Origin of the sequence: Streptomyces tatrensis (genome assembly GCF_049310065.1) — a bacterium.
Taxonomy (GTDB): Bacteria; Actinomycetota; Actinomycetes; order Streptomycetales; family Streptomycetaceae; genus Streptomyces.
In genome coordinates this window covers 1-115,343 of record NZ_JBMDLB010000004.1, presented here as the reverse complement: position 1 = coordinate 115,343, position 115,343 = coordinate 1, and the positions used below count along the sequence as shown (strand labels likewise).

At 68.8% G+C, this 115,343-nt stretch carries 103 protein-coding genes (1 of these 103 running past the window's edge); 25 read left to right on the top strand and 78 right to left on the bottom strand.

Annotated elements, in window-relative coordinates; translation table 11 throughout:
- From ACODT5_RS01590 to ACODT5_RS01575, 4 genes are all read right to left on the bottom strand, one after another.
- On the bottom strand, positions 1-283 hold the start of the coding sequence (locus ACODT5_RS01590; RefSeq protein WP_422517341.1) for a hypothetical protein. 1,547 nt of this gene lie to the left of the window's left edge; 283 of the gene's 1,830 nt are visible here — the first part of the coding sequence; it begins with the start codon at positions 281-283; its stop codon lies beyond the left edge, outside the window.
- Between the two features lie 101 nt (positions 284-384).
- The gene (locus ACODT5_RS01585) at positions 385-1,935 is read right to left on the bottom strand and encodes an integrase (protein WP_422517340.1); all 1,551 of its coding nucleotides are present in this window, start codon (positions 1,933-1,935) and stop codon (positions 385-387) included.
- A complete protein-coding gene (locus ACODT5_RS01580) occupies positions 1,929-2,648 on the bottom strand; it encodes an NUDIX hydrolase (RefSeq protein ID WP_422517347.1) in 720 nt (239 codons plus the stop codon). The genes ACODT5_RS01585 and ACODT5_RS01580 overlap by 7 nt, the downstream gene beginning before the upstream one ends.
- A 10-nt stretch (positions 2,649-2,658) precedes the next feature.
- Positions 2,659-4,704: an ABC transporter ATP-binding protein gene (locus ACODT5_RS01575; RefSeq protein ID WP_422517339.1), complete on the bottom strand. Its 2,046-nt coding sequence runs from the start codon at positions 4,702-4,704 to the stop codon at positions 2,659-2,661.
- A gap of 903 nt (positions 4,705-5,607) precedes the next feature.
- On the opposite strand from ACODT5_RS01575, the gene ACODT5_RS01570 reads away from it, so the two are divergent.
- The 3 genes from ACODT5_RS01570 to ACODT5_RS01560 all read left to right on the top strand — a co-directional run bounded on the left by ACODT5_RS01570 (position 5,608) and on the right by ACODT5_RS01560 (position 10,626).
- Entirely contained in the window at positions 5,608-6,042 is a 435-nt protein-coding gene (locus ACODT5_RS01570; protein WP_422517338.1) for a GFA family protein, read from the top strand.
- A 622-nt stretch (positions 6,043-6,664) separates the two neighbouring features.
- Entirely contained in the window at positions 6,665-10,264 is a 3,600-nt protein-coding gene (dnaE, locus tag ACODT5_RS01565; protein ID WP_422517337.1) for a DNA polymerase III subunit alpha, read from the top strand.
- A complete protein-coding gene (locus ACODT5_RS01560) occupies positions 10,264-10,626 on the top strand; it encodes a DUF6300 family protein (protein WP_422517336.1) in 363 nt (120 codons plus the stop codon). The genes dnaE and ACODT5_RS01560 overlap by 1 nt, the downstream gene beginning before the upstream one ends.
- Positions 10,627-10,840: 214 nt before the next feature.
- Here the strand turns inward: ACODT5_RS01560 and ACODT5_RS01555 are convergent, their stop codons facing one another.
- Positions 10,841-12,262: an NsdA family TPR-like regulatory protein gene (locus ACODT5_RS01555; protein WP_422517335.1), complete on the bottom strand. Its 1,422-nt coding sequence runs from the start codon at positions 12,260-12,262 to the stop codon at positions 10,841-10,843.
- A 286-nt stretch (positions 12,263-12,548) separates the two neighbouring features.
- Between ACODT5_RS01555 and ACODT5_RS01550 the strand changes: the two genes are divergently transcribed.
- The 11 genes from ACODT5_RS01550 to ACODT5_RS01500 all read left to right on the top strand — a co-directional run bounded on the left by ACODT5_RS01550 (position 12,549) and on the right by ACODT5_RS01500 (position 33,027).
- A complete protein-coding gene (locus tag ACODT5_RS01550; RefSeq protein ID WP_422517334.1) occupies positions 12,549-14,543 on the top strand; it encodes a carbamoyltransferase C-terminal domain-containing protein in 1,995 nt (664 codons plus the stop codon).
- 1 nt (position 14,544) lies between these two features.
- Complete coding sequence (locus tag ACODT5_RS01545; RefSeq protein ID WP_422517333.1) at positions 14,545-15,732, top strand: cytochrome P450; 1,188 nt, start codon at positions 14,545-14,547, stop codon at positions 15,730-15,732.
- A 32-nt stretch (positions 15,733-15,764) separates the two neighbouring features.
- Entirely contained in the window at positions 15,765-18,854 is a 3,090-nt protein-coding gene (locus ACODT5_RS01540) for an amino acid adenylation domain-containing protein (RefSeq protein ID WP_422517332.1), read from the top strand.
- Positions 18,854-20,098, top strand: coding sequence for a Zn-dependent hydrolase (locus tag ACODT5_RS01535; RefSeq protein ID WP_422517331.1), 1,245 nt, complete (start codon positions 18,854-18,856; stop codon positions 20,096-20,098). Before ACODT5_RS01540 ends, ACODT5_RS01535 begins: the two co-directional genes overlap by 1 nt.
- On the top strand, positions 20,095-21,051 hold the full coding sequence (locus ACODT5_RS01530) for a TauD/TfdA family dioxygenase (RefSeq protein WP_422517330.1): 957 nt from the start codon (positions 20,095-20,097) through the stop codon (positions 21,049-21,051). The genes ACODT5_RS01535 and ACODT5_RS01530 overlap by 4 nt, the downstream gene beginning before the upstream one ends.
- The gene (locus tag ACODT5_RS01525; RefSeq protein ID WP_422517329.1) at positions 21,044-23,623 is read left to right on the top strand and encodes an FkbM family methyltransferase; all 2,580 of its coding nucleotides are present in this window, start codon (positions 21,044-21,046) and stop codon (positions 23,621-23,623) included. Before ACODT5_RS01530 ends, ACODT5_RS01525 begins: the two co-directional genes overlap by 8 nt.
- A complete protein-coding gene (locus ACODT5_RS01520) occupies positions 23,620-25,269 on the top strand; it encodes a condensation domain-containing protein (RefSeq protein ID WP_422517328.1) in 1,650 nt (549 codons plus the stop codon). Before ACODT5_RS01525 ends, ACODT5_RS01520 begins: the two co-directional genes overlap by 4 nt.
- A gap of 14 nt (positions 25,270-25,283) precedes the next feature.
- Complete coding sequence (locus ACODT5_RS01515) at positions 25,284-26,096, top strand: YecA/YgfB family protein (protein ID WP_422517327.1); 813 nt, start codon at positions 25,284-25,286, stop codon at positions 26,094-26,096.
- Between the two features lie 89 nt (positions 26,097-26,185).
- Positions 26,186-27,439 carry a condensation domain-containing protein gene (locus tag ACODT5_RS01510; RefSeq protein ID WP_422517326.1) on the top strand — a complete coding sequence of 418 codons (1,254 nt, stop codon included), beginning with the start codon at positions 26,186-26,188 and terminating at the stop codon, positions 27,437-27,439.
- Between the two features lie 10 nt (positions 27,440-27,449).
- Entirely contained in the window at positions 27,450-27,713 is a 264-nt protein-coding gene (locus tag ACODT5_RS01505; RefSeq protein ID WP_422517325.1) for an acyl carrier protein, read from the top strand.
- Positions 27,706-33,027, top strand: coding sequence for a condensation domain-containing protein (locus tag ACODT5_RS01500; protein ID WP_422517324.1), 5,322 nt, complete (start codon positions 27,706-27,708; stop codon positions 33,025-33,027). The genes ACODT5_RS01505 and ACODT5_RS01500 overlap by 8 nt, the downstream gene beginning before the upstream one ends.
- A gap of 76 nt (positions 33,028-33,103) precedes the next feature.
- Here ACODT5_RS01500 and ACODT5_RS01495 read toward each other — a convergent pair whose 3' ends face one another.
- From ACODT5_RS01495 to ACODT5_RS01430, 14 genes are all read right to left on the bottom strand, one after another.
- Complete coding sequence (locus ACODT5_RS01495; RefSeq protein WP_422517323.1) at positions 33,104-33,931, bottom strand: carbon-nitrogen hydrolase family protein; 828 nt, start codon at positions 33,929-33,931, stop codon at positions 33,104-33,106.
- A 397-nt stretch (positions 33,932-34,328) separates the two neighbouring features.
- Entirely contained in the window at positions 34,329-34,994 is a 666-nt protein-coding gene (locus tag ACODT5_RS01490; protein ID WP_422517322.1) for a M15 family metallopeptidase, read from the bottom strand.
- 528 nt (positions 34,995-35,522) lie between these two features.
- Positions 35,523-36,371 carry a hypothetical protein gene (locus tag ACODT5_RS01485; protein WP_422517321.1) on the bottom strand — a complete coding sequence of 283 codons (849 nt, stop codon included), beginning with the start codon at positions 36,369-36,371 and terminating at the stop codon, positions 35,523-35,525.
- A 171-nt stretch (positions 36,372-36,542) separates the two neighbouring features.
- A complete protein-coding gene (locus tag ACODT5_RS01480; protein WP_422517320.1) occupies positions 36,543-37,787 on the bottom strand; it encodes a hypothetical protein in 1,245 nt (414 codons plus the stop codon).
- Positions 37,788-37,816: 29 nt separating this feature from the next.
- Positions 37,817-38,350, bottom strand: a complete 534-nt coding sequence (locus ACODT5_RS01475; protein WP_422517319.1) for a hypothetical protein — start codon at positions 38,348-38,350, stop codon at positions 37,817-37,819.
- Complete coding sequence (locus tag ACODT5_RS01470; protein WP_422517318.1) at positions 38,347-38,997, bottom strand: hypothetical protein; 651 nt, start codon at positions 38,995-38,997, stop codon at positions 38,347-38,349. The genes ACODT5_RS01475 and ACODT5_RS01470 overlap by 4 nt, the downstream gene beginning before the upstream one ends.
- Positions 38,994-39,521 (bottom strand): LuxR C-terminal-related transcriptional regulator, encoded by a 528-nt coding sequence (locus tag ACODT5_RS01465; RefSeq protein ID WP_422517317.1) that lies wholly within the window; start codon positions 39,519-39,521, stop codon positions 38,994-38,996. The genes ACODT5_RS01470 and ACODT5_RS01465 overlap by 4 nt, the downstream gene beginning before the upstream one ends.
- Complete coding sequence (locus ACODT5_RS01460) at positions 39,518-40,750, bottom strand: cytochrome P450 family protein (RefSeq protein ID WP_422517316.1); 1,233 nt, start codon at positions 40,748-40,750, stop codon at positions 39,518-39,520. The genes ACODT5_RS01465 and ACODT5_RS01460 overlap by 4 nt, the downstream gene beginning before the upstream one ends.
- A gap of 11 nt (positions 40,751-40,761) precedes the next feature.
- Entirely contained in the window at positions 40,762-41,967 is a 1,206-nt protein-coding gene (locus ACODT5_RS01455; RefSeq protein WP_422517315.1) for a cytochrome P450, read from the bottom strand.
- Positions 41,964-42,563 (bottom strand): GTP-binding protein, encoded by a 600-nt coding sequence (locus ACODT5_RS01450; RefSeq protein ID WP_422517314.1) that lies wholly within the window; start codon positions 42,561-42,563, stop codon positions 41,964-41,966. Before ACODT5_RS01450 ends, ACODT5_RS01455 begins: the two co-directional genes overlap by 4 nt.
- A complete protein-coding gene (locus ACODT5_RS01445; RefSeq protein ID WP_422517313.1) occupies positions 42,541-42,897 on the bottom strand; it encodes a DUF742 domain-containing protein in 357 nt (118 codons plus the stop codon). Before ACODT5_RS01445 ends, ACODT5_RS01450 begins: the two co-directional genes overlap by 23 nt.
- Entirely contained in the window at positions 42,894-43,322 is a 429-nt protein-coding gene (locus ACODT5_RS01440) for a roadblock/LC7 domain-containing protein (RefSeq protein ID WP_422517312.1), read from the bottom strand. Before ACODT5_RS01440 ends, ACODT5_RS01445 begins: the two co-directional genes overlap by 4 nt.
- A 2-nt stretch (positions 43,323-43,324) precedes the next feature.
- Positions 43,325-44,647: an ATP-binding protein gene (locus tag ACODT5_RS01435; RefSeq protein ID WP_422517311.1), complete on the bottom strand. Its 1,323-nt coding sequence runs from the start codon at positions 44,645-44,647 to the stop codon at positions 43,325-43,327.
- 366 nt (positions 44,648-45,013) lie between these two features.
- Complete coding sequence (locus ACODT5_RS01430) at positions 45,014-45,433, bottom strand: DUF6415 family natural product biosynthesis protein (RefSeq protein WP_422517310.1); 420 nt, start codon at positions 45,431-45,433, stop codon at positions 45,014-45,016.
- Positions 45,434-46,215: 782 nt separating this feature from the next.
- On the opposite strand from ACODT5_RS01430, the gene ACODT5_RS01425 reads away from it, so the two are divergent.
- Both ACODT5_RS01425 and ACODT5_RS01420 read left to right on the top strand, forming a co-directional pair.
- Complete coding sequence (locus ACODT5_RS01425; protein ID WP_422517309.1) at positions 46,216-46,701, top strand: ATP-binding protein; 486 nt, start codon at positions 46,216-46,218, stop codon at positions 46,699-46,701.
- A gap of 71 nt (positions 46,702-46,772) precedes the next feature.
- Positions 46,773-47,771, top strand: coding sequence for an aldo/keto reductase (locus ACODT5_RS01420; protein ID WP_422517308.1), 999 nt, complete (start codon positions 46,773-46,775; stop codon positions 47,769-47,771).
- Between the two features lie 11 nt (positions 47,772-47,782).
- On the opposite strand, the gene ACODT5_RS01415 is transcribed toward ACODT5_RS01420, so the two are convergent.
- Positions 47,783-48,538, bottom strand: coding sequence for a 2'-5' RNA ligase family protein (locus ACODT5_RS01415; RefSeq protein ID WP_422517307.1), 756 nt, complete (start codon positions 48,536-48,538; stop codon positions 47,783-47,785).
- Between the two features lie 20 nt (positions 48,539-48,558).
- Positions 48,559-49,920, bottom strand: coding sequence for an NsdA family TPR-like regulatory protein (locus ACODT5_RS01410; RefSeq protein WP_422517306.1), 1,362 nt, complete (start codon positions 49,918-49,920; stop codon positions 48,559-48,561).
- A 654-nt stretch (positions 49,921-50,574) separates the two neighbouring features.
- Here ACODT5_RS01410 and ACODT5_RS01405 point away from each other — a divergent pair.
- On the top strand, positions 50,575-51,417 hold the full coding sequence (locus tag ACODT5_RS01405; RefSeq protein WP_422517305.1) for a helix-turn-helix domain-containing protein: 843 nt from the start codon (positions 50,575-50,577) through the stop codon (positions 51,415-51,417).
- Complete coding sequence (locus tag ACODT5_RS01400; protein WP_422517304.1) at positions 51,414-51,644, top strand: DUF397 domain-containing protein; 231 nt, start codon at positions 51,414-51,416, stop codon at positions 51,642-51,644. The genes ACODT5_RS01405 and ACODT5_RS01400 overlap by 4 nt, the downstream gene beginning before the upstream one ends.
- Positions 51,645-52,013: 369 nt before the next feature.
- Here ACODT5_RS01400 and ACODT5_RS01395 read toward each other — a convergent pair whose 3' ends face one another.
- Together ACODT5_RS01395 and ACODT5_RS01390 are read right to left on the bottom strand one after the other, a co-directional pair.
- Positions 52,014-53,135 carry a methyltransferase domain-containing protein gene (locus ACODT5_RS01395; RefSeq protein WP_422517303.1) on the bottom strand — a complete coding sequence of 374 codons (1,122 nt, stop codon included), beginning with the start codon at positions 53,133-53,135 and terminating at the stop codon, positions 52,014-52,016.
- Between the two features lie 4 nt (positions 53,136-53,139).
- Positions 53,140-53,301 carry a hypothetical protein gene (locus ACODT5_RS01390; protein ID WP_422517302.1) on the bottom strand — a complete coding sequence of 54 codons (162 nt, stop codon included), beginning with the start codon at positions 53,299-53,301 and terminating at the stop codon, positions 53,140-53,142.
- Positions 53,302-53,526: 225 nt separating this feature from the next.
- Here ACODT5_RS01390 and ACODT5_RS01385 point away from each other — a divergent pair, with 225 nt between their 5' ends.
- Complete coding sequence (locus tag ACODT5_RS01385; RefSeq protein ID WP_422517301.1) at positions 53,527-54,810, top strand: helix-turn-helix domain-containing protein; 1,284 nt, start codon at positions 53,527-53,529, stop codon at positions 54,808-54,810.
- A gap of 78 nt (positions 54,811-54,888) precedes the next feature.
- Here ACODT5_RS01385 and ACODT5_RS01380 read toward each other — a convergent pair whose 3' ends face one another.
- Positions 54,889-55,365 (bottom strand): prepilin peptidase, encoded by a 477-nt coding sequence (locus ACODT5_RS01380; protein WP_422517300.1) that lies wholly within the window; start codon positions 55,363-55,365, stop codon positions 54,889-54,891.
- A 527-nt stretch (positions 55,366-55,892) separates the two neighbouring features.
- Here ACODT5_RS01380 and ACODT5_RS01375 point away from each other — a divergent pair.
- Positions 55,893-57,254 (top strand): DUF2637 domain-containing protein, encoded by a 1,362-nt coding sequence (locus ACODT5_RS01375; RefSeq protein ID WP_422517299.1) that lies wholly within the window; start codon positions 55,893-55,895, stop codon positions 57,252-57,254.
- 956 nt (positions 57,255-58,210) lie between these two features.
- On the opposite strand, the gene ACODT5_RS01370 is transcribed toward ACODT5_RS01375, so the two are convergent.
- Positions 58,211-58,777 carry a hypothetical protein gene (locus tag ACODT5_RS01370; protein WP_422517298.1) on the bottom strand — a complete coding sequence of 189 codons (567 nt, stop codon included), beginning with the start codon at positions 58,775-58,777 and terminating at the stop codon, positions 58,211-58,213.
- A 55-nt stretch (positions 58,778-58,832) separates the two neighbouring features.
- On the bottom strand, positions 58,833-60,467 hold the full coding sequence (locus ACODT5_RS01365; protein ID WP_422517297.1) for a hypothetical protein: 1,635 nt from the start codon (positions 60,465-60,467) through the stop codon (positions 58,833-58,835).
- 513 nt (positions 60,468-60,980) lie between these two features.
- On the opposite strand from ACODT5_RS01365, the gene ACODT5_RS01360 reads away from it, so the two are divergent.
- Entirely contained in the window at positions 60,981-61,658 is a 678-nt protein-coding gene (locus ACODT5_RS01360) for a hypothetical protein (protein WP_422517296.1), read from the top strand.
- A gap of 56 nt (positions 61,659-61,714) precedes the next feature.
- Positions 61,715-62,068, top strand: a complete 354-nt coding sequence (locus ACODT5_RS01355; protein ID WP_422517295.1) for a hypothetical protein — start codon at positions 61,715-61,717, stop codon at positions 62,066-62,068.
- A 542-nt stretch (positions 62,069-62,610) separates the two neighbouring features.
- Here the strand turns inward: ACODT5_RS01355 and ACODT5_RS01350 are convergent.
- The 14 genes from ACODT5_RS01350 to ACODT5_RS01285 all read right to left on the bottom strand — a co-directional run bounded on the left by ACODT5_RS01350 (position 62,611) and on the right by ACODT5_RS01285 (position 75,593).
- Positions 62,611-66,297: a LysM peptidoglycan-binding domain-containing protein gene (locus tag ACODT5_RS01350; protein WP_422517294.1), complete on the bottom strand. Its 3,687-nt coding sequence runs from the start codon at positions 66,295-66,297 to the stop codon at positions 62,611-62,613.
- An 8-nt stretch (positions 66,298-66,305) separates the two neighbouring features.
- Positions 66,306-66,758, bottom strand: coding sequence for a pilus assembly protein TadG-related protein (locus ACODT5_RS01345; RefSeq protein WP_422517293.1), 453 nt, complete (start codon positions 66,756-66,758; stop codon positions 66,306-66,308).
- Positions 66,755-67,186, bottom strand: a complete 432-nt coding sequence (locus ACODT5_RS01340) for a TadE/TadG family type IV pilus assembly protein (RefSeq protein ID WP_422517346.1) — start codon at positions 67,184-67,186, stop codon at positions 66,755-66,757. Before ACODT5_RS01340 ends, ACODT5_RS01345 begins: the two co-directional genes overlap by 4 nt.
- Entirely contained in the window at positions 67,186-67,551 is a 366-nt protein-coding gene (locus tag ACODT5_RS01335; protein ID WP_422517292.1) for a TadE/TadG family type IV pilus assembly protein, read from the bottom strand. The genes ACODT5_RS01340 and ACODT5_RS01335 overlap by 1 nt, the downstream gene beginning before the upstream one ends.
- Before the next feature lie 38 nt (positions 67,552-67,589).
- Positions 67,590-67,817 carry a hypothetical protein gene (locus ACODT5_RS01330; RefSeq protein ID WP_422517291.1) on the bottom strand — a complete coding sequence of 76 codons (228 nt, stop codon included), beginning with the start codon at positions 67,815-67,817 and terminating at the stop codon, positions 67,590-67,592.
- Between the two features lie 23 nt (positions 67,818-67,840).
- Complete coding sequence (locus ACODT5_RS01325) at positions 67,841-68,740, bottom strand: type II secretion system F family protein (RefSeq protein WP_422517290.1); 900 nt, start codon at positions 68,738-68,740, stop codon at positions 67,841-67,843.
- On the bottom strand, positions 68,737-69,636 hold the full coding sequence (locus ACODT5_RS01320) for a type II secretion system F family protein (RefSeq protein WP_422517289.1): 900 nt from the start codon (positions 69,634-69,636) through the stop codon (positions 68,737-68,739). Before ACODT5_RS01320 ends, ACODT5_RS01325 begins: the two co-directional genes overlap by 4 nt.
- A 2-nt stretch (positions 69,637-69,638) precedes the next feature.
- Positions 69,639-71,066, bottom strand: coding sequence for a TadA family conjugal transfer-associated ATPase (locus ACODT5_RS01315; RefSeq protein ID WP_422517288.1), 1,428 nt, complete (start codon positions 71,064-71,066; stop codon positions 69,639-69,641).
- Positions 71,067-71,163: 97 nt separating this feature from the next.
- Positions 71,164-72,024: a hypothetical protein gene (locus ACODT5_RS01310; protein WP_422517287.1), complete on the bottom strand. Its 861-nt coding sequence runs from the start codon at positions 72,022-72,024 to the stop codon at positions 71,164-71,166.
- A 1-nt stretch (position 72,025) separates the two neighbouring features.
- The gene (locus ACODT5_RS01305) at positions 72,026-72,706 is read right to left on the bottom strand and encodes an SAF domain-containing protein (RefSeq protein WP_422517286.1); all 681 of its coding nucleotides are present in this window, start codon (positions 72,704-72,706) and stop codon (positions 72,026-72,028) included.
- Between the two features lie 28 nt (positions 72,707-72,734).
- Complete coding sequence (locus tag ACODT5_RS01300; protein WP_422517285.1) at positions 72,735-73,733, bottom strand: hypothetical protein; 999 nt, start codon at positions 73,731-73,733, stop codon at positions 72,735-72,737.
- The gene (locus ACODT5_RS01295) at positions 73,727-74,323 is read right to left on the bottom strand and encodes a hypothetical protein (protein ID WP_422517284.1); all 597 of its coding nucleotides are present in this window, start codon (positions 74,321-74,323) and stop codon (positions 73,727-73,729) included. The genes ACODT5_RS01300 and ACODT5_RS01295 overlap by 7 nt, the downstream gene beginning before the upstream one ends.
- 146 nt (positions 74,324-74,469) lie before the next feature.
- Positions 74,470-74,703 carry a helix-turn-helix domain-containing protein gene (locus ACODT5_RS01290; protein WP_422517345.1) on the bottom strand — a complete coding sequence of 78 codons (234 nt, stop codon included), beginning with the start codon at positions 74,701-74,703 and terminating at the stop codon, positions 74,470-74,472.
- Between the two features lie 491 nt (positions 74,704-75,194).
- On the bottom strand, positions 75,195-75,593 hold the full coding sequence (locus ACODT5_RS01285) for a hypothetical protein (protein ID WP_422517283.1): 399 nt from the start codon (positions 75,591-75,593) through the stop codon (positions 75,195-75,197).
- Between the two features lie 343 nt (positions 75,594-75,936).
- On the opposite strand from ACODT5_RS01285, the gene ACODT5_RS01280 reads away from it, so the two are divergent.
- The gene (locus tag ACODT5_RS01280) at positions 75,937-76,566 is read left to right on the top strand and encodes a 2'-5' RNA ligase family protein (protein WP_422517282.1); all 630 of its coding nucleotides are present in this window, start codon (positions 75,937-75,939) and stop codon (positions 76,564-76,566) included.
- Positions 76,563-77,303, top strand: a complete 741-nt coding sequence (locus ACODT5_RS01275) for a hypothetical protein (RefSeq protein ID WP_422517281.1) — start codon at positions 76,563-76,565, stop codon at positions 77,301-77,303. Before ACODT5_RS01280 ends, ACODT5_RS01275 begins: the two co-directional genes overlap by 4 nt.
- A gap of 350 nt (positions 77,304-77,653) precedes the next feature.
- Here the strand turns inward: ACODT5_RS01275 and ACODT5_RS01270 are convergent, their stop codons facing one another.
- The 7 genes from ACODT5_RS01270 to ACODT5_RS01240 all read right to left on the bottom strand — a co-directional run bounded on the left by ACODT5_RS01270 (position 77,654) and on the right by ACODT5_RS01240 (position 83,104).
- On the bottom strand, positions 77,654-78,259 hold the full coding sequence (locus ACODT5_RS01270; RefSeq protein ID WP_422517280.1) for a hypothetical protein: 606 nt from the start codon (positions 78,257-78,259) through the stop codon (positions 77,654-77,656).
- A gap of 106 nt (positions 78,260-78,365) precedes the next feature.
- The gene (locus tag ACODT5_RS01265; protein ID WP_422517279.1) at positions 78,366-79,334 is read right to left on the bottom strand and encodes a hypothetical protein; all 969 of its coding nucleotides are present in this window, start codon (positions 79,332-79,334) and stop codon (positions 78,366-78,368) included.
- Positions 79,335-79,548: 214 nt separating this feature from the next.
- Positions 79,549-79,926, bottom strand: coding sequence for a hypothetical protein (locus tag ACODT5_RS01260; RefSeq protein ID WP_422517278.1), 378 nt, complete (start codon positions 79,924-79,926; stop codon positions 79,549-79,551).
- A 271-nt stretch (positions 79,927-80,197) separates the two neighbouring features.
- On the bottom strand, positions 80,198-80,818 hold the full coding sequence (locus ACODT5_RS01255; protein ID WP_422517277.1) for a TetR/AcrR family transcriptional regulator: 621 nt from the start codon (positions 80,816-80,818) through the stop codon (positions 80,198-80,200).
- 118 nt (positions 80,819-80,936) lie between these two features.
- Complete coding sequence (locus ACODT5_RS01250) at positions 80,937-81,140, bottom strand: hypothetical protein (RefSeq protein ID WP_422517276.1); 204 nt, start codon at positions 81,138-81,140, stop codon at positions 80,937-80,939.
- Between the two features lie 250 nt (positions 81,141-81,390).
- Positions 81,391-82,554, bottom strand: coding sequence for an IS630 family transposase (locus ACODT5_RS01245; protein WP_422517275.1), 1,164 nt, complete (start codon positions 82,552-82,554; stop codon positions 81,391-81,393).
- Positions 82,555-82,687: 133 nt separating this feature from the next.
- On the bottom strand, positions 82,688-83,104 hold the full coding sequence (locus ACODT5_RS01240; RefSeq protein WP_422517274.1) for a VOC family protein: 417 nt from the start codon (positions 83,102-83,104) through the stop codon (positions 82,688-82,690).
- 77 nt (positions 83,105-83,181) lie between these two features.
- Here ACODT5_RS01240 and ACODT5_RS01235 point away from each other — a divergent pair, with 77 nt between their 5' ends.
- The gene (locus ACODT5_RS01235; RefSeq protein WP_422517273.1) at positions 83,182-83,766 is read left to right on the top strand and encodes a TetR/AcrR family transcriptional regulator; all 585 of its coding nucleotides are present in this window, start codon (positions 83,182-83,184) and stop codon (positions 83,764-83,766) included.
- A gap of 716 nt (positions 83,767-84,482) precedes the next feature.
- Here the strand turns inward: ACODT5_RS01235 and ACODT5_RS01230 are convergent.
- The 31 genes from ACODT5_RS01230 to ACODT5_RS01080 form a co-directional block, all read right to left on the bottom strand.
- Positions 84,483-86,153, bottom strand: a complete 1,671-nt coding sequence (locus ACODT5_RS01230) for a hypothetical protein (protein WP_422517272.1) — start codon at positions 86,151-86,153, stop codon at positions 84,483-84,485.
- A gap of 277 nt (positions 86,154-86,430) precedes the next feature.
- Positions 86,431-88,494 (bottom strand): NAD-dependent DNA ligase LigA, encoded by a 2,064-nt coding sequence (gene ligA, locus ACODT5_RS01225; RefSeq protein ID WP_422517271.1) that lies wholly within the window; start codon positions 88,492-88,494, stop codon positions 86,431-86,433.
- Positions 88,495-88,736: 242 nt separating this feature from the next.
- A complete protein-coding gene (locus tag ACODT5_RS01220; RefSeq protein ID WP_422517270.1) occupies positions 88,737-89,318 on the bottom strand; it encodes a hypothetical protein in 582 nt (193 codons plus the stop codon).
- A 213-nt stretch (positions 89,319-89,531) separates the two neighbouring features.
- Positions 89,532-90,437 (bottom strand): hypothetical protein, encoded by a 906-nt coding sequence (locus ACODT5_RS01215; RefSeq protein ID WP_422517269.1) that lies wholly within the window; start codon positions 90,435-90,437, stop codon positions 89,532-89,534.
- Positions 90,434-90,991, bottom strand: coding sequence for a 3-hydroxyacyl-CoA dehydrogenase family protein (locus tag ACODT5_RS01210; RefSeq protein WP_422517268.1), 558 nt, complete (start codon positions 90,989-90,991; stop codon positions 90,434-90,436). Before ACODT5_RS01210 ends, ACODT5_RS01215 begins: the two co-directional genes overlap by 4 nt.
- A gap of 121 nt (positions 90,992-91,112) precedes the next feature.
- Entirely contained in the window at positions 91,113-91,679 is a 567-nt protein-coding gene (locus ACODT5_RS01205) for a hypothetical protein (protein WP_422517267.1), read from the bottom strand.
- Between the two features lie 102 nt (positions 91,680-91,781).
- Positions 91,782-92,714 (bottom strand): Mom family adenine methylcarbamoylation protein, encoded by a 933-nt coding sequence (locus tag ACODT5_RS01200; protein ID WP_422517266.1) that lies wholly within the window; start codon positions 92,712-92,714, stop codon positions 91,782-91,784.
- Between the two features lie 115 nt (positions 92,715-92,829).
- Positions 92,830-93,243 (bottom strand): hypothetical protein, encoded by a 414-nt coding sequence (locus ACODT5_RS01195; RefSeq protein ID WP_422517265.1) that lies wholly within the window; start codon positions 93,241-93,243, stop codon positions 92,830-92,832.
- A gap of 22 nt (positions 93,244-93,265) precedes the next feature.
- Positions 93,266-93,460 carry a hypothetical protein gene (locus ACODT5_RS01190; RefSeq protein WP_422517264.1) on the bottom strand — a complete coding sequence of 65 codons (195 nt, stop codon included), beginning with the start codon at positions 93,458-93,460 and terminating at the stop codon, positions 93,266-93,268.
- A gap of 548 nt (positions 93,461-94,008) precedes the next feature.
- Complete coding sequence (locus ACODT5_RS01185; RefSeq protein WP_422517263.1) at positions 94,009-94,230, bottom strand: hypothetical protein; 222 nt, start codon at positions 94,228-94,230, stop codon at positions 94,009-94,011.
- A 617-nt stretch (positions 94,231-94,847) separates the two neighbouring features.
- The gene (locus tag ACODT5_RS01180) at positions 94,848-95,519 is read right to left on the bottom strand and encodes a hypothetical protein (protein WP_422517262.1); all 672 of its coding nucleotides are present in this window, start codon (positions 95,517-95,519) and stop codon (positions 94,848-94,850) included.
- Between the two features lie 126 nt (positions 95,520-95,645).
- Complete coding sequence (locus tag ACODT5_RS01175; RefSeq protein WP_422517261.1) at positions 95,646-96,254, bottom strand: hypothetical protein; 609 nt, start codon at positions 96,252-96,254, stop codon at positions 95,646-95,648.
- Between the two features lie 177 nt (positions 96,255-96,431).
- Positions 96,432-97,409: a DUF4007 family protein gene (locus tag ACODT5_RS01170; RefSeq protein ID WP_422517260.1), complete on the bottom strand. Its 978-nt coding sequence runs from the start codon at positions 97,407-97,409 to the stop codon at positions 96,432-96,434.
- Between the two features lie 23 nt (positions 97,410-97,432).
- Entirely contained in the window at positions 97,433-97,690 is a 258-nt protein-coding gene (locus tag ACODT5_RS01165; protein ID WP_422517259.1) for a hypothetical protein, read from the bottom strand.
- 41 nt (positions 97,691-97,731) lie between these two features.
- Entirely contained in the window at positions 97,732-98,256 is a 525-nt protein-coding gene (locus tag ACODT5_RS01160) for a hypothetical protein (protein WP_422517258.1), read from the bottom strand.
- A 132-nt stretch (positions 98,257-98,388) separates the two neighbouring features.
- A complete protein-coding gene (locus tag ACODT5_RS01155; RefSeq protein ID WP_422517257.1) occupies positions 98,389-99,405 on the bottom strand; it encodes an N-6 DNA methylase in 1,017 nt (338 codons plus the stop codon).
- 201 nt (positions 99,406-99,606) lie between these two features.
- Complete coding sequence (locus tag ACODT5_RS01150) at positions 99,607-100,074, bottom strand: hypothetical protein (protein WP_422517256.1); 468 nt, start codon at positions 100,072-100,074, stop codon at positions 99,607-99,609.
- A 591-nt stretch (positions 100,075-100,665) separates the two neighbouring features.
- Positions 100,666-101,334, bottom strand: a complete 669-nt coding sequence (locus ACODT5_RS01145) for a hypothetical protein (RefSeq protein WP_422517255.1) — start codon at positions 101,332-101,334, stop codon at positions 100,666-100,668.
- Positions 101,335-101,510: 176 nt separating this feature from the next.
- Positions 101,511-102,068 (bottom strand): hypothetical protein, encoded by a 558-nt coding sequence (locus tag ACODT5_RS01140; RefSeq protein ID WP_422517348.1) that lies wholly within the window; start codon positions 102,066-102,068, stop codon positions 101,511-101,513.
- 867 nt (positions 102,069-102,935) lie between these two features.
- Positions 102,936-103,541: a hypothetical protein gene (locus tag ACODT5_RS01135; protein WP_422517254.1), complete on the bottom strand. Its 606-nt coding sequence runs from the start codon at positions 103,539-103,541 to the stop codon at positions 102,936-102,938.
- Complete coding sequence (locus tag ACODT5_RS01130; protein ID WP_422517253.1) at positions 103,538-103,888, bottom strand: hypothetical protein; 351 nt, start codon at positions 103,886-103,888, stop codon at positions 103,538-103,540. Before ACODT5_RS01130 ends, ACODT5_RS01135 begins: the two co-directional genes overlap by 4 nt.
- 328 nt (positions 103,889-104,216) lie before the next feature.
- Entirely contained in the window at positions 104,217-105,581 is a 1,365-nt protein-coding gene (locus tag ACODT5_RS01125; protein WP_422517252.1) for a hypothetical protein, read from the bottom strand.
- Positions 105,582-106,422: 841 nt separating this feature from the next.
- Positions 106,423-107,229 (bottom strand): YgjP-like metallopeptidase domain-containing protein, encoded by an 807-nt coding sequence (locus tag ACODT5_RS01120; RefSeq protein ID WP_422517251.1) that lies wholly within the window; start codon positions 107,227-107,229, stop codon positions 106,423-106,425.
- 111 nt (positions 107,230-107,340) lie between these two features.
- Complete coding sequence (locus ACODT5_RS01115; protein WP_422517250.1) at positions 107,341-108,531, bottom strand: hypothetical protein; 1,191 nt, start codon at positions 108,529-108,531, stop codon at positions 107,341-107,343.
- A gap of 87 nt (positions 108,532-108,618) precedes the next feature.
- The gene (locus ACODT5_RS01110; RefSeq protein ID WP_422517249.1) at positions 108,619-108,975 is read right to left on the bottom strand and encodes a hypothetical protein; all 357 of its coding nucleotides are present in this window, start codon (positions 108,973-108,975) and stop codon (positions 108,619-108,621) included.
- A 473-nt stretch (positions 108,976-109,448) separates the two neighbouring features.
- Complete coding sequence (locus ACODT5_RS01105) at positions 109,449-110,018, bottom strand: hypothetical protein (protein ID WP_422517248.1); 570 nt, start codon at positions 110,016-110,018, stop codon at positions 109,449-109,451.
- Between the two features lie 222 nt (positions 110,019-110,240).
- Positions 110,241-111,527 carry an Eco57I restriction-modification methylase domain-containing protein gene (locus ACODT5_RS01100; RefSeq protein ID WP_422517247.1) on the bottom strand — a complete coding sequence of 429 codons (1,287 nt, stop codon included), beginning with the start codon at positions 111,525-111,527 and terminating at the stop codon, positions 110,241-110,243.
- A gap of 66 nt (positions 111,528-111,593) precedes the next feature.
- Positions 111,594-112,352: a hypothetical protein gene (locus ACODT5_RS01095; protein ID WP_422517246.1), complete on the bottom strand. Its 759-nt coding sequence runs from the start codon at positions 112,350-112,352 to the stop codon at positions 111,594-111,596.
- A 243-nt stretch (positions 112,353-112,595) separates the two neighbouring features.
- Complete coding sequence (locus ACODT5_RS01090; RefSeq protein ID WP_422517245.1) at positions 112,596-113,339, bottom strand: hypothetical protein; 744 nt, start codon at positions 113,337-113,339, stop codon at positions 112,596-112,598.
- A gap of 32 nt (positions 113,340-113,371) precedes the next feature.
- The gene (locus tag ACODT5_RS01085; RefSeq protein ID WP_422517244.1) at positions 113,372-114,781 is read right to left on the bottom strand and encodes a hypothetical protein; all 1,410 of its coding nucleotides are present in this window, start codon (positions 114,779-114,781) and stop codon (positions 113,372-113,374) included.
- Positions 114,782-115,072: 291 nt separating this feature from the next.
- On the bottom strand, positions 115,073-115,343 hold a 271-nt coding region (locus tag ACODT5_RS01080), incomplete at its 5' end, for a GP88 family protein (RefSeq protein ID WP_422517243.1).

The window sequence follows — 115,343 nt, the reverse complement described above, 5'->3', positions numbered from 1 at the left end:
TCGTGTGCGGTGACGCATCGGTGCGGTCGTGGAAAGCATCGACGTGAGCTCGGGTGAGTTCCTCAGGAGCGGATGGAATCGGATCCGTTTTGGAGAGGAACTGGGCCCAGTTGGCGCAAGCCCGCCAGCTCGTCTTGCTGCCCGAAAGGGTGCGGACGTCACCGCTGGGGCCAATTCGCAGAGCCAGAGCTTCGGCCAGCAACGGATGCCATCCCGGCGACGGCAATTTCCCGAGGTCATAGCTGGCGCGACGTTTGTCATCGCCATGGAAGTCGACCACCAACCTGCCCGACGTCTCTTCGCGGACCGGTGGGGGCGCTTCGTAGCCGTCTGGCGGAAGGGCGGACGGACGGCCTGGTCCGGTGCTGCCGCGGCCTCGGCGGGTCATACCTTCTCCCCGAGCTCGGCGGGCAGGCCCGCGGGCGGGGTCTCGTCCCCGAGGACGTCGACCGTCGTGTCGCGTGGGTCCTCCCAGGTATCGGGGACCAGAGCCATACGGGTCTCCATCTCCAGTTCCTGCAAGGCGTGCAGATAGATCAAGGTCGACAGAATCGAGGCGTGCCCGAGCCGGCGCCGGACCCAGTCCAACGGGTCGCCGAAGATCCGCTGGTAGTGCAGCCGCTGTGCCGGGTTCATGTCGCCGAGGGCAGCAATGTGCCCGCGCTGGAGTTGCTCAAGGGTGATGACGGCGAACGTGTGCCGCAGAAGATGGGCGTGAGCCCGGAGGTCGAGACCTTGTTCCTCGCACCTCCGGTTGGCGTCGGTGAACATGTCCTTCCAAGTCGATAAGGACAACGGCATGCCGCTCTCGCCGAGCCAGAACATCGCGGGCTCCAAGCCGTGCTCAGCGTCGATCAGCAGCCGCTGACGCTCGCGCGGGTCGAGCAGCCGGACGTCGACTTTCTCGCCGCGGTTGATCCCGCTCGAGTACTGGGCCAGGTGTGGCCGCTCCGGATCGAAGATCACGATCGGCCGGCGGATCCTGTCGTAGCGGCCCGCGTCCCGGGCCTCCTCGATAACCCATCGACGGTCCTCGGTCGCGTAGGCCGTCAGGTCCCGGCGGACCGAGGCCGGCTCATAGACCCAGCGTGCCGAGTTTCGCTTCGCGATCGCCTTGGGCAGCCAGGACTTGCTGTAGCCGGCCGGGCCGGGACCGGTGGGGACTTCGAGAGTGAGGCGGCTGGCCTGTTCCTCCAGCCGTAGGCCGGTGCGGACCGTCGAGTCGGTGAAGGTCCCGTTGCGTGGAGCCCACCGACCACGGAAATTGTCCCGGGGCAGGCCCTCACGGTCGTAGCCGAGGATGCCGACGTCCCGCCAGCGTCGGTAGGACGGCGCGGGCAGCCACTCAAGGACTTCGCCGCCCACGTCGTGGGCGTAGCTCGCCGGCACCGTGTCCTGCGTGGGATCCGGCTTGGAACGGCGCCTGCGACCCCTTGCCGCCTCGTGCTGGCCATCACGTCGGGGCCGCTGCGGGATCGGCACCTCCGGCACCCACAGCTTCTTCTTCGCGTAGAGGTAGAAGTGCTGCAAGTGCGTGACCTCCTGGCTCCACGTATCGCCGTCGATGCGTGGCCCGCCTGGATCACGTCGCCGCCAGTAGTGGTAGGCCGTGTGGTCGGCCTCTGTCGCATCCCGCCAACCCTTGCCACCACGGCTCCAGTGCAGGAAGTTCAGGCTCCTGCAGAGGGCCGACGCCCGGTTGAGCTGGCTGTTCAGCGGGCCTTCCATGAGGTTCACCTGATGGAAGTACGAGTTCAGGTCCGTGTCGTAGACGAAGCAAGGCGACAACAGGTACGGCGTCCCGTCAGGAATGCCCAGGTCATCAAGCCACAGCTCCCACTCATCCGGTGAAAAGCGCAGGTGCCAGGGCTGTGGCTCCGGCTGCGGCAGGTCCCGAGAGCTGTAGTGGACCGACCAGGCATCTTGTCTCAGCACCCGCGGACCGTACAGCTACCTGGACACTGACCAAGCGTGCACAATCCCTGCGCGTTGTGAATGAGAGCGGAGGCGTTCACCGGCTCCTGTCGGCCGTCGAGGCCCGCGTCCATGAGCTTGGCGCGCAGCGTCGGCGAGGTCATGCTGGCGATCGGCAGCCATTGGGCGCCAGCTACTTCCTCGTCCTGCAGGACGAGCTGCGGCGGCAGCTCGTCGGCGAGGTAGAAGGCGTATCGGAGGTCGTAGTGCCTATGCGGCGGCTCGCTGCGCTCGGGGTTGGCGTCGATCTCGTGGACATCGACGTCGATCGGCGAACCCAGGCATTGGGGAGTCAGGGTGAGCGCGCCGGCCGGGATGCCAGCTTCCTCCTCGAGCTCGCGCAGCGCGGCGGCGAGCAGGGAACGGTCCGTGTGCTCGAGATGGCCTCCCGGCACAAGGAGCAGCCCCGTCAGCCGGTGGCGAATGTGCAGCACGTTGCAGTTGCGGTCGATGACGACCGCACTGCACGTGACGTGGCCGGGCAAGGTGGTCCGGCTGGTCGCGTCGTCGGGCTGGTCGAGAGCGGCCAGGAGGTCGGCCAGGGCGTCCCGCTCGGCTGGGTGGTGGGCGAGGTAGGCCTCGACGGTCTTGCGGATGTGGGTGTGGCTGGGGGGCACGGAGGACTTCTCGCCTTCGGTGGGGGTGCGGTGTCCGGATCGGGGGTTTGGCGTCATGGTCACGGGTTCAACGCGCCTTCTCCTCGTGGTCGGCCGGCGGTGTGCTTCGCGGGCCGGGCACCGTGTCGGAGACCGCTGCGATTCCGTACTGAGCGGCCTGCGCGGTGAACATGCCCTGGTAGGGGCCTTCGTGGGCCATCAGCTCCGCGTGAGTGCCCTCCTCGACGACTTGCCCGTCGGCGAGGACGTAGATGTGGTCGGCGTTCATCGTGGCGGCGAGCCGGTGGGTGACGAGGACGACCGCGTGCCCCTGCTCCGCCAGCGACCACAGACCCTTGAACGCGGCGATTTCAGCGAGTGGATCGAGGGCCGAGGTGGGCTCGTCGACCAGGAAGAACCGGGCCATCCGGTACAGCGCTCGAGCGGTAACCAACTTCTGCCATTCCCCGCCCGACAACTGGACCCCGCGCTCGTAGCCCTTGATGACGATCGAGTTCCAGCCGTACGGCAGCTTCTCGATCAGGTCGAGTACGCCCGCGGCACGGGCTGCCTCGCGGATGGCGCCCATGTCACGGGGGCGGTCACCGGCGCCGATGGCCACATTCGCGGCGGCGGTCATCTCCCAGCGCGGGAAGTCCTGCGCCAGCACGCCGACCGACTCGAACACCTGCCCACGGTCCGCGTCGCGCAGCTCGACCCGCTCGCCCGACTCACCCTCCCACCACACGCTTCCCTCGCTGGGGAGGAGGATCCCCGCGATGATCTTGGTCAGGGTGGTCTTGCCGGATCCGTTCGCTCCGACGAGGGCCGTCACGGTGCCCGGTCGGATCTCCACGTTGACGCCCTTCAGGGCGGGTGTGTCGGCTCCCGGGTAGGTGAAGGTCACGCTCTCCGTGCGCACCGACTGGACGGGGGAGGGGAGGGCGGTGCCGGTCAGGGGGATCGCGTGCTTGCCCGCGATCTCGATGGCGTCCTCGGTGTCGGTGAGGAACAGCAGCTCCTCGTAGAGCCGGTTGACCTGCTGCACCAGGGAGGACAGGCGCGCGGTCGAGGTCCGGATGGCGACCACCGCGGTCCCCCCGACCGCCAGCGGCAGACCCCCGGCGGCCAGCAGCCACCACAGCATGCCGTAACAGCCCAGCGACGCCAGACCCGCGAAACCGCCCGCGACCAGGTCAGTGCCGGCCTGCGCCCGGGCCAGGCGCCGCTGCTCGGCCTCGGTCTGCCGGGACATCTCCTCGTAGCTGGCCAGCAGCTTCGTGCCAGCCGCGTGCACACGGATCTCCGCGGCGGCGTGGGGGCGGGTCAGGTAGGCCAGGAGCGAGGAGATCGCCCGGCGGTGATCGACCCAGTGCAGGCGGGAGAGGTAGTCACGGCGAGCGGAGCGCACCGCCCCCCAGCCCTTGGGCAGCGCGATGACCAGGAGCATGGGCAGCAAGGTCCAGTGCAGCGAGACCAGGACCACGGCGGCGGCCACCATGCCGATGACCACGTTGCCCACGCCGACCGACAGCCGGAGCATGTTGCGGGCGGAGTCGGTGCCGAACCGTCCCGCCTCCAGCACCCGCTGCACTTCCGGCCGCTCGGTGGCCTCGACTTCGACATTGGTGACGGCCGTGTAGTACCGGGCGGACACCGCCCGCTCCACCTGAGGCTCCAGCCGGCCCGACATGGCCGTCGACCACGCCGCCAGCACCGCCGTCATTACCGCGGTGACCCCGAGCACCACCAGCGACGGCAGTGCCTCACGGAGCTTTTCGGCGGTCGGCCCGGCGGCGAACAGCTCGGTGAGCACGCTGTTGACGGCCACCAGCCCCCACCCGGCCGCCACACCCTGCCCGAGCTGCGCCGCCACGACCCCGGCCAGGGCTCGCGGGTCGGTCTGCCAGCCGGTGCGCAGGACCATCACCACCATGCGCGGCATGGCGGCAGCCATGTGCCCGAACCCGAGCCGGGTCAGGGGGCCTTCGTGCCGGACGAAGGACTGGTCGTACCGCAGCCGCCCCCCGTACAACTCGCGTTCCGCATCCGAGATCGGGTCCTTGGTCTTGCTCTTGGGCCGCGCCTGCGCGGTCGTATCCGTGGGATCCGTTGCCTTGGCGGTCTCGCTCATGCTGTCCACCTCGTCGCTGCTAGCGCCGAGCGGCGGGCGCGGACGTTGGTCTGCCGAAGCCTCCAGGGCTGGAAGGCGAACCCGGGCGAGGACGCCTGGTGTTCGAAGTCGAGATGGCGATGGGTGCGGGCGGGGCCGGCGTTCATGATGTCCTCCAAATGGACGGCAGGTTGGCACTGGTGCTCTAAGAACGCCCCGCTTCCGTGGCCGTAACGGCCCCGGAAGGGCGAATGACTCGAACGTGAATGCGGATATCGCGCCTCGGTCGGAAATGGCTTGCCGGATGGCTTTTGAACTCACGCGTTCGAGTGGTTGCCGATCCGCGGCACCCGATCGGGGGCTTGCGCTGCCAGCGAAACTCGATCAGGTAGGCGATTTGACGGGGACGGCCTGCCGATGGTCCGGCCCGACTTCAAGGAGTGGACGGGGCAGGCGATGGAACCAGGCCTTGCCGCCAGGGCTACTCCTCGGCATCGTCTGGCCCCCTCAGGTCGATTTGATGGACAGCGGGTTCAACCACTCTCCGGCGCATGCCGAGGAAGCCCGTCTACATGGCGAGCTGAGGCGAGTCGGGAGGTGCTCGAACTGAAGTAGCGAGTAGAGCGCAGGCTCAGAGTCGGAGCAGCAGGATCTGGCCGACCTCCTGGAGCCCGCCTACCAGGCGCCGCCCGTGATCGTTTCCGGCGGCCGCGGGGCTTGCCAGACCGACGGCCGCACGAGGTTGGCCGGAAGTGACCGGTGTAGGGATGGGTCATCAAAAATCGCTTGCGGCCCTCAATCCGGTGTCGAGTGTCGGATGTATGTTCGCCTTCGATGGGAGGGGGGCGCGGCCCACTTCCGACGGCAGCCGAATGGCAAGATCTCGGGGTGAACTTGACTGTCACACAGGGGAGATGAACGGATTTGAACGCCACTTCCGAGACCGCTGCCGCGCCCCGTTCCGGTGGGTGTCACCCGGACTGCGGGCGGATCCGGTTCCTGGCGAAGGGCGATCCGGATTACCCCCATACCTGTTCCTGTCGGGACTGCCAGAAGCGCGGCGGGGCGCCGATGATGTCGTGGGTGGCGTTCCCTCTCGACGGGTTCGAGTGGACCGGGGAGGGGGGCGAGCCGACCTGGTTCGACACGTACCCGGGCAAAACCCGGCGTGGATTCTGTGGGAGCTGCGGCTCGCACATCGCGGCGTACGACTACGGCGACACCTGGATGGGCATCAACCTTCCCGCGCTCGACGAGCCTGATGGCGAGGGCCTCACCCCCGTCAACCAGTCCTGCCGCAGCGAGGCTGTGCCCTGGCTGGGCCAGGTCGAGGACACGCAGCACAGTGCCGCCGGCTAACCACAGGTCCCCGGGGCTTGCTGCAGGTGGGCAGCCTGCTGTGGCGGTCCCCGTCGGCTCCGAGGGGAGGTGCCTTCGGGGTGTCGATCATCTGGTGGAAGTCGTCCGAGAGCTCGCCGGTGGTGCTGGCGAGCTCTCCGGACCGGATGGTGGCGTAGGCGTAGCCCGACGGCCTTCCGCAGAGAGAGCGATCATCGTGGCCGCCAGGGCGAGCCACGACCCGTCGACCAGCCCTCTTGTGAGGCGGCCGTGCACTGGCTGCTCAGCTCGGAGGAGAGGCAGAGAGACATGCACTGGATCGTCATGTGGCCCTGGCATATGCCTGACCGTCTTCTGTTGTGATTCTGGCTGAGACGGATACTTCTAGCCGTAGAGATGGCCGATATCGACCGCATCGACGGGTTCGTCTTCGGCGAGTTGCCCACGCTGTAGTGCCGAGGGAGCTCCTCCAAGGCCTCAAAGTCATCCCGTGGCGTAATCTATTTGTTGCGACGAGTAATCGCTGCTGCTCCTGGCTGCGCTTGGAAGCTTGCGCGATACGCGCCGAGCGGCTGCGCATGATCGCTATCCGCGCAGCAGATAGGCTGTCTGTTTCGTAGGATCCCAGGGAGGCGACGGCCCGGTGACCAGCAGTTTCGTTCATTTGCACAACCACACCGAGTACTCAATGCTCGATGGCGCACAGAAGCTCAAACCGATGTTCGCTGAGGTGGAGCGGCAGCAGATGCCAGCGGTCGCCATGAGTGACCACGGCAACATGTTCGGAGCCTACGAGTTTCACCAGGTCTCCAAGGGATTCTCTGGAGTCAAGCCGATTATCGGCATTGAGGCCTACGTGGCCCCTTCCTCTCGGTTTGCTCGCCGGCAGGAGTTCTGGGGACCCGGGGGCCAGCGGGCGATGTCGGATGACGGCGAGGGGTCCAAGGACGTCTCCGGTGGCGGCAGGTTCACCCACATGACGATGTGGGCCCGCAACGTCGTAGGTCTCAAGAACCTCTTCTACCTGTCCACCGAGGCTAGCTACACCGGTCAGTTCCCCGCGGGCAAGCCCCGGATGGACATGGAACTGATCAGCGAGCACGCTGACGGGATCATCGCGACCACCGGATGTCCTTCTGGTGCCATCCAGACCCGATTGCGGCTGAACCAATACGACGAAGCGCGCACGGTGGCCGCCTCGTACCAGGATATTTTCGGCAAGGAAAACTACTTCCTAGAACTGATGGACCACGGCCTGTCCATCGAACGCGACGTTCGCGATGGTCTGCTGCGCCTGGCGAAAGATCTCCAAATCCCCCTGCTTGCCACGAACGACGCACACTACGTATTCGAAGACCAAGCAGACGCGCACGATAACCTGCTGTGCATCGGAGTGGGAAAGAATAAGGATGACGTTAAACGTTTCCGGTTTCAGGGGAGCGGGTATTACCTGAAGACTGCGCAGGAAATGCGTAGCCTCTTCAGTGAGATTCCTGAATCGTGCGACAATACTCTGCTCATTGCTGAGCGTATCGAATCCTACGATTCGGTTTTCGAAAACGTCGACGAGATGCCCCAATATCCTGACGTCCCCGAGGGTGAGACTCAGGAATCGTGGCTTCGCAAGGACGTTCTCAGGGGACTGGCCATGCGCTACGGAGATCCCATTCCCGATAACGTGCTCGAACGGTTCGAAACCGAGATGAGCGTCATCGGACCCATGGGTTTCTCTTCTTACTTCCTCGTGGTCGCCGATATCTGCAAGTATGCCCGCGACAACGGTGTACCGGTGGGCCCTGGACGAGGCTCGGCTACCGGGTCGATCGTCGCCTACGCGACCCGCATCACTGAGCTGTGTCCCCTCGAGCACGGCCTGCTCTTCGAGCGGTTCCTCAACCCCGAGCGCATCAACCCGCCGGATGTCGACCTCGACTTCGACGACCGCCAGCGGGAACGCATGGTGCGCTACGTCACAGAGAAGTACGGTGACGAGTACACCGCGATGGTGAACACCTTCGGCAAGATCAAGGCGAAGAACGCCATCAAGGACTCTTCGCGGATCCTGGGATACCCGTTCTCCCACGGCGAGCGCATCACGAAGGCGCTGCCGCCGGACATCATGGGCAAGTCGATTCCTCTCGACGGAATCTTCGACCCGAACCACCCGCGGTACGGGGAAGCCGGCGACATCCGGCAGATGTACGAGAACGAGCCCGACGTCAAGAAGGTCATCGACACTGCGAAGGGTGTCGAGGGACTGACGCGAGGCACGGGCGTCCACGCGGCTGCGGTCATCCTCTCCAAGACCAAGCTCACCGATCGCATTCCCTTGCACATGCGCGCCAAGGACGGCGTGAAGATCACCGGGTTCGACTACCCCAGTTGCGAGGACATGGGGTTGGTCAAGATGGACTTCCTTGGCCTACGCAACCTCGGTGTTATCGATCAGGCGATTGAGAACATCCGGGAGAACCGCGGCGTCGACCTCGCCACAGTCGATCCCATGGACAGCAGCAGCAACAAGCTCGTCATCCCACTCGACGACCGGAAAACCTACGAGCTTCTGGCCAGAGGTGACACCTTCGGTGTCTTCCAGCTCGACGGCGGCGGCATGAGAGCCCTGCTCAAGCTGATGGAGCCGACCCGATTCGAGGACATCGCAGCAGCACTTGCGCTCTACCGGCCGGGCCCGATGGGGGCGAACGCCCACACGAACTACGCCCTGCGCCAGAACGGCAAGCAGCAACCGGACCCGATCCACCCCGAGCTCAAGGAGCCCCTCGAGCCCATCCTCGGATCCACCCACCACCTGCTCGTCTACCAAGAGCAGATCATGGCCATCGCCCGAAGCCTCGCCAACTACACGCTTGGCGGCGCCGACATGATGCGGCGTGCGATGGGCAAGAAGAAGCCCGAGGTCCTCGCCGCAGAGTGGGACAAGTTCAACGGCGGCATGAAGACGAACGGCTACTCAGATCCAGCCATCAAGGCGGTCTGGGACACCATGCTCCCCTTCTCCGGCTATGCCTTCAACAAGTCCCACACGGCCGGGTACGGCCTGGTCTCCTACTGGACCGCCTACCTCAAAGCGAACTACCCGGCCGAGTACATGGCCGCCCTCCTCACCTCTGTTGGCGACGACAAGGACAAGGCCGGCATCTACCTCGCCGATGCCCGCAAGCTCGGCGTGACGATCCTGCAGCCTGACGTCAACGAGTCGGTCATGGACTTCGCAGCCGTTGGCGACGATGTTCGCTTCGGTCTCCTGTCCGTCCGCAACGTCGGTGAGGCGGTCATCGAATCGATCGTCGCCGCACGCAAGGCGGGTGGGAAGTTCACCTCCTTCCAGGACTTCCTCGACAAGGTCGAGTTGCCTGCGCTGAACAAGCGTGCCATCGAGTCCCTGATCAAGGGAGGCGCGTTCGATTCCCTCAACCACACCCGCAAGGCACTGTGCGCGGCGCATGAAACAGCCATCGACGCTGTCGTTCCGCTGAAGAAGGCCGCCGCCTACGGCCAGGACGACCTGTTCGCCGGAATGGGAGGGGGCGATGCGGATGAGAACGCCGGCTTCGGCCTCCAAGTCGAACTTGGCGAGGATGAGTGGCCCCGCAAACAGATGCTGAGCACAGAACGCGAAATGCTCGGTATGTATGTCTCCGCGCACCCTCTGGACGGCACCGAGAGCATCCTTGCCTCCCACCGCGACACCACAGTGGTGGACCTGCATGCCTCCGGTCGTACCGAGGGGATGGTCCGGTTGGCTGGGCTCATCAGCTCGGTGCAGTTGAAGGTCACCAAGCAGGGCAACGCCTGGGCCGTCATCGAGCTTTCCGACCGAGACGGGAGCATCGAGGTCCTCTTCTTCCCCGCCAACTATCAGCTCGTCATGGGAGCCCTGGTCGAGGACAGCGTGGTGTCGGTGAAGGGCCGAATCAACGACCGAGACGGTGCGATCAGCATCTCTGGCCAGGAAATTCAGGTCCTGGACGTCACGTCGGCGGAGCGCACCGGAGCAGCCCCGGTCCAGCTCGCTCTCCCGTACCACCGGATCAACCAGAACTCCCTGGCCGAACTGCGCCGGATCCTGGGTTCCCACCCCGGGCAGAGCCCTGTGCTCCTTTCGGTGCGGGGCCCGCAGAAGACCATCGTGTACCAGCTGCACACCCAGGTGAACGCGCTGACTATCGCTTCTGACGTCAAGGGTGTGTTCGGTATCGACGCTTGGCGAGGCATCGCCTGATGGCTGGGGAGCAGGACGGTGACCTGCCAGGGTTATTAGTCAGCGTCGAGGACATCGCGCCCTGCGCCCGCTGCGGCGGTGCTGCAGTGCTGAGGGTGGCGTTTCCATACTCCTGGCAGAACGAACTTGGCCAGGACGTGCGGGGAGCGAAAGAGGCGAGCCTGTGCTCGGCCTGTGACCACGCCGATCCTGCTGCCGCGGAACTTCTGGCGCTGTTCGCTGTCGACGATCAGGTGACGCTGGAGAACGCGCACACCCTGGCCTCCCTCACTTCCACCTGGGTGGAGCAACTGCAAACCCGAACGGTGGATACCAAGCGGCTCCAGGAGGAATGGGAGCTGTGGAGGCGGGACGAACTGTGATCCCCCAGGTTCCCTGCATGCCGCCCACGGTGCCGCGGGGACAAGAGATGGCCGAAGCTCCGGCACCGGCCCGGCGGGGGTGACCGGCCGCGCGACCGTCCCCGAGAGGCCAGCCCCTCGGGGACGTCGCGCGTATGGCAGGGAAGAGCAGGAGCCTCTACGGCCAGCGGTTGAAGAGCCCCCAGAAGGCTCCTGCATTCGCCTGCGTCGCTGTCTAACGCAGACGAAGGCGCTGGCAATGGCCTCTCACTTCGTCCACGACCGCGCGGGCCCGTGGGTATGCGGCGCGGTGCCGGTCGAGAACGAAGGCGAGATCGCGTAGCAGCATCATGCTTCGAGTGGATGAAACGGTCGGAAGCCGGATGAGGGCGATCTCTGCTGCATCGACAGCGGTGTCGAGGTTGCCGAGCTGGGCCTGAGCCAGGCTGTAGAGCGCTCCGTGACGGAGGGCGGAGCGCTGGTGGTCGCCGCCCAGCGGCGTCTGGGCTCTTGCCTGCAAGAGCTCGGCAGCCCGGGGCAGCACGATCAAGGGATCGGCAGTGCGCTTGGTGGCCAGAAGGACTAGGCCACGTCCGGCGATGGCATCGAGTTCGGTCCGGTCGGCGCAGTCAGCCCAGCAGAGTACTTCGACCTGGGGGGCCGCCAGTTCGAAGAAGCGGTTGCTGTCGTCGATCGATGCCTCGAAGGCACCCAGTTCGCGGGCGCTGGCGTGGGCGATGGCCTTTCGCGCGGCTACGAGAGCTCGCACACTCGGTGCGGCGTGCTCGGCTGCCTCAGTGGCCGTCGCCGCGAGTTGGACAGCATCAGCGGCTTGTCCATGGTCGGCCGCTTGTCCTGACATCTGGGCGAGGATGCTTGCGACGAGGGCATTGTCCCCGCCGGCGTGCGCGGCCCGCAGAGCCATGAGGTAGAGGCGTTGGGAGATGCCGGCAGCGAGTTCCTCGTGGTGCATGGAGGCCAGGGTCTGGCAGATCTGGGCGAGAGATCGAGCCAGGTGGGCCCCGGTTTCGGGGGAGTAGTCACCTTCTCTGAGCAGCTTCACGATGATCGGGATGGACATGCTGATGGTCTGTCTGGCGGAACTGCCCTCCTTGTCGTCGGCGGCCTGCGCGGAGGCGACCAGGCTGTCCACGATCTGCAGCGCAGACAGCGGAACAGCAGTGGTTGGCTTGCGTGGGACGAGCAGGCGAGGTGTCGGGGCGGCGAGGGATTGCCAGGCCAGCGTTGTCAGGACGGTTCCCGTGGCGGCCAGCACCACATGACGCGTAGGGGTGGCGTCCAGTTCCTTGAGTAACTGGTGGAGACCTGCGTTGTCCCAGGGGTGATCGAGTCCTTCGTGCGCGCGAATCACCTCGGTGACGGTGGTCGGCCCCCGGTGGGCCCAGACGCCATCGAAGGTGAGGTCCCTGCCCAGGGCGCTCGATAACGCTCGGACGACAAGAGCCGGGACGGGGCTGCTCGGGACGTGCCCTCGCAGCCACTTGTACGGGGTAGTGCGGTGGATCACGCGGCGGCTGCCGGCCTGGCGAAGCAGCCGGTTCACACGGTCGGCGAGAACTCCAGGGTTTTCCCATTCGGTCTCGGCTATCAGCTGTTCGAGCCGGCGATTGGGAGATAGCTCTTTTGAGCGAGCCATGGGCAGCCCTTCAACACGATGGTGCATCAGAGGGTGGCGGTGAACTTACATCGCGTGGTGCATTATCCCGCGTTGTTTTCGGGAAGTGGCTCGATCGTCCCTGCCGCAAGGGGTCTCCGGGGAGGGGTCTCAGCGGGTTGCACAGGTTGCACAGCATCCGGCTCTAGCGGATAGGCCGCCGCACCTTCCACCCTCGAAGAGCGCCCGCGGCCACACTCCGGGTAGCCACTGGACTGTCGGTGCGTCGGTGGGCTTGCTTGCTCTCCGGCTGCTCAAGAGGAGCCTCATGACCGTCATCGTCGGTTTGAATCTGAGCCATGACAGCGCCGCGGCAATCGTCGTGGACGGCCAGGTACGCGAAGCACTGGCCCTGGAGCGCACCACCGGTGTGAAGCGCGGTGTCGTCGCTCACCACGCCTACGCCGCCGCGATGGCCCGTCTGATCGACACCGTCCTCGCTGACCAGGGTCTCGGCAGGCAGGACGTCGATCACTGGATTGCAACCTCCACCGAGACCCGCAGCCAGGGCGAGGAGGACGGCCTGTTGGCGAGCCTCGGGCTGCTCACGGACCCGGCGTCGGCGCTGGCGCTGCCCCATCCGGGGCACCACCTCGCCCATGCCAGCGCCGCGTTCTACTGCAGTGCCGAAGACCGTCCGGCCGCCGCGCTCGTGATCGATGCCTATGGCTCGCGCATCGGCCCCACGGCCCGAGAGCAGGAGACCGCGTTCCTCTTCCAGCCGGCTGAGGAGCCCCGGCTGCTGTGGCGAACGGTGCGCCCGTCCAGCAGGATCGCCGGACGGCGCCGGGACGGCGACCTGTGGATCCCGTCCGATCTGTCCGGCATCGGAGAGGTGTATCGGGCCGTCACGCTCGCTCTCGGCTTCGCCGAGCGCGGGTCCACCTATGACGACGCCGGTAAGACGATGGGACTGGCCAGCTACGGGAAGCCCCTGTCGAAAGAGTCCCTCTTCATCCAGGTCGATGGGGGCCGGATCCGGTTCGACGGTGCCGCGGACCATCTTGCCGACCTCGGCTTCGCCACCCGCACCACCGACGGCTACCTACTGCGTACCTCTGAGAGCGCGGGAGCATTCGACCAGCAACACTTCGACCTGGCCGCCCAGCTTCAGCACGAGTTCGAGGCCGCCTGCCTGGCGCTGGCCGCCCGAACGATGCGCGAGGCCGGCACCCGGCGCCTTGTGCTGGCCGGTGGCTGTTTTCTCAACAGCGCCCTGAATACGCGCATCGCCGCGGAGCTGCAGCCCGAGGACCTGTTCGTGTTCCCCGCAGCGACTGATGACGGCAACGCCGTCGGCGCGGCTCTGTACGCCGATCGTGTCCTGCTGGGGCGCGCCACCCCCACCTCCGCCTCGCGGATGACCCACGTCTACCTCGGGCCGTCCCAGGTCACTGGCCAGCGGGACACCATTCAGGCTCTCGCGCAGAAGACCGGGCTGGAGCCGGTGACCCACGCGGACGAGCGCAGCTCAGCTGAAGCCGCGGCCGCCGCCGTCGCCCGCGGGGAGATCATCGGCTGGTTCCAGGATCGCGCCGAGCTCGGCCCGCGGGCCCTGGGCGCCCGCTCGATCCTGTGCCATCCAGGGATCACCGGGATGAAGGACCGCCTGAACGCCCGCGTCAAGTTCCGCGAGGGCTTCCGGCCGTTCGCTGCCTCAGTCCTCCAGGAGCAGGCCCTTACGTGGTTCGACCTGCCGTGCCCCGACAGCCCGTTCATGCTTCTGGTCTGCCCGGTCCGGCCCGACCTGGCGCCGCAGGTGCAGGAGATCACGCACGTCGACGGCACCTGCCGCCTGCAGACCGTGGCGACGGATCTTCCCGGCGGGTTCCGGCTGCTCATCGAGGAGTTCGCGCGGCTGACCGGCATCCCGATGGTGCTGAACACCAGCTTCAACGTCCGAGGGAAGCCGATCGTAGAGGACCCCGCAGAGGCGATCGACTGTCTCTTCGGCAGCCAGCTCGACCGACTGTTCATCGGCACGATTGAGATTCCCGCCCCCGACCGCCTCGAGCTGCGACCGGTCCGAATGCCGGCCGCCTGCACTGTCGGTCTCGACCCGGACGAGGCGCTGCTGCTCGACTTGGCCACCGGCGAGTACCGGCTTCGGGAGACCGCCGAGCGTCTCGGCTGGAAGCCGGACCGGGCGGTCACGATGGCGCTCGATCTACGGCGGCGGGGACTGCTGGGCTGGGACGCCATCCCCGTCTACACGGCCCGGGAACTGCCGATGGCGCAGTACGACCCCCACCACGGAGGCTGATGTGGCCGGCATCGACCTCGCCGACCCAGACCTGTTCGCCACCACCGGCGGGCTGGAGGAGCTGCGCGAGCTGCAGCGTAGTCGCCCGGTCTACTGGAACCCTGGGGATGCCAACGGATTCTGGGCGCTGACCCGGTACGCCGACGCCGTCGAGCTGTACCGGAGCCGCCGCCAGGTCTCCAGTCAGTACGGCATCCACGTCGGACAACTGCACGAGGCCGACCAGCCGGCCCGGGGCCGGATGCTGGTCCAGTCCGACCGCCGCGAACACAGCCGGATCAAGGCCGCGCTCAGCCGGGCCATGACGCCCCAGGCGCTCTCCTTCGTCCAGGCCCCGATGGCCGAGGCAGCGCGCACGGTGGTCGACGAGGCACTGCAGTCGGGCGACGTCGATTTCGCCACCACCGTGGCCACGCGGATGACCATGACTCTGACCGGCCTGCTCCTCGGGATCCCCGTCGCCGACCGTGAGCAGGTCGCCGAGTGGACCGCCGCGGCCTTCGGCTCCAGCTCCGGCCCGCTGCCCGCGGCGGAGCCGGCCCCGCAGGACCTGGCCGAAGCCAACACCGAGTTGTTCCTCTACTTCCAGCAGCTCCTGCGCGGTCCCGGCCCGGACGAAGGAGTCCTTGCCCGGCTGCGTGCCGACGATCAGGACGATCTCGGCCTGGAGCAGATCCTCTACAACGCGCACCTCCTGCTCGCCGGCGGACACGAGACGACACGGCAGGCCCTGGTAGGCGCGGCCACCACCTTCATCGCGGCGCCCGGGCAGTGGCAGCGTCTGCGCACCGACCGGCAGCTGCTCCCCGGCGCGGTGGAGGAGGTGCTGCGTGTCAGCGCACCGAGCCTGAACGTGATGCGGACCGCGCTCGAGGACCTCACCTTCGGCGGCACCACGATCCGAGCCGGGGAACGCATCACAGCCTGGCATCCGATCGCCAACCGTGACCCGAGCGTCTTCCCCGACCCCGACCTGATCGACATCGGGCGCCAGCCCAACCAGCACCTCTCCTTCGGGATGGGATCGCACCACTGCCTCGGGGCCTGGCTCGCGCGCCTGACCCTCACCTGCCTGCTCGACGCCATGGCCCAGCGCGTGTCCCAGCTCCACCCGGCAGGCATTTGGCGCCGGTCCCGCTCGCTGCGCACCTGGGGCTACGACCACCTGCCCGTCGCCCTGCTCAGCTGACCCGCCTCCACCCACTGCCGAAAGAGAGCACCATGACCACCTCCACGGTGTCCCCGGCCCCGGCCGAGCTCCTGGACGCGGACGAACTCACGCTGTCGCGCGTGGGCGCACGCGCCGGCGCGGCCGTTGTCCACCTGCAGCTCGACTTCGTCCCCGACGCCGGACAGCTCGAAGCCGCCTACCGTGCCGCTGCCGCGAGCCTGCCCGAGCTGCGCAAGGCCCTGGCTCTACGCGAGACCACCCCAGTGTGGCGAGTACTGGACGAGCCGCCGCCCCTGACTGTCCGCGACCTTGGCGACGTGCCCGCGGACACCCTGACGAAGGCGGTCGGTGCCCTGGCCGCTGCCTGGGGGAGCGCGGTCACCCAGCTGGATCCCGATCCCGAGACGCTGTCGCCGGCCGTGCGCCTGGGGCTGCTCACAGGCCCAGATGCCGCCGCTCTCCTCCTGGTCCACAACCCAGCCGCGCTGACCTTGGAGCAGCAGACACAGGCGTTGACCGCGATCCTGCACCGCTACCACGGGCCGGCCTCCGTCTTACCCGATCTGGATTCAGCCGAGCGGACGCCGTCGACCGCCGTGCCGCCGGCCCCCGCGAGGAAGGTCCAGGACGGGGCGCAGCAGCCCCAGTTCTGGATCACCGAGCCCACCCCGCCCGGCCGCAACACCGCCGCGCTGCCCCCGGGCGAACCGGTCCGGCTCCAGATACCGGTCAGCCCCGACCACTCGCTGGAGTCCCTGATCGGCGCGCACCTCGCGGCGGTGCGTATCGCCGCCGGCCGCCCGGCCCCGAACATCGCAGTCCAGCGGAGCACCAGCCACCGATTGATCGTGGCCAACGTCCCCGTGGCACCGACCGTGCTTCCCGGCCGTCTCGACTGCGAGCCGGCCGCCGCTGTCCGCGCCCTGCTGGGTGCGGCGCCCTCGGACACCCTCTACGAGATCGCCCGGAGACTCGGCGTGGTGGACGTCCTGGACACCCAGATCCTCGTCGACGAGCACGGGCCCGCCGCCGACCTGGCCGACCCCGAAGCCAGCGCGCTCGTGCCGCTGGGAGTCGCGGGGCTCGGACCGGTCACCGCCCACCCGGCCGACGCCACGGTACTGCTGCACCTGATCCGCCGTCCCGGCACCGGCAGCACCGAGCTGCAGCTCGTCTCTACACGCCTGAACCTGGCGCAGCTGCGTGCCCTGAGCGAGGTCCAGGAGGCGGCCCTCGCGCTGCCGCCCAACTCTGCCGAGCCCCAGGTCCTGCCACGACCGCACCAGGATCTGACGATGGGCGCCTGGCAGGGGCCGCAGCGCGCCTGGGACCTGGAGACGCCCCTCCACCAGCTCCTGCTGAACCAGGCACACCGGACCCCTGACCATGTCGCCGTGCAGGACCCTGACCAGCAGCTGACATTCCGCGACCTGGACGAGCAGGCCACCCGCCTCGCGGGCCGACTCGCCCGGCGCGGCATCGGATCCGGGGCCATCGTCGCGGTCCGGGCTCGCCGGAACGCGGACCTGCTCGTGGCCTTCGTCGCGGTCATGAAGACCGGCGCCGCCTACCTCCCGCTGGACCCGCTCGCGCCCGAGACCCGGACCGTGCACATGCTGCATGACGCGGACGTCGCCCTGGTGCTCAGCGACGCCACATACGCCGCCAGCACTCCCGAAGGCCCGTGGACGACTCTGGAGATCCGGCACCTGGCCAGCAGCGGCGCCGAGCCCGACGCGCACACGGAGCTGCCGGAGTGCACCGGCGACGACCTGGCCTACGTCATCTACACCTCCGGATCCACCGGTCTGCCCAAGGGCGTCGAGGTTCCTCACCGCGGCCTGGTGAACTACCTGCACTGGTGCGTCGAGCAGTACATCGGTGAGCGCACTGGCGGCGGCGCGGTGTTCTCGAGCGTCGCCTACGACATGGTCGTACCGAACCTGTATGCGCCGCTGCTCACCGGGCAGAGCGTGCTGATGATCCCGGAGAGCGCCGACCTCTTCCAGATCGCCGATGTACTGGCCGAGCACGCGCCGTTCGCGTTCTTGAAGCTGACGCCCGGCCAGCTCGACACGCTGGCCGAACTCCTCACCGCGGACCAGGCCAAGGCGCTGACCGGCATGCTGGCGGTGGGCGCGGACGCGTTCACTACCCGCACCTTGGCACACTGGCGCGACCGGGAACCGACCGGGCACGCACTGCTCCTGAACGAGTACGGGCCCACTGAAGCGTCCGTCGGCAATAGCGTCCACCCGATCGACGACGTCGCCGATTCCGGCGTGGAGCTCGTCCCCATCGGCCGCCCGATCGCCAACACCACCATGTACGTCCTCGACGAGAACCAGCAGCCGGCGCCCGTCGGAGTCCCCGGCGAGCTGTACATCGGCGGGGTCTGTGTAGTCCGTGGCTACCGCGGCCGGCCCGACCTGACCGCCGAGCGCTTCTTGACCGACCCGTTCGCCACCGCTCCGGCCGCCCGGATGTACCGCACTGGCGACATCGGCCGCTGGCTGCCCGGCGGGAGCATCGAGTTCCTGGGCCGCGTCGACCAGCAGGTGAAGATCCGCGGCTACCGCGTCGAACCCGCCGAGGTCGAGGCCGCCCTGACAAGCCACCCGCAGGTCGTCGAGGCCGTCGTCACCGCGGTCGGCAGCCGCCGCGAACTCCTGGCCCTCGCCGGCTACTACGTCGCGACCGGGCCGGTCGGCACCGGTCAGCTGCGCCAGTACCTGGCCGCGTACCTGCCCGAGCACCTGGTCCCCACCCATCTGATCCCCATACCCGCCGTCCCGCTCAACGCCAATGGCAAGGTCGACCGCCCGGCGCTCCCGGCCCCTGGCAGTTCCGGCAGCCACGCAACGGCACAGGCCGCCGTGGCAAGCGCCATCGGCCGGCAGGTGACCGATGCCCTGGACCCGAAGCAGACCGCCGAGCCTACGAGCGAGCTGCCCAACACGCTGGCCTGGACGACCGGTGCCGCCCTCCTGCTCGCCCGCACCCTCGCGCTCCCGGCCCGCGTCGTCCTCAACGCCGTCGACCGGTCCCTGAGCCTGGGCCAGCTGTGCTCCCGTGCGGCCGACGCCCACCAGGCCCACCACCCGGCAGCCCTGGCTGCGCCGGAAGGAGAGATGAACTGATGCCCATCCAGCCAGTGGACCGGGCCCGGCTCCTGCGCCGTCTCGCGGAGCTCGCCCGGATCGGCCGGTCCGACAGCGGCGGCGTGACCCGCCCCGGATTCAGCCCCGCGGACCTCGAAGCCCGCCACTACGTGATCCGCGAAGCCGAGAAATCCGGCGTGCCCACCGCCGTGGACGCCGCCGGAAACCTGTGGCTCGGACCGCGCCCGCACTCCGGCACGACCACCCTGGTCCTGGGCTCGCACCTGGACACCGTCGTTGACGCCGGTCCGCTCGACGGGGTCTACGGTGTGGTCGCTGCCCTGGAAGCCGTCGAGAACCTCGCGTCCCTCGACCTCGCGCACCCGGTCACCGCGGTCACCTTCGCCAACGAGGAAGGATCCTTGTTCCCACAGCCGTTCTGGGGATCGCTGGCCGCCAGCGGACAACTGCCCACGCCCGCCGCGGTGCCCACCGCCTACGACGGCACCCTGCTGCGCGACGTGCTCGCCCTGGCCGGAGGCAACCTCGACGCCGTCCACCAGGCCCGTCTGGACCCTGACCAGCTCCTGGCTTACCTCGAACTGCACATCGAGCAGGGCCCGGTCCTGGAACGGGAGAACATCACCATCGGCATCGTCGAGGCCATCGTCGGACGCGTCCAGCTGGAGGTCGACCTCCTGGGCGTGGCCGGCCACGCCGGAACCACCCCGATGGCCGGCCGCACCGACGCGCTCGCCGCCGCCGCGGAGGTCGTCCTCGCCGTCGAAAGTCTGCCCGCCACCAGATGGTGCCAGGTCGCCACCGTCGGCCGGCTCGAGGCTGCACCCAACTCACCGAACACAATCGCGGGCCTCGTACGCCTGACCGTCGACGTGCGCGACACCGACGAGGCACAGCTGCACCGCGCGGCCGACGAGGCGGTGCACCGCATCGAGAGCATCGCGCAGCGCCGCACGGTGAAGGCGTCGTGCACCCGCGCCGCCTCCTCCAAGCCGGTACTCACCGACGTGGTCCTGCGCCGGGCGATCGCCGCCGCGGCCGACCAGCGTGCGGTGCCGACCCTGACCCTGACCAGCGGTGCCGGGCACGACGCGCAGATGATGGCGGCCGTCACCCCCACCGCGATGATCTTCGTACCCAGCATTGGTGGCGTCAGCCACGTACCGCACGAGGCCACCACCCCTGAGGACCTGGTCCTGGGCGCGCAACTGCTCCAGGACACCGCTCTCGCGCTCGCCTCACGCCCGGGGAGCCTTCGATGACCCTCCCGCACATCCTCACCGCTCCGGCAGCTGTCCCGCTGGCGACCTGGACCAGCCAGCACGCGGGCCAGGTGGAGGAGGCGCTCGCCGCCGCCGGCGCGGTCCTGCTGCGCGGGTTCACCGTGCATGGTCCGGAGGAGTTCCGGCACTCCGTCCGCGTTTTCCTCGGAGACCTCCTCCCGTACGTGCACGGAGCCTCGCCTCGCACGCTCGTCACTGACGGCGTCTACACCAGCACCGAATGGGACAGCGCCCAGGAGATCCCGCCGCACCACGAGCTCGCCTATAACCCGCTGTGGCCGGCTCGGATCGCCTTCTACTGCGCGCAGCCGCCCGCCCCCGGGCAGGGCGGGCAGACTCCGCTCGTCGATGGCCGCACCGTCTTCGCCCGCGTCACCGCGGAGGCGGGCGAAGTCCCCGACCAGGTCACCTACATCCGGCACCAGACCGGCGCCGACGGGCCGGGCATCAGCTGGCGGCAGTCGTTCGCCACCGACGACAAGGACGAGATCAGCCGCTACTACGCCGAGCACGGCATCGACCACGCCTGGCTGCCCGGCGACACGCTGCGCACCGCCCAGACTCTGCCGACCGCGATTCAGCACCCGGTCACTGGCGAGAAGGTGTGGTTCAACCAGCTGCACCTGTGGCACGCCTCCCACGGCGGGCCCGAACGTGAGGAACTGTGGCGGGACCTGTTCGGCGACCAGCTGCCGATGCACGCGCGCACCGGCACCGGCGCGGAGATCCCCGCCGAGCTGCTCGCCGTGACCCGCACCGTCCTGCGCGAGGAGGCCCGCCAGTTCGACTGGCAACACGGCGATGTCCTGCTGCTGGACAACATGCTGACCGCCCACGGACGCCTCGCATTCCAGGGCGAGCGCACGATCCTGGTCGCGATGGGTGGACCGGTCACCGTCACCGACGTCAAGGCGGTGACCTTCCATGCCTGACCTGGACCATGCCGACCTGATCACCGCCCTTCAGACCGTCGCCCACGCCCATCCCGAGGCTCCCGCGCTGCGGCTGCCCGACGACCAGCTGACCTACCGAGAGCTGACCGACCGCATCCGCGAACACGCCGCCGCGCTTCGCCAGCACGGTCTGGCCCCCGGCGCCCTGGTCGGCGTGGACGTTTCCCGGACCGTGCCCGCGCTCCTGGATCTGCTGGCCGTCATGGCCTGCGGGTGCGCCTACCTCCCGCTCGACCCCGCACAAGACCCGGAGCAGATCACCGACCGGGCCCGGCCGCACTTCGTCCTCCGCAACGGCGCCCTCGCCCCATTCGCGCCCGACGAGGCCTCTGTCATCGACGGCATTGCCTACGTCATGCCGACCTCCGGCACGGCCGCGGCCTCGAAACTGGTGGAAGTCCCGCACCAGGCGGTCCTGCACAATCTCGCAGCCCTCAACCAACTCACCGAGATCACCCCCGAGGACCGGTGCCTGCTCCTGGCCTCCCTCAGCTTCTCCTCCTCGGTCCGGCAGCTGTTCCTGCCCCTGCTCCACGGCGCGAGCGTCGTGGTCGCCGATGAGACACAGCGCCACGACCCCGACGCCCTGCTTGCCCTCATCACAACCGAGCACGTCACCACCCTCGACACCGTCCCCTCCCTACTGGCCCTGCTGGCCGACACCCAGCTGCCGGCCGAGCTCGCCGCCACCGGGCTGAAGCGGATCATGGCCGCCAGCGAACCCATTCCCGCTGCCCTCGCCCGGCGCTGGATGACGCTGCTGCCCGTTGCCCGGTTCTTCGCGATGTACGGGCTGACCGAGACCGCCGGCATCGTCGCCGCCCATGCGGTGGCCTCGTCGGACCTGCCGGACGATGGCTACCTCCCGATTGGCGACCCGCTGCCCGGCACCCACATTGCGCTCTACCCGCAGCAGGAGGAGCCCGGTGCCGGGGGAAGTGGGGTGCTGGCCGTGTCCGGGCCTGGTCTGGCCAGCGGCTACCGCCGCCAACAGGACGAGCTGGAAGGGCGGTTCGTGACCCGCGACGGCCGCCGCTGGCATCTCACCGGCGACCTCGCCCGCGTCGACGAGACGGGCCGCACCGTGTTGACCGGCCGTACAGACCGCCAGGTCAAGGTGGCCGGGCAACTCGTCGACCTGAATGCCGTGGAGACGGCACTACGCACCCACCCGGCCATCCTGGAGGCCGTCGCCGTCCTGCTCACGGCCCCCGACCAGGGCCCACGCATCCACGCCGCCGTCCAGCTTCGAGCCGGACACCTGATCGACGACACCGCCCGGCCGCTGCGCCGACTCACCGCGCAGTTACGCGTCCGCGAGGCCAACTCGGCGGAGACCACGCACATGTTCAACGAGATCTATCAGCACCGCGTGTACGAGCGGCACGCCATCGTGGTACCGAGCGGCGCCACCGTCGTCGATGCCGGAGCGAACATTGGGCTGTTCTCCCTCTTCGTGGCCCAGCGCGCCGCCCAGGTCCTCGCCTTCGAGCCGTGCCCGCCCACCTACCAGCTGTGCGCCGCGAACCTTCAGCTGAACGCGGCCGCCTCCGTGCGCCTCCTCGACGCGGCCCTCGGCAGTCGCACCGGCACCGCTGAGATCACCTGGTACCCGGGGGCGACGGGACTCTCCACTCTCCACCCCGACCTGGCCGCCGAGGCCGCCACCTTGCACGCCATCGCCAGCCGCGAAATCGAGACGGGCGCGCTGGACGACGCCGAGGCATGGCGCGAGCAGGCCGCCGACATCATCGAGGGGAAGCTTCGCGGCCACTTGTTCCCCTGCCGGGTTCTGCGCCTGTCCGACGTGCTCGATACAACCGGGGTACGCGATGTTGACCTGCTCAAGATCGATGTGCAGAAGGCCGAAGCCGACGTCCTCGCCGGTATCGACGAGCGCCACTGGCCGCACATCCACCAGATCGTCGCCGAGGTCCACGACATCAACGGTCGGCTCGCCGAACTCGTCAAACAGCTCCGCACCCGCGGATTCCACACGGTCACCGAAGCCGACCCCATGTCGCAGGGCGCCGGCCTGCACTACCTCTACGCCCGCCGCCCCGGCTACATGGCAAGCCCCACCTCGCCGGCGTCCACCGCCTCGGGCATGGCCCACGAGACCATCCTCCTCGACGAGCACGACCTTGTCGCCTGGGTCGACGGCCGCCTGCCGCAGACCCACCGCCCAGCCGCCATCACCGGCCTGGCCCGGATACCGCGCACCCCCAGCGGAAAACCCGACCGCCGGGCCGTGGCGCGTCTGCTCGCGGCCACTCCCACCGCTGGGCAAGCCGAGGTCGGATCCCACGACACCGAGGATCCGCACTTCCAGGAGATAGCCGGCCTGTGGTCCGAAGTCCTCGGCCGCCCGGTCACCTCGGGGCAGCACTTCTTCCTCAGCGGCGGCACCTCCCTGTCCGCAGCACGCGTAGTCAGCCAGCTGCGCCGCAGCGGGCACCCGCAGCTGAGCGTGGGAGCCCTGTTCGATCACCCCGTCCTCGACGCGTTCTGTGCCGCGCTCGCCGGCCCCCAGGAGGACACCGCCCCATGACGGCCCACACCACCAACCCGCCGAGCGCCAGGAGCCGTCAGCTCAGCGCCGGCCAGCAGGGCATGCTCCTGCAGGCAGCCGCGACCGGCCCGGTCGCCCTCAATGTACCGACCGCCGTTCGCCTGACCGGCGCCCTCAACGTCCGCGCGCTCAAGTCGGCCCTGGCCTGCATTGTCCAACGGCATGACGTGCTGCGAACCACCTTCCCCGCCTTCGAGCCGTCATCGCTCACACCGGACCAGCTGCCCGCTCAACTGGTCCACCCTGCGGGCACGGTGCCGCTGCCCGTCGTCGACCTGGAGCCTGTCCCTGCCGCCGAGAGGCAGGCCGCGGCCCGCAGCATCATCGAGACCGAGGCCGCGCGCCCCTTCGACGTCGCCAGCGAGCACGGTTTCAAGGTCATGCTGCTGCGCCTGGGATCCGACGAACACGTGCTGTTCTGGCTGATGAGCCACCTGGTGTGCGACGGCTGGTCAAAGTCCGTCTTCGCCCGGGAACTGTCCGCCTTCTACACCGCACACACCACCAATGCCACCGCGGATGTCCCCAAGCTGGCCGTTGACTTCGGCGACTACGTCACCGAGACCCGGGGCCGGCCGCGCATCGCCACAGATCTGGCGTACTGGCGCGAGCAGCTGCGCGGCGTCGCCGACCTGCCCCCGCTACTGACGGTCGAGGAAACCGGAGATCCGCCGGGCAGTGCACGGGAGATCCAGATCCCGTCAATCGGTGTGCCCCACAGCCAGGTGCTGGCGCTCGCTCACCGCACCGGATCCACCGAGTTCATCGTGCTGCACGCGGCCTTTGCCGCAGCCATACACACCACGCTGGGCCAGCAGGACCTGATCATCAACACGCCGCGTGGCGACCGTCCCACCGCCGACTTCGAGGACCTCATCGGGTTCTTCGTCAACGTCCTGCCGATCCGCAGCCTCATCGACCCCACCGCCACCCTCACCGCCCTCATCAGGCAGGTCCGCGAGGAGGTCATCGACGCGCTCGACCACGCGGACGCGCCCATCGCCGAGATCGCCGCGCAACTCGCCTCCGACCACGCAGGCCGCATCGGCCCGCTGACACACCTCTCCTTCGCATACGACAACCTTCCCGCCGCCGATCTCACCCTCCACGCTGTCAGCACCGCCCCCTGGCCCATCGACCGAGCCGACACCAGGTATCCGTTCGAGCTGCACCTGTGGCCCGGCAACCAGACGATCGCAGGCCGGGCCACCTACCGCGCCGACCAGCTCACCGCCACGACCGCGCACCGCCTCATCGACCAGTTCCAGGCCGTCCTCGCCGCGGTGCTCAGCGCACCGGATACCGCCCTCAACCAGCTCCCCAGCTACGTCGGCCACCACATCTGGCAGTCCGCCGGCCGACAGACGCCGGCTGAGCTCACCCCCACCGAGCAACGCCTGGCCGCGGTGTGGATCGAGCTGCTGGGCACGGACGGCATCAGCGCAGACAGCCACTTCTTCAACATCGGTGGAAGCTCCCTGCTCGCGGCACTCCTCGTCGCGGCCATTCGCGAGACATTCGCCGCTCAGATCAACCCCCGCGACCTCTACCAGGCGCCCACCCTGCGAGCCCTCGCAGCCCTCATCGACGACCACACCGCGCCGGCGACGCCCGTCCCGCGCTGACGAAGGGAAACACCGTGACCACCGGACAGACCACCATCGCCCACCCGCGCCTGACCCGCTACCTGGACGGCTACCAGCGGGTCATCGGCGCGGACATCCCCACCGGCCCCGCCGAGCTCCTTCCCGCCCTGGACCGCATGACCCTGCACACCGACCCGTTTCCGTTCGCCACCGTCGATGACTTCCTGCCCGAGAACCTCTACCGCAGCATCCTGGCGAACTGGCCCTCGCAGTCCGGCTTCGACCCGGTCGCCCGGTTCGTCCAAGGCCAGCCCAAGGGCTACCTCGGCAACCGCAAAGAGCGCATCATCGAGAACTTTGCGGGCAGCGAGGCTCCGATGGCCACCGAGACGTGGAACCGGACCCGCCTGGCGCTGCGCCACCCCGAGTTCGTCCGGCCGCTGCTTGAGCGCTTCGCGGGGCCCCTGGAAGAGCACCTGGGCCTGGACAGGCTCAACGACCGGGACCAGCCCAACTTCAAGCTCTATGCCAACCAGGACACCGGCGCCACCGAGGCGCTCGGCGCGCACCTGGACGCCGCACCGAAGCTCGTGACGATCGTGGTCTACCTCCGACTCGAGGGAGACACCGACGAGACCAGCGTCAACCGCTACGGGACCTCGCTGTACGAGTGCCGTGCCGGGGAGCACGACTTCCTGAACTTCAGCCCCAACGCCGCGCACCGCACGGCCCACCAAGTGCAGTTCGCGCCGAACCGGGCCTTCATCATGCCCAACTCGCGCATCTCGCTCCACGGTGTTGCCGGCAGCCAGGACGGCGTCCTGCGCAAGACCCTGATGGCCGGCTACTGGGCCAACAGGCGGTGAGCCCCTCGGCGGCCCGGGCCCCGCTCGCGGCACTCCCGGAAGCCGTTGGCGCCGCCCGCCAGAACACCAGCACGGAATTGAGGATCCAGGTGACCCAGCCACGCACACTCTCAGCACCGCAGCTGGCCATACTCGAAGCGGGCACCATCAATCCCGATCCCGCGGCCTACACCATGGTCAGCGCGATCACCGTCAACGGAATCTCCTCCAGGGCACTGCGACACGCAGTGACGGACACCGCAGCCCGGCACGACGCCCTTCACTGGACTCTCGACCTCGACGATCGGTACCGGATCAGCGCCAGCACCGGGGCCGACCGGGCGCTCGTCCCCGCCGAGGAGACCGACCTGCGCTCCCTCGACCACGCCAGCGCCGTCGCGACGGTGGAAGCCTGGATGGCCACCCAGCGAGCCACCGCCTACGACCTCTGGGGCAGCGGCCCCCGCATCCGCTTCCACCTCTTCCGGCTGCCCGACAGCCCCGCCGGCCCCAGCACGGTCTGCGTCCTTACGACGCACCACATGTACACCGACGAGCACGCACTCCAACTGCTGTGGACTGGGATCGTGGGCCGCGCCAGCACACCGTTGGGCCCAGAGACCACCAGCTCCGACCTGCGCTACAGCCGCTGGGCCGAGGCCAGTGTCAGCACTGCGGCGGCCACCGGTGGACGCGCGGCCGCCGAAGCCGTCGCACAGCGCTGCGAAGCGTTCGAGACCCACCCCTACCCCGTGTACCCCGAACGCTCCCCTGACAAAGACGCCTTCCACGAGCAGATGCGCGCCCTGGGCCCGGTGGACACGGCCGAGGTATCCGCGCGCCTGGGTACAGGCCAGGCCGCGGTCTATGTCGCGGCCGTCGCCCAGGCCGTGGCCGAACAGACCGGGCACGGACGCATCGTGTTGCACATGCCGGTGAGCCTGCGACGGACTGCTGCGGAGGCCAGCATCGTCGGCTGCTTCGTCGCCTCCGCCCTCCCGCCCATTCGCGTCGGACCCACCGGCGACCAACTCGTCCAACACTGCCAGGAGGCCCTCGACTTCGCCTCCCGGCACGCCCACGCCCAGCCGGGACCGCTTAGCCGCTTGGTCGGACAACCGCAGATTTCCCTGGCCATCGAGCAACCGATCACGGTCCGCCGGCTCGGCCCGGTGATCTGGCGCCGCTACGCCGTACCTGACGCGGGACCGAAACATCCGCTGAGCCTGCAACTGTCTGCCGGGGCCGTCGGCTCAGGACGCCTTCGGGCGTCCTGGACATCGGCCACCCTCCAGCAGGATCAAGCCCGCGATCTTCTGGAACGTATCGCCGACCACCTGAACTGCCTGACTGTGAAGGGATGAAGACACGCCCATGGACCGGACCGATCAGCGGCAGGAGCCGCCCACGGACGACCTCGCGTGGCTACTGGATGCCTGCGCGTCCATCACCGACCAGGCCATCGACGCAGACGTCGACCTGTTCGCGCAGGGGCTGACCAGTCTCGGCATGGTCAGCCTCGTCGGTGCGGTCCAGCGCCGTCACGGCCTGCGCCTGGGTGCCGTCGACCTATACGAGCACCCCACCGTTTCGCAGCTGTCCGCGCTGATCGCGGGCCGGAAGGAGTCCGGTGTCTGAGCCCGTGGCCCGCCTGGCCGCGCATCCCGCGCAGCTGTCTCTGCTGGCAGCCCGTCGGCTAGGCAATCCGGCGGCGAACTCAGGCCGGATCTTTCGCCTGGACGGGCCCCTCGACCAGGGCCGCCTTGCCGCGGCCTACCGCGCCGCAGCCCAGGAGCACGATGCCCTCCGGCTGCACCTCTCCGACGCCGCAACCTGGCAGGCTGGCGCCCCGGCCCGCATCGACGTACGTCTCCTCGACCACCGGCGGAGCGGACAGCCCGGCAAAGCGATGCTGGAGACCATCCTCGACGACTTCCACCTCGACCTCGGCCGCCGCTACGACCTCGCCCACGGCCCGATCGGCCACATCACCGTGCACCGCGTCGCGGAACACACCTGGGTCGTCACCGAGATCATCGACCACGCCGTCGCGGACGGCCGCTCCATGAAGCTGCTGTTCAACACCGTGGCCGCGATCTACCGGGGCGACCAACACGACCGACCCGGCTCCTTCGCCCAGGCCCTCGCTGCCCGCACTTCCGATGAAGCGGCTGATGTCTACTGGCGCAGCCGGTACGCGGACTTCACCACAGCTCCGCCAGCCCGGCACTTGCCCGAGCTGGAGCCGGTGCCGACCGTGGCCCGGCTCCGTCTGCACCTGGCACCCGCTCAGATGGCCGTCCTCGCCCGCGCCGCCCGAGCGTCGCGCTCCACCGTGCCAGCCGTCCTGCTGGCGGCCCACGCCCACACCACGGCCCGCCTCCAGGGAACCGGAGACCTGAGCATCCACGTGGCCGTCGACACCCGTACAGCCGAGCACCTCGACACCTTCGGCCAGTTCGCCCACGTGCTCCCGCTCCGGCTGACCATGCCCTGGCACGCCCAACTGCCCGAATACATCCGCGAGACGCACCGCGCCATCCTTGAGGCACGCGACCACACGATGGTCACCCCCGACCAGCTGCACGACGCAGGAGCCCCCACTCTGGCCTCACCCGGCGCCACCGCGTTCGTCATGCAAGCGGTCGCTCCGCCCGGGGACCCGTCCCTGCCCGGCATCACTCTCACCCCGATCACAGCCGAAAGCACCCCCCAAGGCGCGGCGCTCAGCACCGTCGTGCGCACGCTGGACGACGGATCCACAACCGTCGAGCTCACCGGCCGGGCCACCGACCCGCTCGCCGCCAACCTCGACCGGTGGGCCAGCACCTTCCGCCAGTTCCTCCACACGTACGCCAACGAGCCGGCCACCCCGCTCTGCTCCGACCAACTGTTAAGCCCGAGCGACCGCGCCAGCGTCCAGGCCCTGGCCACCCCGTCGAAGAGCTACACCGGACCGCCGCTACACGAAGCCGCGGCCCGGCAACTGAGCCGGACCGATCGGACCGTCATCCTGGACACGGACAACGCCTGCACCGGCCCGCAACTGCTCAAGCTGGCCACCGCCACAGCCGAGGCGCTACAGCACGCGGGGGCCCGCCAGGGAAGCGAGGTCCTCGTCGGCGGACTCCGCCTCGCCGACCGCGCCGCAGCCTGGCTGGCCTGCCTGCAACTGGGCTGCACCTACATCCCCTATGACAACGACACACCCCCCGACCGGCCCGCCGCGCTGCGCCTGGACCTTGACGGTGTCCGCCCCACGCTGTTCCCTCCCACCGCGGACCAGACCAGCCTGTCGGACCAGCCCGCCTACGTGATCTACACCTCCGGGTCCACCGGCCGCCCGAAGGGCGTCGCGGTCGGCCTGGCCGCGCTCACCAACCTCATCCACGGAGAACAGGACCGGTTTGGCCTCGATGCCACCAGCCGGGTGCTGCTGGTGGCACCGCCGACCGTCGACCCCTGGATCTGCCACGTGACAACGGCGCTGGTCCTGGGAGCGACACTCATCCAGGGCGACCCCATCGGAACCATGCCGCTGGCCGAGCAGCTGCGGCACCACCGCATCACCCACTGCTTCCTTCCAGCCGGCCTACTCCGATACCTCGCCCCCGACGCGCACCTGCCAGACCTGAGGATGATCGCCTCCGCCGGGGACGGCTGCCGCAGCATCGACCTCGACCGGTTCGCCCCAGCTCGCACCTTCAACATCTACGGGCCCACCGAGGCGACCGTAACCGCCACCATCCACGAGTCCATCCCCGGAGCCGGCGACCCAGTGCCCATCGGCTGGCCCATCCGCGGACTGGCTACCCGGATCGTCATCGACCGGGCCGCCACCGCCCCTCCCGGAACCCCCGGCGAGCTGGCACTGACCGGCGCCGGCCTCGCCGAGGGCTACCTGGACCAGCACGACCTAACCGCCGACGCCTTCCACCACCTGCCGGACACCGCCGGCCAGTGGTACTTCACCGGCGACCGCGCCGTACGCACCCCCGCCGGGCTGGTCCATCTCGGCCGCATCGACCGCCAGGTCAAGATCCGCGGTCACAGAGTGGAGCTGGACGCCCTCGAAAACCAGGCCACCGGCACCGGCCTGTGCACAGCCGCACGCGCCCTGATGCACCTCCACGACGACTCCGTACAGCTGCTGCTCTTCGTCGAGGGCTGCCCCGACGCCGAGGAACTGACCGCGCGGCTCCGGCAACTGCTGCCGCCGACCCACTGGCCCCACCAGGTCCATCAGATCAACCGGATCCCCGCCAACCCCACCGGCAAGCCCGACGACGACGCCCTCGCCGCCCTCGCCGCGCCGCCGAGACCAGAGGCTCCCCGCTTCGGCGCCGATGAGGCGGTGCTCGGCCGGCTCTGGCACGAGCTGCTGGGCATCCGACCGCTCCCGGACAACCACTTCTTCCACGACGGGGGAGACTCCCTCACCGTCCTGCACCTGCTCACCCGGCTGCGTCAGGCCGGTCTCCAGCTCACCCCCGCTGACGTGTATGCCGCTCCCCGGTACCGGGATCTCGAACTCAGACTCACCGAAGACCGGGCCCGCAGTGCCGCTCGGCACACGAGCACGCGGTTTCCGCTCACCCCTACCGGCAGGTGGATGCACCAGCTGAACATCCCCGCCTGGCGGCGGTGGACCCTGCGTCACAGCATCGTCCTCGGCCACATGCCCTCCGCAGCAGAGCTCGTCTCCGCGCTGGAGCTGCTTGTCGAGTGCACTCCGGTGCTGCGCTGCCGCACCGCCCGGAGTGACCAGTTCCTCTCCGTGGTGCCTCCGTACCGCCCGTTGGTGACCACCGTGGCTGAGAACGTCTCCGACCTCGACCTGCGCCGGGCACTGACTAGAAGCCGGAGTGCCGTGGACCCGGTCACTGGGCGCATGCTCGCCGCGCTCGCCATCCAGTGTGAGGACGGATCGGGACGTCTCATCTTGTTCGCCCACCACCTGGCCGTCGACCCCTGGTCTTGGTCCGTGATCGGCCGGCGACTGGCTCTCGCCCTGGACAGAGCCGGACTCTCCGAGGACCACTCCTACCAAGAACTCGCCGAGCTGACCGAGCAGCAGACCATGGCCGGTCACTTCGACGCCGAGGCCGACCTGTGGCGCACGGTACTGGCAGGCGGACTCACCACGCCTAAGGCTCCGCTCGTCTCACGGCTGCGGCGGACCAGCGTCTCCTTGCCACCTCTAAGCGAGCTCACCCGGCGCTGGCAGCACACCCCAGCCGCGGTCCTCCTCGCTGCGACCGGGCGGGCGCTGGGCCACTACAACAGCGGCCTTCCCACCGTCATAGACCTGGAACGCAATGGGCGGAGCCACTCGGAACTGGATCTGAGCGACGCCGTCGGCTGGTTCGGGCTCCACCACCCCGTCCTTGCTCCGTGCCTGCCCATGGCAGAAGCCATCGAGCACCTGGCCGCAGAGCTGACCGACGTCCCGGATCAGGGCGCGGGATATGGAGCGCTGCGCTGGAGTGGCAGGACCGACCTCGGATCGGCCGTCGGTCGCATCGCCGTCGACATCCAGGACGCCGGCTCATCGCCGGACGATCTGGAGCGCCGCATCCAGGCGCTGGCTCCCGCCAACCCGGTGCTGCTCACCCCGTACCCCCTCGCCTTGACCTTCCGTGCAGGCGAGGGCAGCACCACAGCGACGCTGAGCCACGGCGAGACCATCTCCAGTCAGGAGGTCGCGGGCATCCTGGAATCCGTCAGCACGTCACTCGGCACTGCGGAGGCCATGAAGCCCAAGCGCCCGACCACAAGGAGGCAGCGAGCGTTGCGTGCTCCAGCCGGCGCCATGCAGCAGCTGATGCTCCACTTCGCCGCATGTGGCCCGCAGTCGGGGGTCTACCTGCCACGTCAGCTGCTCCGGCTGGCTGTGCCAGCCAGCGAGCAGGGGCAGTTCCTCCAGCGGCTCGAGCACTGGCTGAACGGTCTTGACGTCCTCCACCGCCGGTTCCACACCGAGGCCAGCACCGGCGGGCTCACCCAGCGATGGACACCGGACGCGAGGGCACACCTGCAGATCAAACCCGGCGATGAGAAGGCGGCCCGCGCCTGGATGGCAGCACCGGCCCACCTCAATGTTCAGCAAGGAGGCCACGGCGCTCCGCTCGCCGCGCTCACCGCCTTCACCGGCGACGATGATCTGCTCCTGGGCATGGAGACCCATCACGCACTGCTGGACGGACACAGCAACCGGCACTTCCTTCGCCAGCTCACGCTGCTGATAGCCGGCAGCCCCCTCCCGCCAGGCCCGTCTTCCGCTCCAGTCCTACGGCATCTGGGACGCGAGACAGCAGTCCGCGCGGCCGCACACCCCTTTCCGCCGCTCACCTGGGCTCCGAAGCCGCCCGACGAACACCACCTCGTGATTCCCGCGCAGACCGTACGCGCATGCCGCGCCCGCGCCGCGGCACAGGGCAGCAATCTCCGGGCCTGCCTGGCCGCGATGGCCGGACAGGCCGTCGCGCCAGACGAGAACACGGCGCTCTACCTAGTCGCAACCGGCCGCGACCCCCAGATAGCCCATGCCGACGACGCTTGGGGCATGCTCTGGTACTTCACCCCCGTACCACTGCTGCACGAACACGGGTCTGCCCAACTCCAGAAGCGGGTCTACGCGAGCGAGGCGGCCTCGCTCGACGACATCCGCAAATCCGCCTCGTCTTGGCGACAGTGGGACCCCACCTCGGCTGTCTCCTTCAACTTCAATACCTCGCCGAGAGCCGTAAGCGGCAGACGCCAGCTGACGGTCCTGCAGACCCGGGACCGGTTCCATTGGCCTCGGCAGATCACCGCGATCCTCCGTGACGACGACCAGATCGACCTGACACTGTGCACGCTCGACGGCGCATCCGCTGCCCCCCTGCTCCATCGGGCCGAGGAAAGTCTGCGGCAGTACGCAGCCGCGACGGACTCAGGGACTCGGGATTAGTCCCACTACTGGCCCTCAGACCGAGGCTGGCGGTCCGGCAGCGATCCGGTAGAGGGCGAGCGCTTCCGCGGGGCGGTCAGTCGAACAGCCCATTCTTGCGGCTCTCCATTCGTGCCAGCCGCCGCCAGGGCCGGGCCAGCCGCAGGCCAACGGCGATGTCATCGTCCGAGGCGTCCAGGTTCAGGTTCATGACAGCCAGGGCCGGATGGTCGGTTGCCGGGCAGCGGGCAAGCCATCGGCCGCCCGGGCCGATGATCCCAGCTGGGGCCGTGGAGCCGAACTGGGCGGGAACCGAGTAGCCGATCCAGTAGTTGAAGAGCGTTCCGTATGCCTGGGCGACGACGGCGCGGGCTGCGTCGTCGACCATCACCGACAGCAGGACGAGGTCTACATCGAGTGCCTCGTACTGTGCGAACAGCTCAGGAAAGTTCGCCTCGATACACAGCGCAATGCCGACCCTCAGCCCGTCGATCTCGAACACCACCGGCTCGCTGCCTGGGGAGTACAGACGGGTGGCCTCGGTGTGCGAGAGAATCCGTTTGTCGTACCTGGCAATGATCTCCGCCCGGTCCGAGACGACCACCAGGGAGTTCCGTGGGGGGGAGGGAACGGGCTGAGGACGGATGGTGCCAAAGGCCACCCACATGCCGAGCTCGCCGGCCAGCAACCGGATCGACTCCTCCTCTTCTCCGATGACATCCCAGGCTGCCTTCGTCCAGCTCGCCCTCCCCAGATCCCCCCGCGGCATGACATGTGGGTCGGGGTAGACGATCGCCCCCTCGGGGAACTGGGCCAGCCTGGCCCCAGCAGCGGCGGCTTCACGCATCAGGGAGCGGATCTGAGCCCCACTTGCCCGAAGGAGCGCAGGGTTGGCCGGGTCCTCCGGGACGACGCTCTGAGCCACCGCCAGCCGCAGGCAGCGGACCGCATCCGCATGGTGAGGCAAATCCCACGCTCGTGTCGGTGGGGAGGAGCTGACGGCGGAACGAAACACGGTCGCCTTTCCGGACGTGAGGACTCCGACCCGCACCCAGCAGATCGATCTTCACATCATCCGATGAATCGGAACTAAGGCGCAATTCGGGAATCTTCGAACTCGTATCCGCTTGGCTGGACCTCCGCCGAACGGGCGGTTGTGCTGGCATGCTCCAGGCTGGGGCGACCTTTGTCTGAAATCGCGCGTCCATCGCACTGGCAGGGGCGATGCCTACGGGGCCCGCAGGGGCCTGGGCGGAGAGGTGGGAATGCTTTCGCGCGCGCCGGGCGGGAGCGCGAAAGGCTCGAGGCGGGCCCTCTGGCGCTCAGGCGGAGAGCCAAAGGGCCTCGGCGTGCGGATCGGATATCACTCCGTACACAGCCTCGTCCCAGCCGGTCAGTAGCGCTGCGAACCTTGTGCCCATCTCGAAGTGCCAACTCTCGTACCAGTGAGACACCCAACCGCTGTGCTCCATCGCCGACGACAGCAGCATTCTGTTGGCGCGAACATGTTCAGGCAGGTCTTGGTCGGTCAAAAATGATACTTCGCCAGGATCTCTGGAATTGGCGTTCATGCGACAACCGATGTCCAGCTCGGTTCCGTCCAAGGAGGCGAGCGTCACGTCTACCGCACCACCGCAGCTATGCGGGGCGATCCACGGCGGGGACACGTGCCTGCCGGCCAGGGCGACAAGTTGCTCCGATGTCAATCCAGGATGATCAGTCTCTATGCGTGATAGTTCCTCACGAAACGACTGGCTTTGGCGCGTTGGGGGCCGGTAGCACTCCACTACACGCAGCCGGTGGCCGCGCTCGCGCAGGTACTCCTCTGCCATCCACAGTTGATCCACCAAGCCTGAGCGGATCAACGCAAAGGTTCCCGCGCTGGTGGCCTTGCGCCCGTCAATCAAGAATCGGTCGTCGTCGAGAAGTGACACTAGCGGCTCTGCGCAATCGGCGACCCTCACCGCCCTGACTCGCGGATCGGACATCGCGATAGCTTCCCCCGCGATCTCGGTCGTGCTGCGAGCGGCGACGGGGAGTAGATCGGAACTCTCGCTCATTTCGCCATGTCCCAGTCCGCGAGGATCCTGATCGTCTTGGCCGCAGCCGCCGCGGGGACCCGTAGGACGGATAGGTCGCCGCGGAGCGGGATGCCGACGAGAAGGTCACGCGGCCACGGGTCGCGGTTCCTGGTCGGTTGGGGGTGGCCGGCGTACTCGGCAAGCCAGCGGGCACCCGCTGAGAATGAGGCGGGTTCGGCCCCGGGCGCGAGTAGGAGGAGCTCGCTGCGCGGTATCACGCTCCCTCCCGGGAATCCGCGGGCGGGAGCGTGTGGGGGCCCACGGACCGCGCAGGGGTCCACACGCCTCGAAGTCCAGGCGCGCGCGACACGCGACGGACAGCGGCTCGGACGGTGAGGGGCGGGGGGAGCCGCGGGGTTCCCGAGCCGCGGGCCGGGAGTTCCCGCGTGGCTGCTGACCGTGCGGTTGCGCACGGAGGGGTGTTGCGCGTCATGCTCATGATCGCCCCCCTGTGACCGTCAGACCGTGAGACCCGGCGGTGTCCAAGTCCGTCACTGGGCAGGTTGGCGATCCGAGGGCGCGCCTTGGCGACGGGGCGCTCCAGGCGGTGGCGTGCAGCGAGCGAAGCTCTTCGGTCAGCTCCCAGTCGATGCGGGCGCCTTGCAGGTCCCGGACCATCTGGGTGCCCACCGTCCAGGCCAAGCCCGGCTTCTCGTACTCAGCAATACCCCGGCCCCGGCGCTCGATGCCGTGTGGGCCGAGCCCGTACACGGCGCCGTAGATGCCGTGCAGGATGGGCCGGCGCACCCACAGGGCGACCACGGAGCTCAGGCGCGGGCAGCGCTCGGCGGAGATGCTGGCGCCGTGCAGGCAGACGGGCGGGGTGGCCTCAAGAAGATCCTTCGTCCAGTCATCGTCCTGATCAGACGGTGACTCGGGACCATCACGTAAGACAAACAGCCACGCTTCGGACGCGTCGCGGGCGGGCGGTCCTGCGCAGATCTGGCACAGGAGTTCGCGCATCAGGTGGCGTTGACGCCGGGGATGGGGACGCCAGTTCTCAACCTTCCCGTCGGCTCCGGGATCGGGGTGCTCTGGCATCCGGACCCACAGCCCGCCTTCGCTGTCACGGTCGTCATCGCGTTCGTCGGCATACCCCAGGCTTCCGTCCCACCTGACGGTCAGGCGCGCGGGCTCGGGTTGTTCGGAGGCCAGGGAGGCGATGTACGGGCGAAGAGCAGGGTTTCGCGCACCGGGGGCGGTGCCGTCGGGGGGTGGGCACGTCATCGCGTCTCCCTGCGGGCGCAGGCCCGGAAACCCGGCGGCTGCCGCGAGGTCGACCACGGACGGGGCCCGATGTGCCGCACCAACTGCCTGGACTGCGGGGGAAGGCGCGGCGGGCTTGCGAGGGCTCATTCGGGCATCTTCCGGAGTTGAGGTTGAAGGGGTCTGGGCTTGTGTTGCCGTGGGAGGCGGCCGGTCACGCCGGCCAGTTCGACGTGCTGAGCGAGCGTTTCAGCGGGTTGCGGACCGCCGCCGGGCGGCCGGCGTCCGGTGCGTGGGAGCGGAGGTGTAGCGGGGCGGGCCCGTCATCCGGGCTCGTGGGATCAGGGCCTGAGCGGCAGTGGCCAGGCAGGCGGTGTGCCACAGGCCAAGCAACCCGGTGTCAGGCAACGGTGTCGTGATGACCTCGCGGGCCAGCAGGACGGCCTGCTGTCGGCGCGGGGTGGACGTGGGGCGCTCGCTGTCGGCGGCCAGGAGTTGCAAGGCCATGGCCTGCATGCGCCGCCAGTGGGCCTCGACGTCTTCGGGCGGAAGGAATCCGCGCTGCCGCCAGCGGCGGTGCGCGCTCCTGATGGCGTCGCTGACCTCCGCCATGGTGCAGGGCACACCATCATCCGGCGCTGCGGGAAGGTCGGTGCGGGGCGGGACGGGCAGGTCCGTACGTGGCAGGACTTGCGGTGTGGCTCCGCGGCTGCGTCGGATCCACCCTTCCGCCTCGAGCAGGGCGATGGATTCGAGCATGAGGGCGTTGTCGGTGACGAAAAGGACGGCCAGCCCGGATCCCCTGCGCCGGGGCAGGTGGGTCAGAGGCGGGTAGAGACCGAAGTGGACTTGGGCCAGGAGCCGGTTCGCGAAGTGCCGTACGTGTGCGGGCCGGGTCTGGGCCCGGCCCGGGACCATGATGCGGTGGGAATTCCCGCTCAGGTGCCCGTCGGCCAGAAGGTCGGCGAACGCGAGGGTCACCAGGGCAGGTGGAACGTCAAGGTCGGCGCCGACCACCGTGCGGTTCAGGGACATGCCGGCGGCGTAGCGGCCGCCGAGGCGTGGCCTGATCCACTCGGCGATCTCCCGGACAGACGGTATCGGTGGGGCGCTGTCGCGGATCGCTCTCAGCAGGGCGTACACCGCCCGCGCCTGCCCCTCGTCCTGTGTCGTGGCGCCGGTGATCAGGGCAGCCCAGCGGGTTTCGTCGCTGATCGAGCCGGCGGCCCGTGCCTGCCGTTCGAGGCTGAGCGGCATCCACGCGTCGGCGACTGAGCGGAGCACGGCTGCCCGGTCGGTAGGGCGTTTGACGGTCCTGCCCGGTGCGACGTACAGGATGCTGCGTACGGTACGAAGGTCCGCGTTCAGCCGGTCGTTAAACCCGTCGGTCGGGACCGTGCTGGCTCCCGTACCTTCCCGCACGGCGGCATCCGCGCTGACGGTGGCGCTTACCCCGCGGGGCGCGAGCAGCACCGGAGTGGTTGACGTGATCATGGTCGGTGGCCTTTCGTCCTGATCGGGGTTCAGATTCCGGTCTCGTCACGCACGAGCCACAGCCCTGCCCGGTGGTGGGCGTACCAGGTCAGCTGGTGTTCGTAGAGCCGGTCCGCGGGGGTGATCGCGGTGCGGCTGACGGCGACGACACCGCGCACGGGGCTGGCGGGATCGGCCAGCATCTGCAGAGCGCGGGCGTACGCACGGCGCAGCAGCGGGTCGTCGCTGCCGTGGGCGGCGTCCACGGTGTCGAGGGTGTCGACGAGCGGGGCTCCGACAACGGTCAGTCGTTGGCTTTCGGCGTGGCCGCGGGCGGCGGCCAGATCGCCGCTGGCTGCTCGGCCGGGCACGGTCAGCGCGTACAGCACGACGTGCATCGGACCGGGTTGTGCGCGGGCGGCGTGGTTGAGTGCGGTGCGGCGGGCCTGGAGGGCGCGGAGGTCGGGTGCCGGGAGCGGGTCGGCCGGCCGTGGCCGCCGGTGTACTGCCCGGGGCCGGAGTGCCAGCTGCGGGGGTCCGACGCTCAGGGCGGGCGCGTGGGTCGTGAGGGTGGGGGTGTTCACCGTGTGCCTTCGTCGGTGGTGTCGGGGTGGAGGGGGATGGTGCAGCGGACCATGCCGGTCAGGCCGTCACGCTGCTGGGCGTGGAAGCGCAGGTCGGTGATGTACTCGCCGCTGTCGGTCGTGCGCTTGCGGGTGGAGAGCCAGCCGAGGGACCGGAGGTGGTCCAGGAGCCGGCCCTCGGTACCTCCGGCACGACGGGCGGGTGCCTGGGCGTGGACGGAGGCAGCGCCGCTGCGGGCGGCGAGGTCGCCGGCCCACAGGGTCAGGAGCCAGCCGATCGAGGCGCCGCGGCCCGGGGCGGTGTAGACGAGGGAGATCCCCAGCCCCTGTCCGCGCCCGTACGTGCCGGGGGGCCGGCGGTGCAGGTGCAGGCATCCGATCAGCATGTCCTCGCGGTCCGAGATCTCCTCGAACAGGCCCACAATCTCGGCGCCCGGGACGGGCTTGTGGTAGGCGGTGAGGTGGTGGCCGGGCAGGGTGATGGAGCGGTCGGCGAGGTCTCGGGCGCGGTCCCCGACGAGAGCCCGGGCGGCGGCCCGGTCGGCGGGAGTGGTCAGCAGCCGTATCTCGTACAGGACCCGTTCCTCGGCGCAGTCACAGTCGCCTGCGCGCTGGCCGCTGGCCGGTGCGGTCCTCGTGGCGGTCACCGCAACACCTCTACGGGTCGGGCGGGCGTGCCCGCGGCGGCGGTTGCGGCCGGGCCGAGGAGTTCGAGGGCGTAGCCGATTCCGATGAGGTGGGTGGCGCTGCTCGCCGAGGCCGAGTTCACCAGCCGCTCGGTGCGGTAGGCGAGGTCCGCGAGCGTCAGGCCAGCCGCGCGGGCGATGTCTGCGCGACCGGGGTGCTCGGCCAGGGCCCGCAGCAGGAGCAGCCCGTCCGCGTCCGGGGCGAAACGCTTTCGCCGTGCCGGGAGCTGGGGTGGTTTGGCCTTGCCGTGTCGCAGGAGGGCGTGTGCGAGGTAGGGGCGCGAGCTGCGGGGAGGGCAGTGCACGTTGAGGCGCAGCTTGTGGATCTGGACGCGGACGGTTTCGGTGCTGAGGCCCACCGCGTCGGCGATCTCCTCATTGGTCCGGCCGTCGACGAGCAGCTGGGCGATGCGGCCCTGGGTGCTGCTCAGCGGCGCGCTGGTGATGGTCATGTGGTGGGTCCTGATCAGGTCGGTGGTGGTCACGGGGCCGGGCGCAGGAGCACGGGAAGGGTCTGGTGGCCGTTGCTGATCAGGGATCCCAGCGGAGTGAGCTCCTCGGCGGGAAGGGCGAGACGGAGGTCGGGGAAGCGGTCGAAGAGCAGGCTCAAGGCGGTGGCGGCTTCAAGGCGGGCGAGGCCCGCTCCGAGGCAGTAGTGGACGCCATGCCCGAAAGCGAGGTGGTCCTGGGCGGCCCGGGTGATGTCGAAGGCGTTGGCGTTCTCGTGCCAGGCGGGGTGGCGGTTGGCGGGGGCGTAGGAGGCCAGGATCGCCTCCCCCTGCGCGATGACCGTGCCGTCGGGCAGGGGGATGTCCTGGACGGCAAAGCGGAGCGGCAAGTGCTTGACGGCCGGCTCAAGCCGCAGGGTCTCCTCGATAGCGTCGCTCCAGCTCGCGCGCCCGGTCTTGAGGTGGTCGAGCTGGTCGGGGTGGGTCAGGAGCAGGGTGATGGCCTGGTCGATCAGGTTGACCGTGGTCTCGTACCCGGCGCTGATCATGAGCAGGAGGGTGTCGCGGAGCTCGGCATCGGACAGGGCCTGGCCGTCACCGTCCTCGTCACGGGTGGCAATGAGCAGCGAGGTCATGTCATCGCCCGGTGCCTCGCGCTTGGCGGCGATCAGTTCGTCCAGCGCGGTGTAGAGGTGGCCGGCGTTGGCGGTCTGCTCGGCGGCGCTCAGCGTGGTGTCGAACACGCCGTCAACAAGGGTGCGCAGGCCGGCGCGCTGGCTGTCGGGGACGCCCATGAGGTGGCCGATGATAGCGATAGGCAGGGGGTAGGCGAGGTGTTCGCGCAGGTCGACGCTCTGTCCGGCGGGCAGGGCCTCGAGGTGGCCGAGGAGGGTGGTGACGGCCTCTTCGATGACCGGGGCCAGGGCGGCGCTGCGGCGGGCAGTGAGTGCGGGCGCGATCATGCGGCGCAGCCGCCGGTGGTCGGATCCGTAGGCCGTGAACATGTTGTGCACCGCGACCCACATGGCCAGCGGCCAGTCCTCAACGCTGTCCTGGAACGCAGCCCAGTGGGCGCGGGCGTCTTTGGACACGTCGGGGCTGGTCAGCAGCCTCTTGAGGAGGTCGGGGTCGTTGATGGACCAGGCCGGTACGCCCAGGACGTCAACGAGAGCTGCGGGGCCCTGGGCGCGCAGGAGTTCGTACTCGCCGTGGCGGTCGGCGCCGGCGGGGTCCAGCACAATGCGGGGCGTGGTCGGTGATGCCATGACGGGCTCCTTCAGGATGCGGCGGGCAGAGGGAAGATGACCGGAAGTCCGGTGAGTGCGCGGTGGAAAGCGCCCGGGCGCCAGGTCAGGGCGGTGGGCGGGCAGGCGAGGTCCATCTCGGGCAGAGCGTCCAGCAGGTGGGTGATGGCCGTCTCAGCAATGAGGTAGGCGTGGGAGCGGGCCGGGCAGGCGTGCGGGCCGGTGCTCCACGACAGGTGCGCCCGGTCCCCGGACCCGCCACTGCCTGCCAGGGCGGGGTCGTTATTGGCGGCCGCCATGGAGATGACGACCGGCTGGTGCGCGGGCAGCACCGTCCCGTCAAGGTTGACCGGCTGCGGCGGGTAGGTGATGCAGAAGTTGGCGAGCGGTGGGTCGCGGAAGAGCGTCACGTCCAGGGCCTCGCGTACGGAGGCACCGCCGGCGTGCACCGTCTGGGAGAACTCCTCGTCGGTGAGGAGCCGCAGGAGCGTGTTGGTGACCAGGTTGGTCAAGGGCTCGATGCCGGCGCCGTACAGGGTGACGACCTGGTGGGCCATCTCGGTGTCGCCGAGTCGTGTGGGGTGAGCGAGGAGTCTGGAGGTGACGTCGGGGCCGGGGGTTCGGCGGCGGGTGGCGACGAGGTCGGCGACAGCCTGCGCGAGGATCTCGTTCCCGGCCACCGCGTTGACCCCGTCGAAGATCATCGCCATGCCGTCCGCGATGCGGCTACCGATCTCGTCCGGGCATCCCAGCAGCGAGCTCAGGACACGAAATGCGATCGGCCACGCAAACTGCCCCAGCAGATCGGCCCGGCCGGCGGGCCGGAACTCGGCGACCGTGCGGGCGCAGACCTGCTCGACGAGGGCCTGCAGCCGGTGCTGGTCGATCGCATCGAGCGCGCTCGTGTTCGCCGCCCGGTAGCGGTCGTGCTCGGCGCCGGCCGAGCGCAAAGCGTTGGGCCGGTACCCCATCATCGGCCGCACCGGGCACGTGTCGGGGATGAGCTGCTCCCAGACACGGGGGTCGGCGGGGAAGCGGCGCGGGTCGTTGAGGATGCGGCGGGCCTCTTCATAGCCGATGACCAGCGTCGCCGGCACGCCTGGGGCGAGATCAACGGGGGCGAGCGGACCGTACTGGGCGCGCATCCGCGCGTACGCGGCGTGCGGGGACGCGGCGAACTCGGCCTCGTACAGGGCAATGCGGTGCGGCGAGGCGGGTCCGGGGGCGGCGGTGGTCATGAGCGGCGCTCCAGGGGAGACGGTAGGCGGGTGAGGTGGGTGACCAGGGTGATCAGGGCCAGGAACGCGGAGCGGCCCACGCGGGCGTCGCATTCGGTCAGCGGGGTACCCGGGTCCAGGGCGAGGGCCTGGCGGATCTCCGCAGGCGGGTGGTGAGGGGCTCCGTCGAAGGTGTTGACGGCCACCGCGTAGGGGGTGCCCTGCTCTTCCAGGAGCTGCAGGTGTTCGTGCGAGGCCTCGAGGCGGCGGGTGTCGGCCAGCACCAGGGCGCCGAGGGCGCCTTCGGTCAGGCTCTGCCACAGCGGCCGGAACCGGGTCTGCCCCGGCGTCCCGAAGAGGTACAGAAGCAGGCTGCTGTTGATGTGGATGCGTCCGAAGTCGATGCCGACGGTGGTGGTCGTCTTCGCCGGGACGCCGGACAGGTCGTCCACGGCTGTGCTAGCCGCGGTCATCGGCTCGTCCATGCGCAGGGTCGGGATTTCGGAAATGGCTTCGACGAACGTGGACTTGCCCACGCCGAACCCGCCGGCGATGACGATCTTCGCGGAGCGCACGGCCGTGGTGGCGTGCAGTTCAGACCTTGGCCTGTAGGCCACGGAGCACCTCCCTGAGAAGGTCGATGGCGGGTTCGTCGTCGCGGGCGGGAACGGGGCTGGTGAGGTGGCCGCTGTCGATCAGGTCGCTGGCAAGGATGAGGACGGTGGAGGGCGGCAGCTGGAGAAAGGCCGCCATCTCGGCGACCGCGAGGCCGCCTCGCACCCCCTTCGCCAGCGCCAGCACGCGGCGATGATCCAGGCGCAGGGTGTCTGGTGAGGCGCTCGCGGCGAGGACCAGGGATTCCAAGCGCAGCCCCGGCCGGCTCGGGTGGGTGCGCCCGCCGGTCCGCACGAACGGCCTGACCAGGTCCGGGTCCCGCCGCGGCCCGCTCACCCCGCCGCCCCCTCGTCCCCGCCTGCCAGGCGGGACGCGACGTTCAGGTGGTCGCCGACGCGCCCGCCGAGCACGCCCATCTGATGAGTGATCGTGGCGATGTCGACGTCCGGTCCCGTGGTCTGCACGAGCAGCAGAAGATTCACCCCAGTACTGGTGATCAGGCACATGTGCTCGTTGAACTCCAGGAGGATCTGACGGACCCCGCCACCGGCGAACGCCTCGCTGTAGGCACGGGCGGACGCGCGCAGGCCGGAGGCGATCGCGGCGTGCCGCTCGCCCTCGTCCTGGGTCAGGGAGGACGTGCGGGAATGGATCAGGCCATCCACGCTGACCAGGACCGCGCACCGGACGCCGTCCAGTGCGCCGAGCTCGGAGTCCAGCAACCAACCCAGGCTGTTCGCGTGCGTGTCGGTGAAATCCATGGTCATGCTCCTTCGCCGGAAGTCGAATTGGTCCGTGCGCTGCGGGTTCCGGCCGCCCAGGCGGCCGCCACATCGGAGCGGCCGGGCAGAGCCGCCACGGTGGCGGCCGCGGGGCGCGGCTCGGAGGGTGTGCCGCGGCGCCGCACGGCCAGGCCGTTCGCCGTCCGCTCCGGCTCCCCCGGCACGTGCTGGGGGACTACGGCCGGGGCCGGGCCGGTGACGGGGACAGTGGTGAGCAGGGCACGCGGCAGGAAGACCTGAACGGTGGTCCCGCGGTATGAGTTCGGGGCGTCCACCTCGACGCTGAAGCCGTACTCACGAGCCAGGCGGCCGGCCACGACGAACCCGGTCTGCGGGTGGGCGCCCATACTGGACAGCGAGTGCGGCTGCCCTCCCACCAAGACCCGGCGGGCAGCCACCTGGGCTTCGGGACTCATCTGCAGGCCCGCGTCGTCGATCCGGACGGTCAGCCCGTGATGGCCCTCCAGCAGCCGAACCTCCACCACCGCGGACGCGGGCGAGTACCGCAGGGCGTTGTCCAAGAGCACCGCAAGGGTGTGGATGAGCGGGCCGACCACCCGGCTGACGACCGCGAGCTCGGACTCCTCGGACTTGATCCGCTCGAAGCCCTCAAGATGGCCCATGGCCGCGTGGACCACATCGGTCAGCGAAGTCGCCGGCCAGCGCCGCGACAACTTCCCTCCACCCAGGACAATGTGGCTCTGCGCGTCAAGCAGGAACCGCTGCAACTGGCGGTCGATGGCGACCAGCGTCGCGTACACCTCCTGCCCCGCATGCCCGCGCACACCGTCACTGATCAGACGGCTCGCGCGTGAACCAGCCATCACCTGCGCCGCCGCCAGGCTGCGCACGGCCGCCGCAGTCGCGTCCTGCTCCTCCTGGCGGACAGCAGAAACGGCACGGTCGGCGGCTTGGCGGACTTCAGCGACCTGTGCGCCCGTCACCTGGTCGGCCTCGTGCTGCAGTTGCCGAAGCGTCCGGGCCACGGAGTCGACGACGTCCCGCATCCGGTCCGCTACCAGCGAACCGGCCAGAGCGTCCGGTACGACAAAGCCGACCGGGGCCGCTGCACTGCGGCCTACGACGGCGCGGTGCAGCGCGGGCACGACCTCGGCGGCCGTCTGCGCCAGGAGCAGTTCGGTGGCCCGCCTCTGCCCGTCGAAGGTGCGGTTCTGCTGGTGGAGCCGGTCGGATCGCCGCCGCTCCGCCTGAAGGTTCCCCCGCAGGTACCAGGCCGCGCCGGCCCCGACGAGGGCGAGGGCGGACGGCACGGTGACCGCTACGGCGTCTATCAGAATGCTCATCAGATCCTCACGGGCGAACGGTCAAGTCGCAGCCCGGCACCAACGGGCTGGCTGGAGGACAGCGCCGCATACAGGGACAGGAGGGCGGAGCAGACCTCCCCACGAACCCACGTGCCGCCCCGTCGGTCGACGGGGCGCAGGGCGCTCCGGGGCTGCGGAAGTGGGCGGCACGTGGCAGTCCTCGTGCCGGTCGGGCACCTGCGGCCGGGCTGTTCGGTGGCCTGGTCAGTGCTGCTGGTCATGCTCCTCATCCGGTGTTTTGTGGAGTTGGGTGGGGACTGACGAGATCCGAGGACCACCAGGGCGCCCATCGCGGCGACGATCATGACGGTCACGATCCAGCCGATGGACGCCACGGGGCGGGACTCACTGACGAGGCACGGAACTTGCGAGGGCCAACACGGCGACCGCCACGATGAACACCAACACCCGCACCGTGTTTTTGGTTGGGCGCCAGCACTCCCAGCGGCCCGCGCCGGCCTCCCGGCCCACGACGCTGTGCGTCTCGGCGCGGGGTGCGGTGATCAGGTCTCGTGCCGCAAGAGCCAGCTGGCGCAAGTAGACCCGGGAAGGGACATAGCCAGCCGGAAGCTCAGCGCCGCTGAGCCTCCGTGCAATGTCCAGAGCTCCCCCCGGAGCCGTGACCGTGCCCAGTCGCATGATGTGGCCGCGCAGGCGCCATACGAGGTCGGCCACGTCCTGATCGGTCTCGGGCAGCGGCGAATCCTCGCCGAGGACCAAGGCGACAGTCTCGGCCGCCGAGGCGACGATGTCACGGTCGGCCACCCGCAACACGGCCCGCCTCAGGCCGAACAAGAAATCACCGGCCTGCGGACCTGACCCCCTAGGCACTGCGGAGCGGAGCACCATAACCTGCCTCCTGAAAGCCGAACCGGGTCAGCGCAGCGCGGATAGAGGGAGTGGCTTGCCGGCCAATTGGCCGAGCAGTGCACCCCTACGGGTGGATCGTTGAATTCCGCGGAGAAATCTCCATTCACGGCCAACGCGGTTGGTGATGCGGAATTCGTCTGGCTCAAGCCTGAACGCTATGGCGTCGCAGCGGTACGCCAAAACGTGGCCATTTCATGGCCATGTTCGAACGGGGCGGGCATCCAGCGCACGTAGCGCGCAGCGGCGCGAAGGCCTACGGATGGGATGAAATGGGGCCTATGGGCGCTGATTCTGGGAGCTCCGGGTGTCAGTCGCATGGCGTGGCCACCTTGCGGCAACCCTTCCTGGTGAGCTTGACAACCTCCGAACTCCCTCAAGCGTTATGAATTCGTGCCCGCAGTGTGCGTTCCGGTTTCAGGACCTTGGCCAACGCCGATCCCGTTCGCGAGCAAGCGCGGAAGCACGACGCTGGAGGCGTAGAAGCCGGTTCGGAAGGCAGCAGCGGAATCGGAGCGTTGAAGTTTGGTTGCTCGGGACTGGGCGCACGTTCGCACCTTCGAGATGGCCGCAAGATGGCCCAGGTTTGGCGTACCGGCGCCGTGGTGCCGTCCGCGAGGCTTGAACCGGGTCGACATCCCGGCCCAAGCCACAGCGCGTCTCAACGCAGGGAGACGAAGGTGCCGACAGCAGCCGAAATGATCCGGGACCAGGCCCTGGGGCCCCTGGTCGACCACTACGCCTTCGCGCTCACCGCCATGGAGGAGCCACTGGCGTGTATTCGCGAAGTGGTTCGCCGGTTACTGAAGGGCCGGACGAGCCAGACCCTGATCGACGACATCGTCCTTGTCGCCACCGAACTTCTGACGAACGCGCGCCGGCATGCTGGCGGGGCAGTGTCCTTCATCCTCGACCTCTACGAGAAGGGTGTCACCGTGGGCGTCGTCGACCGCGGAGTGGACACCAAGGCCATCCCGACGGCCCCTGCCTGCAACCTGAACGCCATGAACGAGGAGGAGACGGCCGCGATCGACGTCGACGAGCTGCCTGAAAGCGGTCAAGGACTTTACCTGATCTCCGCGTACGCCACCGGGTGGGGGGTGGAGCCGGTCGGCGAGGGCAAGGTCGTCACGGCCGCTCTCTGCATGACGGGGAGCGGGGCGTGAGCGGTAACGGCCTCGGAGCGCGCCATCTGTGCCGGGGGATACTCACCCACCCACTCGGACTTCACTGCAATGTGGCCACCAGCAACGTGCCTCCGGGCAGCCTGCAGCGCACCGACCAAGTCCTCGGCGGCTTGCGCCGAGCGGTCGAGCAGGGTGCGACGTTCATCGACACCTCCGATGCCTACGGCTACGGCCACTCTGAGCGGCTCATCGGGCGGTTCCTGCGCACACACCCGGATGTATCCCTGCACCTGTCCAGCAAGGTTGGGCACGTTCGCGGGAGCGCGGAACACCCGTACGCCGGCCGCCACATTCACCACCAGCTGGAGCAGTCGCTGGAGAACCTCTACGCCGAGCACCTGGATCTCTACACCCTGGACAGCCTCGACTTCGGACCTGGCGACCGATATCTGGGCACGGCGATCGACGTCATGCGCACGCTCCGGGAAGTGGAATCCATCAAAGCGATCGGAATGCGGGGGCCCTTTACGACGTACGGCGCGCGGCCCGAGGAACGGGAGGAACAGGCAGAGCGGTTCTTGCACCTGTTCCGCCTCATCAAGCCCGATGTGATCTGGACCCCGTTCAATGCCTTCACGCCGGCCATCACGATCGACGGGGAGGACCTCTTCGCCTTCACGGCTCGCCACGGCGTCGGCTTGGTGCTGGCAGCTCCGCTGGCCCACGGCATGCTCACGGGTAAGCCCACACCGCTGGCGGCCTCCCGCACCCCGCTCTCTCCGAAGCGAGCAGGGCTGGCGCCGCACCTTCTCGAACAGGTGGACGCGGGCCTTCACGTACTACGCCGCACTTTCGGCAACGCCCCCGGCACCCTGACGCGACTCGCTCTGCGTTCGTCCATGCAACGCGGCGACCAGTGCGTGGTAGTCGTCGGCTTCACCAACGAGGAACAAATCGACGAAAACTACGGCTGCCTTGGCGCGCCCCTCACCCCCTCCGAGCTCCGTCTCGTCGATGACGTCTACGCCAACTTCCGAGCCCACCTGCGCGACGCAGTGCCCCAAGCCCCCCGGACCGCGGGCAGGGCATTCAAGGAGATCCGGGCCTGAACGCGCGGGAGCTACCGAGGTGATTCGCCTTGCTGGCCACTCCGGTCCGGTTTGGGGTGCAGGGGGACGGAGTGCACGACACGCCAGCGGTAGGCAGGTGGGCTGGTGGTACGCCGGAGTTCGACGAGCTTCACGCTGGTGATGTCCAGGGCGACAGGAGCGAGGGCGCGAAGGCGTGACACGCTCTCGATCACGGGCTCAGCGGGGCACTTCCGGTTGCTGTACTGGATGCCCAGATGAGGCCGGAAGGCCGTGGTGGCGCCGCCGCCGGGCACTCCGGCCTGCCGGCCGATGTCGCCGAGGGCCGCGTGCAGAGCGACCAGCGGCGCCCAGGGGGTGAGCGAGTAGCGAACGGCTCCCCGCGAGCCGGTCAGGGGGTGGGCGAAGACGCGGAAGCTCGCCTGGGAGAGTCGCTCGGCCAGTTCGGCGAGTCGCCGCACCTGGTGTTCCGTCACCGTGTCCGAACCCCCGATGCGGTTCATTGTCACGTGCAGCCCGTCCGGGGGAATGGGGTCCATGCCCAGGTGCGCGAGTTGCTCTTGGCAGTGTCGTGCCTGCCCGATCAGGTCACAGGCATCGGGGAAGGTCAGCATCCAGTAGTAGGCGCGGCGGCCAGCGGACCACCCGGGTCGCGCCCAGTGGTCCGTCATCTGCTGGATGGCGGTGAAGGCCTGCCAGTCGTGCTCGACGATGAGCCCGGGGTTCACCAGGTCCGGCGGCGGGGTGACCGGAAAGGCCTTCGGGTGGACGTCCAGTTCGGGCGTCACGATGCTCCTCACTGCTGCGGCTACGTCGAGCCGCTGATGATCGGTTGGACATGGGGGTGCGAGCGCCAGGTCCGAAGCTCCTCGGCATACTCGCCCACATCCGCCTTGGCATGCCAGCGTCCGGCCCGCGCGTAGAGCTCGTTCGCCCTCTGCCACACGGATGTGATCGGCACGGTGGTACCCGCATGCAGAGCACTCCGCCCGAGTGCCATGGACTGTTCCACCTCCGGCTGCTTCCTCTGGAGCAGGGCGGTCGCCACATCGAGGCGGACAAGGGCCCGGCTCCACTCGGAGTCGGACTCCTCAACCAGGGTGTCGATCTGCTCGGCACAGGACAGCACGTCGTCCGTGTCGTCCAGGGCCAGCCTTGCGGTGATCACGTTGGCCAGTGTGCGGGCCGGGCTGTACGCCGCGAACGAGATACAGGACGTGATCCCACCCGGAAGGCCAGGCTGTTGGTCGGAGAGATCGAGGGCCCGGCCGATCGCGCGTTCCGCGCCCCGCCGGTCGCCGAGGCGGGCCAGCGCACGCGCTCTCCCGTTAGCCAGAAGACGGATCGCCTGGCCATCGGCCGGGCTCAGCTCAATTCCGGCGGCCGCCGCGGCATCGGCCTCGGCATACCGGTGCTGGTAATAGAGGCTGAGCGACCGGGTACCCGCGGCCCACATCTGCAACTGAGTATCTCCGATGTGCTTCGCCAAGGCCTCGGTCTCCGCGCAGTACGCCTCCGCGACCGCAGGTCCGGCCCCGGCATTGACGGCCATGTAGGCCAGAAGCCCCGAGGCACGCCCCGTCAGTTCGAACAGCTCTGCGCGTTCCGCAGTCAGATGCCGGCCGCTCAACAAGGTGTGGAGCGTGCTCCTGATCAAGCGCGTCTCGCCGACGAGTACTTGTGGCCCGGCTGTCTCGTAGCGGTCGACGATGCCCTGCAGCCGGCTGCGGAAGTGGTCTAACAGCGCCGCGTCCGCCCCGGACCGGGTCAGAGTGAGGGTCTGTGTGACGACCGTGAGCGGGTCGTCGAAGGCGCTGTAACCCGAGCTGCTCGGCAGCACCGTGGCGGACGGTAGTGCCGGCCGAGCACCGGGCCCGGTGCCATCGGGGGCGGTGAACAGCAGAGCCACGGGCTGGCCGAGGAGACGCTCCAGGATTCTGCGGGTGTCGCGCTGCGGCATGGTGGCAAGCTCACCGGCCATCCACCGGTCGAAGGTGCGGCGGGAAACGGAGATGTCCCCGAGGTGGCGCTCACCCGTCTGCTCGGCCAGCTCTCGGGCCGTCCTGGCGAAGTGCGTCCCGAACGTCTCGACCGTTGTCCAGTGCCGTTCCTGAAGCAACTGCCGAAATAACGTCATCCGCACCGTGTGCACCTCCGGGATCTGGCTCATCAGCCAGCTGGTCAAATGTCGGCATGTGTGCGCGCCGGACCAGCTCCTGGCCGGTAGCGGCAGCAACCGCGGCCGCGAACAGACGGCCTAGCCGCTGCGTGAACTCCCGACTCAGGAACCGCGGGCCGGCCCACCCCGTCCCGCCTGGAGGTCCACCGACGGCAGAGCGAAGAGCTCGGAGCACGACAACCCGAAGAGGCTCTCGAGAACGGCTTGGGTGATATCTGACGGCACGTCCTCCACATCGCCACACATCCACCGGTCGAACGTACGTCGGGCTATGGTGGCCCCGGCCAGCCCAGATCGACTGGATGTCAGTGCTGCCCTCCGCGCGGTCTGTTCGAAATGAACGGCGAAGACATCCCAGTTGCCCCAGCCGCGATCCAGCACAAGAAGGCGGAACCTCGAGAGCTGGGCCGACATCTCTGACCTTCCTGATGGTGACGGCTGCGGAGTGTACTTCCGGGCGCCGTGACGTTGGTCGCCATGCAACTATGCGCGTGGCCCTCAGTGTTAGCAACCCTCACTCTGCAACTTGCATATTCCAACTTGCAGTCTGTCCGCCATACTTGCCCCCGTGGCACACTGCACCGGACGAGCAACGGAGGACGGGGAGAGGGATCCGACGTGAGTGAACCAAGGTCCGCCCCTACCGTGCTCGCAATTGTGCTCGGCCGCCGCCTTGCCGCCTTGCGGGACAGAGCAGGTCTTACCGCGGCTCAAGCCGCCAAGAGCCTCCGCATCGCCCAGACGACGATCACGAGGATGGAGAAGTCCGAGACCTCGCTGAAGTACGCCACGGCGAAAATGCTTCTTGAGGTATACGGGGTCAACGCAGCGGAGACCGAAGAATTCCTGTCGCTGCTCGACAAGGCTGGCACTCCCGGCTGGTGGCAGAGCTTCAGGGACGCACTGCCGACCTGGTTCGGTGTCTACGTCTCGCTGGAAACAGCCGCAACGGAGATCGACTCCTACGAACCTGCCGTCGTCACCGGACTGTTCCAGACACCGGACTACGCGCGGGCCGTCCTCAAGCGCGGCTTGCCCCGAATGGCCCCCGAGGTGCTTGAGCGCCGTGTGCATCTGCGCAGTGTGCGCCAGGAACTCCTCACCCGTTTGAACCCGGCGCCTCCTCAGATCTGGGCAGTCATGGACGAGACAGTGTTCCGGCGGCCGGCTGGCACCCCTGAAGTCATGAGAGGTCAGATCGATCGACTGCTGGAGCTGGCTGACTACGCGAACGTGAGGCTGCAGGTCAGTCCCTTCAGCGCCGGCCTCCATCCAGGCGCATTCGGGCCGTTCACAGTTTTCAGGTTCGATATTCCAGAACTTCCCGATGTCGTCTGCACGGACAGCCTGAGCAGTGCCTCATACGGCGAGGGAAAAGAAGAGACCGAACTCTTCCAGACGGCTCTTGGGGAGATTGGCCGCTATGCATTGTCGAAGGATGACACCACGTCATTCCTCCGCGATATTCGCAAGGAGCTATATTCGTGAACTATGTCCTTAATGCCGCGTCCGAACTGGGAGAAGAGCAGTGGCTCAAGCCTTGGAGTGGAACTAACGGAGGGCAGTGTGTCGAAGCAAAGAAACTCGGAGACGGGAACGTGGCTTTGCGCCAGTCAACCGCCCCTGACGGGCCCGCTCTCATCTATACAGCCACAGAGATCAGTTCCTTCATCGCCGGGGCTAAGGCAGGCGACGCGGACTTCCTGCTCTCCTGAGCTAATGGGCACACCTCGCCACCAGAACTGAACCCGCTTGAAACCGGTTTGGGGCATTCGCGCCTCGACTTCGCCCCGATGCTCATGCGCCGCCTGTCGGCTGAGGTCTTTCGGGAGGAGGTGCGGGGAGGGCTCAGGGGCGGTACCGAAGAGGCCGGCGGCCGGGTCGAAGTTGGCGCGCCGGACCGAGCCCGAGGGTGAAGGCGAGAGAGCGGCAGCGGGTTGGTTGCTGCGGGCTTCGGAGCCGGCCGGAAGCCCCCACGATCTCCTTGGCCCTGCTGGGGCCCTCTCGCGGTCATCGAAGAGAAACGCCTCAGTGGCTTTCCTCCATCTTGATCCACGCCTCTGACATGGGGCCGACTGTAGCTATCAGAGTCTGTACGGTCCGGAGTCTGCGCTGCCGGCCCAGACGTACTGCCCGTCGAGTGTGACGGTCATACCGAAGTCCCAGATTGATGGCATAGCCCGCGCCGCCCAGAGCTGCTGCCCGGCGGCAACCTCCGCGAACAACTTGCGGGGGCCGCCTTCGTACGCCGCGATGTTGCCGGCGCAGTCGGTGGTAGCGGTCGCCCAGGAGTTGATGCCGTCGTGCAGGTCGACGGTGACCTCCTCGCCGGTGTCCTTGGTGGTAATCCGGATGTCCGGGTGCGACACCCGGAGGGCGAAGAGCAGGTGCGGGTTGAGGAGCGGCCGTAGCTCATGGTCGAGGCGGACTGCGCGGTCGGGCGGGCCGTCGCCGCGGACGGCGTGGAGTTCGCGTCCCTGGTCGACTCCGCGGCTGGGCATGAAGGTGGCGAGGCCCTGGACCCAGCCGGTCGCGGACTTTCCGTCGTCGGCGACGGTGAGTGCGACGTGTCCGAGCCTGCCCCAGGGGATGACGAGGCGGCCGCCCGGCTTGGTCTGCTCGATCCACGTCCAGGGGACGAGGTCGACGGCGTAGGTGGCGATCACCCTGTCGTACGGAGCGGACGCGGGCCAGCCGGCGTTGCCGTCACCTGTGTGCACAGCGACGTCGAGCCCGGCCGCCGCGAGTCGGTGCCGGGTGGCGTCGGCGAGGTCGGCGTCGACTTCCACGGTGGTGACTTTCCCGGCGCCAACGCGGGTGGCGAGGATCCCGGAATTCCAGCCTTGCCCGGCCCCCAGTTCCAGCACCAGGTGGTCGGGATTGGCGTCCAAGGAGTCGGCCATGTCGGCGACGACGGATGCGCAGGACGGGCTGGAGCTGGGAAGGCCGTCGAGGATCTGGGTGATTGCCGAGTCGTCGGGGCCCGCGTAGACGAGATCGGCCCAGCCGTCGGGGTCGGTCGCCCGGTCGACGGGCACATACGCGTGGCCGTTCCATGTCCAGAGCCGGTCGGAGGCGAACTGGTGGCGGGGGACGGTGTCCAGGATGGCGCGGCGGACCCACTGGGAGTCCGCCGGCCATGCACCCTGGGCGTCCATGGCGTCCGCGAAGGCACGGCGCCGCTGGTCAAGACGCGCGAGGGTCATCGGGTCATCGCCTGCGCTTACCGCTGCCCGGCCCCGGGTCGGGGGTGGAGACCTTGCCGTCGGAGTTGCCCGGCGGCGGCGTGCCCCCGCTCAGCGGCGGGTTCGGCGTCGCGTGGCTGCCGCCCCCGCCGCCGCTGCCCGTGCTTCCATCGCCCTTGCCCTTCATGATGTGCTCCCCTCACTCCGGTGTGGTCGTGCCTGGAGCGGACCCTGCCAGCCGTGGTCGGGCGCCGTGGTGTCCGGTGACTACGACACCACACGGCTGCGCCCCTCTGACCACGTTGCCCGGGTCCTGCATCGCGTATGCAGATCCTGCATACGCAGTGTGCCCACCCGGTCACAGACCCTAAGGTGGGGGCGGCAGACCAGCGCTTGTTGACGGAGGGCGCCCATGAGCACTGACCCGCTCTGGAGCTCCCGCCGTGTCCTGGACTTCGCCGAGCGCCGGCACGCGGGTTCACTCATTCGCGTTGGCAGGCAGGCCCGGGGCTGGCGCCAGAGTGACCTCGGTATCCGCCTCGCCTGCTCGCAGTCCACCGTCTCCCGCCTTGAGCAAGGCCGGCACTTCGACCTGCCCCTGCTCAAGCAGGCTGCCGCCGCGGTTGGTGTTCCGCCGCAGCTCCTGAGCACGTCCTTAGGGCTAAGTTCCCCACCAGCCCCTACAGTTGTCACATCCAGGACATCGGTCGAGGAGGATCCCATGCGCCGCCGTCCCCTCATCGCTGCAGCGGCGCTCGCCGTCCCTCTCAGCCTCATGTCGCGGCTGGAATCCGCGCTCGCCTCGACGCCTGAGCCCAGCGGCGCCCCCGCTCGCACGCTCGACGCCCGCCTGGCGGCGGCCCGGGGACAGTTCGACGCCGCCTCCCACGCCGGACTCCTGCGTACGCTCCCGAGCCTGCTCGCCGACACCCACCAGGCGGCGGCCGAATCCCGGCGGGACCTCGACTACGCGCGGCTGTCCTCGGCCTACACGCTCGTCTCCCAGCTCCTGAACAAGCTGGGCCAGTATCGGCAGTCGCGGCTGACCGCGGACCGGGCCACCTTGTACGCAGAGGTGTCTGGGTCCCCACTGGCGGCGGCCGCCGCGACCCGCGAGCTCGCCGCCGTACTCCGCCACCAGGGCCAGGAAGCCGCGGCTCAAAGACACATCGAGGCCGCGGTAGCCCGCGTGGAGGCCACTGGCCTCACCACGGACGCGCAGGCGTCCGCCTTTGCGCAGATGCTCTGCAGCACCGCCTATACGGCCGCGGTCGCCGGAGACCGCGACCAGGCGCTGGCCATGATGTGGGAGGCCGCCCGCGCGGCGCGCGACCTGCCCGACGTCCCGCCCGCCGGCCGCCTCTTCCCGATCACCCCGGCGTCCGTCGACCTCTATGCCGTCGGCGTCCACTGGGCTCTCGGGGATGCCGGGACCGCCCTCGAGGCCGGCCGCAACCTGCGCGCGGAGCAGTTCGCGACCGTCGAGCGCAAGGGCCGCATGCATACGGACCTCGCCCGGGCCTGGTGGCAGCGCGCTAAGCCGGAGCAGGCGGTCGGCGAACTCCTGGCCGCGGCCAGGCTCGCCCCCGGTGAAGTCCGCGATCGGCCCGCGATCCGGCAGATCGTGGACGACCTCTATGCCAAGCACCCGCACGTCGGCGGGGTCCGCGAACTCATCGCGGTGACCGCCGCCTAGCCCTGGGCGATGCGGGTTCCCGGGCCATCGCGTTGCCAGCGGCGCACCGGGATGGCTCAGAACTGACGCAGGTGGTGCTCAGTGCGCCCAGACTGATACGCCGAGCGTGCCGATGATCATGTAAGGGCCGAACGCGACGCGTCCGCGGAGGCGGCCACGCAGCAGGTTGACCATGGCGCTGAGCGTGAACATCGCGAAGGTTCCGAGGAACAGACTGGTCCAGCTGTGCCAGCCGAGCAGCGCACCCAGGGTCGGAGCGAGCTTCACGTCACCGAGTCCGACGCCTCCGAACGTCATGAGGAGGAAGACCGCCCCCAGTACGCCGGCAGCCGCGATGGATCGAAGGAGGCTGCCCTGCTCTCCATTCACCGCGGCACCCGCGAGCAGGACACTGACACCGGCGAAGGCTGGAAGGGTGAGGACGTTGGGCAGCCGATGTACCCGTGCGTCGATCACGACCAGTGCTGTCCCGCATGCGGCGATCCAGTAGTGCGCCGCGGCCACCCAGCCGGTCAGGCCGCTCGCGGCAATGAGGGCGAAGGCGAGGGCGGTCATTCCCTCCGGTAGAGCTCCTTCAGCGGACCAGGGCCTGCGGCAGGCTGCGCAACGGCCACGCGGTAGGGCGAAGAGCGGTACCGCCATAGGGGCCGGTGCGGCGCAGGCGGAGCACGAAATCCGCGGCGGGGCGCCGACCGGGACGGTCCAGGCGAACAGCAGGGGTCTCGTGGCGGTGCCGGCCACCAGCCCGACGAGCAGAGCGACGGTTGTCGTCAGCGCGATCATCACGGCGGCCCCAGCGTCGTCGTTCATCCCCGGCATAGTGCGAGGCCTTCGAGCCTAAGCGAGTCATGCGGCCAACTCGACCTTGTTTCAGGGTGGCTGCCGAAGACAACGACCAGGTCACAGGGTGCGCCCCGCGCCGGAAGTCGGTCGATCGTGAGGCTTCGGGCTCCTACCGTTCAGAGACAGCGGCGTAGCCGACCAGAACTGTCCATGGGCGGCATGTCACACGGCCAGCCACGAGAACACCTCTATGGGTGACGGCGCAGCGCGCACCGGTATGACGAAGGGGGTATGGGCCCATGACGACGACCGCAGGTCCCGACAAGTCCGTGGCAGCCGGCCAACCCGGGCGCCGCCAGGTCGTCTGGACCCGCGGGCGGCGGGTCGTGTTCGGGCTCATCGGCTTCGGCTCGCTCCTGATTGCCTTGACCGGTTTCATCGGCTCCTATGCGGCCGTGCGCAATCTGGCTATAGAGAAGGGATTTGGCTGGTTCTCCACCTTCTTTCCGCTAGGCATTGATATCGGCATTGTCGTGATGCTGAGTCTTGACTTGGCCCTCACCTGGATTGACCTGCGGTACCCGCTGCTGAGGCGCATCGCGTGGCTGCTGACCATCGCCACGGTGGGGTTCAACGCGATGGCCGCGTACCCGGACACTCTCGCCTCGATCATGCATGCGACGATTCCGCTGCTTTTCATCGCGATCACCGAAGCTGTCCGGCATGCCGTAGAGGCCGCGACGGCCCGCGAGGCGGGGCGGGAAGACTACGCACTCTCACTGGGACGTTGGGTCCTTGCGCCCTGGTCGACGTGGCTGATCTGGCGCAGCAGGAAGCTCTGGCCGAGCACGATCTCTTCGTACGAGATGGCGCTGGAGCTGTACCAGGAGAAGTTGGAGTACCGCCAAGAACTACGCGACACGTATGGGTGGCGTTGGCGGCGCAGGGCGGGGCGCGACGAGCTGCGGCCGCTGCGCCGTAGCCGCCTCGGCTACGCGGTCCGTCCTGCCGAGGAGCCGGCATCGACCTCGACGTCCACCCGCCTGGAGGTACCTGGGCTCGTGTTGCACGCACCTCGCTCCGAGGGGGGCCCGCCCCGCGGAGCGCTCTCGGCCCACCTGGAGACCAGCTCCGTCAGGACGCCGGCGAGTTCCGGTGCTCCTTTCCGCCCCCATGGGCCGGGCGGGTCCTCGGCGATGGCCGTACGTGATCCGGAGGCTGCCTTCTGCCCTCCTGCCGAGGGCCCGCCCGGAGGCGAGGCTGTGGTTGCGGAAGAGGAACTCGAGGTCGTCGTGGGCGCGTCGGCTGCCGACGCGGCTGTCGGAGATGTGCTCGGCGAAGGTATAGATGCTGACGTTGATGAGAATGCGGAGTTCGATCCCGAGGCCGACGGCCAGGTCGGTTCCCTGCCGGTCGTCGATGTGGGGGATCCTCCGGAGGGCGAGAGTAAGAGGGCACGGGCCGAGCGGATCTACCTTGCTCATCAGGAGGCGGGGGTCGAACTGACCCGTAGGGACCTCGCCCGCTGGGCTGGGTACAAGAGGGTGGGATCGGGCCGCACCGCCTACGTCGAGCTGGAGCGGAAATTCGGTCCGATCGAGGCCCGCGGCGATGAAGCGGGTCACCCTATCCACGAACAGCTGACACCCGCGCCCGCCTAGGTTCGTCTGGACCGGCGTGGCACGTACGCGACGCGTTGGTCGCGGGACGCGCCAGGCGGACGCTGCCACAGGCCGGACAGCGACGACAGGCCACCTTGGTGAACTTGGGGCCGACAAGGAGCCCGTCGCCGTCTCGGCGGTGACGCTCAGGCTGCAGCCCTGGCCGATCAGGGCATGCTCGGCCGACTCCAGACGCACGTGTTGCGAGTCGACTGTCAGGTCTTTCGCTTCGAGTCGCGGGATGTGGCCTTGGCTGCGCGGCACTCCGGGCAGCGGCACCTGTGGACGGTGTACGTGTGTTCGGAGCCGTGTGGCAGGTCTGGGTCCCGCCCGGCTCGCAGGGCCCCGTCAAGGTTGTCGCGGAACTCCGGGTCCACCCTGGCGTACCCGCGGACCTGGCCGGCGGTCACGCCCGCCTTCACGGCAGCCCGCTCCACCGTCCACCCTTTGACGATCCACATAAGGACCCGGGCGCGTGCCTCGACAGGGAAAGCCGCGGCGGCAGCGGCCCGGCGCGGCAGGGCAGTTTCCTGGTTGTGGTGCTGAGCGCACTCGCATCCGTCGCCAGCCCGGCAACCCCTCTTCCAGGTGGCGGACCGGGTGACGCCGTCATGGCTCTGACGTGGCCGAGGTGCGCGGATGGCTGCCAGGAGCTCAAGGCCACCCCATACCCGCCGCTGCACTGCGGTGCCGAAGGTGTGGTGGCCGTCGACCGGCTCCGTCGATCCAGCGCCCAGGTGACCACCGGCGGCCCACGAGCCGACCGTGGCGTAGCTGCGACCCGTCAGTGCGGCGAGGTCAGCGACTGTGTATCGGGCGCCAGGGTCAATGTCGCCGACTCGGTCGGCCAGGGGATGGCGGCGCACGGTGGCATCTCCTTCACGACGTCCAGACTCAGCCTCCGTCACCCTACTAAGACTGATCGGACGGTGTGGCTCTACTCGGAGGTGGGGTAGTCACCGACCTCCGTCCGCTCCAGCCAGGCCCAGTACGATCTCCGGGTCAATCTCTGAGGCCTTCTTCGACAGGTACTTGCGCTGATCGCGGGACAAGGGAAGGGCAACGTCTTGCGCGGCACGCAGGAGTACGGCTGCCGTCCAATTGGCTTCGACCGCGTGCAGGGCTTGGCTGATCGCGTTTCTGACGTCCGCGTTGGGTTGCTCGCCGATGGCCAGGCCGTAGGCCTCGGTGGCCCGGTCCGTGATCCGCTCGAACGCGCGTCTGGCGGCCGCGTCGTTGGGCCGGTCGAAGCTGTCGATCGGCTTTCGCTCAGCGTCCTCAAGGGCTTTGCCGATGCGGGCGACAACGCCAGGTCCGATACCCGCGATGTCGAGGAGGCTGCTCGCCTTGCGTGCGCCGGGCTTGTGGTAGGCCCTGGCCAGCTGGGGAATCGTCTTGATGCCCGCGCCCGCAAGGTACTTGGCGGCGCGGACCGCGAGATCGTCATCGCCGAGGAAGTGGATAATCGCGAGAAAAGGGGCCCTATCTACCGCGTTCTTGGCGTCCCGCCACTCATTTGTCATTTGGAATGATCCTCCTGGATCGCGTTGTGAATTGGCGCGCCTGCCTGGGTGACGGTCAGGGGGTCCGCCGGGTGTGGCCGCGGCCGGGCCCGTGCCCGGGGCGTGCGTCCCACCATGCGCGTACGGCCCGGGGCTCGTACCAGCGAGTCCGGCCGGTGGTGGCCACGAAGCCGGGGTCGAGGTCGGGCGGGAAGTCTTCACGGCTGTCGAACTGGGCACGGTGCCGGCGCAGAGCCTGGCCGAGTGCGGCCTCAGTGGTCTCGAAGAGCTGCGCCATGTCGGTGGTGGTCATGACCGGCGGCAGGCCATCGTTGGCGGCTTCCAGCGCGACTCGGGCCTCGGCCTCGTCGGTGTAGAACGCATGGTGGGAGACGAACTCGTGTTCCTCCGGTGCCTTCTGGTGGGGGTACTGCAGCAGGATCGTCTGATCAATTTGCCACAGCGACGGGACCTGACGCTCTGCGTGGTGGACGGCATGACGGGTCAGGACCACCCTGCGGAACGCGGTGGAGCCGCGGGCGATCGGGTACTGGCTGCTGTGTTCCTCCACGCGGTCGCTCTCGCTGTGGTCGGCGTCCAGCCATGCCAGCAGCACGGTGGCGTCGAGGGCGGCCCGGTTGGTGGCGAGCAGGATTTCGGGGAGCAGGTGCTTGACGGCCTCCAGGCGATTGAGCGCGGGTGGCCGCTTGTGGCCGAACAGGCGTGCATCGAGGTTCAGTAGCTCGCCTTTGTCGAGGCGGCCGTCGGACCACACCACGAGGGGGCTGCTGCCGTCGACGTGCACGGGGGTGATGTCGCCGGTTTCGATCACCACCGGATCGAGCCACGCGGACGGGTGCTTGGCCGCGTGGGTCCGGGCGGCCTCGGCGGTGTAGGCGAACCACGAGTGGTGGTTGTGGTTGGTGAACTCGATTCGGGCGGCGTCGTCGGGGATCGCCGGCGGCCGCAGTGCGAGGAGCTGGGCGACGTCGTACCGGCCGCGGTCCCGGTACGCACTCACCACGTCGCCGCGCACGTCGTGGTCCAGGAGGACGGCGAGGTCGCGGGTGGCCGGTCGGGCCATGACCTGGATAATCGGGGCCTTGCTGAGCAGCATGGGCCAGCGGTTCACGCGCCACCACCTGGGCGGCCGGGCCGCGAGGGCCGCGGCGTCCTCGGGCGTATCCAGCGTCCACCACAGGCGGTCGAGGTCTTTGGGCCTCCACCCTCCGGCGCGCAGGAGGGTGGCCAGCTCCTCGGCCACTGGGTAGGCACTCGCCGGGGGCATGATCTCGTCCAGGTAGACGGCCGCCTCGCCGGCGGCCAGCGGACGCCTGACGAGAAAGGGCATCTGCTTGTTGGGATGGTCGGTGAGGGGGTACTTGGCGTACTTGCCGAGCACCCACGGGGGCACGATGTCCTCTTGACGCACCCAATCCCGCCGATGGTCCCCGGGGTGCCAGTAAGGCGCTGCCCGTTCGACGGCGACCCACAGCCACCCTTCCACGTTGTCCACGTAGACCGTGATCGGGCGCTTGGGCAGCACCCCAGGGGCCGTGACGCTGCCCGTGGGCAGGTCCAGGTCGAACGGCAGGCGGCTGCCGACGTATTTGATCTCAGCCCAGTACTGGAGATTGATGTCCCGCCACTCGGGCTGCTCCCACGCCGAGAGCTCCTCAGCGGTCAACTCAGTCAGCGAACGCACTGTCATGACGCCTCCCTAAAAAGGTGTTGGGTTGATCCTGACAGGTTTTCTGGCCGTGTGCGCCGGGTTCTATCAAACTTGCGATGGCGTGGGCGGGGCCCCTCGCCGAAGACGAGTGGCCCGTCGCGAACATGCCCGCCACGGCCTGAGGTCGCCCCGCTCCTCATCAACGGCCTACGTTGGCCTTGCGGCTTTCGAGCTTCCCGGCTGGCGGCTGAACGGTCCCGCCATCAGAGCCCGTCCGCGGCCGATGGAGGCGCACGGGTCCTCATCACAAGCGGAGCGCGGTAGCCACCACGTGCCGGGCCGGTTCAGCCAGGCCCCTCCGGGTTGACCGCCCTTGAGGGTTCCGCAGCGTTTCAGACGGACGGACATCCCTCGCCGTCGTTCGGTTCGAAGACCGGTCAGCCAGGGCCGCCTGTGGTTACCCGCCGGATGCCGGAGGGGTCACTCTGGGCCCGGACGCAGGGGTCGCGCTGTACAAGAATGGGTTTCCCCTGCCGGAAACGAAGGGATGCCATGCCCACGACCAGGCTGCCCACGGAGCTTCGCGCGCCTTGGCAGACGCTGCCGCGCCGAGCTGCGCTCGCACACCGCCTGTTGGGGCCTCCGGCCCTGCACTGGTTCACCCGGCCCGCGGCGTGGGGCTTGTGGCTGCTGGCCCTGTCTGTGATCCGTGCCGATGGTCGGGTCCTCGCCCACCGGACCGCCACCCTCACCGTCAGCGGCCCCCGGACGGCGTGGCCTCGCAGGCTCGCGGTAGTGGGTGTCGGAGCTCTCTCAGTGGTGCTTGCCTCCGTGGTGATGGTCTTGCCAGCGGCCGTGGCCGTGCTCGTATTCGGTCCGATGCCGGCGTGGCTCCTCTACCCGGTACTGCTCGCTCCGGTGGCTGTACTGGTTGCTGAGATGCTCAGGATGCTCTGGTCCGCCCGCTCGGCAATGCCGACGGCGAAGGCGTTGCGTGCCCTGAGAGCCGACGGGAGTAGGTGGTGGGAGGCTGCCACCTTCGTCGTCGACGAGGAGGATCCGATGTCCGCCGGTCGGCTGGTCCTAGCCGCCCTCGCCTATGTAGACGCCCACCAGATCGGCTTGGTGGCCGTTCCCATGAACCAGAGGGTTCGGCGGGCCTACGAGCGACGCGGCTTCGTCCCCTGGCCTGGCGCCCCTCGCATCCTCTACAGGACCCCGGCTACCTAGAGCGGCCCATTCACCTTCGCCGAGGGATTGTCGGTGGTGGCGGGGACCATGTGGGTATGGACGAGACCAGCTTCCGGGCGGTGCCTGCCGACGGTGTGGTCCGGCTCTGCGAAGACATCCGGGCCCAGCTGACAGCCTGGGTGCCCAGGCTGCTCGGTGTGTACGTACGAAGCCGGCAACACGATCCTTGCGACGTCGCGCTGCTCCTCGACGCCGTCGCGGGGGCCGCAGCCTGCACCGGTCTGCCCGGCGACGCCGATACCGCCCTCCAGGAGCTACGCGAGGCAGCTGACCACGCTGCGGCGGCCGTCGACGAGAACGGTGCAGATATACGCGCCGAACTGGTCGCGGTCCACGCGGGGTGCCGGCGGGCGGCTGTGGCTATCGGCGTCCGGATCCCGGTGAGGTGACCGTGTTCCACTTCCAGTGCGGGGTCCTGGGTTCCATCATTAGGCGCACGAGTTCGCCGCCCTGGTCGTGGATCCGCTGTGCAACCAGGGCGGCTTCGTCGACCACTATGACGAAGGGTGGCCTGACGACTGTGGGGCGTGCCGGCGCAACACCGGTCGTGGCTGGGAAGTTTCGAGGCATGGTCACCCTTTCCTTTGGGGGCAGGGTATGACGGAACTCCAAAGAACCTGGAGATCCGGATGCCTCGGGGAGAGGGCCTGCTTGGGCCAGGCGGTTCTCCTGCGGGCGTTGGAGTGGTCGGTCATCACGCACTCGCGGCTGTAGGGTTCGCGGATTCGTGAGCAGCCGCGAACTCCTGACCTGCGGTGTCGGCGGTTGTGAGCAGTGCTGGCTGCAGGGTCCGGCGGCGGATCATGAGCAATCCGGCCCGGCCAGTGCGGACTTCGCGGGCGGATGCTTCGGAGAAACCGCAGGTCGCGGGATCCGTTGCTCACCGAACCGCGGAATTGCTCGGACAGTGCTCATGATCCGCCGACAGTGCTCACGAATCCGCGGAACCTACAGCGGCTTCGGGCGAGGTGGCTGCCAGAAGCGCATTGAGGATCGCTACGGTCTCGGGTGAGCTGTCGAGCCCTGTCTCGGTGGAGATGCGGTTGAGCTGGTGGGCGGTGCGCTCGAGTCCGGCTCGGTCGCCGGTCTCGCTGTAGATCTGGAGAAGGTCGCGGTACAGCAGCTCGGCCTGGATGTCGCACGTGAGTCCGATGGCGGCCGCGCTAGCCGCGGCCCGGAAGTCGCGTACGGACATCCGGCGTACGGCGAGTTCGTGGGCGACGTCCACAGTGGCGGAGATCATCTCCTGGATGTCGTGCTCGGCCCAGACGTAGCGGCTCTGGTCGATGTCGGCGAAGGGGCGGCCACGGACCAGGGCGAGGGCGTGGGCGAGTGCCGTGTCGGCGGCGTCGCTTTCGTGGTGCATTCCCTTGAGGTAGAGGTCCTTGAACTGGTGCCAGTCGGCGGTGACATCCTCCCCGAAGGCGTACACACCGTCGTGGATGGGTGGCAGGTAGGAGCCGTCGGGGGCGTCGGCGGGCAGACGTGGGTCTCGTCCAATCCAGGTCCGCAGCTTGCTGATGGCCGTGTTACGGGTGCCGGCGTAGACGCGCTGGCCGGGCCAGATCGCCTCGTCGAGCTCGTGCCGGTTGTGACCGGGGTGCAGGACCATCCAGGCTGCGATCTCGGTGAGGGTGCGGCGGCGGTTGGATTCCACACGGCCCAGGGCGCCGGCAACGTCGACCGGGCCCAGAACGCGGATCTGCGGGGCGGCGGGCGGGTCGGGTGGTGTGTTCAGCGCTGCGAGGATGCTGGAGGTAACGGCGGTGACCCGGGCCAGCGGCGGCATCGGTGCCGCCGGGCTGGATACCGGTGAGGACACAGCGCTGGCGGCCGTGGTGTCGCCGCCACCAGGAACGTGAGTGTCGCTCTGCATGGCGGCCGGGATGGAGGTCTCGTCGGCACCGGCGTCGTCGGGTACGTCGAAGGGGGAGCAGCCCCTCTCGCCGAGGACCTCCGCGAAGACGTTGTCGAAGTCGGCCGCGGATCCCCTATCGGTGTCGTCGCGGGTGCTACTCACGGCCGGGCTCAGGGCACTGGCCCCGTCATCGGGCCATGGCTCCGGGCCGTCGGGTCCGTTGGGCGTGTGCGCTGCGGCAGCAGGCCCGGCTCCGACGGCGGGCTTGTCCAGTCCCACCGACGGGGCCGTCGAGAAGTCGGGTCCGTCCGCCGAGCCGTCGGCCGGCCCTGCCGATGGCGGGCTGGTGTCGGGTTCCGGCTCTGGTTCGGTTTCCTCGCGGTGGGGCGTGGCCCCGGTGGTGGCGGGGGCGAGGGCGCTGAAGTCGGGGAGGGCCCCGGCGGAGTGGCTCGCTGATCGTGTGGCGACGTGGACCTGCACTCCGGGAGCCGGCCGGTCTGCGGCTGTCTGAGGGGCGAGTGCTGATCCGTCGTCGAGGAGGGATCCGGTGTCGGGATCCGTCGTCCAGGGCGGGGCGGGCAGATCGTCGGTGCGGTTGGCTGTCGACAGAAGATCCAGCAGGGGAGCGTATGCCTGATCCTCCAGGCGCTGCAGGATGACGGTGAGGTCCAGGCCCGGGAGTTCGACTTCGGTACCGGGTGCGGCGGGCACCACCCAGCTGCCTGGAAGTTGCAGGGCTTCGTCGTCGGCGGCGGTGATCACGGCGAGGGCGGTCCGTGGCCGGGAGGACAGCAGGTCGGACAGGTCACTGGCGTGCTGATGGGCCGGCGCGGTCGGGCACATGAGGATCTGGGGGGTCCAGGTGTCGCCGCCGTCGGTGTTCAGGCGGGCGGATAGCAGGCTGTCGGCGTCGGCCGCGGCCAGGGCCCCGCGTTGGAGGGCGTCGTGTGCACGCAGCTCGTCCAGTGCGGAGCCGAGCTGTGAATGGTGCTGGACGCGGCCGGGGAAGACCCCTTCGAGTTCGGCGCCGAACCCGGACAGGTGCAGGGTGGTGTCGTCGGTGAGCGCGGAGGAGGCGAGCTCTACCGCCATGCCGAGCATGACCGCGGTCACGTCCTGCGGGCTGCCGTCCAGCTGGAACAGGTTGATGGCTTCCAGATTGATCAGGACGGGATCGCCAGCGGGTGTCTCCCCGATGCTGACCAGGGCGGGGTAGGGGGCGTTGGTGTCGCGGGCCTCGTCGGAGGCCAGGAGTGCCGCGCCGCGGCTGGGGCACCACCAGACCGCGGGGTCGGAGTCGCTTGCGGTGAAGGGGGCTATGGCCGGTGACGGAGCGGACAGGTGGATTTCGAGGCCGCGTGGATCCAGGCGGGCCGCTTCGATCTCGGGGAGAGGCCGGCCGGCGCGGGCGCAGTTGGCTGCCATTGCGCGCAGGGCCCGGTGGAGGAGGCCGAGGCTTTCGGTGGAGGCGGTGCTGCGCATCTCCTGTTCCAGGTCGGCGCTGGCTGTGTTCTCGGTGGGCATGGGGATGCGCCGCTTGTGGTGGCGGCGGCGCTGCTGGTGGGCGCGGCGTGCGGCGATCACGGCGAGGACGGCGGCTGCGAAGAGGCTGGTGAATGCGGCGGCGGTGACGGCAACGTTCGATGTGTCGTCGTCGACGTCGGCTGCGGGGGTGTGCTGATCGGGGCTCACGGGGGACCGGTCGGGCGTGGATGTGGCGGGCGCGGACGGCGTGGAGGCAGGTGGCATGGGGTCCGGGTGGGTGTCGGAGCCGGCGCCACCGTGGTCGGGGCTGTCGGGCTGCTGGGCAGGAGCGGCGGGGGGCTGTTCCTGATGAATGGGGTCTGCGGGGGGTTGCTGGCCGGCGGCAGGCTGGTCGGCTTGGTTGGGCAGGAGCAGCTTCCAGCCGGGGTAGATCATGTCTGGGTTGGTGAGCATGCGGCCGTCGTCCTGCTTTTTGCCGTGGTTGAGGCGGGCGATGTCGTCTGCCGCGGAGGCGTCTCCGAGTTCGGCTTCGGCGATACTCGTCAGGTTTTCACCGGAGCGCACTGTGTGTACGCCGGCGGGGCTCGCCGGTGCGGCCTGGTCCTGCTGCTTCCAGTCCGTGGGCATGAACAGCTTCCAGCCGGGCCGAAGGACTCCACGGGCGGAGAACGTCGTGCCATCGGTCATGGTCCGCCCGTGGTTGGCCTGGGCGATCTCTGTCCAGCGTGCCGCGTCACCGAGTTCCTGCTGCGCGATCTTGCTGAGGCTGTCGCGGGGCTGAACGGTGTAGCTGGTGGCGGTGGTCGACGCAGAGCGGGGTGCGCTGACGGCGGCCTGCGGAACTGCGGGGGCGGAGAGGGTGGTGGGGGCGGCCGCGGGGGCGGCGGGCGCCGGGGCAGCCATGGCGGTACCGGCGGGCAGCAGGAGCAGGACACCCCCAACGAGGGTTGCCGCCAGGCGCTGGACGCCCATCGACGGCATGGACATACTCGGCCGGCCGCGCAGCTGGGCGGGTATCTCCAGCACGGTGCACACGGCAAAAACGGCCCAGCCGATCCAGCCGCCGGCCATGACGACTGCAAAAAACGGTGCGCCGAGGTTTCGGCCGGTCAGCAGCGAGGTGATCTCGTCCACCGAGACGCCATGGGGCAGCAGCACGCCGGTGAGGAACCAGAGCAGGGCAGGCATCGCTGCTAGCAGAGCGACCAGGAGCAGGAGGCTGGCCAGGCCGCGGATCAGGTTGACGGCCCGGTGGCGGGAGCGGCGGGGTGTCATGGCGGGTTTCACTCCTCGGGAGCGCCGACGCCGTGGAGCAACTCGGCGGAGGCGTGGCCTTCGACGTTCAGCGAGGGCTGGCCGATGATCTGCAGGAAGACGGTCGGGCGTCGGGTGGTGACGGAGACGGTGATGGTGGTTCCGTTGCCGTCGACCGTGACGGTTCCTTCCACCCCGGCGGCGGCGAGATAGGAACGTGCCTCTGCTGTGGCCTTGGCCGGATGGAGGGCGACGGCGTCGCCGGGTACGGCCTGGGACGGATCGATGGCCTGCGCGCCGGCCCGGGCTGCCTCGGCGGCGAGCGCGTCGGCGTGCTCTAGGTCTCGGAGCTTGCCGCCGAGGTCGTAGGCGAGCCCGAGCATGATCAGCAAGGGGATCACCATGAGGATCCACCACAGGGACATCGACCCGCGGTCGTCCTGCGGGTCGAGGAGCGTGCGAAGGCGCGGCATTGGGGTCATCGCTGGCGGTACCTGTCGATCACCGAAGTGAAGGCCGACTCCACGGTTTTCGATCCAAATCCAGGGCCGAGGTCGGCGAGCGCGACGGTGCACCGGACGCGGGCGGTCACCGCCCCGTACTGGCCCAGGGGTGCGGAGAAGCCGGAGGTGTCCACGGTCACGGACGTGGTGGAGCAGTGCAGCCTGCTGTCGGCGAATGCCGCCTGCGCCGCGGCGGTGGCACGCGGGTGGGCTTCGCCGGCGGTGCGCGCGAGGGATGCTTCGCGGGCGGCGTCGGCGGCCGCGGCGTCGACTGCGTTGCTCGCGGTGACGATGCGGCCGGCGACCATGGCCAGTGCGAAGAACAGCAGGACGGCCGGCACCCACAGGACGAACTCGACGGCGATACGGCCCTCGTCGTCGTCCGGGTTCCGGCGCGTGGGCGGCATCACGGGTTGGACCACCTCTCGACCGGTCCGCTGGCCCGCCCGGTCACGGTAATGGTCAGGCCGAGAGCGGACTGAGCTCGGCCGGTCACGGTGAACTCGATTCGTTCGGCGCTGCTGTTGGCGCTCACTTGGGGAGTGAGCAGGGTGTCGCCGACGCGACGGAAGACCGCGTCGGCACGCGCGATGCCCTGACCCGAGGTGCTGCCGTAGCCGCGGGCGCCCGCGACCGCCTCACGGGCCGCGGTGGTCGCCGCGGTCTTGGCGAAGTAGATGTTGCAGGTGTCCACCACCAGGAAGACAAGCAGGAGGGCGGCGGGGAAGCACATCAGCATCTCCAGCGACGCGTCGCCCTTGTCGTCGCGCAAATGTCTTCCCAGTCGGCGTGCCCAGCCGGGGTAGGGCATCACAGGCCCTTCATGCCGTCGAGCTTGCCCTGGCCTAGCACCTTGAACGCGGCGATGGCGATCGCGGCGAACGCGACGACTCCTACGATCCACATGATCATCGAGATGTTGTTGTCGCCGCGGTCGTCCTCTTCGCGCAGCACGGCCAGGTGGTCGTGGACGAGCGAGGTGAGGCGCAGCACGGCGGCATGGGCGGCGACGGCTACGCGCAGGTTCAGGTTGTTCACGGGGGCGCTCCCTTTGGGTGTGTTCAGACGGAGAAGATGCGTGCCACGGCTGGGAACCCGAAGAACACGAGCAGCACCATGGACAGCAGGGTCACGGGCACTACGAGGCTTTCGGAGGCGGCGTTGGCGCGGGCCTGGTCATCGGAGGCCTGCTCGTCTGCGAGGCTCTCGGCACGGCTGCGCAGCGTGGAGTAGATGGCGGCGCCGTCGGTGCCGGCGCTGCTGACGATGTCGGCGATGTCGGCGGCGGCCGGAACGTCGAGCTCCTCGGAAATCTGGCGCAGCGCCTCCCAGGCGGGGGCACGGTCGAGGCGTGCGCGCAGCAGGGCCCCCTGGATGCGTTGGAATACCCAGCCACTGCCGACCTCGGCGGGGCGTTCCAGGGTGTCCTGGGCGCCCGCGCTGGAGACCCGCTCCATCGCGGCGAGTTCGGCGTACGCCATGACGGCCTGGGTCGCCTCGGCGCGGGCGCGAGTGGCGCGCTTGGCGAGCCGTGCATCGGGGACGAACCACATCGCCGAGCCGGCCAGCAGGCCGACCAAGCCGGAGAGGATGAGCGGGAACTGGACGCCGGCCATGGCGACGATGAGTGTGAACAGGGAGGGCAGCAGCAGTCCTACGCCGAAGTGCAGCACCTTCGCCCCGAACAGCTCTCCGACCGATTCGCCCACCAGGTTGAGTTGCTTGACCGGGATGGTGATGCCGGGCCAGTGGCGTACGCGGTCGGCGACCGCGTCCCCGGCCCGGGTCAGGACCGGCGGCTCGACCTCGCTCTGATGGGACCGGGGGACGGAGCCGGTGCCGTGCAGGCGTTCCATGGCGGGTCCCAGGGCGGGGCCGGAAGGGAAGAGCTCACGCACCAGCAGGATCACGCCGAGACCGATGCCGGCGCCGATGAGCAGGGACAGCGCGATTGGTGTCACCGGACCCCCTCCATCTGATCAGCCGGCTTGGCCGCGGGCGTGGTGGGAACGCTGTGGCCCATGAAGCCGGGCAGCGTGGTGGTGGCACCGAGACGGTTCATCCACCAGAACAGGGCGACCACGGCGGCCATCAGCACGAGCATGACGATCATGCCCATGGGTGTTCCGTACGGCTCGACCTGCTCTTTGTTGAAGCTGGTGGCGATGACCACGACGACGGTGATGGCACAGATCCAGCGGACCGTGGTGCGGTGCCGCGCCCGGTAGGCCTCGGTGTCGCGGCGCCGGCGGACGATGTCCTTGGTGCGGTTGCCCAGGTCGGACAGGACATCGGCCAGACCCGGGCCGCGGTCGCGCATGCGCAGCAGCAGGGCCGCGGCGACCAGGTCCGCCCTCGGATCGCCCAGGGCCTGGGCGAATGCCGTCAGGGCTTCACGCGGCTCTATCCGTGAATGCAGCCGCACCGCGAGGTCGGCGACCTCCCGCTCGATCGGCTTGGGCGCGGTGCGCACCGAGGTGGCGATCGCGTCCTCGATCCCGATGCCGGTCTTGACCAGGTCGGACAGCCGCTTGGTCCACTGGGCGAGGGCCTCGAGGCGCTCGATCTGCTCGGTCGCGCTCCTGTTGGGGTTCAGCAGCCACGGCAGGAAGAACACCGAGAGGGCCATGATCAGCGCGGAGGGCAGCCATCCGGTGACCAGCCAGATCAGCATGGCACCCGCGGCCGCGCCGCCGATCTGTAGGCGCAGCATGCGTCGTGCCCTGGGCGGCCGGCCCTGGCGGATCCTCACCGGGCGGGCGGAGGCCGGCGCAACCGAGCCACGGAGCCCGGCGACGACCAGGAGCAGGCCGGCCACCATGCCTGCGGTGACGAAGCCGGCGATCAGCATCCCCATGGTCAGGCCACCTTGCCGCTCGTACGGGACGTCCAGGTACCGATGTTCTGATACGTCGACAGCCAGTCCGGGTTGAAGCCGGCGCGGATCAGATCGTCAAGGCAGGCGGGCTGGATACCTGTGGGCACGGCCCGGCCGTCGGGACCCGGGGTGAAGATCCGGTTGAACGCAGGGGCCCCGCTCAACTCGCTGAACTCGCCCGTGACCTCCAGCACCTGGTGGACGAACCGTTCCTTGGTCCCGCCCTGCTCGGTGCGGTCGTCCATGTGGATGTGCACCACGAAGTCGAGCGCCATGCCCGCGGTGAGGTAGGCCAGTTCCTGCGTCATGCCGCCGCCATGCTGGATGCACAGCTGGGCGATCCGGGCGAACACGCCGTCGGCGCGCTTGACGTGGATGGTGCACATCGAGCCACCCTCGCCCGCGCTCATCGCCTGCAGCATCGGCACGATCTCCCGCGACCGGACCTCTCCGACGATCATGCGGCGCAGCATCATGCGCAGCGACGGCGCGATGAGATCGGCGAGCTCGATCTCGCCGGCCTCCCGTCCGTCGACCCGCTCGCCGTTGCCCTCCCGCGCCTCCATCGGCACCACCTGCTCCAGATGCCCGACCTCATGGAGGAAAAGCTCGAACTCGGTTTCCAGGGTGCCGACCCTTTCCTGAGGGTCGATCTCCCTGGCCAGCGCGATCAGCATCGTGGTCTTACCGACACCCTGCGTGCCGGAGATCATGATGTTCTTGCGCGCGGCCATGGCGGCCCTGAGGAAGTGCAGCAAGGTTGCGTCGATCGTGCCGAACTCGACCAGCTTCTCCAGGCTCGCGTCGCGCACCCGCTGCTTACGGATCACGACATACGGGCGGGGCGTGACCTCCGTCATGGCCTGCAACCGGGAGGTGTCCGACAGCCGCAGGGCCAGGGTGGGGCTGGCCTTGGACAGGCTGCGCTCCCCGGCGCCGTGACGCCGGGCGAGCATCTGCAGAAGCTCAACGAGTTCCTCGTCAGACTCCGCGATCGCTGACACCCGCCGGTTGGGCTGGGTCGCGTAGTCCACCCACACGTTGTCGCAGCCGTTGATCAGGATGTTCTCGACCTGCTCGTCGTCCAGGTAGGGCTGGAGGCGGCCGTGTGCGAACTGCAGGTCGAAAACAGCCTGGGCCAGACCGGTCTCATCGGCGGAGGTCGGAGAGACCTGCCGGGATGCGGAGAAATCGGCTGCCCAGCGGGCCACGAGATCCTGAATGATCTCCCAACCGCGCTGCTCGGCCTCCTCGGCCGTCATCTCCTTGCCGGCCGACTCCTTGTAGGCCTGGTACTCCGGGGCCATCAGCGCACTGAGTTCCTCACGCAGGGCACGGACGGTGCCCCATTCCCACAGGGCCGCGCGGCCCGCAGCCGCGGGCGCGCCCGGAAGCGCCGCCGCAGGCAAGGCTGAGGCGGACGAGATCTGGACGCGTGCATCGGGGGCCGGGGGCAGCGGCTGGAACGGTCCCGGGCCGGGGACAGCGGGCCCGGGGAAGAGCGGCCTACCTCGCGTCATGAGCGGCTCCAGTCAGTCGGCGCAACAGGGTGGTGGGGCGTTGCCCGGCCGGGGCGTTCAGGCGCAGTCGCTCCTGGACGGCGAGCGTCTGCAAGGTGCGGGACATCTCCGCGGCCTTGCGCATCAGCGGCGTGCCGGCGAAGCCGCGGCCCCCGTCGCCGCCGTGGGTGAGGACCCGCGCGGTCTTCTCGTCGTACGGCAGCTGGGCGATGACCGGCAGTTGCAGCTCCTCCGCGAGGTCGCGGGGCCGAAACGGTCCTTCGCCGACAAAGATGAGCCCGAGACGGCTGCTGTCCCGTCCGTGCACCTGCAGAGCGGCGCGCAGGGCGTCCACCCGCGGCTTGGCCGCGTGGGCGGCACGCAGTGTGCCCCGGACCACGATCGCGGTCAGGTCCGCGCTACGGGCAAGGGCGCTGGCGGCGCCCGCTGCTCCGGAGCGCCCGAGGTCGACGAGGATGTCATAGCCGCTTTCGCGTCCTTCGAGGTCGCTGAACAGTTGGCTGAGACGGGGCCAGGTCTGGTGCAGGCCTGCGGCCTGGGCGGGACTGAGCAGCCCGGGCAGCAACAGCCGGTTGGCGTCGGTCTCCGGCTCCGACAGGTTCAGCAGCTGCTGCCAGAACACCTCTTCGAGGTGGCCTCGCCGGTCGGCGATCTGAAGATGGTGCAGGCCGCGGTCGCCGAAGACCCTCGACTCGAGGTAGCCGGCGGCCACCGACCCACCGTCGGGGTCACACTCGGCCAGTACGACCCGCCGGCCGTCCGGCAGCGGCCATGTCAGCAGGGCTGCGAGCGCCGTGGTGGTGGCGCCGGGACCTCCGCTTGCTCCACAGAACGCGATGACCGTCACGTCAGCTCCCCGCCGGGACGATCACCAGCGAGACATCGCCGGCTGCGGCCCAGGTGGCGAGCTGTGTTCCATTGAGCTGGGTGACCGCGAGGTCGACCACGCGGTCGCCGGAGTTGCCCGGACTGCCGACCTCGATCACCGTGGCCTGCAGGGTCTCCCCGGCCGTGTTGTCGCCGGAAGGCCCGGCGGCCGTCCCCTTGGGCGTGTGGATCACCTTGACCTTCTGGCCGGGGTTCAACCGGGTCGCCGGCAGCCGCGCGGAACTGAGGGAGACCCCCACGAGCTGCTCGCCGGCCTTGACCAGCGGCTTGTCTGTGACCGAGGACGCCGTCAGCAGGCTCCCGCGGGACAGGCCTACGACGGTGCGCTTGCCGATCAGCTTCTTCAGGTCACCGGCCGGAACCGGCGTGAGAGCCGGATCGGTGGCGATCTGAGCTTCGATGAGGTCCTCGGCCTTCAGTTCGGCGCCCATGGGCACGTCCCGGGCAACGGCGATGACGGGCTCGCGGTGACTGGTCACCGTGTACAGCCAGCCGCCTGCTGCTCCGCACACACAGATCACGGCCGTGCCCAGCGCGATCCAGCTGGACCTGCGCCGGCGGACGACGGGCTGGCGGACCAGCGGCTGCGGGGTCGGCGCGGGGTGTGCGATGTCGGGGGGTGAGGGGCTGGTGGTGGTCATGAGTGGCTTCCTTCGCGGTGCGGGGACATCAGGGCTTGGAGACGGCCTGGGCCTCGCCGATGCTGATCTGGACGGGCGCGGCCTCGCGCGTAGTGGTGATGTCGCCCTGCTGGCCGCCGCCGGTCCAGTGGACGGTCCAGGTCGTGACGGCCGTGACGGTGAAGGCCTTGCCGGGCTGGGAGTTGGATGTCTTGGTGTAGAGGTGGCCGCAGTCGGGGCTGCTCTGCCCGCCGAACCGGGGCTCGTACGGCGTGCCCGCGGTGGTGCACACCTCGGACCCGCCGTCGCCCGTCGTGTACGCGATGTGCTTCACGTTGGCGGTCGCGGTGACGGTGATTCCCGGCGCGGAGGCGCTGGCGGTCACCGGCCCCCAGGTGCGGGGGGCCTTGCTGTTCCAGATCCACACGGGCATGCCGACCAGGCCTGTCTTGCCGGCCTTGGGCGCGGTGCCGATGTCGGCACCCAGCAGCCTCATCTTCTCGACCGCTTCCTGCGCGAGCTCCTCGGCACTGGGACCGCCGCCGAAGCCCGGCGGCGGGTTCAGGCTCCATGTGCCACCGCCCTGCAGTTCCCGGCCTGCTCCGGGGCACGTCACGTTGTAGAGCTTGCCTTTGGCCCGCTCGGCGGGATCGGCCGGTGCTCCGGTGCCCCACTCCCAGTCGGCGGCGCCCTCGGCGGGCTGCGGCTCGAGAACTTCCCAGTAGCACTCGCCGACCGGGTTGAACCAGCCCATGTCCGCGTCGAAGCAGGGGACCTCGCCGATGTCGTTCCATGTAATGAAGCATTTCGCGGATCCGCCGCCACCCGGCTTCTCGCCCGGCGGCTTCGGCTTCGGCGTCTTGCCCTTGCCCCCACCCGCGTTGAGGTCGCAGTCCGGAACGAGCTCGGGGCATTTGACACCGCCGCCGGGCTTTCCGTCGCCGGGCTTGTCGACGCCGGCCGCCGGGGAGGCCCAGAGGCCCAGGTGCAGGGGTACGGCCAAGGCGGCGGCCGTGAGGAGAACCCCGCGGCCGCGCAGGCTCAGCATGTCGAGTCCTTGTCTATCGTGGAATCGGTGATCATCCACCGGCCGCTGCCGTACCTCGCCATCGAGGTCTGGACCTTCCGCCGGTTGTCGTCGAGTTCGGACTTCTTGCCCGTCGTGCGGTTCTCCGGGACGAAGGAGCTGCTGTCGACGCAGTCGACGATCGTCGCGCTCTTCGACTCGCCGCCCAGCGACAGCGTCACAGCGGGGTCGTCCTTCAACTTCGGCTCGCCCTTCACCACCAGGTCGTTCTCCTGGTAGTAGAAGGCCGCGGACCGAACCTTCGACAGGGCCTTGTCCGCGGCGAACTTGTCCAGATCGGAGCCGTCGAACGAGCCGGTGCCATAGATCTTGACCTGGGCCTTCCACATGCCGCGGTAAGCCGCCAGTACTTGCTTGCGGGCCTCCTGATCCGGTCCAGCCGACGGCGATGCGCTGGTCGGGGCGGGGGCAGAGGACGGCTTCTTGTCGGCCGAATCCTTGTCGTCGCCACTGCAGCCGGCCGTGAGAACGAGGGCGCTCAGTGCCACCACCACCGCGCCCGCGCGGGTCATGCTGATCTTCGGAGTGCTTGCCTTGACGGACAGTGCCATGGACATATCCCTCTCAATCGTGGTCGTGACGGTGCACCATCCGGCAGCCCCGGCTAAGGTCCGGTCCTACCCGGTCAGGCGCGTGCGAGCTAAGGAGCGTACGGGGCCAACCTGCCTACAGGCATGGTCATTTCGCGCCGCCGACGTCAGCGCGAAGGCGCCGGGAGCGCGGCATGCCGCGTATGGACGGCAGAACGGACCACCACCTCGTACGGTCTGCGGAGTGCCACGGCGGCCTGATGAAGTAGCCGGCCCTCCGCTGCGGCAAGGCCCCGCTCGGTCCTGGACCATCGGGCCTGCGGCACTCCCAGAAACCGCGCGAGCTCGCCCTGGCTGAGGCCCGCCTCCACCCGGAGGCGGGCAAGATCCGCAGTGTCCACCGGTACGAGCAGGGCGCACACCTCGACGCCAAGTGCCCGTGCGAGCGCGGTCAGCGTGCTCAATTGTGGAACTCGACGACCAAGTTCGTACAGGCAGATGTGCGCGGAGCTCAGGCAGGGCTCGTGCCGGGATGCGGCCAGCGCCAGGCCTTCCCTCGACAGGTTCGCGCCTCGCCGCACGCTCAGCAGGGAGTCCGGAGCGAAGCCGGGCACTCCTCGACCGGCCACTGGCACGTCCTTTCACGAAAACGTCGGTCGCCCGGCCCTGCGCGATCCTCATGACAGTTGGCACGGCACGCATGCGACACCCCCTTCCCCCTCGCAAAAGCACAGCCTGCGACCACGCCGCTCAGCCATGAATCTGAGCGGTGATCACCCTGAATCTGACACCGGTCCCCGAACCCGTCAAGATCGTTAAGGTATGATTTGTTCGATTTGACCCTTCGGGTAATCGCCCGCGACCAGCGGGCCGTGAGCGGCCCGGACGGACGTCACTTCGGCTCCGGCGCCGTGGGCGTCCCGGCCCGCCCACGGGGCGCTGCACGGCGCTTCACGAACGAGGCAGCCGACGCGGCACGCCTGTGGACCACCTCGACGATGGTGAGCGACAAAAGGAACACGTACAGGCATGCGCCCGCCCCGGCGCAGAGCGCACCCAGGGCGGCCGGCAGCACGACCAGACGCCCCCACGGTGCAGGCAGGTAGACGGCTGTCATCAAGGTGCCTACCAGGCTGACGGCGAGCAGCGTGAAGAGCGCGACCCGGCCGACCGCGCGCGCCGCGGTGACGTCGGCGGACGTTCTCCACCCGCCGGCCCCACGCCACAGCAGCCGCCGCACACGCGCGATCCGGCTGCGCCCGGCGGCAGCAACCTCGGAAACTGGCTTCATGCGCAGTCCCTCCCATAGCGAGTGACACCGTGCGCCGGGGCCGGGCACGGTCCGAAGCGGCCCCGCCAGACGGAAACCGCCCGGACGCGTCGTACTGGCGCCGGGGTGTCGCCGTGCTGCGCTGGCTTCTGGCCGGTACCTGTGGTCACTTGAGCCTCCTTCAGCGGGGATCGATTCGCCTATAGAGGTGTGAAAGTCAGGCGCCGTGTGACATACCTGATGGACATTTTCTCAGGGTGGGGCCCGACGCGAGGCGGCGCTGTCGCATGCCGCTGAGGTCGGACGGTCACCGAGAACTGCTGATAGCCGCCCCGCAGAGCACGTACGCATCTAGCCTGGCGTTGTGGATGACTTCTTTGAGCGGGTGATGTCCCGCACGAACGCCTGGCCAGCGGGTCAGGCGGACCTGCACTGGCACATCCTGCACGAGCCGGCCGTGGTCGAGGAGCAGTTCTGCGGACCGTACGAACAGCTGACCACTCGCCCAGGGCTGCGCCGGGTCGAGGCGCGCTGGGTACACACCACGCTGATGCATGGTGGCCCGGTGGACGAGTACAAGCCAGGCGAAGTCGAAGCCATCATCGAGCGCGTCACTGAACAGTGCAAGTACATATCCCCCTTCGAATTGACATACGACCGGCCGGCGGTTGGCGCCGTGGCAGTGGAAATGACTGCACGGCCCGGACATCAGACGCGACAGCTGTGGGAGATCACGACCTCGGTCGACGCCGAGGTGACCGGTGGCCGGTTTCCCCGGATGCCCGCCGCCTACTACCCGCACGCTTCGCTCGCCTACGGAATCGCTGGCCCCAGACGCGCGGACCCGCTCGCCATGAAGGTACTCCTCTCCGATCACTCCAAGGGGCCCGTGCCCCTACGCGTCGACCGGATTTCCCTCGTGGCCCAGTCGCACGACACCCGGGTCATCTCCTGGCGGCACTTGGCCGACGTCTCGCTGGGGGGTGGGAGATGAACCTCGAAGACTTCACGACGGTCGATGCGGCTACGGCATCGCGGGTCCACCTCGCGCTCCACGGGCCCTTCATCGAAACCCTCTCTCCTCGTGTCCTGCCGAGTGAGCCACCCGCTGAGGTCTGGTGCCACGAAGGCCTTCACCATGACGTGCTGAAGGCCTCGCAGGCCGTGCACGAGGCTGCCCATGCAGTCCTCGCCCGGAGCCTGGGGGCGACGCCCGTACGTCTCGAGCTGGCACCGGGGCGGGACACCCTGGTCGGTGGCGGATTCAGCGTCCAGTTCGACCAACTTGATGCGCAGCACGCCACGGTTATCACCCTGGGCGCCGGGCCTGCCCAAGCCCGCTGGCTGTGGGAGCGCGGCTACACCCACCCCCAGCTGCACCGCTGCGTGATGGAGTACTGCACGCTCGGCGATGTCGCCGACGTGAACACCTACATCGCCGAAGGCCTGCTCCTCGATCGCGAGCAGGCCTTGCGGGACGCCGAGCGGATCCTTGCCGCGCCTGGTGCTGCCCGCGCGGTGGAGGCCATGGCCGCCCGACTACTCGCCGATCTTCGACTGAACCAGCACCAGCTGGATGAAGTGCTTGACGAACATCGACTACCCTCCCCTCCTCCCGTGTGGGTACCTGGCCGACGCCTGCCAATTACTGCAGCCCCAAACCGATCCACCACTCCCCGGGAAGCAGGGCGCTGCCGAAGCGAGACATCGCGCCGGCCTTCTCCGCGGTGACACCTTGACTCCAGGGGTAGAACCGACGCCGCCGGGACTCGTCGGGCGCCTACGGCCGGACAGGCAAGCGGTCGTACGCCGCCATGGTCAAGGTGCCCTCGTTCACCTTGACCTCCGCTCCGCCGCTCTGCGGGCGAGGGGAAAGGGGTTGTCGCTACGAGGCCACGTCGTTCACGTGTTCGCGGCGCACCCACAGCCACATGCGGTAGAGGACTGGCCGGCCGAACCAGCCGATGAAGGCGGAGCCGATCACGACGGGTGCCCCCCGGCCAACCAGTCCAACGGAAGTACGGAACGCGATCTCGAGTGGCGGCTCGTAGGCCCTGTTCGCAGAGTTCCCTCGGTGCCCCTCAGATCACGAGCCGGGTCAGCCCTGCCATGACGTCAGGGTCGGCGCCGTCGAGAAGGATGGCCAACTGAGGGAACAGCATCAGAGCCACGACCTCGGTCGGAGCGTAGAACCAGGCGCCATCCGAAGCAAGATCTGCGAAAGCCGGTGCCTGGAGAGTGAGTCGACCATGGCGATCGCAGTACACGGCGGAACTCGCCGGCAGGGTGACTGAGCCACCGCGCCCGATCGCCTCAACCAGTCGGCCGCCTCGGCCGCAGCCCACCGCGGTGATCTTCCCAGCTGCGATCTGCCGCTGAAGAGTTTCGTGCGCGTACCCGTGGAGGGGGAAGGGGTAGAGCCGTATCCGTTCGAAGAGCGCGGCGTTCACCGTTCCCGTGGTCTGAGGGGCGTCGTCGAGGAGTGTGACCGGCTTGATCGCCACTCGGGCGCCGGCCCTCGCCAGTACGACATCCCCATCCAATGCCCGCCGCACGACCTCCGCCATGTCCGTGCGCACCGCGGACTCGGAGGGTTTGGCTCCCGAAGCCTGCGCCCATCCCGTGGAGCCGACGGTGACGGTGACCTGGACGGAGGCCTGGATGCGCGGGCGCGGTACGGAGTTCACCTATCCATGTTCGGCTGTCCCACTGACACCGTGCCCATCGGGGACCGCGGCTCACTCTCATGCCTGCCGGATCGACTGTGCGTCCGGACTGCGGAGCATGCCGAAATCACCGAAGTGTTCCCTCGAACAGCGTCTGGGCGCCGGCCCGCAACTCTGCCTGGACAGCCACGGGGCCCGGGACGGCGCGAGAGGGCACCGATACGCGGACCAAGTGGGTGGCGGTCCGGTGAGGAGCGATGGGCGCATCCTGATACCCAAGGCCCGCGGAGACAGTGTCGGCGGTGAAGAGGTCCGTGCCGACGAGGATTCGCAGGGTCACGCCCATCCCGGATCGGGGTTTGTCGGTGGTGTTGCGTACGGACAGTTCGAGAGTGGCGTCGCGCCAGCCTCCCTTGTCTTGGTCCAGCTGCAGTGGGGAGACCCGGACGCCGGCGGAGGACCACTGGCCGAGTGCGAGTCCCGAGCCTGGCGGTGCGGTGCTACCGGCCGAAGTGGGATGGGTATCGGTGGGGGAACCGGTCAGCTTCCCCTCGAAGAAGACAGCTTCGGCCTGGGCCAGGCCGGCCTGGGTCGCCTCGAGGGTGACGGTGGCCCGCTGGCCTGCCGTGTGCGGGGGAATCGCTATCCCGAGGTTGGCACTGAACGTGGCGCCAGGCTTCACCTTGATGCCGGCGTCCGGCTTGGGGAATCCGGCGAGGTTCTGTTCGGTGAACGGCACGGTCTCGAGGCCGAGCTCGCCGATACGGACGGTCACCGTGATATCCGGGAGCAAGGCAATCCCGGAGCTGGTGTTGGTCAGGTCGACCTGCATGCGCGCCGCGGACCAGCCGGAAGGCAGTGACCCGTCCGCCGGAGGGGAGGTCGCGCCCAGAGGGTGCACGACTGTCTTCCAGGTACCCCGAGCGAGCTGGTGCTCGGAGCCGAGGTCCACGATGCCGGCGGGCAGTCCGGCTGGGCTGACGGTGGGGGATCCTGCATGGTCGCCGTCGACCGTCGTGCCGTTCTGGCCGCATCCGGTGAGGAGGGTGACCAAGAGTGCCGTGGCGCAGTTGACGGCCAGCGCGGCGATCTTCATTTGCGAGCTCCGTTGATGTGTGGGGGGTGGAGGGGGCTGTGCCGATGCACGGAAATCGGAGTGCTGATGATGCGAGGCTGACTGCCGCCGCTTTCCTCTGCCACGGGGAAGTGTTTCCCGCCGGAGGGCGGAGCCTCTGTCGGTTGCTCAGTCTCCGATGATTCCGTCGGCACGACGGCACAGGCGCCGAGTGTGCCGCTGGTGGCCTGAAGTGTCAGGGGGTGGCCGGGATGGCGATCAGGTAGTACTCGTTGCCCTCGTCGTCAGATACGAGCACGGGGTGGCCCTGATCGACGGCGGTGAAGACGCGGTCCTTGAAGTCATCGGCACGGCCGTGCGCGGTGAGCGGAGCCTTGAGGCCAGATCGGACAGCCTCGTAAGTCGCGGGCTGAGGCCGGTGTGAGTATCGCCCTCCCTTTACCTCCGTGATGGCCGCGATGATCTCTTCGTCGCTGATCGTGGAGTCGTAGCCTTGAAGCCGGGCGAGCTGGCACGTGTTGACGGCGAGGATCTGACGGTTGTGCCTGTTACACAGTTGCCCGGGGGTTCCCCGAGGGTGGAAATGAACAGCAGTGTTGATGGACGTGGGCAACGCAATCCTCCGTAGCGGGTCCAACCTGTGCAGCTGGTCGTGCTCTGGCCTCCGGCCAGGCCGATAGCCCCCAGTCTACGCAGATAAAAGCAATTACGCAATCAGATCATGGTGTTGGTGTAACTGCTGCCGCCGGCTACCTCAAGTCGAGGGTGTTCGGCGACCGCGGCCTGCGTCATCTTCAGATCGCCGACCGGTGAGGCCATCTCTGGACCGTACAAACTCCGATAACCCGCGATCGGCGCCCTGTCGACGGTGTGGATACTCGACTCTAGGCGGCGGTGACGGCGGCGTGGACGACACGGGAGAGCCCCCGGCGCCGCTGGCGCTTGGTCAGCCCCTGGACGCTTTCGGCGGTTTCGTGACCCGCGGCGGCGGTCAGGCCGCAGACAAGGCTGTGAACCAGCTCCCTGCGCTCACGACTCGGCGTGATCGTCTGGGTTGCCGCCGTCAACGCTCGCACCAAGGGTTTGGTGGTTGCGATGTACGCCGCGTAGAAGCGGGGCTCGCCCTCAGCTGCGACGGCGGTCAGTACCCGCATGACCGGAAGGTGGCTGCTCCACCCGTCGAGTACGGCGTCGACGAGGCGTGTGGACCCGGAGAGGCCGTCTGAGGACCAGGAGCCGTCCTCGAAGGCGCCGAGCGCGGCCTTTGTCTCCTTGGCCAGGAGTCGGGACGCTTCGAGGATCGCGTCCTCAACGTCGGCGAAGTACTGGTAGAAGGTCGCGGGCGAAGTGCCCGCCGACTGGGCGATGTTCGCCACCTTGACGTCTCGATAGGAGTGCTTGGCGAGGAGTTCCGTCACCGCGTTCATGAGGTTCTGGCGAGTCTGGAGGCCGCGCCGACTGGGCGTGCGGCGAGTGGCGGAGCGGGTCCTGACGGGGGTGGGCATGGTCGTCTCCTGAGTTGAAGGGAGGGGAGTCGTGCGGGTCCGGGGTGCTGCCGGGTCCGACGTGGAATCACATTACAGGTAGAAACTCGAATACGCAACGGATTGGTTGTGGGGTGTCTCAGTAGTCCCCGCGCTCGACTTGCGCTCGCGCGGCCACGGCAGCCGCGTCCCCGGATACAGAGTGGTAGGTGTCGGCCCACCGGCCGAAGTTGAGCTCGCCGCCGTCCAGCTCGACACCGGCGACGGCGTGCTCGCCCGGAATGACACCGGCGACCAGCAGTGCGTCGGCGCGGTCGTATCGCAGGCCGAAGACGGTGAACACCTGTCCTGTGCTGGGCGGGTCCGACTGTGCTGGGGGGGCCGGACGGGTCCAGGCCGAGGTAGACGAACATCTCCTCTACAAAGTCGGCAAGCTGCTTGGCGTCCGGTCGGCGAGCGGAACCGGCATCGCGCAGGGCGCACCACGCGCGGAAGAGGGAGACCGCGGCCGAGCCGCTCGTGGTGGGGTCGAAGTGCAGCATTGATCTCTCCGAGGACTTAGTGGTCGGCTCCGGAAGTCCTTCGGGGGTTGATCATGCTGCGAGTGCCGTGGAGGATTCCTCCAGTAGGTCGGTGCCTGCGTGCCGGTCGAGTCTGGCCAGCAGATCGTCCAGGTCGGAGGTGGTGAACTTCCACTGGAACGGCTGTGCCGTGGTGTTGTAGCGGTCTTCGAATCTTCGGAGACGGTCCCTGACCTGGTCGAGGTCGGTGAAGTCGTTGGGTGAGACGACCTTGCGCTGCACGATGGAGAAGAAGATCTCTATCTGGTTCAGCCAGGAGGCATGGACGGGTGTATGGACCATGACGGCGTTCGGAAACCTGTTGGCCAGGCGGTCTATGGCCGACTGGCCGCGATGTGAGGAGCCGTTGTCGACGATCCAGTACACGCGTCTCGCGCTGGCGTAAGGCTCGCTGGTCATCACCTGCTCGACCAGTTTCATGAACGGCACGATGCCGGTGGTCTGTTCACAACGGCCGAAGACTTCGGCCCGGTGGATGTCGTAGGCGGCCAGGTAGGCCAGGGCTCCGCCGCGCCCGTAGGTGTGGTTGACGCGCATTGCGCGGGCCTGGCCGGGGGCCAGGGTGGGGTGGCAGCGGGCCTGGATGGAGGTCTTCTCATCCGCGGAGATGACGAACTCGTCTTCGCCGAGCGGGACGCTGTCGAAGGTGCGGGCGTAGAGGTCCAGGACCCGTTGAGCGGTGGCGCGGAAGCTCGGGTCGCGGATGAAGATCCAGGAGCGGTGCTGCCAGGGCTTGAGTGCGTCGTCCTTGAGCCAGCGGCGCACCGTGGAGGCGGAGATCGTCTCGGTGATGGCCCGGGTGACGGCCTCGCGCGCGAGCTCGGGGCATGACCAGCGGGAGAGCGGAGTTTCGGTTTCGGTGGGCAACTGGCAGGCCAGCGCCTTGATTTCGGCGATTTGCAGCGCGGTGAATGTCGGCGGTCGTCCCGATCGCTTGCGGTCGGCCAGGGCAGGCACCCTGCCGGCTGCGAATCGGCCGCGCCAGCGGCGCACGGTATCCACGTGCAGGTGGGTTTCGGCGGCGATCCGGGCGTTGCCGCGACCTCGTGCCGCCAGGAGCACGATCGCCGCCCGCTGGCGTGCCTGGTGCGGAGTTTTGTGGCCGTAGGCCATCTTCTTGAGTCGGTGGCGCTCGGAAGCGGTCAGCTCCACGGGCACGGCAGAGCACACGGGCATGGAAGGAGAGCGGCCCATCTCTCGGGGCGGTGAACGGGAGGGACAGCTCCGGCTTCCCTCACCGGCGCAGCCCTCAAGTCCCCGGTGGCCAGGGCGTGCCCGATAGGTCGTTGACGAACACGCCCCTCGGGGGTCAGCTGGTGACGTACTGCTCGCGGTACTCCGCGGTGGGGGCGATGGGCGTGATCACATCGATCAGGACACCGTTGGGATCGGCCACGATGAAGTGTCTTTGCCCGAAGTCCTCGCTGCGCAGTTCAAGGATGGGGTGCAGCCCCTCGCTGGTGACGAGCCGTTCCCATTCCGCGTCCACGTCCTCCACCTCGAAGTTGAGCAGCATTCCCTGTGCGGGGATCCGGTGGCCCTTGGGAACCGTTGGGTGGCTGTGGTCGAGGAGGGCGAGCTCGTACCCGGGGTCTCCCGGCTGGCGCAGGCTGACGTACCAGTCGGCCTCGAACGTCGTCTCGAACCCCAGCAGCCGGGTGTAGAAGTCGCGAGACTCTCGCAGCTTCGCTGTGCCGATCACGGGATAGAAGCCGGTCAGCTTCATACCTGAACCCCTTTCACATACCATTAGTATGCGAATGACGGTATTCGCATACCGTCGGTATGTCAACGAGGAGTGGGATGGGCATCCGGGCACAGCAGCGGGAGCAGACCAGGCAGGCGCTGCTGCGGGAGGGCAGGCGCCTGTTCTCAGGCAGCGGCTACGGCGCGGTGGGCCTGGCGGAAATCGTCCAGGCAGCCGGGGTGACCAAGGGCGCGCTCTACCACCACTTCACCGGCAAGGCGGACCTCTTCCGCGCCGTCCTGGAGGAGATGCAGCAGGAAGTGGGCCGGCGCGTGGCGGCGGCCGCCGACGCCTACGACGATCCCTGGACCCAGCTGACCGCCGGCTGCCAGGAGTTCCTCACCGCGACCACCGATCCGGACATCCAACGCGTCATGCTGGTCGACGGGCCTGCCGTACTGGGATGGAGCCAATGGCGGGCGATGGACGAAGCCGCCTCGGCCCGCCACCTCGCCGACGCGTTGTCCTCCCTCATCGACGCAAGGATCATCGCCCCGCAGCCAGTCGCACCACTGGTCCACCTGCTCTCCGGGGCAATGAACGAGGCCGCCCTGTGGCTCGCATCCTCCTCCGACCCCGAAGACCTGGACCACACCAACGCCGCGCTGACGCAACTGCTGCAGGCCCTGCGAACCGGTTGACTTGATGACCACACAACAGGGCGCAATCGCTCCGCGATCGACCATGCACCCCACACGACCTGTGCTCAAGTCAACCCCCGAAGGACTTCCGAAGCCGACCACTTAGGGGAAGGGCGGTGCCGGGCGGTTCGCCCAGCACGGTGTGGCAAGGGACGGCTACGCCTGGGTCGGCTGCGCCTTCGGGTTCGGGCGGGCATGCGGTGGGTGAAGCATGCGCGTCGGCGAAGGCGGGCCCTGGGCTGAGGGCCAGGCAGTCTGCTGTCCGTCCGCGCAGGACAAGGGTGTCGCCGTGGTCGAGGAGCAGCATGGTGCATAGGGCGAAGGCCCCCGCCACCAGGAACGCGTCCAGACCGGCCGCGGCAGCGCCCCACCCGGGGCGGGATTGGGTCCCTATGCCGTCAGCCGGCTTGTCCTCGTCCCGCCTGCGCAGGGCGGCACAGGCTCGGCTCCGGGCGAGGTGGCGCACCTTGGCTCCGAGGACGCAGAGCGGAGCGACGACCTCGCCGGCTGCGGTGTTCTGCTTGAGCAGCCAGCGACACCAGGCCGTAGACGGTGTCCAGCGGCTGGCAGTGGCGGGGCTCGTGCGTACGGAGAGGAAAGTCGTCGGACATGGCTCTCCTCTGCTGAAGACGAGTGGGAGTTCGGCCCTGATGACTGGGCCACGGGGCCCTCTAGCCGGGCGGGACAGGGACCGCGCGGCTAGAGGGGAAGCACGCCTACGCGGGGGCGCCGTTCTGAGGCCTTGCCGAGGGGCGGACCCGGGCGCGGCGCAGCCGGTCGGACCACGGAGCGTCGGCGGGCCCAACTACGTGCTCGGGGATAGTGATCTCGTAGTGCGGGCAGCTGCCGGGCTTCAGCGCCTCAAGAGCGGCGTGCCGGTGGGAATTCGGGCACTGTTGACGCTCGTGCTCGCCCCTCCAGTAGCGGACCGTCAGGGTGTGGCCGGATGCGTCGTCGCGGGCCTGGCTACGCCGCTGCTCCCGGAACCGCTCGCCCGCGTCCGGGTCCACCCACCAATTCTCGACCTGGCCGGAGTCGGAGATGCCCCGTCGTCGCTCGGCATCGCGCCTGCTCGGCTTGAGCTGGTGGACCTGGTGAGAGAGGACCCGCACCAGGGACCGCTTGTGCTGAGTCAGCAGCTCCCACAGGGTGCGCACGTGGCGCGTCATCAGCTCCTGGCAGCCCTGGCGCCCCGACCCGCGCCGGTACCGCTCGGGGTTGTCCGGGTCACGCAGCCGGGTCTCCGGCTCCAGGGTGTCTCCGGGACGCGCAAGCAGCGTGTCGTAGGGGGAGAACGGCAGTGTCAGCAGCGACTGGTCGCACGTCAGTGGCGTGACCCACGTCCAGCGAGCGTCATCGTGTGGGGGTTCCACCGGCTCCAGGTGCCGGTCCGGCCGCAGAAGGAACCAGCCGTCTTCCGCCCGAGGTGACCACGGACCCCAGACGTAGCCGACGATGCGTCGGCCGTTGGGCAGTTCGAGGGGGGTGTCGAGGACCAGCATCCCGCGCGTGGCGGGGAGGTGGGCGGGATCGAACGGGGTCGTGGGATTGTCCGTCCGACGCACCACACGGCGCAGCGCCATCTGGGCGAGGGAGTCGCCGATCTGGAAGAGGCGGGCGGAGGAGGCCCGGTCGGCTTCCTGCCGCAGCTGCGCCACCACGGCTGCCTCCAGGCCGCCCGGATGCCCGTACGGCGCCAGGCGTTCACGCTCCCTGCGGTGCGCCTCCGCCTTGGCCAGAGCCCAGTCAAGGCTCTGGCGGTGGGCCTCGACGTACCGGCGGCGCCAGGTGCGGATACGGTGCCGGTCGGGTGTATCCCAGACGGAGGTGTCTGAAGCTGTGAGGGCGCCGCCCGGACCCGCGCCCTCCTCCGGGCGCAGCCCCAGCGCCCGGAACCGGTGGACCTCGTCATCCACGTCGTTCACGACCCCGGCAGTGGTGTCCATGACCATCCGGTGGTGCTTGTCGCCCGGATCGAGCGCCCACTCCAGACCTGCGAGCTGCGCTATGACCGCCTGGACGGTCTCCGGATCCGTCGACGTGATGAAGTTGTAGAGAAGCCTTTGGACCGTGTTGGAGGGCGGGTCGGCAGCCGCGAAGCGCAGTACACGCTTGAGGAACGGTCCGCCCGGGCCGCTCTGGCGACTGGAGAGCTCCAGCATCTGATCGGCCGCCTGGTGCTCGTCCAGCGCCGTGATCGCCAGGTGGTCATACATCTGGCGGAGGACAGGTATTTCCTCACCTGCGCCGATGATGCCGTTGATGGCCCCCTGGACCCGCGCGAGGTTCGCCGGCGAGGGCTCGGGGTTCCCGGGCGGCTGGACCAGACGGGCAGCGGCGGCGTGGATCTCGCGGTAGAGCCGCAGCTGAAGCTCGGTGAGGATCAAGAGATCGTCTCCCCCGACAGGGACCCGCTTTGCGGCCGCCGCGACGCGTGTCAGCAGCTCGGCATCCGATACAGCGGGCAAGTGGAAATTCATGTCATCTCTACCTGGGCACAGGGGACTTGGGGAGTTTTCGCGGTGCCGTGCACCAGGCGATGAGATGACAGTACGTATTGAAATCTAAATACGCAACACTTTGGGTATTGGTTCGGCCCATACCCTTCGGGACCCTCTGGTGGGGGCGTGTACCCAGGCGCCCCCACCAGCTCGTCTCTTCCGGTCAGGACAGGTAGTCGGCGACCATCTCGGCGAAGTCTTCCGGCGTGCGGACCTCGACGCCGAGCTCGGCCGCCTTGACCGCCTTGGTGCTCGGCTTGCCACCGGCAGCTGGCGCGGAGATCAGGATGGACGTCTTGGCGTTGACGCTGCTGCCCGCGCGCCCGCCGGCCTTCTCGATCAAGGCGTTCATCTCGGGCCTCCCGTAGGCCGCCAGCAGCCCGGTCATCTTGCCGGTGACCACGACGACCTTGCCGGTCAGCGGACCTGCACCCGAAGCCCCCGCCGGCTCCTGGGGCTCGGTCATGTTGACGCCCGCAGCGATCAGCTTGTCGATGACCGGTGCCAGAGCGGCGACCTGCTCGATGACCACCGGGGCCTTCTCCGGGCCGATGCCCTCGACGTCCTGCATCGCGGCGGCGTCGGCCTGACGGATGGCGTCCATGGTTCCGAAAAACCGGGCGATACGCCGGGACATGCTGCGCCCGGTGCCCAGGACACCCAGGGCGCAGAAGACCCGGCTGAGCGGGAGTGCCTTGGCGGCCTCGATCTGCTCGGCGAGCTTGGCGGCCCGCTTGGTGCTTCCCGACGCCGCGGTGAGCTGCTCGGCGGTCAGGGTGAACAGATCGGCGACGTCGGCGACAGCACCGGCCCCGACCAGGGCCGCCACGTACGTCTTGCCGAGACCGTCGATGTCGAGCATCTCGCGTCCGGCGGCGTACCCGATCAGTGCCGGGAGCGCGCACGCGGCCCCCTGCGCACACCGCCACCGCTCCTGCGCCTTGTTGATCTCCCCGCCGCAGTTGGGGCAGACCTCGGGCAGCGCAACCTCCAGTGCTCCCGCTGGACGCAGCTGGACCACCGCCCCCTGCACGCGGGGGATGATGTCGCCCGCCTTGTAGACGGTCACGGTGTCGCCGATGTGGAGGTCCCGGCGGCGGATGTCGGCGGGGTTGTGCAGCGTGGCCCGGGTGACGGTGGAGCCGTCGATCTCGATCGGGGCGAGGATCGCGGTCGGCGCGAGAACGCCGGTGCGGCCAACTTCCCAGACGACGTCCTCCAGCACGGTCTGGCGTTCAATCGCCGCGAGCTTGACCGCGATGGCCCAGTGGGGGAAGCGGGAGCCGATACCGGCCGCCGCCTGTTCCGCCGTGTCGTTCATCTTGATGACCACGCCGTCGATCCCGACGGGCAGTTCCCCACGCATGGCGGCGATCGCGTCCACCCGCTCCTGCGCTGCGGCGAGGTCGGCGACGACGTGGAGCCCGGCCGGGGAGTCCGCGGTGGTCTGGATACCGGCCGCGGCCACGGCCGCGAGGGTCTGCGCATGGGTCGCTCCGGCGGGCAGGTACGGAACCGCGTCCAGCTCGACCGCGCCGTAGGCCCAGAACGTCATCTGGAGCCGGTACGGCCGGTCCTTCGCCCTGAGCGTGCCGGCCGTGCCGTTGCGGGGATTGGCGAAGACCTGCGCGTTGTGGGCGGTGCGCACCTCGTTCGCCGTATCGAACTGGTCCTGGGTGAAGGCGACCTCGCCGCGGACCTCGATGGTGGCAGGCTCGGCCAGCTGCTCGGGCAGACCGTCGATCTGGCCGATGATGTGGCTGATGTCCTCGCCGTGACTGCCGTCCCCACGGGTGATGATCTGCACGAGACGGCCGCCGCGGTAGCGGGCGACAACGGCAGCGCCGTCGATCTTCGGCTCGACGGTGAACCCGCCCTGCGGCGCACGGCCCAGCCGGCGCTGGACCGACACGCCCCAGCCCACCAGGCCCTCGGCGTCGAAGACGTTGTCCAGGCTCAGGAGGCGGGTGGTGTGCGCGACGTCGCCGACGGGCGCCGCACCGTCTGCGACGAGGCCGGTGGGGGAGTCCGGGGACACCTCGCCGGGGTTCTCCTGCTCCCAGGCCTGTACGGACCGCCGGAGCTGGTCGTAGGAGGCGTCGTCCAAGGCGCTGTCGCCGTCACCGTAGTAGGCCTGTGAGGCGTCGCGAAGGAGCTGGAGCGCGTCCTCGTACTCGGTGCGGCTGGACACGGCGGACTGCGCCTGATCGGCGGGAAGAGTCGTCATGAGGGTGATCCTCTCGTAGGGGTCTGACAATGAGGGGCAGGAGCGGGAAGGGGACGGATGGCCTTGGGCAGGCCGAGGTGCCGGATGTGGCGGCGGGCGCGGAGGGTCTTGGGCGCAGAACCGGGAGCGAGCGGTCCTACCGATCCGACACGGAAGGACGGCGGCTGGCGTTGCCGCTCCTGCCCCGAACCTCTGCTCAGGAGATTCGAACTTGGATCGCCCGCCCTCAGCGCTGATCCGTACTACAAGTCGTGCAGGAGGAGGCCGTGGGCGCTGAGCACGGCGCGCAACGTGGCAGCCTCCAAGCCGAGTTCGGCTGCGGCGACCTCCAGGGCGCCGGTGCGCATTCGGTACCTGACCTCGTCGGCAGCCTCGCGCTGTTGCGAGCGCAGCGCCACGGCCTCTTCCCTGGTGCGCACGTGCAGACCGTCGACGGCTTTCAGGTTCCGGTCGATGACCTGCTGACGAATGCCGTACCGGTCGGCCAGCAGAAGCGGCGCGTCTCCAGCCTCGTAGTCGCGCTGCAGTGCTGCCCAGTCCGGCGAGGTTTTGCGGTGCGCCTTACGCGGGGCCTTCGGCGGCGCCCACAAATCCTCACGGCCCTGCCCAGCCTCGGCCAGTGCGGCGTACAGGGTGCGGGCGCTGGTCTCGTATGCACGGGCCAGTTCGGCCCCGGTTAGGTGCTCTTCGTGACTGCGTCGGATGAGCGCGGCGGCGTCGGGCAACATGCCGGTGGCCGGGCGGCGCATTACGTCGGGGGTCGTAGTGTCGGTCTCGATACGGCGGGCGGAGCGGGCGAGCTGACGGTACGGCAGGTTCCTCACGAGGGTGGTCCTCTCGTAGAGATCTGACAACGGCTGGTCACGCGGACGCAGCCCGTAGGCACGGCAATAGGCGCCGCCCAGGGGGGCGGTCGGGTCAGGCCGGGGTAACGGGTCTGGCGAGAGAGGCAGGCCGTAGCCGGATTCCGAGCCGCGGCAGACTGAGGCGAGGGGGCGGTGGCCGGCTGGCGGGATGCAACCAGCCACCGCGCCGGGTCAAGAGGGCGGAATGAACTGCCACGGCCAAAACGGGGGGCGGGTCTTGGTGGGGTACGGCACAGGACGGACCTGCTGCTCGGCGATCGCTCGCCTGGCACGCTCCTGGACTGCCTCCTCCAGCAGCCGGGGGTGCTTCAGGGCGTCGCCGCAGGAGACGGTCACCTGTCGGCCGAGCCTCCACAGCTGGGCGCTCACGGCGCAGCACGCGGCGTTGAGGGGGTCTAGGTCGTTCAGCCACCAGCGGTACTCGGCGGGGTCGGTGCCGAGGGAGCGCATCGTGGCGGCAGCGGCCCGCGCCATCGTGCCGGTCCCGGCGGCGGGTTCGAGGAGCAGCTCACCAGGCCTGCGGTCGGTGGCGAGAAGGATGTCGCCGAGGTTGTCGGCGGCCACGGCCGGGGTGAAGAACTCGCCGGTGGCTTGCCGTTCGCTGTAGCTGCGCATCCGGGTGATGAGCAGTCCGAGGATGTCGTCGGATTCGGCGCGGGCGGGGTCGGAGCAGTACTCCAGCAGCCCGGCGCGCACGAGGACCCGGGCGTAGTCGGACAGGCCGCGGATGTCGGTGTCGGTGGGGTGGGAGAGCCAGTCGTGGAGCGGGCGCGCGGCTTCGGTCAGGTCCGGGTCGTAGCTCCAGAAGGTGTTCCAGCCCGCTCGTAGCGTGTCGACGAGCTCTTCGTCGTCGAGAGGGATCAGGAGCGGCCCGTAGTCGCAGCCGTCTGGCCGGGAGGGGGCAGACAGGGCGAGCCCGGCCAGGGTGCCCACCGCGATGGCCCGGTCACCGGAGCCTCCGCGGTGGGAAGTCCACCAGGCGTGCGCGACGTCGGCGATGGCGTGGGCGTGGTCCCGCCCGCCTCCGGGCGCCATGGCGCGGCGCAGTCCGGCGGGCGGGATGCCGTACAGCGTCACGTCGAGCTGCCCGGCCCCTGCTCGACGAGGCGGTCGAGCTCGGCGACGAACGGCGGCAGAAGGGTCCGCTTGGGTCCCCGGCGCCGGGAGCCGAACGGCCGCAGCGTCCCGGGATGGCCGCTGTGCTGGAAGTCGCTGTCGATGATCCAGGTCGAGTCTCCGGGCATCCGCGAAAGGCGGTAGGCGGCCTTGTTGAGCAGCGCGCTGTGTTCAAAGAGGAGGAGTTCGGCGTACCAGCCGGTGACGGCTCCGGCCTGGCGCTCCTCAAGCACCGGCACGACGCCGGTGTGCTCCACGACGGCGTCTTCGTCGGGGATGGTGGCAGTGAACGTCCTGGCGGCGCGCAGCGGGGCCAGGACTCTTTCCGCGACCTGGTGGGCTTCGGGGTATCCGATCGGGTCGGCGACCAGGCAGCGCCCGGCGAGGGCGAGCGGGTCGTGGCTAGCGGAGTGGGGGAGCTTCAGGGAGGCGAGTTCCCGCAGCAGTGCCTCGTGTCCGAGGGTGGCGAGGTACCAGTGCTGCTGATCATTAGTGGTGGGGGTCATGGTGTTCATGGGGCCCTTCTTGTGGCGCCCTTGGCGGGCGCTGAACCGCCGCCGGTTGGCGGCCCGTTCGATGCGGGGCGGGAGCGGGAGCCGCCGGGGTAAGGCCCCGGGTTCTGGCTCCGGTGCGGGCTCAGGTGCTTGTCTGCTCGGCTTCGTCGGCCTTGAGGTCTTCGAAGTAATCGCGGGCGCTGTCGACCATGGCGGGGACGTCGCACTCGAAGGACTGGGCCGCGTCCAGGAGCGCCGCGAGCATGGCCGCCTCTCGTTCGGCCCCGGCGGCGGTGACGGCGCTCACGGCCGTGAGGCTGCCGGGGGACGCCTCGCTGCGCAGTTCCTCGGCCGCCTGGTGGAGCTCACGGGGACTGATTCGTCCGTCCGTCAGACAGAAGAGGTTGACGACCAGATCCCCGATCACGCGGTCGGCGCTGTGCTGGTCGTCCACGACCCGGTCGCTGGGGATGCCGAAGGTGACCTCGGCCATGGCTTCGGCCGCGAGGATGCCGAGCCGTACGCGTTCAGCCCGCTCGGGCATGGGCAACAGGGTCGCGGGGGCTTCCTCGTTGTAGGCGTCCAACGCCGCCTCGGCCCATGCGGCGTGATCCGTGGTGCTGTATCGGGACACGGGAGGCGCCTTGAGGTAGTTGTCCAGTTGGCCCACGACGAAGGCGATCTCGTCGGGGGTCATGGGCTCTTCCATGGATGCTCCTCCGGAGTGGTGTCAGGGTGCGGTAGGTGAGAGCGCATCCGGCGCTCGATCACGATCACTATAATGCATATTGAAAACTAGATACGCAATACATCAGGCAGTGTGACAGGCTTTCGTTAACTTCGGGTACTCAAGCGCGGGCATGCCGAGGACCGTTCTCGACCGCTCGGCCCGGCTACGGCCCACCGGCAGGGCGTAACGGTGGGTCCCCGGGTGCCGTGAACTCCGGGCCCCGATCTGCTCCAACGCGGTGCGCAGCCAGGCGCGCCGGTCGTCTCCTGCAGGGCGCTCCGGGGCACCCAGCGCCAGGATGCGCCGCTCGAACCCGTCTGCGCCGCAGTCACCGGCGACGAACTTCGAGATCGACCGCGCCGGGAGGATCTGGCCGTCCGGCAGCACGGTGACCGTCCTCGCCGTGCTGCGTCCCGTGTAGGTCGCAGAGAGGGCCTGGTAGATGATGCCGAGGTGCCCTTGGGGCGAGCCGGCTGTGCGCCCGTCTGGCAGAGTCCGAAGCCGTGCGACAGGGTCCGCGTAGGTGACCACTCCCCGCACGCCGTGGCCAGCGGCCAGACGCAGGGCTCCTGCGACCGCGAAGCTCTCCCCGTTGCTGGCCACCGAGGGAGACAAGCACACCCTCGACATCTCCAGCGCCTCCGTGTACGGCTCCAGCGAAGGGAAAACCCTGGTCAGAGCCCGACGGCTCATCGGGACGCCCAGGACGACGACGCCCACCAGCAGTCCACCGCCGACCACCTGGCCGTGGTCGCCCCCTGCGGCCTCGAGGTCCACCAGCCCGAACCGGTGGACTGCCGGCGGCCACCCTGAGAGGTAGTGGTTCGCCTGGATGTATGCCCGGGCGGGAGCCTCCGCCAGCTCGACCACCTCGTAGCGTCGCCGGTCGAAGCCGCCCTGCGACGTGTGACGCCAGGTCGGCACTCCGCCACTCCACCGCTGCGCCCAGCCCTCGGCTCGGCCGGCGGCCACGGCCTCCCACTGCGCCGGAGCGGGGCCGAGCGGTGTGCTCACCGCTGCCGCCCGGCCTCGCCGCGCGCTGGGCCCCATCAGTCGGGCGGGTCTCTCGGGGTCTGTGGTCACGTTTTCCTCCTGGGCGTAGGTCCTTAGTTGGATCCCTCGGCTGTGGCTAGTCGGTGAGGCGGTAGGGGTGGCCTACCTGCGGCTCGTCCCCGTCGGCGTGGACGTTGTGAGGCCATCGGCACGCGACGGTTTCGATGTGCACGCCGGGATGCTCCTCACAACGGACGCGGTTGTTCGGGGTGACCTCGAGGAGCGGGATCGGGATGACCACGGTCGCCACGGACCCGATTTCGGCTTCGTCGTCCGCGTGCTGCTCCAGAGCACCGGAGAGCCCGGTGTCTCGGATGTTGAAGGGCTGAGTCTCGCCATCGTGGTAGGTGACAAGGGCACTACTCCCGTAGCTGATCCAGCCGGAGTCGTCCCTGGTCGGTTCGACCGTGACCGAGGTGACGGCCTTACCGGTCGATTCACGGTGCTGGAGTGCTTCCACCGCTGCGTATGTGAGCTTGCTGATTTCCATGCTCAGTTCTCCTGTCGTGTAGTCAGGTGATGCGCTCAACGTGACCGAAGGTCACGGCCTCGGCGGCGTCCCGGTTGAAGCCGCGTTCCCCGGCGTGGTGGATGAACGGATAGGTCCCGAGGGCCACGGCCACGACGGTGTCATTCCAGCCAAGCTTGACGAGCTCGCCCTCCTTCGCCTTCCAGTGCTCAAGGCCGGCGATGGAGTAGGCCCACAAGCCAGGTCACTCCGCCACTGAACCGCTCCGCTCAGCTCTCGGCACGGCCAGCTGCCGCGGCCTCCCACTGCGTCGGCGCGGGGCCGAGCGGGGTGATGTGGGGTGTGGAGGCTCCGGCTGCACGCGGCCGGTCCGAGGCAGCGAACGAAAGAGGGGTGCCCGGGGCGCTGTTGTGGGTGCGGTCGGTGGTCAACGTGTTCCTCGTGAGGGGGGCGGTGCCGGTGGGGTGTCGGCCCAGCGGGCGGGCAGGGTGGTGTCGCCGTCTTCCTCGCGGCGCTGGTCTTTCAGGTCTGCGGCGCGGACGCGTCTGCGGTGCCACTGCTCGGCGGCGTGGCCGCTCGGTCGGCGGCAACGCCGTCGGGGCGCGGCTTCACACGTGGGGCATGCCAGGGAGGCCGGGCAGGTGTCACCGATGTCCTCGCCGTCGCATAAGGCGCAGGGCCGGGACGTGGCCGGCAGTGTTCGAGCGGCGACGTCGAGGAGAAGACCGGCCGCGCGCCAGGCGCGTTCCTCCGCAGACGTTGACGGCGGCCCGAAGCTCTGGCGGGTCACGACCCGCCCTTCTCGGCTGCCGGGTCCGCGCGTACGAAGGTCTTGCCCTCGGGCCAGATCGCGATGAGCTCGTGATGGGACAAGAACTGCCGTGCGAGCGGGTCCGGCTCGGTGGTGAACAGCAGCGCGCGTCGGGCGGTGGAGAAGAGCCGTTCGCAGTCGCTGAGCACTCCATACGCGCGGATGAGCGCGCGGTAGTGGGAGCTGTGGCAGGCCATCACCAGTTCTCTGGCGGTCTCGTCGAAGAGGTCGGTGGACGCCAGGGCGGGATCCGTGACGACGCGGTGCCGCAGGACACGGTGTCCCTTGGCCGTCAGGTGGAAGAGGTAAGCGGTTAAGGACCGCGTTCTCCGAGCGGTCGGCCTCCTCGATGTTGGCCCGGCCGGGCTGGGGCCGGGCGGGATCGAAGGGAGCCAGGAAGGCGACGTGCGGGCGGTCGGTGGTCATGGTGCGGGTGCTTTCGGAGTCGGGTGAGGGTGCGGTCCAGCGCTGGGACGGTCTTGGGCCGTATTCGTTGTGGTGATGTGAGGGAATGAGGGGATCCCGGCGCGTGCCACGGGCGAGCAAGCCGGGGACATCGCGCAGTGCTCCGCAGACGCCGGGCAGGCGGGCGGAGCAGCAACGGCGTCTCGCGGAGATCCGGAAGTGAAACGCGGCGGCCGGGGGCCCGTCTCGTGACGGCGCCCGGCCTGCGGTGATGACCTGCCTGCGTGGGGCGAGCGCTACTCCACCGCACACCTGCGGGCCGGGGGCGGAAGCGGCGGGGACAGGACATGCCCGCCCTGCCCCGGGCAGACCGCGGTCGCCAGCTTCGATCACCGCTCGGCGACGCCTTCTAGGGCAGCGGCGCCCAGTCGAGCTTCGAGTACCGTCGGCCGAGCTCGTGCGCCGAGTACGTGAACGGACGCCGGTCCTTCTCGTGAACCGTGACGCTGATTCCGTCCGGAGAATCTTCGAGCCCATCGACCCAGACGTACTCGAAGTAGCCGCCGGCTGCGCTGTAGTGCATGAGGCGGTCCCCAGGGGCGACGGGGGCTCGGACTGTGCCGCCGGTGTACCGCCTGTAGGGCACGAGGACCTGTGGGACCCCCTCCGGCACGGCCAGGGCCCGGTCGGTCAGCCTGTCGGTCACATGCTCCCTGATCAGCTCGTACAGGCTCCGGGGCGGCGGGTTCTCCACCGCAAGTGAAACGAAGGCCAGCCGCAGCCCTTCGTCGTCCTGGGCGGGCGGGCGCTTGCGGCTGTCGGCGAGGGTGAGGACGTCTTCGGCGTACTGGTGGGCCAGATGCCCCCGGTGCAACTGGGCGGTGGCGGGGGAGTTCGCGGCAACGCACGCGGGGCAGGACAGTGGCGCCTCGGAGACGCGCGCCGGATCGAGCTTCTCGTAGTGCTGGACGACCGAGTAACGGCCCGCGTCGCAGACGACGTCAATCAGGAAGCCGGTATGGCTGTTGAGCAGGCCCTCGTGAATGGCGCCGTCGTGGCCGGTGATGTTCTTGTGTTCCATCTCGTCTCGACCGCCCCAGAGGGCAGCGTCCTCGCCTTCTATGTGTACATCGTGTGGTGGCTGGTCGCCTGCGGTGAGGCGGCACGGCGCGGTGCTCGCGGCGGCATCGCGCCCGTGCTGCCCTCCTCACTCGCTGAGGTAGAAGGTCACCCCGCGGCACACGAACCGAACCGGCCCCGTCGCGTTGATGATCAGCTGGTAGGCCTCCTGCTCAGAGACCGAGCCCGGCTCCGTTACGATCTCGTCGAACCGAATCTGGCCCTGGAGGTAGCGGACCAGCTCGTACTTGGCCATCGGGCCGTCGAGCGGAATGGTCGCTCCCATCGGGGGGTGGGAGCCGGTCAGGCACGGCCCGATCCACCCGGCCGCGAGCTTGACCGGCGCCGGGAGCGAAACCCGGCCCGCGAGGTGCCGGGCGACGGCCTCGTGGACGCGCTGGTCCCACATTCCGTTCCATACGTTGCTCGTGTTCCTGGCTTCCTTGTCGTACGCCGCAAGAGCCCGGCGCATGTTGAGGTACTCGGTGTCCTTGCTGAAGTGCTGGGACGTGGCCCAGCTTCCGGTCTGTTCGAAGCCGTCGTCCATCGACTGTCCGTCGTGCTGACGGCCGACGATCCAGTGTCCCCGGGACTCGTCCACACCGAGCCACACTCCCTCGAAGGCACCGGCCCACTTGCCCCGCGCCTGATGAACTACAGTCCAACGCCCGTGCTGCTCACCGGTCTTGATGCGCATGTGTGTCTCCTGGACTGTCTCGTCGGTAGGGAATGGCGCGGGGCGCTCAAGCCTGGAGGCGAGCGCCACCAACTGAGATCAGACTACATAGATAAAAGCAAATAGGCAACAGTGGTGCTCTGGGGGCACGGTGCTGTCGGGCATCGGCTCGGATCCCGTCGGCGAAGGAAGAAGCCGTCAGGAACGAGACGGAGATGCGAGCTTCCCCGAAGCGGGGCCGGCGCCCGGCTGCAGGGCGGGGTAGGCGGTGGCCAGCACTTCCTCGGCGAGGAGGGCGGGCCCGCGGGAGTAGACGAGGATCTCCTGCCCGTCTCCGGACTGCGCAACGACCAGATCCGCATGCCGGTCGGCGACCCGGTGTACGGCGTGGCGGAGGTCCTCGTTGCCGGTGAGTAGGAGCCTGCCGGGCCCGAGGGGATCGGAGGCGAGACGGGCGAGGTTGATGGAGCCGGGCGCGAGACCTGCGGTGCGGGCGGCGAAGTCCAGGCTCGCGTAGGCCTGGACGACGTCGGGGCAGTGCCGGCCGGCTCCGCGGCGGACGGCCACGGCGTGGCTCCGGCCGGCAGTGGCACCAGCGGGGGGTTCGGGGTCGAGCAGGTGCAGAGTGCGGAAGGGGTTGGAGAGTTCGTCCTCGACGCCCGCTACGGTGCCGTCTCGGAGCGCGTACATGCTGACCAGGCAGGCGATGTCTGAGGCGAGTACCGATCGGGCCGGAGTCTTGTGGCCAGCGGCTTCGGCGGCGGCCGCAAAGCGCTCCTGCAGGTCCGTGCGGCTGTACCGGCTGATCGGGGAGTACCCGAAGAGGTAGCGCCAGCTGGGCACATGGCACTGCTCGGCGCTCACCAGCCACCAGTGAAGCAGCCACAGGCTCGCGTCGTACTCCAGGAAAGGATCCGCTCCGGTCTCGTCATCCAGGAGCCAGTGGGCCCGGTCGGTGGGCACCAGGTCGCGGCCGTCCCTGGCGGCCAGCCCGAAGGCCTGCGACCAGAAGGCCATGGCCGGGACCATGCTCGCGCCGACTCCGAGCACCACGGTCGCGTCGGGCCGGCGCAGGGCGGCGGGGTCCTGGAGCAAGGCGAGGTAGACCTTACGGAGCCACCCGCCGCGGGGCGGGTATCCGCGGTGCCGGCCGAAGGCGGGCAGACAGCCAGACATGGGAGTGCGGTCATAGCCGGGGATCACCACTGCCGCTCCTCGTAGGCGGCCTCCACGACCTCTTGGAAGTTGTCCATGAAACGTTCCTCCTCGGCCGGAGCCAGGCCGAGTCGTTCGGCCATCCTGCGGTAGACCTCCCCGGTTCCCTCCACGCCCGTGTCGAGCACCTCCTCAAGGGCGTCCGTGAAGGCGTCCACGCGGAGCTCGGCCTCGGCGATGGTGATGTTGTAGACGGCGGCGAGGCGGCGGGCGCCTTCGGCCCTGCCGTTCATGTAGCCCATGGATGACTCCCGGTGGGTGGGGCGGACAGGCATCTCAGCACTCACGAGGAGCCGTTCTCAGGGGCGTTGTCGATCCAGTACAGGACGCGGTCAGGGAAGGCGGCTGCCGGTGCACGCTGTGGTGTGCCGCCGGTGCCGTCGGCACTGATCCCTTCATGCCAGTGCACGGTTTCGGCCGCGGTGCGGGTGACGCGGCACAGCACCGGCTCTCGCAGGCTGCCGGGAGGCTGGGCGAGCAGGAAACGCATGTTGCGGTGCGGGGCGCGCTCGGGCAGGCCCTCGGAGACGGGCGCCGCGTGGCGGTGGGCGCGCAGCCAGTGAGCCCCGTCGGCCGCGTAGGTCACACCGCCGTTGCCGCCGTGGGACATGACGGCGTATTCCAGACGGACTGCGTCGGCGTCTCGCATGGCGATGATCATGCGGTCGACGGCGGTGATGGCGGTTTCCCTGCTCTGCCCGCCGTCGATGAGGAGGGCGACGATTCGGGTGCGTTCGTCGTCAGCAGCCTGAAGGCGGACGCGTCGCGTGCGGGCGGCCTGCGCGCGCAGCGGGTCGGTGTTGGTCACTGCCGTTCTCCGTCCCGGTTGAGGTGGATGTGGACGGCGCGCTGCGCCTTCGTCATGGCCCGACTTCCTGCGGGGTGGATTTCAGCCCCAGTTCCTCCGTCGGGCTCGGCCCGCGGGGCGCGGGCCCGACGGCTACCTGATAGCCGTGAGGGCGTCCAGCAGCTGCTTGGTGGTGCCGGTGGCGATCGCGACGCGGATCATGTTCATGACGTCGTCGCGGTGGCGGGCCATATCGCCCGCCTGGGCGAGGGTTTCCTCCGCCAGATCGGGCTGCGCGAGGACGTCTCCGCGCCCCACGACCGCCCGGGGCCCCAGCTCCCAGACGAGAGTGTTGACGGCGGCTCCGGCGGCGGCCAGGTGGTCGACTTCGAGCATGACCCAACCGCGCTCCGCCGGGTCCTCGCCGTTGCGGCGCAGTTCCTGCGCTGCGGACCGGAACAGTCCTCCAGTCCCGGCAGCCGGCTCGAGCGCCGACTCGCCGCGCTCGTGGGGCCGCCCTTCTGTACCACCGTCGTTGGCCAGCATCGCGGCCATCAGGGCACTGATGTCGGGCGGGGTGTGGTACTCACCGAGGCTGCGCCGGGAGTGGTGGTGGCGCAGGCTCGTGATGACCCAGGACATCAGGTCGATCCGAGAGCGTTCGGCGGGGTCGGTGTCTCCGGTGTGCTGGAGGATCCCGTGGCGCAGCGCGGCCCGGGTCACGGCCTGCACTCCCGCGAGGTGGGTGTCGTGGAGGTCTTCCCTGGTCCAGTCGAACAGGGGGCGGGCGGTGGCCCACAGGTCGGGGCGAAGGCGCCAGTAGTAGTTGGCGCTCGTGGCCAGGCCGCGGACCAGGACGAGTGGGGGTTGTGCGGCGATGTATGCGGCGAGCGGGTCGGCGGCCTCGGCGCCGGGGGACTTCTGGGGCCACAGGGCGAGGGCGGCGACGACCCCTGCGGGGATGTCCAGCCGGCTGCCGCCGGCGGCGTACCAGGCGTCGGCGACCGCTTCGCCGAGCACGGAGCCGGGGCTGCGGTTGACGGTGATCGGGGGGCAGTCGGTCGTGCCGGCGTGCTGGGCACAACTTGGATCGGTGCAACTCCGGGCCTTGTGGGTGAGTACCCGATCAACGGCCTCGATCACGAGGGCGGCGGTGGTGTTAGCAGACATGAGGGTTCCAGGGCTGAGGTGGGTCTGTTGGTCAGGAACGGGGAGGCCGGGTCGGTCCTCGGGCGGGAACGCACCGTCCGAGGCCCCGGGCCCTGCACGTTGTAGTGACGGATGCGTTCGAGCCGAGACGGAGACCCGGGGCGTGTTCATGGTGAAGGTGAGGTGGCGGCACTGCGGGCGCGGTGCCGGGACGGCGAACAACTACTTGGCCTTGCCCTGGTCGACCCTGTGCGCCTGGGATGCCGCGCGCATGACTTCGTCGCAGTCGAGGCCGAGGTCATCGGCGTAGGCGCGCAGATCGTTGAGCAGCACGTACAGGGCCTTCGAGAAGGTGGGGTAGAGGTCGTCGGCCATGTGCACGCGGAGGGAGGCGGCGGCGTCGCTGGCGTGTACGTAGTTGTCGAAGAGGTGGTCCCCGGCGGCCGAGCCGTCGGGGTTTTGGATCGGATCGATGGACGAGGCGAGGTTTGGCATGGTGGCCAGCGGCCGTTCATCGAGCCGCGCCCTCGCGTCGCCGTCGAGGCAGCGTTCGATGTCGGCCCGCATGTGGCTGGCCAGGTGCATCAAGTCGGTCGTGACGTCCACCAGGGTCAGCCAGACGTCGGGGCAGCTCCGCCGGTATGCGAGTAGGGCGGCATTGACCTCGTGAACGGCGGCAACGGCAAGCATGGGAATGCTCCTGAACGGCAACAGGGGGTGGTGCGGGCTTGAAGCCCGCAAGCAATGCAATCAATCTACTTATTGCAATCCAAATAAGCAATATATGGTGGGGATTGGAATCCGGTTGCGGGCGGAGCGACCACTCGGCTGTCCCGCCCTCAACCGGACCCGCAGGCCCCAGTGCCTCACCCAGCCGCGGTGTGCAGCCCTGCGCGCTCGCGGCTCCACGGGGGCCGCCGGTGCGGCATCGTGCCGACGAATACCAGCAGTGCCATCAGCGCCACTCCAGCTCCTGCGATCGCACCGGCGCTGTTGTCGGGCTGCAACACCCACACGCCCCCCAGGGAGGCGGCTGCACTCGGCAAGCCCCACCGGTGCGCCCAGCGGGCCACCCGCGCCGGTTCGAGCTCTCTCCGCGGTCAATGGGCATCAAGTCCTCCTCAGAAGTCCGATGTTGGTCGATACCTGCATCCGTGGTGGAGTCCGCGGCCCGGGCGGCTGGGCCTCCCAGTCGCGAGGGGTGTTGTCGACGTGACGAGCGGGGCGTGGCAGCTACCGTGAACGGTCTTTGCCGGGCCTTCTCCGGCGACGGCAGGCTGCCTATGACCGGATAAGAGTAGGTTCGGCCTCGGTGGCGGTGAGGTAGGTCTCCAGGCGGGTGATTCGTTCCTGGGCCTGATCACGGAGTCGGCGGGCGGCCTGTAGGTCGCGCTGGGTGGAGGCACGCCGGTCGGGGGTCCGGTTCTGGGCGTATGCCCGGTCGGCGTCGGCGACGCGGTCGGTGGCGGCCTCGTGGACTGTCAGGACCGCCCGGATGACTTCGTGGGTGCGGGCCACGACCATGGTGGATGCCGGCCTCGAAGTCCAGTCGCCTGCGCGGACGGTGACGGGGAACTCGGTGGTGTCACCGCCGCGTGCCAGGGACAGACCCGGCGCCTGGACCTCAGCCCCGTCGATGGTGAGGATCGGGTCCTGCCTGACCGGAGTTCCGTCATGGCGCGGCCGGGTGCTTCCGTATCGGCCGAAGGTCAGGCCAAACCGGGTAGGGGTGAGAGCGCGGACCTTCTCCGACCCAAGGAAGATGTCGCCCCACTTCTCGTCGTCGTAGGCGGGGTAGACGGCCACCATGCCAGCAACCTGGCTGCCCTCGACCGTGTACACGCACGCGGCCGCATGGTGCCGCACCATGTTCAGCTCTGGGCTGGTGGTTTCCAGGTGCTGGACACGTACAGGTCCGAAGATCGTGACAACGGTGGTGGTCTGGGACATGCGGGGCTCCTGAAGGCGCGAGACGCAGTGCGTCGGGGTGGCGGGGGGAACGTCGGGCGGGCCGATGGCGGCGCCAAGGGCATGGTGGGTCGCGGGGCGGGATCCGGACATGCGGGGCCGGGCCGACCGGAGCCGAGGGAGCTGCCGGGCGGCCCGGTGCGCTGCGCGGAGGGGCCTCAGTAGATGAGGCGGCCGTCAGGAACTGTCTGTCCGATCAGGCGCCAGGGCGGGCCGTCATTGAGAACGCCCATCGGGCACCGATCCGGCCGATGCGTCGACAGATCGGCCTCGATGGCCGTGTACCAGTGCTGCGTGAGCGGGCATCGCGTTCCCCGTGCGCATCCCGGCCGCTCTGCGACGAACAGGTGGTACACGTCCGGCGAGATGGGGAGGGAATGGCGGAACGAGTCGACGATGCGCTTGCCGTAGGCCGCTTGACTCTCGCCCTGGTAGCGGCGCCAGACCTGCTCGCCGTAGACGAACTGGGTCTGGCCGCCGCGGTCGAGCCGCCAGCGCAGTGAGGAGCCGTAGCGGGGACTGTCGGGGGAAGACTCGTCGGCGCCCGCGGGCACCGCTCCGGTCATGTCGAGAACGGTCTGGTTGGTCCCGGCGAACGCCTGGGGCACGGCCAGCGCCCAGTAAGTGGTGGCCCTCTCCTGCCACTGGTACGGCCTCCGCCGCTCGTACTGCGTCCCCGCCTTGCGGCGCTTTATGAGCGGCTTGTTCCGCTTCATCTGTATCAGTCCCCCGGATGCATTGAGACGGCGCGGCGTCTAGAGCTGCGCTCGTCAAGCGGGCTGGTGTGGTGGGGCGTCACCCCGATCTGAAGATGACAGTACACATAGAAAACCAAATAGGCAACGCTTTGGTTGGTGTTGTCCCCGCCGCGCCGCGCGAGCTCCGCACCTGCTTGGAACGGATCCCAGACCAGCCGGCTTTCGACCGTGTCCTCGATGCTCTCCAGGTCAACCCTCGTGCGGGATCCACTGGAAGGTGGGGCTCTTGGCGGTTGTCGCGGATCACTGTGACCGTTTCGACGACCGGCGGGCCGGGCCCGGTGGGCGGGGATGCAGGTGAGCGTTTCATGGCCCTGGATGTAGGCCCTGAGGTGTCGCGCGCCGAAGCCGCGGGTGGGCGGCGCGGACCCGGTTGCGGACGGCGGGGTCCTTCGGGGCGATGTACGGCCGGTTGGCTACGCATGCGGGGAGGGCGCCGGCGGCCAGAAGGGGCTCGGTTTGGGCCAGTACGGAGTCGGTCACGGCCACGTTGGCGGGACAGGACAGCAGAGACCCGGTTCGGGCTTTCGTAGAGGGGGCATCGAACTCTCCAGGAGCCGGTAGGCGGCCTACGTGTCAGGGTCCAACCTGTCACCGCTGCCAGAGGCTGCCCGGAGACCCGCGGCCCGTGCCCGACCGTAGCGGGCCACCCGCGGATCGGCGGAACGCCGGCCATGTGGAACACGGCGACGCCGATTTGTCCGGTCCCGCAGGCAGGGCCGATCATCCGGACGTCGGCCGGCACTCATTCCAAGGCCGGCGCCAGCGAGAGACGCAGCAGGAGACGGGCGCCCCTGGGTGGCGTCTGGCACGGGGAGCGACCGGCTACAGGCCCAGCTCTCGGAGCGCCGCCAGCATGTCGAGGGCGCGCTTGCGCTCAGGGGACACCCGCACGCGGCGGATGCGCTTCGGATCGGATGGGAGCTGGAGGCCCACGGCTTTGTCCTGTGTGTCGCGACGCAGCTCGTACTGGGCTGGCGAGAGCATCCAGGCGTCCCAGTCGTCGGCCTTAAGCCCGGCCCGCGTCCGGTCCTGTTCGGTGGGCGTGATCGCGGGGCAGGAGCAGGCAGGGTCGTCGCACGGACGGCCCGCCGGGTGCTGGGAGATGACGCCGCTCGGACGGTAGGTGGCGGTGGCGCCGCTGAGCATCGGGCATGCCTTCTCCGAGTACATCAGGCACGGCGGGTGAAGTCCCGGTTCTGGCGCGTACCCGGCGCTCACGTCCTGCGGACGGACCAGCACGTAGAACCGCCGCTCCAGCGGCAGTCCGCAGATCTGACACAGACCCTCCTCGAAGGCCCGCCTCCGCCTACTTGAGTCGAGCCCGCCGAACACCGGCATGCCGTTGTGTTCGAACGAGACGTAGGGGACGACCCGGCCGCCATGGGTGGGGCGGTGCGCGCACATCGCGGGGATGGCCGGGCTGCTCATCGGGGATCGCCAGCGGCAAGGCTCCAGGACGGCGGAGAGGGCTCGACCATGTAGGTGTAGGCGGTGTCATTGGCATAGAGCATGCCGGCGACGGGGAGATGGCGATAGGCGCTGAGAAACTCACCGATGGTCAGTGCGGTGTGGTTCGAGTCGTCGGGGTATCGGCCATCCCCAAGAGGGACCAGTGGTTCACCCTGGTACTTCGGCCAGGTGTAGGCGGCGAGGAGTTCGGCCTGGCCCCAGCTGGTGGGGTTGGGTCGGATCTTGATCAGGTCGGCGGCCGCCGCCAGCTTCCTGGGCGACTCGATGGGTGGCGTCCGGCGTGGGTGGGGGCTGCTCAGGCCCATGTCGATCTCCCAGTTGGAGGCGGGCGCTTCGGCGGCCCGGGGGTGGGGTGGAAGGCTGCGGACGTTCGGCACGCAGCAGCGCCGCGGCCTCGTGGCCGCCCTCGCAGCGCCGGTGAGGCACGGGGTGCGAGGTTGTGATTGCCACGGTGGCCGGACAACCAGATGTATTCATATTACACACCGAACATCGAATACGCAACGTCGATGTGTGGGGTACTCCCCCGGGGCGCTGCCGACTGCCGCGCTGCGGGGGTCTCAGTTCAACTCGTGGTGGCGGGCTGCCGCCGGTTTCCCTGGCAACGTCGGCGGGGCCAGAGACACCCCCTGGCTATGCCCGAGGCTCGCGCGCGTCGAAGTTACCCGACCCTCGGCGGCTGCGGACGAATTCGTAGACCGTCCGGCGATACCAGTGGTCTTGGTGGACTGAAGGTGTTTTGCCGTCCTCGGCGGTCCGGTCCGCGAATGGGATCTGGCCCCTGCTGTGGTAAGCGGCGATCGTCTCGCGTGCGAGAGGCTCGCCGCGCGTGGCCATGCCCACGACCTCCGCGACATCGTAGATGTCCAGCAGGTCCAGGGGGTCGCCTTCGGGCAGCGGGCTGCGTAGAGCCGGCCCAGTGCCTTTGAAGGCTGCCCAGACATGCGGACGGTGCTCCTCTACCCACATGTCGACCTGGCCCTGGTCGTACACGCGTGGCCGTGTGCGCAGCGGCGCCGGGAAGGTCCGACGGAGGACTTTGTGCCCCTCTCGCTTCTCCTTGGTCTTGACCCACTGGAGAACAGTGTGCTCGGAGACGTCGTACCGCAGGCCGATCGCCTCGGCGGTCAGCTCGGCCGGCTCCGCCGGGGCTTTGCCGGCCTGCTCAACCTCTGGGGCCGGCTCAGGCTGCTCGGCCAGGGATTCGACGATTCGGTCCGTCGCCAACGACTCGGCCCGGACATGGCCGGTGAGTTCCTCGCGGCGCTGAGCCGCGGCCCAGGACCGCCGGCGATTGGCGCGGACCCACTCGTCTACCTCGGCGGCGCTGTAGCCGGCCTCGCCCGCCTGAGGGAATCCCTCAACGCGGGTCCATCCCCTGGCCGTCTGCCCGCTGACCCGATAGGTCTTTGCGAGGGCCTGCGCGTCTACGCGGCCTGTTCGCGCGGTAGTCACGTTGTTCGACAGGTTATCCGCGGCTGCAGGGGCCTGGTCGGCGATCGCCGGTCCCTCTGCCTTCGTCTGGCGGCGCATGCGCCGCGGACGGTTCACGAATTCGTACGCCGTCTCCCGGTACCACTTCCGCTCCGTGACCTCGGGCTGCTTGCCGTCTCCGGGAGTGCGGTCGGGCCCCGCCAGCTTCTTCTTGGAGATGTACGTCCGCAGGGTGCCCTCCGGCACCGGCTCTGTCCGCCCGAGGGCCTTGCCCTCCCAGACGCAGATGTCCGACAGGGTTACCAGGTCCTTCGGACCACCCTCGGGCAGACCGAAAGGGTTGTCCGAGTCCTGCCCCTGCGCCCAGTAGACCGGGAGGGTCTCGTGCAACCACTCATCCACCAGCGCGGCGTCACGAACCAGGGTCCGTCCGGGACCGGACGGCCAGCCGTCGGGGAAGCCTCCGAGCGTGGCCCAGTAGGCCACGTTGCCCTCGTTGACCTTGTACCTGTTCGCGATGTCCTGCGAGGTCACCAGTTCACCAGCGTCGGCGGGGATCACCATTACTCCTTGTCGGACTGGCAGTGAACCAGCAGACCGCGGTCGCAGCCTCGCGGGTGGAGGCCTGGGATGAACGAGCATGTGGTGCTGCCGGCATCGCCGGCTCCTTGTCGGCGCCGGCACCCTCGGTCACGCAGGGACAGACGCTAAAATACAATACGTGACTAGGATACGCAACGTTGTTGCCGCGTTGCCCCCGTTGGCGGAACACCCAACGGGGGCGCGTTCGGGGCCGAGCAGATATTCTGCTCGGCCCCGAACGCACCCCCGACCTTGGACATGCGGTGTGCCTCATCCGCGCGAAGTCGTCCGCTTCGTAGCGACTCGCCCCATGGGCGAGGGCCGCTGCCGGCGCCTTCGATTGCGGGCGAGGCCCTTGGCGATGACGGTGTGTCCGCTGCGCTGGTGATGCCCTACTGAGCGTCGTCGCCGTGACTGGAGATCAGAGGCAGTTGTCCAGCGAACGAATCCGTGTCATCGGTCGGCCTCGCTCGGGGCGAACAGGCGTGGGCCATGGGCTCCTCGCTGTGACTCCGTGAGAAGTTGATGACGCTGGGGCGCTCGCCGGGTGAGTACGTGAAGTGCCACTTCAAGCCTTCCCGGTCTGTCAAGAGCCGATGCTCCGCACTATCGGCCGGTCCGATGTGCTGTACCTGCATGACGCGGGCGTGCGCAGCTTGGTGGCCAGGGTGACTGCGATGGCTCTGCGGATCCCGTGCCGGCGGGCCCACATCGCTCGCTGGTGGGCGAAGGCTTCGTGGCTCAGATCGCCTTGCGCCGGGGTGTCACCGGCGATCGCGACCGCGCGAGCGGGCCTGTGCACCCATATTTCTGATTGCGCAATCTAGCTGACGCCGCCGACCCAGAGGACACGAAACGCGGCCTTGAACTGCTCGTGCCGGCGTCGAGCGTCGGGGAGGGCGCGCTCCAGGCGGCTGCGGAACTGCGGGCCGTGGGACCGGCCTGCTGGACGGGTCCCGTGCACCAGTTCATGCATGAGGACGTACTCCAAGAGCAGGGGAGGGAGCTGGAAGATGGCCCAGTGCAAGGTCAGCAAGTGGTCCCTCTCCTGGTAGATGCCACCGTGCCTGCGGCCGAGATCCCGGACCGCAAGATGCGGCAGGGAGCGGCGTGTCCGTAGACGGGACCAGCCGGCCGGCGCTGCCGTCGCCAGCCACGCCTGACCCGCACGGGCGTACCAGTCGACGATGGGCCGCGCGCCGTACCGCGCCAGGTCACCGCGGTAGGCCACAAGGAGGCCGGTGTCGACGCCCTGCCGAAGGTGAACCGATACGGGCGTGTCGACCAAGTAGAGCCGGACCGGGGTCCCCAGCCAAGTGAGCGTGCATCCGTCCGAGAGGCGCTTTTCGGGATGCAGTGGGGCCCGCTCGGCCATGCGGCGGGCGTGGAGTTCGAGGAGCAAGGCGTTCTGTCGGACGAACTGGATGATCTGGTCCGGAGTCGAGGTCGGCAGAATGCGGACAACGCGCCGGCCATCCGGCCGCGTCGTCAGTGCGTGCTGCGCTCGACGGTGCGACAACACGACATCGAAGGTGCCGGCAGCGAGAGTACCGTCAGCCTCCAGCGCCGCGGCAATGTCGCGGATGAGCGTGTCGGCCTCGGCGGAGTCCGGGCCGGCGGTTGGTGTCATGGACGGATGGCTCCTCGTACGGTCAGGGGTTGCGGTGCGCGCCTGCAGCTGCGGGCAACGCGTTCGGCGGCCCGACGGGAGTCGCCCCGCCAGGACCGCGCGGCCGGGGTGCTAAAGGGGACTGGGTATCTCGCCCCAGACGTGAACAGGGCCCTCGACGGGGCGTAGGGGCATTCCCTTGGGGCCGTTGTGGTGGCCGGCGATGATGCGTTCGGCATGGGTGCAGCCGTTGGGGTGGGCATGCGAATTCAAGCAGCGGTTGGGGCTGCGATAGGGGGCAACCTTCCAGCGGAAGGCGGTACTCGGCTCCCGGCGTGGCTCGCTCGCCTGCTGGTCCATCTGAGCAGCGGCCGCCGAGGGCCGGTGACGAGAGAGCAGTCGAACGACGTTGACGTCGCCTTCACTTAGACCTTCTCGGCGATCACGCTTGCGCCCGGCCCGATCGCGGTGGACCACCTCCTCCTCGGTCCACGCATGCTTGCCCTTCTGGGCCATGAGTTGCCACGCGGTGTACACGATCTGCGCCCAGGCGCCCGTCGTGCCCAGCGGTGTACTGGACTCGGGGAAGCGTTCGCCCGCGAGCAGAACCGTCTCGTTGTCCCATGTGAGTTCCGGCTGTTGACGGCAGAACTCGGCTAATACACCCGCTCGGACGGCGGTGCGCTCGTCCAGTGACAACAGCGCGTCGGGGTTGAGGGTGTCGTAGATCCGTCCGGCCGTGTAGAACGTCATCCAGATGCCTTGGCGCCCTGGTGCGAGCAGCCTGCGGCCGTGCACCGTGTTGGCGAGCCACTGAGCGGAGCCGCCCAGGACCTGATCAGGGCTCCACTGGGACCAAGACACGCCGACGATCGGAGTCGGCACGCTCATGTCGCAAAGGTGCTCGGGAGCATCCGGTCCGCCGGCCTTGCGGTCGTACGAGCCGATGGGTGTGGCGAAGACCATCAGGCCACTGGGAGAAGGTGGACGATCCACTGCGATTGCTTCCGTCGGCGCCGTTTGCCCCGCCGCGACCGCAAGGCCGGTCATGTCCTCGTCGGCGAAGTAGAGACGGGCTTCGCGAAGCCGCTGGGACTCTTGTCCGCACAGCACCAGCGAGGCGGCGGCGTGCGGGTCCGGGGCGTCGGGGAGGTAGGGGTACAACGAGGAACTCCCGCGCCGCAGCGCCTCGGCCATGCTCAGCAGCCCGAAGGGCGTGCGCTGGTATTCCTCCATGGCCTGGCGTAGTTCGGGAAGGCGCCCGGGCTCGGGGGGAGTCCAAGCGTAAGTGTCCGGAGCCGGTAGCGAGCCGTTGGTGGTCATGATGCCTCGTCAGTAGCGTGTGCGTGTGCGAGAAAGCAGGGGCGAGTAGCCCTCGGCGACTCCAACAAGCTACAGCGATAAAAGCAATTACGCAATATGCTGCGATCTTTCGGTCGCGCCACGCGCGTATCCGTGAGCTGCCTTGGTGTCGTGGGGATCTCCCAGCGCGGTGGCGAGCGCGGAAACGAGTCCCCGCAGCTGGAGGATGAGGCTGTCGCGGGTAATCCAGTCCAATGCCGCGTCGCGCCGGTGTCGCACTGAGGCAATCTGCAGGGCCAGATGCTCTGCAACGGGCACGAGCGCGGCCTCGCACAGCGCGTCGACGTCCGCGGCGGCTTGCCTTTCCGGCAGGCCAGCATCGGCAAGCCTGCTGATCATGTCGCGGCGCTGGCTCATCAGGTCGGCATGGGGGCGATGCCGGCGGCCGTGGGCGGTGTTGGTCATTCTGCGTGGCTTTCTGGACGGTGCCGGCGGAGATCCGTTCGGCTCCCCGCAATCAGGGGGCGTCGGTTGGTTACGGCGGCTCAGGACGCCGGGGTGTCACTGCCTGGCCCTCGCCGCCGTGTCGTCAGGCAGTCGCGTTGACCGGCTCCGGGGTCGCGCACAGGACCCCGCTGTACTCCGCGGTCGCCGTGGTGTCGCTCTCCTGAATGACGCGAGGTCTGTCCGTCGCCAGGCATCGCCGCGACGTCTACGCACATCGGCGCCGCTTCAGCAGCGACGGTGGTGAGCACCGCCATGGAGGCGGCGCCGATGTCCGATGCGAATTACGTCGCCATTCGGGCCGGGGGGTCGATCGCGACGGCGATGTCGGGAACCTGCGGCGGGATTCTGGCGGCCGCGGCGAGACAAGTGGAGGCGTCGGTGTGGTGCGATGCGGCAAGGCCCACCGGTCGGCGAGCACTTGTTGGTGATGGTCACAGAAGACCGAGGGTGGGGTAGAGGACGGGCGTGTAGAGGTCGACGACGCCGTCGGGCCACCTGTCGTCGCGATGCGCCTCATCGAGGCGCACGGTCATCTTCAGGTGGAAGAGCGAGGGGTCGAGGACCGTCCCCTGCCGGTTGTGAAGGCAGTCGACGACGCGGTCCCCCGCTCGAACCTGGGTGATCAGCGCGAAGTGGAGGGCGCTCTGGGCCGTGGCGTAGGGGGCGACTTGGTCACGCAACGTGCGGTAGCGGTCCGCTTCGCCCTCGGAGGCGATGCCGCGCACCACGGACATCTCAAGCCGGCCGACCTCGTCGGTCAGCTGCTCGTAGTCAGGGAAGGCGGCCCCCTCGTCGTCGCGGGCCAGTAGGTCGAGGGGCTCGTCCCAGATCGGGCATGAGCGCGGGTCCAAGATGGTGGCGGTAAGGATCGCCACCTGGACCGCGCCGACTTGGTACACGCGGCGCACTACGCCCTGGCGGCCCTTCAGGTCCGTCACAGTTCGGCCCAGCCAATCGGACGTGGCGAGCGGGGCGGGATCCGGAACAGAATCGGGGTTCACGTGCTACTCCTCGGGTGAGGCGGACAGGGGTCACCAGACCAGCCGATCGGCGTTGCGCCGTGGTTGGGGATGAGGTTCCTGGGGGCGGGACGGGGGTCGGTCAATGCCGGTACGTGACTCAGGAGGGGCGCGGACTTCTCCGACACGCGTGGGCTTCGTTTGAACCGCTGTGTGCTGCCGTTGCGACGAACCTAGTCACTAAGACTACATAAGTAAAAGCAATTAAGCAATCTCACTTATGGCGTCTCTCAGCCGGTCTTCTGCAAGCCGGCGGCGGACCGCTTCGGCGATGGCCGACCAGACTTTGCCCCGGGCGGGATCCGCGGGAATCGACGGTTCGCCCTGCACCCCTCGGATGGTGATCACGGTGTCCCCCTGGGGCGGCCGGATGCGGTGGACCAGGATCACGGTCGGAGTGCCGTGCCCGGGAATGTACGCACCCGAGGTGTCGATGACCCACCTCATGTCGAAGGCCGGGAGGAACTCCTCAACGAACCGACGGCCGAACTCCCGCTTCATGAAGGAGTTCGAGGTCAGCTGGGCCACGTGACCGCCAGGGGCAGCAAGTGAGAACATCAACTCACAGAAGGGCAGGGCCAGGGGGAACTTGCCGGCCGCGACCCGCGGGTAGGCCTGGCGGATCAGGTCGCGTTGCCGCGCGTCGGCAACCACGATGTAGGGCGGATTGCTGACGACTGCGTGATAGCCGCCGCGCCCGAGAAGCGGTTCCTCGCGGTCCAGCAGCGAGTCGGCGCAGGCGACCCGCACCTCCCAGGTCCGCGGCAGCTCGCGGATGCGCACCCTCATGACGGACGCGCTCGTCGCGAGCAGCCGGTATCGCGCGAGTAGGGCCGCGTAGGGATCCACGTCGACGCCGTGAACGGAACGCAGGGCGCGCTCGATCGACGCTTCATCGCTGATGTAGCCGCCGTACGTGCGGCCGCGGCGACGGTAGACGCGGGCGCGGTGAAACGCCTCCACCAAGATATGGCCGGTGCCGCAGGCGGGATCGATCATTCGGACCTGCTCCGGTCCAACCTCGTCAGTGGCTGGCTCCAGGGAAAGCTCCAGGAGGAGTTCGGCGATCCATGGCGGGGTCTGGCACAGGGCCCTCGACCGGCGGGCATCGGCAGACAGCGCCTGATAGGCGTCTCCGAGCCTGACGCCATCGACTCTGTGCGGACCATCGTTCAGAAACTCCCCATCGCCCCAGAAATTCTGGAGGGCGGACCATGCGGCCGAGCTGAGATCGGCCGTCCAGAACAAGGCCACCTGCGGATCGAGGAAGCCGGCCATGGCGGAGTGAGCTGACGCCAGCTCCGCGATCACGCGGCGGACAGCATCCGGCGAGTTCGGAGGCTCGGACGCGGAGACCATCGCGTTGCGGACGCAGTGCTGGGCTACGGCGGTCACGTGGGCCCAGGACACCGCGGCCGGCAGGCCTATGCCGTCGGCCAGGTACTGAACGAGACGCTCATTGGCGCGAGGAGACGGTGCAGCAGTGTTCATGGAGATCGTTTTCCTGCGATAGATGTGAGGCGGAGAATGGGGGCTGCCGGCTGTCCGGTGCCCAGGTCACCGTGAGACGAGAAGAGCACCGTCGGATAGCGAGGTGGTCATGCCTGCGCTACGAAGCAGCGCAGAGCAGAGGTAGCGCAGACCGCCGGCAGACCACGGCTCGGCATGGCCGAGCCCGGCCTCCAAAGCCGCGTCCGGTGACCACCAGACGACCCTGACGCCTTCGCGACTTGGCTCGACGAGTACCCCACTCCCCTCACACGACAACCGGTCCGCGAGGTGGACATGCGGCGCCAAGATCGCAAGCACCTCTCGTCCGACCTTCTCGTGGTTCCGAGTGGAGGAACCGGGACGCACCACCGCGCTGAGCGGTCGGTACACGGAATGCTCGTGCGCATGGCGGACGATGACGATGGCCCGGCCGGGCCCCGCCAGGGTCCGGCTGCGCCCAGCAGCAACACAGAGCCTGCGAACGTCCTGCCTACCGAGGGCAGTCACTCCGTCCCCGGCATGATCCGGGGCGTCGTAAGCCGCGTAGTGCTCAGCCCGGACGAGAGTGAGAGCGTGCGATACGTCGCGCATGCGGTGGGCGATTTCGGTGGCGCCCGGGTCGCTGCCGGCCGAGTAGTGCCACAGCATGGCGACCGCGCGAGATGCTGGTGCCCGCTCGGCCCGGTCCACACTAGGGTCGGCCGAGCAGCTCCGGATGAGCCAGTCGATGACCTGGCCCGCGTACGGCGCGGAAAAGGGTGTGCTCTGGAGAAGTTCCAAGAACTCCAGCGCATCGGGTTCGGGTAAGCGAAGCTCCATCTGCACGGCAGATCTCCTCGGAGGGGTTGGGCGAGATGACGCGAGGGCCTCAGGCGTCCCGCAGCTCGGCTTCGATGATTGCCATGAGGAATAGGGGGACGCTGCATCCCACTTACAACCGAGACTACATGTATATTTTCAATTAAGCAACTCTAATCGGGGATCGGGGCTCGCGTTCCCCGAGAAGGTGCTCCCGAACAGACGCGAATGGCACAGTGGCGGATGCCAGTCAGTTTGCGACGCCGGCTATCACTTTGTTTTTGAGGATCCTCGCGAAAGGCGCAGGCGGATCTCCGAATAGATTGTTGCCCGAAACCACATCGGCTCGAAGACCTCAGGGCGCTTTCGGTCCTTCGGAAAACGGTCTGGAGCGGCAATCTGTTGGCGCAAGAGATACGCCTGCATCGTGCGCCGCTGTGCAGGCTTCCCGCTGAGCGCGTTCCCGCGGATCACGCCGTACTCGCCGATTCCCAGCAGATCCTTGGGATGCCCGTCCGGTAGGGGCACCACGAAACGGGGTTCCCCCCCGGTATAAGCCGTCCAAACGCGAGGCCTGTTGACGCTCACCCACCCATCCACCGCAGCCCTGTCCCAGCGCCCCTCCGCTACAGGAAGGGGGAAGGCGGTCGCCACGACTTCACCCTGGCTGGAACGACGTTCCTTGGCTTTGGTCCACGCATCCACAGCCTGGTAGCTCATGTCGAATCTCTTCGCCATCTCCGACCGGCTCTCCAACACCGGCGCGGGCACGGATACCTCACGAGGCGTAACAGCCTGGGCGCCGGAAGCCCTGTCGCCCAAAGGGGCCTCCGCCTTGGCCGGCCAGTACTGAGGCCTCACCGCCTGCACCCAGGCGTCGACCTGATCGAGATCCCGTAGCCCATCCGCGTCGGCGGCCGGAAAGTTGGCAAGCTTGATCCAAGCTGCAGCGTCCTTCGGCAGTACACCGAACCGGGCGCTGATTCCCGCGTCGTCGATGCGGCGACTTGTCATGGGCGATCCTTGAGGAAGGAGGGGCGATCGAGCTACTGGGCAGAATCCTGCAGGCCACCATCGACGTTTGCTTTGCTCGCGGAGCCGCGGCGCCCGAGCGGACGAAGCAGGTACGGCAGAGCAGTCCCTGGTGCCCACATCTGCTCGTGTACTGCCGGCAGCTTGCCATCGTTCGGAAGCCGGTCCGGCCGCGCCAGCAGCCCACGTGAGAGGTACGCCCGGAGCGTGGACTCCGCCGTCGGCTTCTCCCGGCCCTGCTCGCGCGCGTCGAGTTCAGCAATCTTTTTGAGGGTGAGTAGGCCTGAGTGCTTCTCGAAGTACTTCTTCAGGTACGCGCTCGGCTCACGCAACTCGTGAGCGGCTGCCGCAACTGGAGCAGCCTTCCCGCGCGAGGCCTGACGGGGTGTGGCAAGAAACGGCAGCGCGGCCCCAGGGGTCCACATCTGCTCGTCAACCGCAGGCGTCTGACTGTCTCCCGGAACACGATCGGGACGGGCCAGCTTCCCCTGCGAGATGTAGACCCGCAGGGTCGTCAAAGCGGTCGCCTTCGGCCGGCCCTGCTCCCGACCGTCGAGCTCGGCGATCTCCTCAAGAGTGAGTAGGCCCGGGTGCTTCTCGAAGTACTTCCTCAGGAACTCGCTCGGCTGCACCTCAGCGGCCGTGGCCTCGGTGGATGCCGCTGAACTGCGCCGGCTCGTGGGGCGGCAGAGGTACGGCAGCGCGGTCTCGGGCATCCACATCCGTTCCTTGACCGCAGGCATCTCGTCATCGCCGGGCTCACGGTCGGGGCGGGCCAACTTGCCCTGCGAGATGTAGCTGTTCAGGGTGCTGAGCGCGGTCGGTTTGCGTCCGTGCTCCTTGCCGTCGAGTTCGGCGATCTCTTCGAGGGTGAGCAGGCCGGGGTTCTCCTCGAAGTACTCCTTCAGGAAGCTGCTCGGCTCCCGCTGGTCGTGGACAGCGGTCTTCCTCCGGACGTTGCGCCGGCGGGTGATGTAGTCGTAGGCCGTCCTCCGGAACCACATATCCTGCTCGACCGCGGGGCTTCCCCCGTCGTCGGGACGCCGGTCGGGCCGCGCGAGGATGTCCTTGGAGATGTAGGTGCGCAGGGTTGCGACGGGCGTCGCCTGGCGGGAGAGGAAGCGGCCCTCCAGTTCCCCGATCCGCTTGAGCGGCATCAGGTCATTCGGATCGCCGGCAGGTAGCGCGGTGGCCTTTTCCTTCTGCTTGGGGTGGGCCACGACCCAGGCTTCCGGCTTGTTGTCGAGGACCCACTCGTCGACGGTGGCCTCGTCGTACAGCTGGGTCTTTCCCCAGCCCTTGCCAAGAAAGCCGGGAAAACTAGGTTCGAGGGACCAGGAGGTCGCGGTCGAACCACTCACACCGTAGCGCTTGGCGATCTTCTCGAGGGTCGTCTGCTTGATCGTTGAGTCTGCGGGGATCATCGTGTTCTCCAGGGCCTGCGTGGCCTGTTCGTCTCCTGGCGGCGAACGCCGGCGAGAGATGCTGTCGTACCTGGCCAGCGGCCCCTTCCCGCGGCGCCGACAGGGTGGTGCAGGGAGAGACCAGGATCGCAACCTACAGCGATTCGGATAATTAAGCAATTCGCATCGATGTGGCGTGGCGGAGCCATGTGCCCCAGCGTGCGAGCGGGCCCGGGAGCGCACTTTTCGGCACATAGACCACACACCCTGGGCGGGCCCGGGAGCAACGGCTTCTCCGCGATTCAGCGACGATCAGGTGGCGAGGTGCCGCTGCCGCTTCCTTGCGACCTTTTCGTCCCGCGCCCGCTGCAAACTGCTGAAGGTCTCGCTGCCCTGCGCTTTCAGCAGCATAGGGATCCGATTCGCCGGAATCCCAACCTTGTGCGATTCGCTCGTCACGGACAAGAGGTCAGACTCTGTCTGATCTGCATAGCCAGCCTTCTCCAGCTCTGCAACACCTGGGAACACATCGGCATGACGCTGTTTCTGCAGATCGATCAGGTGATCTTCCGTGCCACCATAG

Bases quoted from the DNA above. Each gene is read 5' to 3' on its own strand.
- ACODT5_RS01505 (WP_422517325.1), top strand. From the start codon at position 27,450: ATGGACCGGACCGATCAGCGGCAGGAGCCGCCCACGGACGACCTCGCG.
- ACODT5_RS01150 (WP_422517256.1), bottom strand. From the start codon at position 100,074: ATGCTTGCCGTTGCCGCCGTTCACGAGGTCAATGCCGCCCTACTCGCA.
- ACODT5_RS01255 (WP_422517277.1), bottom strand. From the start codon at position 80,818: ATGCCCACCCCCGTCAGGACCCGCTCCGCCACTCGCCGCACGCCCAGT.
- ACODT5_RS01210 (WP_422517268.1), bottom strand. From the start codon at position 90,991: ATGAACACCATGACCCCCACCACTAATGATCAGCAGCACTGGTACCTC.
- ACODT5_RS01170 (WP_422517260.1), bottom strand. From the start codon at position 97,409: ATGTCTGGCTGTCTGCCCGCCTTCGGCCGGCACCGCGGATACCCGCCC.
- ACODT5_RS01435 (WP_422517311.1), bottom strand. From the start codon at position 44,647: ATGAGCATTCTGATAGACGCCGTAGCGGTCACCGTGCCGTCCGCCCTC.
- ACODT5_RS01525 (WP_422517329.1), top strand. From the start codon at position 21,044: ATGCCTGACCTGGACCATGCCGACCTGATCACCGCCCTTCAGACCGTC.
- ACODT5_RS01575 (WP_422517339.1), bottom strand. From the start codon at position 4,704: ATGAGCGAGACCGCCAAGGCAACGGATCCCACGGATACGACCGCGCAG.
- ACODT5_RS01135 (WP_422517254.1), bottom strand. From the start codon at position 103,541: ATGAGCAGCCCGGCCATCCCCGCGATGTGCGCGCACCGCCCCACCCAT.
- ACODT5_RS01130 (WP_422517253.1), bottom strand. From the start codon at position 103,888: ATGGGCCTGAGCAGCCCCCACCCACGCCGGACGCCACCCATCGAGTCG.
- ACODT5_RS01535 (WP_422517331.1), top strand. From the start codon at position 18,854: ATGCCCATCCAGCCAGTGGACCGGGCCCGGCTCCTGCGCCGTCTCGCG.
- ACODT5_RS01580 (WP_422517347.1), bottom strand. From the start codon at position 2,648: ATGACGCCAAACCCCCGATCCGGACACCGCACCCCCACCGAAGGCGAG.
- ACODT5_RS01120 (WP_422517251.1), bottom strand. From the start codon at position 107,229: ATGACACCAACCGCCGGCCCGGACTCCGCCGAGGCCGACACGCTCATC.
- ACODT5_RS01145 (WP_422517255.1), bottom strand. From the start codon at position 101,334: ATGTCCCAGACCACCACCGTTGTCACGATCTTCGGACCTGTACGTGTC.
- ACODT5_RS01530 (WP_422517330.1), top strand. From the start codon at position 20,095: ATGACCCTCCCGCACATCCTCACCGCTCCGGCAGCTGTCCCGCTGGCG.
- ACODT5_RS01175 (WP_422517261.1), bottom strand. From the start codon at position 96,254: ATGCGCATCAAGACCGGTGAGCAGCACGGGCGTTGGACTGTAGTTCAT.
- ACODT5_RS01235 (WP_422517273.1), top strand. From the start codon at position 83,182: ATGGGCATCCGGGCACAGCAGCGGGAGCAGACCAGGCAGGCGCTGCTG.
- ACODT5_RS01370 (WP_422517298.1), bottom strand. From the start codon at position 58,777: ATGACAAATGAGTGGCGGGACGCCAAGAACGCGGTAGATAGGGCCCCT.
- ACODT5_RS01520 (WP_422517328.1), top strand. From the start codon at position 23,620: ATGACGGCCCACACCACCAACCCGCCGAGCGCCAGGAGCCGTCAGCTC.
- ACODT5_RS01365 (WP_422517297.1), bottom strand. From the start codon at position 60,467: ATGACAGTGCGTTCGCTGACTGAGTTGACCGCTGAGGAGCTCTCGGCG.
- ligA (WP_422517271.1), bottom strand. From the start codon at position 88,494: ATGACGACTCTTCCCGCCGATCAGGCGCAGTCCGCCGTGTCCAGCCGC.
- ACODT5_RS01180 (WP_422517262.1), bottom strand. From the start codon at position 95,519: ATGGAACACAAGAACATCACCGGCCACGACGGCGCCATTCACGAGGGC.
- ACODT5_RS01395 (WP_422517303.1), bottom strand. From the start codon at position 53,135: ATGACCCTCGCGCGTCTTGACCAGCGGCGCCGTGCCTTCGCGGACGCC.
- ACODT5_RS01380 (WP_422517300.1), bottom strand. From the start codon at position 55,365: ATGACCGCCCTCGCCTTCGCCCTCATTGCCGCGAGCGGCCTGACCGGC.
- ACODT5_RS01090 (WP_422517245.1), bottom strand. From the start codon at position 113,339: ATGACAAGTCGCCGCATCGACGACGCGGGAATCAGCGCCCGGTTCGGT.
- ACODT5_RS01455 (WP_422517315.1), bottom strand. From the start codon at position 41,967: ATGACCACCGCCGCCCCCGGACCCGCCTCGCCGCACCGCATTGCCCTG.
- ACODT5_RS01165 (WP_422517259.1), bottom strand. From the start codon at position 97,690: ATGGGCTACATGAACGGCAGGGCCGAAGGCGCCCGCCGCCTCGCCGCC.
- ACODT5_RS01240 (WP_422517274.1), bottom strand. From the start codon at position 83,104: ATGAAGCTGACCGGCTTCTATCCCGTGATCGGCACAGCGAAGCTGCGA.
- ACODT5_RS01550 (WP_422517334.1), top strand. From the start codon at position 12,549: ATGACCGTCATCGTCGGTTTGAATCTGAGCCATGACAGCGCCGCGGCA.
- ACODT5_RS01410 (WP_422517306.1), bottom strand. From the start codon at position 49,920: ATGAGCCAGATCCCGGAGGTGCACACGGTGCGGATGACGTTATTTCGG.
- ACODT5_RS01100 (WP_422517247.1), bottom strand. From the start codon at position 111,527: ATGAACACTGCTGCACCGTCTCCTCGCGCCAATGAGCGTCTCGTTCAG.
- ACODT5_RS01275 (WP_422517281.1), top strand. From the start codon at position 76,563: ATGAACCTCGAAGACTTCACGACGGTCGATGCGGCTACGGCATCGCGG.
- ACODT5_RS01350 (WP_422517294.1), bottom strand. From the start codon at position 66,297: ATGACACCCCGCCGCTCCCGCCACCGGGCCGTCAACCTGATCCGCGGC.
- ACODT5_RS01440 (WP_422517312.1), bottom strand. From the start codon at position 43,322: ATGGATTTCACCGACACGCACGCGAACAGCCTGGGTTGGTTGCTGGAC.
- ACODT5_RS01320 (WP_422517289.1), bottom strand. From the start codon at position 69,636: ATGGGGATGCTGATCGCCGGCTTCGTCACCGCAGGCATGGTGGCCGGC.
- ACODT5_RS01540 (WP_422517332.1), top strand. From the start codon at position 15,765: ATGACCACCTCCACGGTGTCCCCGGCCCCGGCCGAGCTCCTGGACGCG.
- ACODT5_RS01115 (WP_422517250.1), bottom strand. From the start codon at position 108,531: ATGACCACCAACGGCTCGCTACCGGCTCCGGACACTTACGCTTGGACT.
- ACODT5_RS01375 (WP_422517299.1), top strand. From the start codon at position 55,893: ATGACGACGACCGCAGGTCCCGACAAGTCCGTGGCAGCCGGCCAACCC.
- ACODT5_RS01460 (WP_422517316.1), bottom strand. From the start codon at position 40,750: ATGGCATCACCGACCACGCCCCGCATTGTGCTGGACCCCGCCGGCGCC.
- ACODT5_RS01560 (WP_422517336.1), top strand. From the start codon at position 10,264: ATGGCTGGGGAGCAGGACGGTGACCTGCCAGGGTTATTAGTCAGCGTC.
- ACODT5_RS01340 (WP_422517346.1), bottom strand. From the start codon at position 67,186: ATGCCGCCCACGCGCCGGAACCCGGACGACGACGAGGGCCGTATCGCC.
- ACODT5_RS01185 (WP_422517263.1), bottom strand. From the start codon at position 94,230: ATGGCCTGCCACAGCTCCCACTACCGCGCGCTCATCCGCGCGTATGGA.
- ACODT5_RS01295 (WP_422517284.1), bottom strand. From the start codon at position 74,323: ATGGCACTGTCCGTCAAGGCAAGCACTCCGAAGATCAGCATGACCCGC.
- ACODT5_RS01205 (WP_422517267.1), bottom strand. From the start codon at position 91,679: ATGGAAGAGCCCATGACCCCCGACGAGATCGCCTTCGTCGTGGGCCAA.
- ACODT5_RS01245 (WP_422517275.1), bottom strand. From the start codon at position 82,554: ATGCCCGTGTGCTCTGCCGTGCCCGTGGAGCTGACCGCTTCCGAGCGC.
- ACODT5_RS01555 (WP_422517335.1), bottom strand. From the start codon at position 12,262: ATGGCTCGCTCAAAAGAGCTATCTCCCAATCGCCGGCTCGAACAGCTG.
- ACODT5_RS01360 (WP_422517296.1), top strand. From the start codon at position 60,981: ATGCCCACGACCAGGCTGCCCACGGAGCTTCGCGCGCCTTGGCAGACG.
- ACODT5_RS01085 (WP_422517244.1), bottom strand. From the start codon at position 114,781: ATGATCCCCGCAGACTCAACGATCAAGCAGACGACCCTCGAGAAGATC.
- ACODT5_RS01195 (WP_422517265.1), bottom strand. From the start codon at position 93,243: ATGGAAATCAGCAAGCTCACATACGCAGCGGTGGAAGCACTCCAGCAC.
- ACODT5_RS01125 (WP_422517252.1), bottom strand. From the start codon at position 105,581: ATGGTGATCCCCGCCGACGCTGGTGAACTGGTGACCTCGCAGGACATC.
- ACODT5_RS01140 (WP_422517348.1), bottom strand. From the start codon at position 102,068: ATGAAGCGGAACAAGCCGCTCATAAAGCGCCGCAAGGCGGGGACGCAG.
- ACODT5_RS01305 (WP_422517286.1), bottom strand. From the start codon at position 72,706: ATGACCACCACCAGCCCCTCACCCCCCGACATCGCACACCCCGCGCCG.
- ACODT5_RS01155 (WP_422517257.1), bottom strand. From the start codon at position 99,405: ATGTCTGCTAACACCACCGCCGCCCTCGTGATCGAGGCCGTTGATCGG.
- ACODT5_RS01345 (WP_422517293.1), bottom strand. From the start codon at position 66,758: ATGACCCCAATGCCGCGCCTTCGCACGCTCCTCGACCCGCAGGACGAC.
- ACODT5_RS01265 (WP_422517279.1), bottom strand. From the start codon at position 79,334: ATGAAGATCGCCGCGCTGGCCGTCAACTGCGCCACGGCACTCTTGGTC.
- ACODT5_RS01390 (WP_422517302.1), bottom strand. From the start codon at position 53,301: ATGAAGGGCAAGGGCGATGGAAGCACGGGCAGCGGCGGCGGGGGCGGC.
- ACODT5_RS01385 (WP_422517301.1), top strand. From the start codon at position 53,527: ATGAGCACTGACCCGCTCTGGAGCTCCCGCCGTGTCCTGGACTTCGCC.
- ACODT5_RS01285 (WP_422517283.1), bottom strand. From the start codon at position 75,593: ATGAAGCCAGTTTCCGAGGTTGCTGCCGCCGGGCGCAGCCGGATCGCG.
- ACODT5_RS01355 (WP_422517295.1), top strand. From the start codon at position 61,715: ATGGACGAGACCAGCTTCCGGGCGGTGCCTGCCGACGGTGTGGTCCGG.
- ACODT5_RS01300 (WP_422517285.1), bottom strand. From the start codon at position 73,733: ATGCTGAGCCTGCGCGGCCGCGGGGTTCTCCTCACGGCCGCCGCCTTG.
- ACODT5_RS01110 (WP_422517249.1), bottom strand. From the start codon at position 108,975: ATGACCAACACCGCCCACGGCCGCCGGCATCGCCCCCATGCCGACCTG.
- ACODT5_RS01480 (WP_422517320.1), bottom strand. From the start codon at position 37,787: ATGATCACGTCAACCACTCCGGTGCTGCTCGCGCCCCGCGGGGTAAGC.
- ACODT5_RS01490 (WP_422517322.1), bottom strand. From the start codon at position 34,994: ATGTCCGATCCGCGAGTCAGGGCGGTGAGGGTCGCCGATTGCGCAGAG.